The following is a 112,664-nucleotide window of genomic DNA, read 5'->3' as shown; positions in this document are numbered from 1 at the left end:
CGGCGTGGCCTGACCGGCCGTCACCCCTCATCGCAAGGAGTACCCCATGTTCCTCATCAGTGGTGGCCGCCGGGCCGCCCTCGGCGTCACCGGCGCCGCGCTGCTCGCCCTCTCGCTGGCCGGCTGCGGCGAGAAGGAGAACACCGAGCAGCCCGGCGCCGGCCCCAGCGTCACCGCCGCCGCCGACTCGGCGCTGGCCGCGAAGGTGCCCGACGCCATCAAGGCCGACGGCGTGATCAAGGTCGGCACCGACTCGACGTACGCCCCGGCGGAGTTCCTCGACGCCGACGGCAAGACGGTCGTCGGCTTCGACATCGAGCTGTTCAACGCGGTAGCGCAGAAGCTCGGCCTCAAGGCCGAGTACGAGTCGGCGCCGTTCGACGCCATCCTGCCCGGTGTCGACTCGGGCAAGTACGAGGTCGGCGTCTCGTCGTTCACCATCAACGCCGACCGGATGAAGACCGTCAACATGGTCAGCTACTTCTCCGCCGGCACCCAGTGGGCGACCAAGTCGGGCAACCCGGCCAAGGTCGACCCCGAGAACGCCTGCGGCAAGAAGATCGCCGTGCAGGTCGGCACCGTGCAGCTCGACGACATCACCGCCCGGTCGAAGAAGTGCACCGACGCCGGCAAGCCGGCGATCACCATCGACCAGTACCAGGCGCAGAGCGACGCCACGGCCGCCGTGGTCAGCGGCAAGGACGACGCCATGCTGGCCGACTCCCCGGTCGGCGCGTACGCGGTGAAGCAGAGCAGCGGCCAGCTGGAGCTGCTGGGCGACATCTACGAGTCGGCCCCGTACGGCTACGCGGTGAAGAAGGACCAGGCCGCGTTCGCCGAGGTGCTCAAGGAGGCCGTCGCGGCGGTCATCGCCGACGGCACGTACGAGGGCGCGCTGAAGAAGTGGGGCGTCGAGGGCGGCGCCATCACGACGCCGGCGCTGAACCCGACCAGCTGACCATGCCGGTCGAGACGGACACACCCGAACGGGCACGGCCGGAACCCATCCGCGCCGTGCCCGTGCGGCATCCCGGGCGGTGGGTCGCCGTCGCCGTGATCGGGGTGCTGGTGGCCATGTTCGTGCACCTGCTGGTGACGAACAAGGCGTTCAACTGGTCGTTCATGATCGACGAGATGTTCCGCCCGCCGATCATGGCGGGGGTACGCGGCAGCATCGCGCTGCTGCTGACCGCCATGCTGATCGGCATCGTGCTGGGCGTCGTCATCGCCGTCATGCGGCTGTCGGAGAACCCGGTCCTGCGCGGCGTCGCGTGGGCGTACACCTGGTTCTTCCGGGCGGTGCCCCGGCTGGTGCTGGCGATCCTCTTCGGCAACCTGGGCATCCTGTGGGCCCGCATCGAGTTCGGGCTGCCCTTCGACCGGCAGATCGGCGCCCTGTTCGGGGTCGACGACTTCGAGGCGCGGCTGTTCGGCTTCTCGGCGGTGGACATCCTGACCGGGTTCGTCGCCGGCATGCTGGCGCTGGGCCTGTCGGAGGCCGCCTACATGGCGGAGATCGTCCGGGCCGGCATCCAGTCGGTCGACGAGGGCCAGACGGAGGCCGCCCAGGCGCTGGGCATGCGGCGGGGGCAGATCCTGCGCCGCATCGTGCTGCCGCAGGCCATGCGGGTGATCGTCCCGCCGACCGGCAACGAGACCATCGCGATGCTCAAGGACACCTCGCTGGTGGCCTTCGTGCCGGTCTCGATGGAGCTGTTCTTCCAGCTCAGGGCCGTGGGTAGCCGTACCTTCCAGGTCTTTCCGATGCTGGTGGCGGCGACCATCTGGTATCTGCTGCTGACCAGCGTGCTGCTGGTCGGGCAGTACTACCTGGAGCGGCACTTCTCCAAGGGCGTGCGGCGCAGCGGACGGGCGAGGACCAGGCTGCGGGGGATCGCGGCGGAGAGCGGCGGCACGACCGGGAAGGCGGACGGCGCATGACCGAGCTGACGGTGCCGGCGCAGACCGGCGGGCCGGCGGTGGAGTCCGGGCCGATGGTCCGGGCCGAGCAGGTGCACAAGTCGTTCGGGGCGATCGAGGTGCTCAAGGGCATCGACCTGGAGGTCCGCAGCGGCGAGGTGTGCTGCCTGCTGGGCCCCTCGGGCTCCGGCAAGTCGACGTTCCTGCGCTGCATCAACCACCTGGAGAAGATCAACGCCGGTCGGATCTGGGTGGACGGCGACCTGATCGGCTACCGCGAGCGCGGCGGCAAGCTGCACGAGATGCGGGAGAAGGACGTCGCCGCCCAGCGCCGCGCGATCGGCATGGTGTTCCAGCGGTTCAACCTCTTCCCGCACATGACCGCCCTGCAGAACGTCGCCGAGGCGCCGGTGCTGCTGGGCCGGGAGTCCAAGGCCGCCGCCCGGGAGCGGGCCGCCGCCCTGCTGGAGCGGGTGGGGCTGGGCGACAAGCTCGGCAACTACCCGAGCCAGCTCTCCGGCGGACAGCAGCAGCGGGTGGCGATCGCCCGGGCGCTGGCGATGCAGCCGAAGCTGATGCTCTTCGACGAGCCCACCAGCGCGCTCGACCCCGAGCTGGTCGGCGAGGTGCTCGACGTGATGAAGGACCTGGCCCGCGACGGCATGACGATGATCGTGGTCACCCACGAGATCGGCTTCGCCCGCGAGGTCGGCGACTCGCTGGTCTTCATGGACGGCGGCGTCGTGGTCGAGTCCGGCGTGCCCCGCGAGGTGATCGCCAACCCCCGGCACGACCGGACGAAGGCGTTCCTGGCCAAGGTGCTCTGAGACGGGATGCCGGCGCGGTCCCCGCGAGAGCCGCGCCGGCGCCCGTGCCGGTGACGGCCATCGCGGCCCTGGCGGTGACGTCCGTGTCGGCCGCGCCTCCTGGCGGTGACGTCCGTGCCGGGGCGCGCCCGTGCCGGTGTCCCGGAGTGTCGGAGCGGGCGGCTAGAGTCGCTGCCGTGACAGCTACGACGCCGCGCTTGCTCCTCGTCGACGGACATTCCATGGCATATAGGGCGTTCTTCGCCCTGCCCGTGGAAAACTTCTCCACCACGACGGGGCAGCCGACCAACGCCGTCTACGGCTTCACGTCCATGCTGATCAACGTGCTGCGTGACGAGCAGCCCACGCACATCGTGGTCGCCTTCGACGTCTCCCGCCGCTCCTTCCGCACGGAGAAATATGCGGAGTACAAGGCCGGCCGCAGCGAGACCCCGACCGACTTCAAGGGCCAGGTCAGCCTGGTCAAGGAGGTCCTGGCGGCGCTGCGCATCCCGGTGGTGGAGAAGGAGGGCTACGAGGCCGACGACATCATCGCCACCCTCGCCTGCCAGGCCCGCGACCAGGGCATGTCGGTGCTGATCAGCACCGGTGACCGGGACGCCTTCCAGCTCGTCGGTGAGAACGTCACCGTGCTCTACCCGCGCAAGGGCGTCTCGGACCTGGCCCGGATGGACCCGGCGGCGATCGAGGCGAAGTACGGCGTCGCCCCGGAGCGCTACCGCGACCTGGCCGCCCTGGTCGGCGAGACCAGCGACAACCTGCCCGGCGTCCCGGGCGTCGGCCCGAAGACCGCCGCAAAGTGGATCAACCTGTACGGCGGGGTCGACGGGGTCATCGCGCGGGCCGACGAGATCAAGGGCAAGGCCGGCGACAGCCTGCGCGAGCGGCTCGCCGACGTGATCCGCAACTACGAGATCAACTGCCTCGTCTCCGACCTGGAGCTGCCGCTGCGCCCCGAGGACACGCGCTGGGAGGGGTGGGACCGCGAGGCCGTCCACCAGGTCTTCGACACGCTCGAGTTCCGCATCCTGCGCGACCGGCTCTACCAGTACCTGGAGGCGGTGGAGCCGGAGGCCGAGTCCGGGTTCGACCTGACCGGCGAGGTGCTCACCGAGCCCGGGGCGCTCGCCGGGTGGCTGGAGACGCACGCGCCGGCCGACACCCCGGTGGGCGTGGCCGCGAAGCTCGACACGGGCCCCAACCGCCGGCACACCGCCTCCGTGACCGGGCTGGCGCTGGCCACCGCCGGCGGCGCGGCGGCCTGGGTCGACCCCGCCACCCTGGAGCCGATCGACGAGGCGGCCCTGGCGGCCTGGCTGGCCGACGCCGGAAGGCCCAAGGTCCTGCACGACAGCAAGCCGGCGGTGCTGGCGTTCGCCGCGCACGGCTGGAGCCTGGAGGGCATCCTGCGCGACACGCAGATCGCCGCCTACCTGGCCCGCCCCGACCAGCGCTCCTACGACCTGACCGACCTGGCCCTGCGCTACCTGCACCGCGAGCTGCGGGTCGACGCCCCGGAGACCGGCCAGCTCACGCTGGAGGGGCTCGGCAACGACGGCGAGGCGGAGCAGAACCTCATGCTCCAGGCCCGGGCCACCCTCGACCTGGCCGACGCGATCGACGCCGAGCTGTCCCGCGACGGCGAGCAGTCGGCGCGGCTGATGGCCGGGGTGGAGCTGCCGCTGATGCGGGTGCTCGCCGGCATGGAGCGCACCGGCATCGCCGCCGACACGCACTACCTCTCCGAGTTGGAGGCGCACTTCGCCGCCGAGGTGAAGGCCGCCGCCCAGGGGGCGTACGAGTCTGTCGGCCGGGAGTTCAACCTCGGCTCGCCGAAGCAGTTGCAGGAGATCCTTTTCGGCGAGCTGGGCCTGCCCAAGACCAAGAAGATCAAGACCGGCTACACCACCGACGCCGACGCCCTCCAGTGGCTCTACGCGCAGAACCCGCACCCGGTGCTGGCCCACCTGCTGCGCCACCGCGACGTGGCGAAGCTGAAGACGACCGTCGACGGGCTGCTCAAGTCGGTCTCCGACGACGGCCGCATCCACACCACCTTCAACCAGACGGTGGCGGCCACCGGTCGGCTCTCCTCGACCGAGCCCAACCTGCAGAACATCCCGATCCGCACCGAGGAGGGCCGCCGCATCCGGCGCGCCTTCGTGGTGGGGGAGGGCTACGACTGCCTGCTGACCGCCGACTACAGCCAGATCGAGATGCGGATCATGGCGCACCTGTCGTCGGACGAGGCGCTGATCGAGGCGTTCAACTCCGGCGCCGACTTCCACGCCGCCACCGCCTCGTCGGTCTTCGGGGTGCCGGTGGACGAGGTCACCGCCGACCAGCGGCGCAAGATCAAGGCGATGAACTACGGCCTGGCGTACGGGCTGAGCGCGTTCGGCCTCTCCCAGCAGCTCGGGATCACCGCCGAGGAGGCGCGCGGGCTGATGGAGAACTACTTCGCCGGGTTCGGCGGGGTGCGCGACTACCTCCAGGAGGTCGTCGCCCGCGCCCGCCACGACGGCTACACCTCGACCATCCTGGGCCGCCGCCGCTACCTGCCCGACCTGGTCAGCGACAACCGGCAGCGCCGGGAGATGGCCGAGCGGATGGCGCTCAACGCCCCCATCCAGGGCTCGGCGGCCGACATCATCAAGGTCGCCATGCTGCACGTCGACACCGCCCTGCGCGAGGCGGGCCTGCGCTCGCGGATGCTGCTCCAGGTGCACGACGAGCTGGTCTTCGAGGTCGCCCCCGGCGAACGGGAGACCCTGGAGGCGCTGGTGCGGCGGGAGATGGGCGGGGCGCACCCGCTGTCGGTGCCGCTGGAGGTCTCGGTCGGCGAGGGCCGGGACTGGAACAGCGCCGACCACTGACGGGCACCGTCCCGCCGCGCGTCGGCGCCGGCCCCGCCCGGGGAGGGCGGCAGGGCCGGCGTCGCCCGTCGAACCGCGCGGAACGGACGTGATCGGGGTAGGACGGCCGGGCCCGCGTCGCCCGTCGAACCGCGCGGAATGGACGTGATCGGGGCAGGGCCCGCGTCGCCGTCAGCCGTTGGGGACGGCCGTGCCCGCCGCGCGCAGGGCCGCCGCCAGCCGGTCGCGTACCGCCGTCTGCGCCGCGATGCGGGCGTCGAGCACCGCGAGCCGGTCCAGGGCGACCCGGACGCCGGCCGGCGCGGGCGCGGCTGCGGCCACGTCGCCGTCCAGGCAGGGCAGGAACGTCCGTACGTCGTCGAGCGTCAGGCCGGCGGCCAGCAGGTGGCGGATGTTGCGCACCCGGCCGACCGACCGCGCGTCGTAGACGCGGTAGCCGTTGTGGGCCCGCCGGGAGTCGATCAGCCCGTGCCGCTCGTAGTGCCGCAGCGCGCGCGGGGTGGCGCCGGTGGCCGCCGCCAGCTCGCCGATCAGCATGGTCCGCACCTCCGGGCACCGTTCTACCAGTGCGGCGCGCGGCGCCGTCACGCGATCACGGCGCCGCCGTCGACCGGCAGCACGACGCCGGTGACGAAGCCGGCCGCCGGGTCGGCGAGGTGCAGGATCACCCACGCCACCTCCTCGGGGCGGCCGACGCGTCCCAGCGGCGTGCGGGCCACCTGCCACCGGCGTACCTCGGCCTGCTGCTGCGGCGTCAACCCCTGGTGCGCGCCGATCGGGGTGTCGACGGCGCCGGGCGCGACCGCCACCACCCTGATCCCGTACGGCGCGAGCTCCACCGCCCAGCTGCGGGTCAGCGAGTCCAGGGCGGCCTTTCCCGCCGCGTACAGCGAACTGCCCGGCCAGGCGCGTGACCCGACCGACGTGGTGACGTTGACGACGACGCCTCGGCTGTCGGTCAGCGCCGGCACCGCCGCCTGGGTGAGTAGGAGCGGCGCCACCAGGTTCGTCGCCAGTTGGCGCTCGACGGCCTCGGGGGCGAGCGAACCGAGCGGACCGCCGCCGGCGACGCCCGCGTTGTTGACCAGCACGTCGAGGCGGCCGTGCCGCCGCGTGACGGCGCCGACGATCCGCTCGGCGGCGCCGGGTGCGGTGACGTCGGCGACCAGCGGCTCGATGCCGGCGTCACCGGCGGCGGTCTCCGCCAGGGGCGCGGCCCGTCGGCCCACGGCGACGACGTGCGCGCCCCGGGCGCGGAACTCGTGGGCGGTGGCCCGTCCGATTCCGGTGCCCGCCCCGGTGACGACGACGATCCTGCGCTGCGTACGACTCATGGCGCGCATCGTCGGACCCTGCCGTCAGTGGCAGGGTCAAGCGCGGCGCCGCTCAGCGCTTCAGCGGGTCGTGGCCCCAGTTCATCAGCGACCAGCGCCACTTCGTGTCGCGCACGTCGCCGGAGGGGCGCTGCGCCATGTGCCGGCGGACGTAGCCGACGACCTTGCGCATGTGCCGGTAGTCGCCCTCGGAGAGCTCGGCACGCTTGCGCCGCAGCAGACTGATGATCTTCCTGCCGGATTCGTGCCCGACCGATTCGCCGCCGCCGGAGCGCCCGCCCTTGTGCCAGCCGACCTGCTTCGACTCGTCGGTCTCCAGCCACTTCGACAGCTCGGTCGGCTTCATGTTCACCGCCTCGGTGAACTCCCGGTAGGTGTCGCGGCCCTCGTCACCCCTGCTCATGGCGCAGCGCCTCCGGTCGGTGTGCGACGTCGCGTCCCGAGTCGTCGTTGCGGATCCGGTACTGCGGGTCGTCCGGGGACGCGTTCACGGCGTGCCCGCGTACGTGCGTCCGTTCGGTGATCTTCTCCTTCACCACGCCGTACGCCCGGCCGCTGTGGCTGGCCCAGGAGACGTGGTCGCCTCTGCGGAACTCGCTCTGCTCGGCCATGCCGCGCGGGTACCCGGCGTCGACGGGCCGAAACGACGAGCCGCGGGCTACGGCGTGATGTAGGCGATCGGCAGCTTGATCTCGAACGGTTCGACCAGCCCGATCAGCTCCGCGCTGTCGTGCGGGCGGGCTTCTCCGCGACGAAGATGGCGGTGCCGGGGAACAGCCGGCCGCGCAGTGGGCTCCACTGCCCCCAGATCTCCTCGTGCCCCTCGGGCCACTCCGGTTCCACCAGGTCGACCAGGCGGAATCCGGCACCCACGAGCTCGCGGACCCGGTCACCGAGCGTGCGGTGCTGCTCGACGTAGGTGGCGTCGCCGGTCTCGTCCTGCTCGACGTAGGGGGAGCGGTCGAAGTACGAGTGCACGGCGGTCAGCCCGCCCTCGCCGGGATCGTCGAGGAAGATCCACCGCATCGGGTGGGTCACCGAGAACACCCATCGGCCGCCGGGGCGCAGCACGCGGAACACCTCGCGCATGACCGCCGCCGAGTCGGCCACGAAGGGGATCGCCCCGAACGCGGTGCAGGCGGTGTCGAACGCGGCGTCGGCGAAGGGCAGCGCCAGCGCGTCGGCCTGCACCAGCGGCACGCGTACGCCGGTGCGGGCGGCCGCGAGCGCGGCGTGCCGCAGCATCCCGGCGGACAGGTCGAGGGCGACCGGCCGGGCGCCGCGGGTGGCGAGCCACCGCGCGGCGGCGGCGGCCCCGCAGCCGAGTTCCAGCACCCGCCGCCCGGCCAGCTCACCCAGCAGCCGTACGTCGGCCTCCCGCACGCCCTCGGGGCACCAGACGAAGTCCAGGTCGCCGAGGAACCGGCCGTGCTCGGCCTGGTAGTCGTCGGCGTCGGCGTCCCACCAGCGGCGGTTCGCGCGGCGGGCCTCGGCGTCGCCGACCCGGCGCCGGGTCACCCGGCTGTCGTCATCCACGCGCCCACGCTAGCCCCGGGGGACCCGCGCGCCGGCCTACCCCCGCGGTGCGTGGCGTGGCGTGCGGCGCTACCGTTCACCCTGATGCTCCTGTGACGGACGCTACATCTGCGACGTCTTCCTACCGATATCTCCGCTTTCGCAGCTGACGAGGCGACGAGAGGGCGGGAGGCCTTGCACGCTGTGGTAATACAGCGGGTAGGCTAGACGATGCGCTCGCGGATCGTGTGCCTCGGCAGGGAGCAGGTGCGCGGTCTCCGGGACCACTGGCGGAGCCACATCCATGATCTCACGCGATGATCTTTCGGTGTGCCCGGCGACGGATCCGCTGGCGCGAACAGGTCACCGCGACACACCAGCCTGCTGTGACACACCATCCGACCGGAGCAACCGCCCACATGACGAGCAGCATCGAGGCCCCCTCGAGCGCCACCCGGGTCACCCACGACGATCTCGGTTCCGAGGAGGCTTTCCTCGCCGCGATCGACGAGACCATCAAGTACTTCAACGACGGCGACATTGTCGAAGGCACCGTCGTCAAGGTCGATCGGGACGAGGTCCTGCTCGACATCGGCTACAAGACCGAGGGCGTCATCCCCTCTCGGGAGTTGTCGATCAAGCACGACGTGGACCCGGCCGAGGTCGTTTCGGTTGGTGACCACATCGAGGCCCTGGTCCTCCAGAAGGAGGACAAGGAGGGTCGTCTGATCCTCTCCAAGAAGCGGGCGCAGTACGAGCGGGCCTGGGGCACCATCGAGAAGATCAAGGACGAGGACGGCGTCGTCCGCGGCTCGGTCATCGAGGTGGTCAAGGGTGGCCTCATCCTCGACATCGGGCTGCGCGGCTTCCTGCCCGCCTCCCTGGTCGAGATGCGTCGGGTGCGTGACCTGCAGCCGTACGTCGGCCGCGAGCTCGAAGCCAAGATCATCGAGCTGGACAAGAACCGCAACAACGTGGTCCTGTCCCGCCGGGCCTGGCTGGAGCAGACGCAGTCCGAGGTGCGCACCGAGTTCCTCAACAAGCTCCAGAAGGGCCAGGTCCGCAAGGGCGTCGTGTCCTCGATCGTCAACTTCGGCGCGTTCGTCGACCTGGGCGGCGTGGACGGCCTGGTGCACGTCTCCGAGCTGTCCTGGAAGCACATCGACCACCCGTCCGAGGTCGTCGAGGTGGGCCAGGAGGTCGAGGTCGAGGTCCTGGACGTCGACCTGGACCGCGAGCGGGTCTCGCTGTCGCTGAAGGCGACCCAGGAGGACCCGTGGCGTCAGTTCGCCCGCACCCACGCGATCCAGCAGATCGTGCCGGGTAAGGTCACCAAGCTGGTGCCGTTCGGCGCCTTCGTCCGGGTGGACGACGGCATCGAGGGTCTGGTCCACATCTCCGAGCTGGCCGAGCGCCACGTGGAGATCCCGGAGCAGGTCGTCCAGGTCGGCTCCGAGGTCATGGTCAAGGTCATCGACATCGACCTGGAGCGCCGCCGGATCTCGCTGTCGCTCAAGCAGGCCAACGAGGGCTTCGTCGAGGGCGAGGAGCACTTCGACCCGACCCTCTACGGCATGGCCGCGACGTACGACGCCGAGGGCAACTACATCTACCCGGAGGGCTTCGACCCGGAGACGGGCGAGTGGCTCGAGGGGTACGACAAGCAGCGCGAGACCTGGGAGAACCAGTACGCCGAGGCGCGTCAGCGCTGGGAGGCCCACACCAAGCAGGTGCAGACCTCCCGGGCCGCCGACGCCGAGGCCGCTGCCAACCCGGCTCCGGCCGTCACCGGTGGTGGCACCACCACCTCGACCAGCGCGGCCCCGAGCCGCCAGGCCGAGGAGCCGGCCGGCACCCTGGCCACCGACGAGGCGCTCGCCGCTCTGCGGGAGAAGCTCGCCGGCGGCAAGTGACCCGCTGAACGACGACGGGCCCCGTCCCCGCGATCGCGAGATCGCCGGGGGCGGGGCCTCCGTCGTTTCCTACGCGCCCGGCGGCGCGGCGTCGGCGACCGGCTGCCTCAGGATGGTGCGTCGCCTCTCGGGGACGACCCTGCGGAAGTCGCTGAGGTAGATCTCGTGGTGCCGGCCGACCATCCGCAGCCCGTTGCCCGGCACGAACTCGTCGTGCAGGCGCGCCAGCACCTCGGCCTCGTCGTCGAACGAACCGACGTGCAGCGTCTGCACGCACCGACCCTCGGACAGCGTCTCCAGCCGGACGTCGTCGAGACGCGACGGGCGGTTGCGGGCCCCGGCCTGCGCCACGGCGGCGGTGAACAGGTCCCGGCCGATCCAGTCCGGAGTCATGATCATCAACGTCCAGCTCCACCGTGACTTGTCGCGGGCGGTGGTGAAGGACGCCATCTCCTCGGCCCACCACAGGCCCTCCAGGGGCGGTACGACGTAGTCGCGTCCGAGGTCGCGTCCGCCGGTGAACTTCAGCTTGTAGGCCACGGGGTAGAGGGCCTCGACGGCGTCGGTGAACGCCGGCGAGGTGTTCGGGTCGCCGTGGCCGTCGATCATCAGGTACTGCGTGTCGGGCACGTCCACGATCCGGAACCGGCCCCGTTCGGCCCGGTACGTGTCGAGGGACTTCTTGAAGTCAGTCTTGTCCGTCATCGGGCACCTGGGCTCGGGCGGCGAGCCACTGCCTTTCCGCCTCCAGGAGGCTCAGTGAGTACGAGAACACCTCGCGCGCCGGTCGCGGGAGGGGGGCCTGCGCCTGCTGCGCCGCCCGGATCGCCCCGATGCGGGCCTCGACCCCCGCCAGCCGGGTACGCAGCGCCGCCGCGTACTCCCGGTCGGAGAGCAGGGGCAGGTTGGCGAGGCCGACGAGCAACGGGTGCCGGGCCGGCTGCGGCTGCGCGACGAGGGCCAGCGCGGTGCGCGTCGCGACCTCCCGGCCCTCGGCGGTGGCGTGGAAGACGCGGCGGGACTTCGCGGTGGCGGGAGCCTCGGGAGCGTGGACCAGGCCGCGCTTCTCCAGCTTGCCGAGCAGGTAGTAGATCGAGGAGAACCCGACGTCGGTCCACTGCCGGATGCCGCGTTGCGCGATGACCCGCTCCAGGTCGTAGCCGTGCCGGGCGCGTTCGACGATCAGGCCCAGCACGGTCAGCTCGGCGGGGGTCAGCTCCACGCTCGTATTCTGATACTAGAATAGAGTGCCCCGGTGCCGGCGGCACGGGGGTGATCCGGTTGACTGGTGCCCGTGTTGAAGGTGGGACTGACCGGAGGCATCGGGTCGGGCAAGAGCGCCGTGGCGAGGCGCCTGGTGGAACGCGGCGCGGTGGTGATCGACTCCGACCGCCTTGCCCGGGAGGTGGTCGCGCCGGGCACGGAAGGGCTGGCCGAGATCGTCGCGGCCTTCTCCGACCGGGTCCTCGACGCCGAGGGCGCCCTCGACCGGGCGGCACTGGGCGCGCTGGTGTTCGCCGACGAGACGGCGCGCCGCCGCCTGGAGGCGATCACCCATCCCCGCGTACGGGCCCGCTCCGCCGAGCTGGCCGCCGCGGCGGGGCCCGACGCGATCGTGGTCAACGACGTGCCGCTGCTGGTGGAGGTGGGGCTCGCCCCCTCGTACCACCTGGTGGTCGTGGTGCAGACGGAGGTCGCCACCCGACTCGCGCGGCTGGCCCGCGACCGGGGGATGGACCGGGCGGAGGCCGAGCGGCGGATCGCCGCGCAGGCCGACGACGCCCGGCGCCGGGCCGCGGCGGACGTGCTGCTGACCAACGACGGCAGCCTCGCCGACCTGCACGCGGCGGTCGACGCGCTGTGGCACGAGCGGCTGCGGCCCTACGAGGCGAACCTGCGCGAGCGGCGGGCGGCCACCTCGGAGCACGTCGTCCTGACGGAGGCCGACCCGACCTGGCCGCAGCAGTACGCGCGGCTGGCCGCCCGGATCCGGCACGCGGTCGCCCCCGCCGACCCGCGCATCGACCACATCGGCTCGACCGCGGTCCCGGGACTCGCCGCCAAGGACGTGATCGACATCCAGCTCACCGTCCCGACCCTCGCCGACGCGGACGGGCCGCTGGCCGAACGACTCGCGGCGGCGGGTTTCCCGCGCCTGCCCGGCGACTGGTGGGACAACCCCCGCCCGCCCGGCAGCGCCCGCTGGGAGAAGCGGCTGCACACCAGTGCCGACCCCGGCCGTCCCGTGCACCTGCACGTCCGCCCGGTGGACTCGCCCGGCTGGCGGTACGCGCTGCTGATGCGCGACCACCTGCGTGCCGACCCGGACCAGCGGTCGGCCTACCTGACGCTGAAGCGGGAGCTGGCGGCCTCCGCCCCCGACAGCGCCACCTGGACCACCGCGAAGGACCCGTGGTTCGACGAGGAGCACCTGCGCGCCGAGCAGTGGGCGGCGCAGACGGGCTGGCGTCCCTGACCGGTCAGCGGCCCCCGGCCGGGGGCCGGGGCGCCGGCACGAGCCGGGGCACCGTGTCGGGCGTCAGGTCGAGCTGGGCCCACGCGCCGACGCGGGTACGCAGCTCCAGGCGGCGCAGCTCGCCGGAACGGTCGATCCAGTAGCGCAGCGGCCCCCGCGCCGTGCGCAGCTCGACCACGTCGACCGTCCTCCCGGCGACGGCGTCGCCGCGGATCCGGCGGGCGGCGTCCCGCCCGCCCGGGCCGGCGGCCCGCAGCGCCGCGTCGAGCAGCAGCCCCAGCTCGCCCGCGCGGCGCGGGTCGGCGCGCCACCCCTCGGCGGGCGGGGGCAGCGGCGGCCGGCCGGGCGACTCCACGCCGCCCGGGACCGTCGTGGCCGGCACGTCCGCGCGGCTGACGCCGGTGCGGTCCACGCGCAGCAGCGTCCGGCGCTCCGGCACGCCGAGGTCGGCGACGGCCACGTACGCGGCCCGCGTGCTCCAGCTCACCCAGCCGGCGCCGCGCAGGTTGGTGACGGTGGCGACGGGCGCGGTCAGGGTCACGGCGGCGCCGCCGCGGGCGCGCAGCCGGGCGGGCAACCGGTCGAGCCGGCCGCGTTCGGTGGTGCTCAGCGCCCGGGGCTGCCCCGGCCGCCCGCCGAGGGCGTCGACGGGCCGCAGCGTCGGCCGGTCCGCCCGGTTGAGCTGCACGGTCACCGGTCCCGCGCCGGCCAGCACGGTCTCCAGCCGGTGCAGCCGGGCGTCGTGGTCGAGCCAGTAGCGCGGGTGCCCGTCCGGCGACGAGGGCGGGGCCGACGCGCCGGGACCGGGCGGCGGCGCCTGGAGGATGTCGACCGGCGCCGCCCCGACGGTGGCGCCACCGACGCGGCGTGCCGCGTCGGCCGGCGGATCCGGGCGGTCGGTGGCGAGGCGGAATACCAGGTCGAGCACGGCGGCCAGCCACCGCCCGCCGGGCGGGTCGTGCAGCCGCCAGCGGTCCGTCGGCGGCACCAGCGGGGGCGGCGCGGGGGTCGGCACGGCCGTCGGGTCGGGCCGCAGCAGGGCCACCGTCGGGGTGGCCTGGAGCAGTCCGCGCTCGGCGCCCGCGCCGGGTCCGCCGACGTCGAGGTAGACCATCGGCCGAGACCAGTCGATCCAGCCGACCAGTTCGGTACGCGCCCCGCCGGCGCCCGCCGTCACGCGCACCCCGGCCCGCAGGTCCCGGTAGTTGGTGACCCGCATCGCGGCCAGCCGCTCGCGTTCGTCGACGGTCAGCGCCCGCGGCTGTTCCGCCCGCTCGGGCGCCCAGGTCAGCAGCCCCACCACCAGCGCGGCGGCGGAGAGCACGGCCACGGCCGTGAGCACCAGCAGGGCGGTACGCCGACGGCCGGTCACCACCCGAGGGACGCCGCCGGTGTGGGCGTCGTCGTGCGGCGGGGGGCCCGGCGGCGGGTGCGTCGGGCCGGGACGGGCGGTCCGGTCGGCGGAGGTCTCCACGGGAGGTTGAACGCGATTCGCCCCGGTGGGGTGACGAGCAGGGGCGCTCGCGGCGGCCGGTCAGCGCCTCACGCGCGACCACGTCGGGTGCGCACGCCGGGCCTACCGGGTGCTGCGACCCCTGTGCCGGGGGCGGGCCGGCCCTGACGGCCTGGCCACCTGCCCGGTCGGCCGCCGCGAGCGGCCTACACGGAGAGCGTAGTCCGGTGAGATGCGCCACACAATGCGAATATTGAAGCCGATCACGGACCGGGCGTAGTCGCGTCGCGGTGTCGGACCCCCGGCGTACCGTTGGGGTCATGGCGCTCGACATTCCCCGGCTCGACGGCCGTTTCCAGGTCATCAGCGAGTTCCAGCCGGCCGGCGACCAGCCGGCGGCCATCGACGATCTGGAGCGCCGGGTCCGGCGCGGCGACCGCAACACGGTGCTGCTCGGCGCGACCGGCACCGGCAAGAGCGCCACCACCGCGTGGCTGATCGAGCGGGTGCAACGGCCGACGCTGGTGCTGGCGCCCAACAAGACCCTCTGCGCGCAGCTGGCCAAGGAGTTCAGCGAGCTGCTGCCGCACAACGCTGTCGAATACTTCGTCTCCTACTACGACTACTACCAGCCCGAGGCCTACATTCCGCAGACCGACACCTACATCGAGAAGGACTCCTCGATCAACGAGGAGGTCGAGCGGCTGCGGCACTCGGCGACCATGTCGCTGCTCACCCGCCGCGACGTGATCGTGGTGGCCACCGTCTCGGCGATCTACGGGCTGGGCACCCCGGAGGAATACCTCGACCGGGCGGTGCGGGTCGCGGTCGGGCAGGAGCTGGACCGTGACCAGTTGCTGCGCCGGCTGGTCGACATCCAGTACACGCGCAACGACATGGCCTTCAACCGGGGCACCTTCCGGGTCCGCGGCGACACGCTGGAGATCATCCCGGCCTACGAGGAGCTGGCCGTGCGGATCGAGCTCTTCGGCGACGAGGTGGAGAAGCTCTACTACCTCAACCCGCTCACCGGCGACGTGGTCAAGGAGGTCGACGGGTTGGTCATCTTCCCGGCCACCCACTACGCGGCCGGGCCGGAGCGGATGGAGCGGGCGATCCGCGACATCGAGGCCGAGCTGGCCGAGCGGCTGGCCGAGCTGGAGCGGCAGGGCAAGCTGCTGGAGGCGCAGCGGCTGCGGATGCGCACCACCTACGACATCGAGATGATGCGCCAGGTCGGGTTCTGCTCCGGCATCGAGAACTACTCGATGCACATGGACGGCCGGCTGCCCGGCAGCCCGCCGCACTGTCTGCTCGACTACTTCCCCGACGACTTCCTCACGGTCGTCGACGAGTCGCACGTGACCATCCCGCAGATCGGCGGCATGTACGAGGGCGACGCGTCCCGCAAGCGGATGCTGATCGACCACGGCTTCCGGCTGCCCAGCGCCGCCGACAACCGGCCGCTGCGCTTCGACGAGTTCCTGGAGCGGGTGGGCCAGATGGTCTTCCTCTCCGCCACGCCCGGCCCGTGGGAGCTGGAGCAGGCCCAGGGCGAGTTCGTCGAGCAGGTGATCCGGCCGACCGGCCTGATCGACCCGGAGGTCGTCGTCAAGCCGACCAAGGGCCAGATCGACGACCTGATGCACGAGATCAAGCTGCGCACCGAGCGCGACGAGCGGGTGCTGGTCACCACGCTGACCAAGAAGATGGCCGAGGACCTGTCCGACTACCTCCTGGAGAACGGCATCCGGGTGCGCTACCTGCACTCCGAGGTCGACACGCTGCGCCGGGTGGAGCTGCTGCGCGAGCTGCGCAAGGGCGACTACGACGTGCTCGTCGGCATCAACCTGCTCCGGGAGGGTCTCGACCTGCCCGAGGTGTCGCTGGTGGCGATCCTCGACGCCGACAAGGAGGGCTTCCTGCGCAGCGGCCGGTCGCTGATCCAGACCATCGGCCGGGCGGCCCGCAACGTCTCCGGCCAGGTGCACATGTACGCCGACAAGATCACCCCGTCGATGGCCGAGGCGATCGGGGAGACCAACCGGCGGCGCGACAAGCAGATCGCGCACAACGAGGCCCACGGCATCAACCCCGAGCCGCTGCGCAAGAAGATCCACGACATCCTCGACGACATCTACCGCGAGGCGGAGGACACCGAGAACAGCCGCGTCGGCGGCGCCGTACGGCAGCTCTCCCGGGGCAAGGCGCCGGTCAAGGAGACCCGCAGCCGCAGCCGGACCGGCGGCGCGGGCCCGGCGCGGGAGGGCATGGCCCGGGCCGAGCTGGCCCAGCTCATCCAGGAACTCAACGACCAGATGCTGGCCGCCGCCCGGGAGCTCCAGTTCGAGTTGGCCGCGCGGATCCGAGACGAGGTCGCGGACCTGAAGAAGGAGCTGCGCGGCATGGACGCCGCAGGCGTGAAGTGAGCTGTCCGGGCCCGCACCCGTCCGGCTGACGGAGGCGGGCCCGGAGCGCGCGGCGTGGTCTCTGATTGCGGTACGCGAGCGGGCTATTGCGCTCAGTGATCGTCCTGCGTACTCTCCCTCGGTGGGGAGGCAGGGGATGCCGTTGCCAACGAGTCCGGTCATTCGTCGCGCCCGGCTGGGCGCCGAGCTGCGTCAGCTGCGGCGGCGGGAGGCGCTGACCCTGGAGCAGGTCTGCGACCGGCTGGGGTGGGCCTCCACCTCGAAGCTGTCCCGCATCGAGCTGGGGCAGAGCCGGCCCGACCTGGCCGACGTGCTCGACCTGCTCGACGTCTACGAGGTGCCGCCGCCGCAGCGCGACGCGCTCATCGTCATCGCCCGCGACGCCGCCACCAGCCGGGGCTGGTGGAAGGCGCTGGGGGAGATGGGGGAGCGGCAGCGCACGTACGCCGAGCTGGAGGCGGGGGCGGCGAGCATCGTGGACTGGCAGCCCGCCGTCGTGCCGGGGCTGCTCCAGACCCCGGCGTACGCGCGGCTGCGGATCGCCGCCGGCCGGCTGCTCGACCCGGCCCTCGACGTGGACGCCGACGTGCGCGCCCGGGCGCTGCGGCACGAGGTGCTGCGGCGGGCCGACCCGCCCCGCTACACGGCGCTGCTCGCCGAGGCGGCCTGCGACGCCGGTGACACCCCGCCGCAGGTGTGGCGGGAGCAGTTGCGGCACCTGGTCGACCTGGCCGGCCTGCCGCACGTGACGATCCGGCTGCTGCCCCGGGGCGTCGCCGCGCGGGGCGGGGCGCAGCCGCTCACGCCCTACTCCTGCTACTCGTTCCCCGACCCGGCCGACCCGCGCACGGTGATGCTGGAGGCGCTGACCACCGACGTACGCCTCGTGACGGCGGTCGACGTCGACCGCTACGAGCGGCTCACGGGCTGGCTGCTGGACGCGGCCCTCGGCCCGGAGGAGACGGTCGCGGCCCTGAACCGCCTCGCCGTCGACTGAGCGCGCTCACGCGTGGCGGCGGAAGCCGCCCTCCGAGTCGATCACCTGGCCGGTGATCCAGTCGGCGTCGGGCGAGCAGAGGAACCGCACCAGCCGGGCGGCGTCCTGCGGGGTGCCCCAGCGCCCGCCCGGGAAGAGCTTCGCGACCTCGGCGTACGCCTCGGGGGAGGCGTACCCGGTGTCCGTCGGGCCGGGGTGGACGCAGTTGACGGTGATGCCGCGAGGCATCAGCAGCGGCGAGAGCTGGAAGGTCGCGTTCTCCACCGCCGCCTTGCTGATCGCGTAGGCGAGGGTCTGCGGCATCGGGCCGAGGCGCTGGCCGCTGGAGAAGAGCACCAACCGGCCGCCCTCGCCGGCGGTGAAGGCCGCGGCGAACGCCTCGGCGAGCAGCAGCGTGGCCCGCACGTTGACCAGCAGGTGCCGGTCGATCTCGGCCGCGTCCAGTGCGCCGAACGGGGTGTCGGTGCAGTACGCGTGCACGGCGACCACCGCGTCGAGCCGGCCGTGCCGGCGCAGCGCCTCGCCGACCAGGTCGGCGGGCGCCGCCGGGTCGAGCAGGTCGGCGCGGACGTGTGCGGCGTCGTCCAACTCGCCCAGCAGGGCCGGCACGCCCTCGGGATCACCGCCGTAGGGCTGGGCGTCGTCGAACTCCGGCAGGCCGGTGAGCAGCAGCCGCCAGCCGTCCGCGGCGAGGGTGCGGGCGACCGCCGCGCCGATCCCGATGCGTCGACTCACGCCCGTCACGAGGGCTACCCGTTGCGTCATGGGGACCAGTCAACCGGGGCCTGGTGCCCGGGGGCCAGCGGTTATCGCCGCGCGGCAACCGGGCCCGGCGCCCCCGAGCCCGTCGGGACCGGCGGCCGACGCGTGCACGGCGCACCCTAGGACAGGGGTACGACAACTCAGGCCGGCACGTCCACGAAGTGCTCGACCAGCGGCGGGTTGGCGAAGTGCGGGCCGATGAGCGCCCGCCACCGCGCGAAGCGCTCGGTGCCGCGGAAGTTGTCGTTGTGCGCCTCGACCGAGTCCCACTCGACCAGCAGCACGAAGCGGCTCGGGGACTCGACGCCCCGGGTCATCCGCACCGACCGGCAGCCGGGCGTGCCCGCGAGCACCGGATGCCCCTCGGCGTACGCGGCGGCGAACTCGTCCTCGTGGCCCGGCAGTACGTCGATGAGCGCGACCTCAAGCACCATGCCGGCAGCCTTTCACGCCGCCGTCCGGGCCGCGCGTCGCGGGGGCCCGTTCCCGCGGCCCGGACGGATCCAGGGTGGCGCGCGGAAAAGGGAGGCGCATGCCTCCCATCTGGACACCTAGCCTCCTAGGATGCGGACAGGTGGCGTACCCCGCCACGCGCTTTCTGATAGATGCTCGCGAGTGGGGAAGGACACCGGCCGCCCGGGCTGCGGCCGCTCGCCACGATGGGCAACAATGGCGGGCGAGGAGGGGAGTATTCCCCCGCGACGGGGTCGTCAGCACGGTCGAGCGCCGATCTGGATGCCCGACCCGGCCCCGTCGGTCGCCGCCCCGCAGGCGGCGACGGAAGAGACCTCCGACAGTCACCAGTGTCAGCGTCGCCGGCACACCGCGCCCAACGGGGGCGTACGGTGTGCCCGTCGCTGCCTGTCTGCCGGAGGAATGAACCTTGGACGTGTCCGGACTGGTCTGGGCGGGGACGCTCGTCGCCCTCACCGGGATCCTGCTCGTGGATCTGCTGATCATCGGTCGGCGACCGCACGAGCCCAGCGTGCGGGAGTCGAGCCTCTGGGTCGGCTTCTACGTCGCCCTGGCCCTGGTCTTCGGCGCCGGCCTGTGGCTGACCTCCGGGGCCAGCGCGGCCGGGCAGTTCTACACCGGCTGGCTGACCGAGTACAGCCTATCGGTCGATAACCTGTTCGTCTTCGTGATCATCATGGCCCGGTTCGGGGTGCCCCGGCAGTACCAGCAGAAGGTGCTGCTCATCGGCATCGTGCTAGCGCTGGTCATGCGCGGCGGCTTCATCGCGGCCGGCGCGGCGCTCATCTCGCAGTTCTCCTTCGTGTTCTACATCTTCGGCGCGTTCCTGATCTACACCGCGATCAACCTCGCCCGGCAGGGGGAGCCCGACGGGGAGGAGTTCTCCGAGAACGCGCTGATCCGGTGGAGCCGCAAGGCGCTGCCGATCTCCCGGGACTACGACGGCGCCAGGATGACCACCCACACGGTGAAGGGCAAGCGGATCTTCACCCCGATGCTGATCGTCATGATCGCCATCGGCACCACGGATCTGATCTTCGCGCTCGACTCCATTCCGGCGATCTTCGGCATCACGCAGGAGCCGTACCTGGTCTTCACCGCCAACGTCTTCGCGCTGATGGGCCTGCGGCAGCTCTACTTCCTGCTCGGTGGCCTGCTCAACCGACTGATCTACCTCAGCTACGGCCTGGCGGTGGTGCTCGGCTTCATCGGCGTCAAGCTGGTGCTGGAGGCCCTCGCCGACAACAAGCTGCCGTTCATCAACGGCGGCGAGCACGTCTCGTGGGCCCCGCACATCCCGATCTGGTTGTCGCTGACGATCATCCTCGGCACCCTGGCCGTGGCGACGGCGGCCAGCCTGGTCAAGTCCTCCCGCGACCGGCGGCGGGTGCTGGTCGACGCCCGCCCCTGAGGCGTACGCGGACGACGAAGCGGGGCGCCCCCGAACGGGGCGCCCCGCTTCGTGTCGTACGGGGTCGTCGTCGGACGGGCCCGGGTCAGACCCGGTGCGCGCCGACCAGGGTGGCGGTGCGCTCGTCGGGCAGCCGCTCCTCCAGCACCCGGCGCCGCAGGTAGCAGGCGTGCAGCATCCGCCGGTCGTCGCCCGGGCGCGGCTCGGCGGTGACGATCCCGATGTGGTGGATGCGGCGTCCCGGCCGGGCGAAGAAGTAGAGGTCGCCGGGGCGTTCCTCGCCCAGCGGCACCGGCCTGGTCGCCGTTGCCTGGTCGCTGGCGTCGCGGGGCAGCAGCACGCCGAGCCGCCGCCAGGCCAGGTGGACCAGGCCGGAGCAGTCGATGCCGTGCGCCGACACCCCGCCCCAGATGTAGACGACGTCGAGCAGGCGCTGGGCGACGGCCAGCACCTCCTCGGCCGACGGGGGCGTGGTGGGCACCGGCACCGCGTCGCCGCCGGGCAGCCAGAGCGGCGCGGCGTGGCCCGGCGCGTGCACCGGTTGCCAGCCGTCGACCGCCGGCCCGGCCGGGGTCAGCCGGGTGCCCAGGACGACTCCGGGGAGCACCTCGGCGCCGCCGGGCGCGTCGCGTAGCGCGGTGACGGTGGCGTCGACGACGAGCGGGTCGGCGTCGGCGGTGCCGGTGGCCGGGGCGAGCTGCTCGGTGGGCAGCCAGCCGGGGTAGCCGCGCGGGTGCAGCCGGGGGGCCGGCTGCTCGACCGCCACCACGTGGGCCCAGCCGTCGTCGCGCAGCTCGGTGACCAGCACCCGCTCGCCGAGCAGCAGCTGGCTCAGTACGCAGTCGCCGACCTGCTGGTCGGTGTCCATGCCGGAGATCCAGGCCGCGATGTCGGTACGCGCGGCCAGGGCGGGGGCGTCGACCGCGCGTACCGCCTCGGGGCAGCTCCAGAGGGTCGCGACCGCGACCCGGACCACGGCCTCCCGGCCCGGTTGCAGCTCCACGTCCACCCCCAGCTCGCGCCGAATGTTCCCGCGACCATATGAAAGTTTTCGACGGGCATCAACTACGAGTCTGCATCTTTACTTCAGTGACGGAGCTGATGCCGAGGCCCGGCGCGTCCGGCAGGACGACGGTCGCGCCGTCGTACCGCAGGCCACCGCGCACCGGCGACCAGGCCAGCCACCAGGCGGCGTCCAGGTCGGCGACGGCGGTCGTGCCGTAGGCGCCGACCAGGCTCGCGGCGGCGCCGATGCCGACCTGGCTCTCCATCATCGACCCGACGACGGTGCCGAGGCCGTGCGCGGCGGCCAGGTCGAGCAGGGTCCGGGCCGGGTGCAGGCCGCCGCACTTGGCGAGCTTGACGTTGACCATGTCGGCGGCCCGCCGGCGGATCACCTCGACCAGGTCGCGGACGCCGAAGACCGACTCGTCGGCGAGGATCGGCACGTCCACCCGGTCGCTGACCCAGGCCAGCCCGTCCAGGTCCCAACGGGCGACCGGCTGCTCGACCAGCTCCACGTTCAGCCCGGCGTCCTCGACGCCACGGATGACCCGGACCGCCTCGCGCGGGGTCCAGCCCTGGTTGGCGTCGAGCCGGATGCGGACGCCGTCGCCGACGGCGGAGCGCACCGCGCGGACCCGCTCCAGGTCGCCGGCCGCGTCGGTGCCCACCTTCAGCTTGAGCACGTCGAAGCCCTCCGCGCGCCGCTGCCGGGCCGCCGCCGCCAGGTCCACCGCGTCGCCCGCGGCGAGCGTGACGTCCGTGGGCACCCGCAGGGCGGTGCCCCCGAGCAGCCGCACCAGCGGTACGCCGAGCCGCCGCGCCGCCAGGTCGTGCAGCGCGACGTCGACGGCCGCCTTGGCCGCCTCGTTGCCGACGACCGCCCGTTGCACCTCGGTGCAGCGGGCCACCAGGTCGTCGGCGTCGCGACCGGTGAGCGTCGGGCCGATCAGCTCGCGGACGCACGCCTCGGAACCGGCGACCGACGCGCCGGTCACCTGCCACACCTGCGGCGCCTCGCCGTAGCCGGACCGGCCGTCGGCGTCGACGACCTCCACCACCAGGGTCTCCACGGTGGTGGTACGGCGCAGCGCGGTGACGAACGGCGTGTGTAAGGGGGCGGAGAGCCGATGGGTGCGTACCGCGGCGATCGTCATGTGCGGCACCCTATACGGACACGGGCAGGCGAAGGGGAGGCCGTCATGAGCGAGCGGAGCGAGCGAATCATCAGGTGCAGGGCGGTGGTGCCTCATGGCGGCACGGAGCGCAGCGGAGTGCGGTCATGAGCGAGCGGGACTGGGAGTTGGTGGGGGCGCCGAACGCCCGTGACCTCGGCGGTCTGGTCGGCGCCGACGGCCGCAGGGTGCGTCCCGGGGTGCTGATCCGTACCCCGGCGCTGGGCCGGCTGACCGACGAGGACCTGCCGGTGCTGGCCAAGCTCGGCCCGTCCTGCGTGGTCGATCTGCGGGACCACTCGGAGACGGCGGTGGCTCCGCCGGACCGGCTGACCGGTCAGCCGCGGGTGGTGCACCTGCCGGTGCACGACGCCGAGCACCCCGTCTTCACGTACGTCTCGGCGGTGCTGCTCGGGCACGACCTGGGCGCGTACGAGGCCCTGGCGGAGCAGGGCACGCCGGCGGCGATGGCGGCGATCTACCGCTGGTTCGTCAGCGGGGAGTCGGCGCGGGCGAACTTCGGCGCGGCGGTGCGGCTGGCGGCCCAGGCGGAGAACCTGCCGCTGGTCTACCACTGCTCGGCGGGCAAGGACCGGACCGGCTGGCTGACGGTGCTGCTGCTCAACGCGCTCGGCGTGGACGAGGCGACGATCCGGGCGGACTACCTGGCGAACAACCGGCTGACCGAGAGCCTGCGGGAGGTCCTGCTGGAGGCGATGCGCCGGCGGATGCCGGGGCTGGACGTCGAGGCGGTGCGCCCGGTGCTGGAGGTGCGCGAGGAGTACCTGGACGCCGCGTACGCGGAGGTGCGTCGGGTGCACGGGTCGTTCGGGGCGTACCTGCGTGACGGGCTCGGGGTGACCGACGACGTGGTGGTGGCGCTGCGGGCGCAGCTGCTGGACTGAGCGTCAGGTCACAGGTCGCGCCGGGCGTCCCAGGCCGCGGCGGAGACCCGCGCGATCAGCCGGCAGGCGTCGTCGTCCTCCTCGCCGCTGGGGCCGCCGTCGGCGAGGTCCGTGGTGGTGCAGACGACGACGGCGTACGGCGGCGCGTCGTCGGGGAAGACCACCCCGGCGCCGTGCCGCACGCCGCGCACCCAGCCGTTCTTGTGCGCGATGCGGGTGCCCTCGGGCAGGCCGGCGGCCAGGTCCTCGCGGTGTTCCTGGGCGAACAGCACGTCGAGCATGGCGGCGCAGCCGGCCGGTGAGGCGAGCGGGCCCGGGCGGTCGGCGCCGGTGGCCAGCGCACCGAGCAGCGCGGCCAGGTCGGCGGCGGTGACCAGGTTGGTGACGCCCGCCTCGCGGGCCGCGAAGTCCTCGATGCCCCGGCCGGTGACGCTGTGCCGGGCCCCGGCGAGGTCCCACACCCGTGCCACGGCCGGCAGTCCGACGTGGTCGATGACCAGGTTGGTGGCGAGGTTGCTGGAGCGGACGATCATCCGGTGGGCGAGCCAGCGCAGCGTCGCGTCGGCGCCGACGCGCTCCCAGACGGCCTCGTCGTTGTCGTAGTGCCGGGCGCAGGAGAACCGGGGCGCGCCGGGCAGCGCCGAGTCGAACTCGTTGCGCACCGGCACCGGCGCGTCGAGGTCCAGGGTGCCGGCCTCGGCGGCGCGGTGCAGCGCGACGAGCACCGCGGCCTTCATGGTGCTGGCCGCGTAGTGGGTCGCGTCGGCGTGCCGGGTCCAGGCGGGGGCGGCGCCGACCCGTGCCACGTACGCCGACACGGTGCCGGGCACCCCGTCAAGGCGGGCGTCGAGTTCGTCCCAGGTCATGCGGCTGACCGTAGCGGATCGGCGACGGGGCGGCGGGCCGGGGCGATCGGTCGTACCGTGCGGGGATGACGGTTGCCGCCTACGACGCGCACGCCGACTGGTACGAGGCGTTCGCCACCGACACGTCCAGTGACTACATGACGCGGGTCCGCGATCTGCTCGGCGATCTGCTCGGCCCCGGCCCCGGCCGCTGCCTCGACCTGTGCTGCGGCACCGGGCTCCAGGCGGCGGAGCTGCGCCGGCTGGGCTGGGACCCGGTGGGGGTCGACCTGTCCGCCGGGCAGCTGCGGCACGCCCGGCCGCGCCTGCCGGTGGCCCGCGCCGACGCGGCGGTGCTGCCGGTGGCCGACGCCTCGGTGCCGGCGGTGGCGTGCGTACTGGCCCACACCGACGTGCCCGACTACGCGGCGGTGATCGCCGAGGCCGCGCGGGTGCTCGCGCCGGGCGGGCGGTTCGTCCACGTGGGAGTACACCCGTGCTTCATCGGGGCGTTCGCCGACCGCTCCGACCCGCAGCGGATCGTGATCGACGGCGGCTACGCCGAGCGGGAGCGCAGCTTCCGGGCGTGGGCGCCCCACGGGGTGCGGGTGCGCGTCGGCGCGTGGCACGTGCCGCTGGCCGACCTGCTCAACGCGGTCACCGAGGCCGGCCTGACCCTGGTCCGCACGGCCGAGGCCGGTTCCGGTCCGGTGCCCGACCTGTTCGTCTTCCTCGCCACCCGCCCCGCCTGACCGCTACCGCCGGAAACGGCCGGAGCCCGGACCGCGCGGGGCGGTCCGGGCTCCGGGGGCGGCTGCGGTCTTACGTCAGCCGGCGTGCTTGCGGCGGGCGGCGGCCCGGCCACGGGCGGTCTGGTCGAGCACCACCTTGCGGATCCGGATCGCGGCCGGGGTGACCTCGACGCACTCGTCCTCGCGGCAGAACTCGAGGGCCTGCTCCAGCGACAGCTTGCGCGGCGGGATCAGCTTCTCGGTCTCGTCGGAGGTCGACGCGCGCATGTTGGTGAGCTTCTTCTCCTTGGTGATGTTGACGTCCATGTCGTCGGAGCGGGAGTTCTCCCCGACGATCATGCCCTCGTACACCTCGGTGGTCGGCTCGACGAAGAGCTGGCCGCGCTCCTGGAGGTTGATCATCGCGAACGACGTCACGGCGCCGGCCCGGTCGGCGACCAGGGAGCCGTTGTTGCGGGTGCGCAGCTCGCCGAACCACGGCTCGTACGACTCGAAGACGTGGTGCAGGATGCCGGTGCCCCGGGTGTCGGTGAGGAACTCGGTGCGGAAGCCGATCAGGCCCCGGGCCGGGACCAGCCACTCCATCCGGATCCAGCCGGTGCCGTGGTTGACCAACTGCTCCATCCGGCCCTTGCGGGTCGCCAGCAGCTGGGTGATCGCGCCCAGGTACTCCTCGGGGGCGTCGATGGTGAGCCGCTCGACCGGCTCGCAGGTCTTGCCGTCGATCTCCTTGGTGACGACCTGCGGCTTGCCGACGGTCAGCTCGAAGGACTCACGGCGCATCTGCTCGACCAGGATGGCCAGCGCCAGCTCGCCGCGGCCCTGCACCTCCCACGCGTCGGGGCGCTCGGTGGGCAGCACCCGCAGCGACACGTTGCCGACCAGCTCCTTGTCGAGCCGGTCCTTGACCATCCGGGCGGTGACCTTGGCGCCCTTGACCCGGCCGACCAGCGGCGAGGTGTTGGTGCCGATGGTCATCGAGATGGCCGGCTCGTCGACGGTGATCAGCGGCAGCGGGCGCGGGTCCTCCGCGTCGGCCAGGGTCTCACCGATCATGATCTCGGGGATGCCGGCGACGGCGATGATGTCGCCCGGGCCCGCCGAGTCGGCCGGCTTGCGCTCCAGGCCCTCGGTCATCAGCAGCTCGGAGATGCGGACCCGCTGGGTGTTGCCGTCGGTGCGGCACCAGGCCACGGTCTGACCCTTGCTGATGGTGCCCTGCCGCACCCGGCACAGCGCCAGCCGGCCGAGGAACGGGGAGGCGTCGAGGTTGGTGACGTGCGCCTGCAGCGGCGCGTCCTCCTCGTACGCGGGCGGCGGGATGGTGTCCAGCAGAGTGCGGAACAGCGGCTCCAGGCTGGTGCTGTCGTCGGGGACCGCGCCGTCGGCCGGCTGGGTCAGCGAGGCGATGCCGTCGCGGGCGCAGGCGTAGACGATCGGGAAGTCGATCTGCTCCTCGTCGGCGTCCAGGTCGAGGAAGAGCTCGTAGGTGTCGTCCACGACCTCCTTGATCCGGGCGTCGGGACGGTCCACCTTGTTGATCACCAGGATGATCGGCATGCGGGCCTTGAGCGCCTTGCGGAGCACGAACCGGGTCTGCGGCAGGGGGCCCTCGCTGGCGTCCACCAGCAGCACCACACCGTCGACCATGGTCAGGCCGCGCTCCACCTCGCCACCGAAGTCGGCGTGGCCGGGGGTGTCGATGATGTTGATGGTCACCGGGTCGGAGCCGTCGGCCGGCAGGTACCGCACGCCGGTGTTCTTGGCCAGGATGGTGATGCCCTTTTCCCGTTCGAGGTCCATCGAGTCCATGACCCGTTCGGTTACCTCGCCGCGGGCGCCGTAGGCGCCGGCCTGCCGCAACATGGCGTCGACCAGGGTCGTCTTGCCGTGGTCGACGTGGGCGATGATGGCGACGTTGCGGAGGTCGGTGCGAAGCTGCATACCCTCCATACTCCTGTCTGCGGTTGCCGGGGCACGCGTCGGGGTCTACCCGCGAATGACCCGGATCTCTGCCGAAACTGATGTTCCGACCGTTTCAGCGCCTGGCATGCTGACCCCCGTGGGAATGGGGGCCCGATGCACGACCTGCTGACCTCGCTGCAGGGCCTGCCGCCCCTGCTGATCTATGTGATCGCCGCGATTGTCGTCGCGGGGGAGACCGCCGTGATCTTCGGTCTGCTGGTGCCGGGCGAGGCGACCCTGTTGCTGATCGGCTTCCTAGCGTACGCGGGGACGCTGCGGCTCGTACCGGCGCTGCTGGTGATGATCCTTGCAGCAGTGATCGGCGACACACTGGCGTACCGGGCGGGCCGGCGGCACGGGCCCCGGCTGCGGGCCGGCCGGCTGGGCGCCCGGGTGGGGCACGAGCGGTGGAGCCGGGCGGACGCGATGCTCGGCCGGCTGGGCGGTCGCGGGGTGCTCACCGCCCGCTGGGTGGCCTTCGCCCGCACGCTGGTGCCTCGGCTGGCCGGGGCGGCCGGGATGCCGTACCGGCGGTTCGCGCCGTGGAACCTCGCCGGCGTGGTGACCTGGGTGGGCGGTTCGGTGCTCGCGGGCAACCTGGCGGGGGAGTCGTACGAGACGGTGTCCCGGCTGCTCGGGCGGGCCACGGGCGCGGTGCTGGTGCTGGTGGCCGCGCTGGTCGCCGTGGTGCTGGCGGGGCGGTGGCTGGGCCGCAACCCGGACCCGGTCCGGGCGCTGGCGTCGCGGGCGGCGGGGCTGCGGCCGGTGCGCTGGCTCAGTGGCCGCTACGGGGTGCTGTTCTTCCTGCTCGCCATGCACGTCGGGCCGGCCTGGACGTTGCTGATCAACCTGGTCGCCGGCCTGCTGCTGCTCTTCGTGGCCGGGTTCGCCATCGCGTGGGTGCTCGGGGCGGTCGTGCGGCACAGCGGCCTGGCGGTGCTCGACGGCGCGATCGCCGACTGGTTCGCCGACCGGCGTACGCCCGGGGCGGTCGACGTGACGCTCGCGGTGGTCTCGGCGCTGCGCGGCTCGTCGCTGATCGTGCTGGTGGCCGTCGTCGCCGCGGTGCTGGCCTGGCGCAACCGGCCCTGGCGGGCGGACCTGCTCAGCGTGGTCGGCACGGTCGGGGCGTTCGTACCGCTGGTGGTGCTGGCCGTGGTGGTCGACCTGGCCGGGCCGGCGGCGGGCGGGCCGGACGGCCGCGGCGGCGCCCTGTTCCCGACGCAGAACGCCGTGGTGGCGGCCAGCCTCTGCACGCTGGCCTGGCTGTCGTCGCGGGGGGCGCGCTGGCCCGTGGCGGTGGCGGCCTGGACCGCCGCGGCTGCCGGCGTGGTCGGCATCGTCGGCGCCCGCCTCTACCTGGGGCTGAGCACCGCCAGCGGCAGCGCAACCACGGTGCTGCTCGGGGTGGCCTGGACGGCGCTGTTCATGGTCGCCTGGGCGACCCGCGACAAGGCGGTGGGCGACGACCCGGCGGAGTCGGCGCCGGTGGCGCTGCGCGCGGACGTCTGAGCCGACCCGGAGCGCCGGCGTGCCCGCACCACCTGAGCCGACCCGGCCGACCGGCGTGCCGGCACCGGCGGCAAGCGGGGGCCGTGGCGTCGCCGCCACGGCCCCCGCCGCCTCCCAGGGGCCGGTCAGTCCCGGGTGGTGACCGACTCGCGTCCCGGCGAGGCCTCGTCCTCGTCCCCGGCGGGTTCGCGCCTGATCCGCCCCGGCCACCAGAAGCGGTCGCCGAGCGTGAACGCCAGCGCCGGCACCAGGACCGTCCGGACGAGCAGGGTGTCCAGCAGGACGCCGATGCAGACGATGACCCCGATCTGGGTCAGCAGGAGCAGCGGCAGGACGCCGAGGACGGCGAAGACCGCCGCGAGCAGGATGCCGGCGCTGGTGATGACGCCGCCGGTCACCCGCAGGGCCGAGAGCATGCCGGCGCGGGTGCCGCTGCGCCGGGCGTCCTCGCGGGCCCGGGTGACGAGGAAGATGTTGTAGTCCACGCCGAGCGCCACCAGGAACACGAAGGCCAGCAGCAGCACGCCGCTGTCGAGCGCCGGCATGTCGAGCACGTGGTCGAAGAGCAGCCACGACGCGCCGATGCTGGCGAAGAACGAGGCGATCACCGTGAGTACGAGCAGCACCGGGGCGACCAGGCCGCGCAGGAGCAGCACGAGCACCGCGCCGACGAGCAGCAGGATGATCGGCAGGATCAGCCGCAGGTCCCTGCCGTTGGCCTCGTTCTCGTCGTAGGTGGCGGCGACGGCGCCACCTACCACCGCGCCGTCGAACGCGGGCGCGCCCTCGACCGCGGGTGGGGCGGAGTCGGGCACCGCCGCGACCGCGTCCCGCAGGGCCTCGACGGCCCGACTCGCGGCGTCGGTGCCGGGCTCGGCCTCCAGCACGACGTCGACCTGGGCGACCTGGGCGCCCGCCTCGCCGGGACGCGCGGAGGCCACGCCGGGGACCCCGGCGGCGGTGTCCGTGACGGCCCGTACCGCCGCGGGGGTGGTGAGCACGGCGACCGGCTGGGTCGTGCCCGCGGGGAAGGACCGCGCGAGGGTCTCCGCACCGGCGACGGCTTCCGGCTTGACCCGGAACTGCTCGGTCTCCGACAGGCCGGTGTTGATGCCGAGCCCGCCGAGGGCGAGCCCGGCGAGCAGCAGCGTCGCGAGCAGCGCGACCGGTGCGGGACGGCGCTCGACGGCGGCACCGAGCCGGCCCCACAGCCGGCCCTCGCGGACCTCTCCGCCGACCCGGGGCACGAACGGCCAGAACAGGCCGCGTCCGAAGATCACCAGGGCGGCCGGGAGGACGAACAGCGCCGAGAGCATGGCGAGGACGACGCCCGTCGCGCAGGCCACGGCGAGGGCGCGGTTGAGTTCCTGCTCCGACAGCAGCAGGGTGAGCACGCCGAGGACGACGGTGGAGCCGCTGGCGAGGATGGGTTCGGCGACCCGACGCAGCGCCGCGCGCATCGCCACGAAGCGGTCCTCCTCGCGGCGCAGTTCCTCCCGGTAACGGGCGATGAGCAGCAGGGCGTAGTTGGTGGCCGCGCCGAAGACGAGGACGCTGGCGATGCCGGTGACGGCGCCGCCGGGCAGGTTGATGCCGACGGCCGGGACGACCGTGTCGAGGGCGCGCAGCGTGAGCTGCTCGGTCGCGGCGACGACGACGAGCGGCACGATCCACAGGAACGGGCTGCGGTAGGTGATGAGCAGCAGCAGCGCCACGACGCCGGCGGTGACGGCGAGCAGCGTGGTGTCGGCGCCGTCGAAGACCTTGGTCAGGTCGGTGGCGAACGCGGGTCCGCCGGTGACCTCCACGTTCAGCCCGTCCGGCACGTCGTCCAGGGACGCGCGTAGCTGGTCGATCCGGCCGGCGACCTCCTCCTGCCCGCCGGCGGTCGACAGCGGTACGGTGACGAGTGCGACGGTGCCGTCGGGGGAGACCTGTGGCGGGCTGACCTGCCCGCCGACGGCGAACTGGCCGAGGTCACCGGACTGGCCGGTGAGGGCGGCGCGGTCGGCCTCGGTGAGGGCTGCCCGGTCGGCGCGGCTGACGACGACGATCGCCGGCTGGACGTCGCGGGAGGGCAGTCGATCCTGGAGGCGCTCCACCTGGGTCGACTGCCACTCGACGGAGAGGCCGGTGGACGAGACGGGCGCCGGGTTCTCGGGCTTGGGCAGCCCGAAGACGACCGCCCCGAAGACGATCGCGGCGACCACGGTGAGCCACGCGGTGAGCCGTCCGCGCGCCACGCGGGTGAACACTGACATCGGATGCCCTTCACGGTCTCTCGATGGATTTCGTACGACGCTCAAGACCTCGCGAACGACGCAAAGTGCCGACAGTCGAGTATCTTGATAAACGAGATTATCGACTGCTGAGTTATGCTGCAACCGGAACGGACGGCAGGAGGCGGCGACCGACGTGGCAGGTCACGGCATGTACCGGCGGCGCGACACGCGCCGCGAACGCCTCATCGCCGAGATCGGGGCCGAGCTACGGCGCTACTCGGTCGACGCGCAGCACATCGGGCACGCCTTCGCCGGCCTGCACGGGCTCAACGCCACCGACCTCCAGGCGCTCATCGCGGTGATGGACGCCGAGCTGATCGGTCAGCCGATCACCCCCGGCCGCCTCGGCGAGCAGCTGAACCTGTCATCCGGCTCGGTCACCGCGCTGATCGACCGCCTGGAGCGCGCGGGGCACATCCGCCGCGACCGCGACACCGCCGACCGCCGCAAGGTCTTCCTGCACTACGCCGAGCGGGGCGCCGCCCTCGCCATGGACTTCTTCCGCCCCCTCGGCAGGCGTACCGACGACGTGATGGCCGGCTTCAGCGACGACGAGCTGGAGGTGGTGCACCGGTTCATGACCGCGATGACCACCTCCATGGCGGAGCACCGCGACGCGATACGCGCCGCCCGCGACGAGCCGGCCCGGCGCGCGAACGGCTGACGGCGTGCTCGACCGGCTGGCAACCCGCCTCGCCACCGCCGCCCTGCGGTTGCCGCCCGCGCGCACCCGGCGGGTCACCCTCACCCGGGGCATCCCGGTGCGGGTGCGCGACGGCGTACCGCTGCGCACCGACCACTACGCCCCGGACCTGCCCGGCGCGCCCACCGTGCTGATCCGCACCCCGTACGGGCGGGGTGGACCCATGCGGCTGCTCGGCCGGCTCGCCGCCGAGCGCGGCTTCCACGTGGTGATCCAGTCCTGCCGCGGCACGTTCGGCTCGGGCGGCGTCTTCGACCCGCTGGTGCACGAACGCGAGGACGGGCTCGACACCCTCGACTGGCTGCGCCGCCAGCCCTGGTGGTCCGGCGCGTTCGGCATGTTCGGCGCCAGCTACCAGGGCTTCGTGCAGTGGGCCCTCGCCGCCGACGCCGGCGGGGAACTGCGCGCGATGGTCGCGGTGGTGACCGCGTCGGGCACCCGCGACTCGACGTACGCCGGGGAGTCCTTCGCCCTGGACACGGTGCTCACCTGGGCCGAGCTGCTCCAGGCGCAGACCGTGCCGTGGCTGGCCCGGCAGTGGGAACTCAAGCGCGGCCAGCCCCGGCTGGTCGCGGCCCTGGCCCACCTGCCGCTGGCCGAGGCGGACCGGGTGGCCACCGGCGTCACCGTGCCGTTCTTCCAGGAGTGGCTGCGCCATCACACCCCGGACGCCGACTACTGGCGGGCGCGGGTCTTCGGCGACCGGATCGCCGAGGTCCGCGCGCCGGTGGCGATGGTCAGTGGCTGGCACGACATCTTCCTGCCGGCCCAGCTGAGTGACTTCGCCGCGTTGCGGGCGGCCGGCAGGAGTCCCCGGTTGACGGTCGGGCCGTGGACCCACGGCAGCCCGGGGCTCTTCGTCGCGGCGCTGCGCGACGGGCTGGACCACCTCGACGCGCAGCTCGCCGGGCGGCGCCCGCGCGCGGGCGCCGCCGCCCCCGTACGGGTGCACGTCGGCGGTGCCGGCGGGGGCTGGCGGGACCTGCCCGACTGGCCGCCCCCGGCGGTGCCCACCCCGTGGCACCTGCACCCGGCGGGCGGACTCGACACCGCCGCACCGGTGCCGTCGGCGCCCGACGGCTTCCACTACGACCCGGCCGACCCGACGCCCTCGCTCGGCGGCCCGCTGCTCGTCGCCCAGCGGGCCGGCCCCGTGGACAACCGGCCGGTCGAGGCCCGGCCCGACGTGCTCACCTACACCAGCGCCCCGCTCGACGCGCCCGTCGAGGTGATCGGCCCGGTGCGCGCCGAGATCCACCTGCGCAGCGAGCTGTCCCACCTGGACGTCTTCGTGCGACTGTGCGACGTGGACCGGCGCGGCCGGTCGTGGAACGTCTGCGACGGGCTGGTCCGGGTCGCCCCCGACCGGTTCGCCGCCGACGGGGCGGGCGTGGTGCGCGTACCCGTGGAACTCTGGCCCACCGCGCACCGCTTCGCGCCGGGGCACCGGCTGCGGGTGCAGGTCTCCGGCGGCGCCCACCCCCGCTACGCGCGCAACCCCGGCACCGGCGAAGCCCTCGGCTCGGCAGTCACCCTGCGTGCCGGATGGCGGGAGATCCTGCACGACCCACAGTGTCCGTCCGCAGTGGTCCTGCCGATCATGCCGGCGGCACCACAGCTTTCTCCCAATCGAAAAAACCCCGCCTGAGCTGGGCGTTCATCAATCGATGGGGCTATGGTTGGGCCAATGCCCGACGCTGTGCACCACTCGGTCGGGCCTGCCTGTGAGGCCCTCACGCCGCCTACGCGGTGTCACTGTCGTGCCCGGCCCCGACCATCCGCAAGGGGGAATCCCATGACGCGGGCACCGCAAAACCTGTTGGCCGTCCGCCGCCTGCTACTCGACCACCTCGACATCGATCCCGACAGATCCCGCGACCAGGACCTCGAACCCGCCGAGGTCGGCATCGTCGGCGACCCCGCCCACCGGGGCGGCTACCACTGCGGCTCCGACCGGGTCGTGACGCGGGACTACTCCGTCGTCGAGTCCTCCCGGGACTCGTCCGGCCTCACCCTCGACGCGTCCGCGCTCGACGTCGGGCCCTTCCGGGTCAGCGTCGGTGGGCGGACCCACGATCTGCGGAGCTTCTCCACCTGGTGCGTCGAGCAGTGCGCCGCGAACAGCGCGGACAGCCGCGACATCCGGGAGATCATCTACTCCCCGGACGGCAAGGTCGTCCGACGGTGGGACCGCCTGCGCAGGCGGACCAGCGGCGACAACTCCCATCTGTGGCACACCCACTTCAGCTTCTTCCGCGACTCGACCAAGGCCAACCGGGACCAGACGCCGCTGTTCCGCCGCTACCTGACCGCCATCGGACTGATCGCCCCACCCGCAGAGGAGTCCACCATGGAACAGACCGACCAACTCGCCTACAAGACCGACGTGCCCACCCGTACCGTCGGTCAGGTCCTCGCCGACCTGGAGAACCTGCGCAACTGGCTGATCTCGCCCGTCGGAACGACGGGCCTGGTGAACCCGCCGATGGATCAGTCGCCGTTGACACTCCTGCTCGCGATGGCGCGCGGCTACCCGGCCCTGGCCACCCAGGTCAAGGCCCTGACCGACGGCGACTTCAGCGACGAGCAGGCGATCATCGCCGGCGTGCTCGCCGGCCTGTCGCCGGAGCAGATCGCGGAGGCCATCCCGCCCACCATCGCCCAGCAGGTCACCGACGAACTGGCCCGCCGCCTGGCGGCCTGACCTCCCGCGTCCGCGTACCGTCGCGCTCCCGGCGCTCGCGATCCGGCAACGGCAGTTGCGCAATAGTTGTTGCGCAACTGCCGTTGCGAATGTCAGGCTGGCGGCATGACGAACCCCGACGTGCGCCACGTGACCGACTCGCGGGTCCTCGCCGCGTTGTCCCATCCGCTGCGCCGACGGTTGATGGACGTGCTCAAGGTGCACGGCCCGGCCACCGTCGGCCTGCTCGCCGAGCGGACCAGCCAGGCGCCAGCGAACGTGAGCCACCACCTCAAGGTGCTGGCCGGCGCCGAACTGGTCGAGGAAGCGCCCGAGCGGGCCCGCGACCGGCGGGAACGGTGGTGGCGCCTGGTCACCCGCGGCGTGCGCTGGTCCCAGTCGGACTTCGACGCCGACCCCGCCGCCCGGGCCGTCGCCGACGCCGCCATCTCGCTCAACCTGGACCGGCACGTCGCCCTCGCCCGGGCCTGGCACGCCACCGACGAGGCCAACCAGGCCGCCTGGCCGCAGGGCCCGTTCTCCACCGACCGCTGGCTGCACCTGACCGACGCGGAACTCGCCCGACTGGCCGAGGAACTCAACGCCGTGCTCGCCCGGTGGGGCGAGCGCGACGTGCCCGACGACGGGCAGAAGCGCGAGCCGGTCTTCCTGTTCGCCTACGGGATCCCGGCCACGCCGTGACGCCACCCGCCCGCGCCACCCCGCCGGCCCGTACCGCCGACGCCACGGCCGTCGGGTCGGCGGCCGGGCGCCACCCGCCCGCCGATTCGACGGTACGGGCCGCCGGCCCACCACCGGCGGCGACGCGGCCCCGGGGCGGGCTGCTGCGGCACCGGGACTTCCGGCTGCTCTGGGCCGGGCAGACGGCCAGCGCCGTCGGCAGCAACGTCACCGCCGTGGCGCTGCCCCTGGTCGCGGTGACGGTGCTCGACGCCAGCACCTTCGGCGTCGCGGTGCTCACCGCCGCCGCCTGGCTGCCGTGGCTGCTCGTCGGCCTGCCGGCCGGTGCCTGGGTGGACCGGCTGCCACGCCGGCCGCTCATGATCGCCTGCGACGTGCTCTCCGCGCTGCTGTTCCTCAGCGTTCCCGCCGCCGCCGCGCTCGGCGTGCTGACCGTGGCGCAGTTGCTGGTGGTGGCGTTGGGCGCCGGCCTCGCCCGGGTCTTCTTCGAGACCGCCGACCAGGTCTACCTGCCCGTGCTGCTGCGCCCCGAGCAGGTGCCGGAGGGCAACGCCAAGCTCCAGGCCACCCGGACCGCGAGCTACGTGCTCGGCCCCGGGCTCGCCGGCGCGGTCGCGCAGGCCGCCGGCGCGGTCATCGCGTTGCTGCTGGACGCGCTGAGCTTCCTGTTCTCCGCCGCGTGCCTGCTGCGCATCCGCACCGTCGAGCCGCGTCCCGTACGCGCCGGACCCGTGCGGTCGCTGCGGCGGGAGATCGGCGAGGGGATCCGGTTCGTCGTCCGGGACCCGTACCTGCGGGTGCTCACCGCATTCGGGGCGGCCAGCAACATCGGGCTGGTCGGCTACCAGGCCGTCCTGGTGGTCTTCCTGGTGCGGGAGGCGCGGCTCGCCCCGGCTCCCGTGGGCATGCTGGTCGCGGCGATGAGCCTCGGCGGCATCGTCGGCGCGCTGGCGGCCACCACGCTCGGCCGTCGGTTCGGCACCGCCCGCACCCTGCTCCTGGCGGCGGCGTTCACCGGGCCGCCGGCGTTGCTGATCCCGCTCGCCGGGCCCGGTGGCCGACTCGCCCTGCCGGCGATCGGCGGGATGCTGGTCAGCCTCGGGGTGGCGGTGGGCAACGTGCTCAAGGGCAGCTTCCGGCAGACCTACACGCCGCACCACCTGCTGGGCCGAGTCACTGTGAGCATGCACATGCTCAACTACGGCACGATCCCGCTGGCCGCGGTGGTGGCCGGGGCGATCGGCGCAGCCTACGGGGCCGGCACCGCGATCGCGGTGATGACGGGCTGGCTGGCGCTCACCCCGGCGATCCTGCTGATGGGGCCGCTGCGGCGGCGACGGGACCTGCCCGTCGCGCCGAAGCGGCCCTGAGAACGCGCTGCGGCGGCGGCCGGCGTCCGGCCGCCGCCACCGGCACGGGATCTACAGCGAACGGACGTTGTCCGCCTGCGGACCCTTCTGACCCTGGGTCACCTCGAACTCGACCTTCTGGCCCTCGTTCAGCTCCCGGTAACCGCTCGACGCGATGGCCGAGTAGTGGACGAACACGTCCGGCCCTCCGCCATCCTGCTCGATGAAGCCGAAGCCCTTTTCCGAGTTGAACCACTTAACCGTGCCGGTTGCCATGCATCTCTCCCTGTTCCAAAGCGGGTGACCCCGGTCTTCGACCGATGATCGCCCGGTGCCACCCCGAGAGTAGCTGGCCGAACCCGGATTTGCTGGCCGAAGTGCCGCAGGCGTTGCGGCAAACTCTCGGCGCGGGGGACGCGAAAGCCGGGCGGCGGCCGGCCGACTGGGGCATGCTTGCCCCGATGGGGAGTGCCACAGTCGACGCGCTGACCGAGCTGGAGCGGGAGATCGACGCTCCGGGCACCGGGCTGGACCGGCTGCGGCTGGTGCGGATCCCGTTCGTCCCCGAGGTGCGGCTGCACCTCGCCGAGGACGCCATCGTCTGGTGGGCCCGGATGGAGGCGCAGGCCGGGCACGCCCTGCCCCCGCCGTACTGGGCCTCGGTCTGGGCCGGCGGGCAGGCCCTCGCCCGCCACCTGCTGGACCACCCCGGCCTCGCCGCCGGCCGCCGGGTGCTCGATCTCGCCGCCGGCTCCGGCCTGGTCGCGATCGCCGCCGCGCTCGCCGGCGCCGAGCGGGTCGTCGCCAACGACATCGATCCCTACGCCGTGGCGGCGGTCACCGTCAACGCCCGGGCCAACCACGTGACGGTCGCGGCCGCCGGCGGCGACCTGCTCGACTCCGAACCCGACGGGACGGACCTGCTGGTGGCCGGCGACGTGCTCTACGACGCGACGATGGCGGCGCGGGTACTGCCCTTCCTGCGGCGGGCCGCCGCCACCGGCGCCGAGGTGCTGGTCGGCGACCCCGGGCGGGGCCACCTGCCACCGGGCCTGCTGGCGGCGGTGGCGAGCTACCCCGTGCCGACCACCGAGCCCTCGGTCGACTCGTCCGTGCGCCGGGTGCAGGTGCTGCGTCCCCGGTGACCCCGGCCCTCAGGGTCGACCCCGAGCCCGATACCAGGGGGCGCTGGGGGATCGGACCCGATGCTCCGGGTGGCCGGGCGGCCATAGCGTACGGGCATGGCGGATTGGCTGACCCAGCTCGGAGAACTCCCCACCACCCTGCTCATGGGGGTGCTCGGGGTGGTGATGCTCTTCGACGCCGTACCGCTGCTCGGGGTGCTGGTCCCCGGCGACGTGGCGATCCTCGCCGCGACGGGGGTCGGCGGACCGACCACCGGGGCCGCCACCTTCGCCGTGGTGGTGGCCGGCTGTCTGGCCGGCTGGTCGCTGAGCTTCCTCGCCGGCCGGCGGTACGGCGAGCAGCTGCGGCGCAGCCGCCTCGGCGGCTGGATCGGCGAGGCGCGCTGGGCGGCGGCGGAGGGGATCCTCCAGCGCGGGGGCGGCCGGATGGTCCTGGTCGCGCCCTTCCTGCCGGTGTTCAACGCGCTGCTGCCGCTGGCGGCCGGCGGGCTGCGGATGTCGTACCCGCGATTCCTCGGCTGCGCGACGCTCGGCGCGGCGGCCTGGGCCGGTCTCTACCTGGTGCTGGGCACCGCCTCACGGTCGGTGGCCGGGCTGCTGCCGGGGGAGTCCAGCCCGATGCTGGTCACCATGGCGGTCGGCCTGCTGCTGGCGGGCGTGGTGCTGATGGGTACGCGGCGGCGGCTGCGCGCCGTCACCGGCGCCTGAGCCGCCGCCCGGCGCGGACCGGCGGGGGGCCGGCCGGCGACGGAAGCCGGGGGCCGGCGGGGGGAGCGGGGGACCGACGGGGGGGAGTGGGGCCGGGCGCGATCAGCGCCCGGCCCCGCTGCGGTTCACCAGCCCCGGGCGCGCCACTGGGGCAGCGCGGGGCGTTCCGCGCCGAGCGTGCCGTCCTTGCCGTGACCCGGGTAGAACCAGGTCTCGTCGGGCAGCCGGTCGAACAGCTTGTGCTCGACGTCGTCGATGAGCGCGCCGAAGCGCTCCGGGTCCTTGTCGGTGTTGCCCACCCCGCCGGGGAACAGGCTGTCGCCGGTGAACAGGTGCGGCGTCCCGGCCGGATCCCGGTAGAGCAGCACGATCGAGCCGGGGGTGTGACCCTTGACGTGGATCACCTCCAGCGCGCAGTCGCCCACCGCCACGCTGTCGCCCTCGGCGAGCGTCGCGGCCTCGATCGGCAGCCCGGCCGCGTCGTCGGCGTGCACCAGCGCCCGGGCGCCCGTCTTGGCGACGACCTCCTCCAACGCCACCCAGTGGTCCATGTGCTGGTGGGTGGTGACCACGGTGGCCAGCCCCGCGTCGCCCACCAGGTCGAGCAGCCGGGGCGCCTCGTTGGCGGCGTCGATCAGCACCTGCTCGCCGGTCGCCCGGCAGCGCAGCAGGTAGGCGTTGTTGTCCATCGGGCCCACCGACACCTTCGTGATGGTGAGCCGGTCGAGCTCGCGTACGGCCGGCGTGCCGCCGGGCGTGACGTCTCCGCTGTAGATCATGAGGTCGTCTATATCCATTCCGGTGGTTGCGGCAGGGGTCCGTCGGGGGTGACGGCCAGCACGGTGCCGGGGCTGCGGCCGATCAGCCAGGCGGCGATTTCGGGGGCGGCACCGGTGACCGTGGGCGCGGTGGCCCGGTCGCCGACGACGAGTTCGTGCCGGCTGCCGTCGAAGCGCAGCACCATCGGCGGTACGTCCGTCCGGCCCGCGAGGTCGCCGGCCACCTCGTGCAGCAGCCGGTGGCCGAACGCCTCGGGCCAGTCGGCCGGCCGGTAGCCGGCGTCGAGGTCCACGTGGTGCACCTCGATCTCGCGCAGCCGGCCCCAGACCAGCATGGCCGCCGGCCACGGGCCGCGCCGCGTCTGGACGGTGGCCGCCCACGCCTCGACCGGCATCGCGGCGACAGCCTCGGTGAACCGGTCGGCCGAGCGGCGCAGGTCGTCCAGGTGGGCCTCCGGCGGGCGGGGCGCGCCGGCCTCGATGTCGGCGTCCCGGGCCGTCGCGGACGCGTACATCGGGATCGGCTCGCCGGTGCGCGCCGCGGTGAGCAGGTTGACGAAGCCGTCGGCGTTGCGGGCCAGATGGGCCAGGACGTGCCCCCGGCTCCAGCCCGGTAGCAGCGACGCGGCGGCGAGGTCGGCGCCGTCGAAGGCGGCCGCGGTCCGCAGCAGACGGTCCGTGGCCCCGTCCACCTCGCCCGTCAGCAGAAGCGGATCCATGGTCACCCACCGACCCTATCCGCCGGGCCGCCCCGCGTCGCCGGGGAAATCGCTTTCGGCGCGTCGCGGCACGTCCTACCGTCGGCGTCGAACGCGGCACCGGAACGGCGGGGGAGGTGGTGACCATGCCGGTAGCAGTACGCGTGCGTCAACCGCTCCGACACCGATGAGGATGCCATGACCATCGATCTGACCGCCCTCGGCTGGGACGCCGACCGGGCGGCACACGTACCACGACGCGGCGGCCACCGACCGGGCCGGGTGGCCCGGGTGGACCGCGGCGTCTGCACCGTGCTGTGCGCGGACGGCCCGGTCCGCGCCACCCTGGGCGGGGCCGTCCTGGCCGCCGCCGCCCGCGACCTGACCCGGCTGCCCTGCGCGGGCGACTGGGTGCTGCTGGGCACCTGGCCGGACCGCAACGTCACCGTGGAGGCGGTGCTGCCCAGGCGCACCGCCCTCGTCCGGCGGACCGCCGGCAAGGACGCCAGCGGGCAGGTGCTGGCCGCCAACCTCGACGCCGCCGCCGTGGTGGAGCCCGTGTACCCCGAGCCGGACGTCGGCCGGATCGAGCGGCTGCTCTCGCTGGCGCACGAATCCGGCGCCCGGCCGCTGGTCGTGCTCACCAAGGCCGACCTGGCGGCCGACCCGGGGGCCGTCGCACGTCAGCTCGCCGGGGTCGCCCCCGGGGTGCCGGTGCTGGCCGTCAGCGCCGAGCACGGCGCCGGGCTCGGCCCGCTGCGCGCCGAGGTGGCCCCCGGCCGCACGCTCGGCCTGCTCGGGCCGTCCGGGGCCGGCAAGTCGAGCCTGGTCAACGCGCTGGCGGGGGCGGCGCTGATGCCCACCCAGGCGATCCGGCGCGTCGACGGCAAGGGTCGGCACACCACCACCTGGCGGGCGCTGCTGCCGGTGCCGGGCGGGGGCGCCGTGCTGGACACCCCGGGCGTACGGGCGGTCGGCCTGCTGGACGGCTCGGCGGGGCTGGACCGGGCGTTCGCCGACATCGCCGAGCTGGCCACCGGCTGCCGCTACGCCGACTGCGGGCACGACGGGGAGCCCGCCTGCGCGGTGCGCGAGGCGCTGGAGAGCGGCGAGCTGCCGACGCGGCGCTGGGAGAGCTGGCGCAAGCTCCAGCGGGAGCTGGCCTTCGAGAGCCGGCGGCGGGAGGTCCGGCTGGCCGCGCAGCGGCGTGGCGGCTGGCGCGCGGGCCGGCGGCGGGCGGCCCGCCCCTGACGGAGGTACGCACGGGCGGGACCGGTCGACCACCGGTCCCGCCCGTTCCCTCGGGCGCGACGGACCGGCTTCCTCGCGCGCGACGGACCGGCTTCCTCGCGCGCTGCGGGCCGGCTTCCTCGGGGCGCGGCGGACCGGGCTGAGCTGGGGGAATGTGCCGGCGAGGGAAGTTGTCGTACCTCGGGGCTAGAGTTGCCGAGGCGCCTTTCTGCGCGCCCACAACCACTCAGACAACCGCTCAGACCAGCCTTGGAGCGGACATTTCCTCCTCATCTTCTTCTCCCGGGAGTGCACGGACAGTGGCCGACCGACTGATCATCCGTGGCGCGCGCGAGCACAACCTGCGTGACGTCAGTCTCGACCTGCCCCGGGACGCCCTGATCGTGTTCACGGGGCTTTCGGGGTCGGGCAAGTCGAGCCTGGCCTTCGACACGATCTTCGCCGAGGGGCAGCGCCGCTACGTAGAGTCGCTGTCGTCGTACGCGCGGCAGTTCCTCGGCCAGATGGACAAGCCGGACGTCGACTTCATCGAGGGTCTGAGCCCGGCGGTCTCCATCGACCAGAAGTCCACCTCGCGCAACCCGCGCTCGACGGTGGGCACCATCACCGAGGTCTACGACTACCTCCGGCTGCTCTTCGCCCGCATCGGCGAGCCGCACTGCCCGGTCTGCGGCGAGCGGATCTCCCGGCAGACCCCGCAGCAGATCGTCGACCGGGTCCTCGCCATGGCCGAGGGCACCAAGTTCATGGTGCTCTCGCCCGTGGTGCGCGGCCGCAAGGGCGAATACGTCGACCTGTTCGCCGAGCTCCAGGCCAAGGGCTACGCCCGGGCCCGGGTCGACGGCGTGGTGCACCCGCTCACCGAGCCGCCGAAGCTCAAGAAGCAGGAGAAGCACACCATCGAGGTGGTGATCGACCGGCTCACGGTCAAGCCGAGCGCCAAGCAGCGGCTGACCGACTCGGTCGAGGCCGCCCTGGGCCTGTCCAACGGCCTGGTCCTGCTCGACTTCGTCGACCTGCCGGAGGACGACCCGGAGCGCGAGCGGCGCTACTCCGAGCACCTGGCCTGCCCCAACGACCACCCGCTCGCGATCGAGGACCTGGAGCCCCGGGTCTTCTCCTTCAACGCGCCCTACGGCGCGTGTCCCGAGTGCACCGGCCTCGGCACCAAGAAGGAGGTCGACCCGGAGCTGGTCGTCCCCGACCCGGAGCGCACCCTGCGCGAGGGCGCGGTCCAGCCCTGGTCGACCGGGCACAACCTGGAATACTTCCTGCGCCTGCTGGAGGCCCTCGGCGCGGCCGAGCACTTCGACGTCGACACGCCGTGGCGGGCCCTGCCGTCGCGGGCGCAGAAGACGATCCTGCACGGCTCCGACGACCAGGTGCACGTGCGCTACCGCAACAAGTTCGGCCGCGAGCGCTCCTACTACACCGGCTTCGAGGGCGTGGTGCAGTGGATCGAGCGCCGGCACACCGACACCGAGTCGGAGTGGTCGCGGGAGAAGTACGAGGGCTACATGCGCGACGTGCCCTGCGCGGCCTGCGGTGGGGCCCGGCTCAAGCCCGAGGTGCTCGCGGTCACCCTGGCCGGCCGGAGCATCGCCGAGGTCTGCAACCTCTCCGTCGGGGAGGCCGCCGACCTGCTCGCCGGCATCGAGCTGACCGACCGGCAGAAGATGATCGCCGAGCGGGTGCTCAAGGAGATCAACGCCCGGCTGAAGTTCCTGCTCGACGTCGGTCTCGACTACCTCTCCCTGGACCGCCCGGCCGGCACCCTCTCCGGCGGCGAGGCGCAGCGCATCCGGCTGGCCACCCAGATCGGCTCCGGCCTGGTCGGGGTGCTCTACGTCCTCGACGAGCCGTCGATCGGGCTGCACCAGCGCGACAACCACCGGCTGATCGAGACCCTGGTCCGGCTGCGGGGCCTGGGCAACACGCTGATCGTGGTCGAGCACGACGAGGACACGATCCGCACGGCGGACTGGATCGTCGACATCGGCCCGGGCGCGGGTGAGCACGGCGGCAAGATCGTGCACAGCGGCTCCGTGCCGGCGCTGCTGGAGAACCCGGAGTCGGTGACCGGGGCCTACCTGTCGGGGCGCCGGTCGATCCCGACCCCCCAGGGGCGCCGCCCGCAGACCCCGGAGCGGGAGTTGGTGGTGCACGGCGCGCGCGAGCACAACCTGCGCAACCTGACCGTGTCGTTCCCGCTGGGCCAGCTCATCGCCGTCACCGGGGTCAGCGGCTCCGGCAAGTCGACGCTGGTCAACGACATCCTCTACGCGGTGCTGGCCAACCAGATCAACGGCGCCCGGCTGGTCCCCGGCCGGCACACCCGGGTCTCGGGGCTGGAGCACGTCGACAAGGTGGTCGGCGTCGACCAGTCGCCGATCGGCCGCACGCCGCGGTCCAACCCGGCCACCTACACGGGGGTCTGGGACCACGTCCGCAAGCTCTTCGCCGAGACCACCGAGGCCAAGGTCCGGGGGTACGGCCCCGGCCGGTTCTCGTTCAACGTCAAGGGCGGTCGCTGCGAGGCCTGCTCCGGCGACGGCACGATCAAGATCGAGATGAACTTCCTGCCCGACGTGTACGTCCCCTGCGAGGTCTGCAAGGGCGCCCGCTACAACCGGGAGACCCTGGAGGTGCACTACAAGGGCAAGACCGTCTCCGACGTGCTGGAGATGCCGATCGAGGAGGCGGCCGAGTTCTTCTCCGCCATCCCGGCCATCCACCGGCACCTCAAGACGCTGGTCGACGTCGGCCTCGGCTACGTACGGCTCGGCCAGCCCGCGCCCACGCTCTCCGGCGGCGAGGCACAGCGGGTCAAGCTCGCCTCCGAGTTGCAGAAGCGCTCGACGGGGCGGACGGTCTACGTCCTCGACGAGCCGACGACCGGCCTGCACTTCGAGGACATCCGCAAGCTGCTGATGGTGCTCGAAGGGCTGGTCGACAAGGGCAACACGGTGATCACCATCGAGCACAACCTCGACGTGATCAAGACCGCCGACTGGTTGATCGACATGGGTCCCGAGGGCGGCCACCGGGGCGGCACGGTGCTCGCCACCGGCACCCCCGAGGAGGTCGCCGAGGTGCCCGGCAGTCACACCGGCCAGTTCCTGCGTCAGGTGCTCAAGCTCGACGGCGAGGCGAAGGGCGCGGCGGCGGCCACCTCCCGGGCGGCCAAGGCCAACGGCACGAAGTCCCGCGCCCGTAAGGTGCCGGCCGGGGCGCGCTGACGGCGTGCTCCGCCCGGTCGGCCCCGGCCACGCGGCCCGGCCGCGGGGGCGGATCGCTGACGGGGTCACCCGGCGGGCCGTCGGCCCACCCGGGTGGCCCCGCGGTCGCCGATCGGGTGAACCGTCGGGCAGAGTGATCCGTGTACCCGAGTGTGGCCGCGGATCATGACCAGGCGGCGGCAGCCGAGAGAAGGGCGAGGCATGAGTGACGATCAGGGGCTGACCGGACCGGCGACGCGGACGCGACGCGCCCTCCTCACGGGCGCGGGCGCCGTCGGCGCGGCGGTGGTCCTGGCCGCCTGCGGCAGCGACGACTCCGGCGACGGGGCGGCCCCGACCAGCGGCGGCCCGGCGGTGCCCAGCACCGGTGACGCCGGCGGCGGCGACCGGGAGGGCGCCCAGTCGCTGGCCCGTACGGCCGACATCCCGGTCGGCGGCGGCACCGTCTATCCCGCGCAGGGCGTGGTGATCACCCAGCCCCGCGAGGGTGAGTTCAAGGGGTTCGACTCCATCTGCACCCACCAGGGCTGCCCGGTGACGAACGTCGACGGCGGCACCATCAACTGCACCTGCCACTTCAGCAAGTTCTCGATCGAGGACGGCTCGGTGAAGGGCGGCCCGGCCACCAAGCCGCTCCCGCCGAAGAACGTGAAGGTCACCGGCGACCAGATCTCGCTGGCCTGACCGAGGGAGCGGGGCCGCCGGCCCCGGCCCCACGGCCGCCGGCCCCGGTCACTCTGTCGCAGCGTTCGCGCCGGCCCTCGGCCGCTCGCCAGCCGCCCGCGGCAGGTCGCGCAGGGCGGCGGGCGGCAGGCGCCGCTCCAGCAGCAGGACGCCGACGACGCCGAGGGCGTTGAGCAGCGCCAGCGCCAGCCAGGGCGCGGCGGTGCCGGCCTCGTACAGGGCGCCGAAGAAGGCCGGCGCGACCATCGAGGCGAGGGCGAACGAGTACTGGAAGGCCGCCAGGTAGCGGCCCCGGGCGGCGACCGGTGCGGCGGCGGCGGCGAGCGCGGCGGACGCCGGCGCGTGCACCACCTCCGCGACGGTGAACAGCAGCGTCGCCGCGACCAGCAGCGCGGCCACCACGCCGAGGCGTCCCGGGCCGAGGGTGGCCATGGCGACTCCCCACACCGTCCACAGGGCCGCCGCCAGCGCGAGCGCGCGGGTGCGGCGGTGGCGCGGCAGGCGGGTGCCGACGGGCGCGGACAGCAGGGCGACGAGGAAGGCGTTGCCGGCCAGGACGGCGGAGGTCAGCCACGCGGGACCCCGCAGGTCCGTGAGCATCACCGTCGGCAGGGCCAGGCCGAGCATCATGCTGCTCAGCGCGAAGACGGTGTTCAGGCCGATGAGGGCGAGGAACGGGCGGTCCCGGACCAGCGTCGCGTACCCGCCCCGGCCGGATCCCGCCGGCCCACCGGCGGGCGGCGGGATGCGTACGCACACGGCGATCAGCACCGCGGCGAGGGCGAAGCAGGCCGCCGCCGCGTAGGCGACCGCGCGGTAGGTCGCCGCCCGCCCGTCGGCCACCACCATCCCGGTGGTCAGGCCCCCGACCGCCAGCCCGGCGGTACGGGCGCCGTTGCTGATCGCGTACCAGGTGTCGCGGGTCCAGCCGCCCGGGCTGCCGTCGGCGTGGTCGGCGACCGCCGTGAAGACGGTGGACCAGAAGAACCGCACGCCGACGGCGACCAGCGCCGCCGCCACGAAGACGCCGACCGGGCCCCGCACCCAGGCGTACGCCAGATAGCCGGCCGCCTGGAGCAGTTGCGAGGCGACGACCACCGGCAGCGCCCCCACCCGGTCCGCCAGCGACCCTGCCCACAGCGGTACCGGGAGGGTGAGTACCGTGGCCGCGCTGAGCAGCACACCGAGCAGCGCCAGGGGCACGTCGGTCAGCCGCAGGAAGTACACCAGCGACAGGGGCAGGAAGAGCCCGTTGCCGATGGAGTCGACGGTGAGCGCCGCCACGAGGACCGCGCCCCCTCGGCTGCGTCCCCCGGGGTGTGCGCCCATGTCCCCCGTGCCCCCCTCGCGTCTGCCCGGCCAGGGGCGGATGCTAGCCGGGAGCGGCTCCGGCGGCACCGCAATAACCCGGACCTCCGGCGCCGCAACGGCACCGGGCTCCGGCGCCGCAACCACCCCGGCTTCCGGCGTCGGGGCGGAACCGGCGTCCCCGGGGGCTGTCGGGGGCTCGGACTACGCTTGCTGGCGTGGCTGACCCCTCGACCTACCGTCCCGCGCCCGGCACCATCCCGGAGTCGCCGGGGGTCTACCGGTTCCGCGACGGCACCGGCCGGGTGATCTACGTCGGCAAGGCGAAGAACCTGCGCAGCCGGCTCAACTCCTACTTCGCCGACCTGTGGGGCCTGCACCAGCGCACGCAGCAGATGGTCACCACCGCCGAGTCGGTGGACTGGGTCACGGTGGGCACCGAGGTCGAGGCGCTCCAGCTCGAATACACCTGGATCAAGCAGTACGACCCGCGCTTCAACGTCCGCTACCGCGACGACAAGTCCTACCCCTACCTCGCGGTCACCCTCGACGAGGAGTTCCCCCGGTTGCAGGTGATGCGGGGCGCCAAGCGCAAGGGGGTGCGCTACTTCGGGCCCTACTCGCACGCCTGGGCGATCCGCGAGACGCTCGACCTGCTGCTGCGGGTCTTCCCGGCGCGCACCTGCTCCGCCGGGGTGTTCAAGCGGGCCAGCCAGGTCGGCCGCCCCTGCCTGCTCGGCTACATCGGCAAGTGCTCGGCCCCCTGCGTCGGCAGCGTCACGCCCGAGCGGCACCGGGAGATCGTCGACGGCTTCTGCGACTTCATGGCCGGGCGCACCGACACGATGGTGCGCCGGCTGGAGCGGGAGATGACCGACGCCAGCGAGCAGTTGGAGTTCGAGCGGGCGGCCCGGTTGCGCGACGACGTGGCCGCGCTGCGCCGGGCCATGGAGAAGCAGACCGTCGTGCTCGGCGACGGCACCGACGCCGACGTGGTCGCGTTCGCCGACGATCCCCTCGAGGCGGCGGTGCAGGTCTTCCACGTCCGCGACGGCCGGGTCCGTGGCCAGCGTGGCTGGGTGGTGGAGAAGACCGAGGAGTTGAGCACCGGCGACCTGGTGCACCACTTCTGCACCCAGGTCTACGGCGGCGAGCAGGGCGAGGCCGACGTGCCCCGCGAGCTGCTCGTGCCGGCGCTGCCCGCCGACGCCGACGCCCTGGCCGACTGGCTCTCCGGTCACCGGGGCAGCCGGGTGAGCCTGCGGGTGCCGCAGCGCGGCGACAAGCGGTCCCTGCTGGAGACGGTCGAGCGCAACGCCAAGGACGCCCTCGCCCGGCACAAGCTGCGCCGGGCCGGCGACCTGACCACCCGGAGCAAGGCGCTCGACGAGATCACCGAGGCGCTCGACATGCGCACCTCGCCGCTGCGCATCGAGTGTTTCGACATCTCGCAGATACAGGGCACCGACGTGGTGGCGAGCATGGTCGTCTTCGAGGACGGGCTGCCGCGCAAGAGCGAATACCGGCGCTTCATCATCCGTGGCGCCACCGACGACCTCTCCGCGATGTCCGAGGTGCTGCGCCGCCGCTTCGCCCGCTACCTCGACGCCCGCGCCGAGACCGGCGAGGCGGGCGTCGAGCCGGCCGACGACCCGGTCGCCCCGGCGGGGCAGCCCGCGCCGAGCGAGCCCCACCAGCCCGACGGGTCCGACGAGCGCATCGTCGGCGCCCTGATCGACCCGACCACCGGCCGGCCGCGCAGGTTCGCGTACCCGCCGCAGCTGGTGGTGGTCGACGGCGGTGCGCCGCAGGTCGCGGCGGCGGCCCAGGCCCTGGCGGAGCTGGGCATCGACGACGTGGCGCTATGCGGCCTGGCCAAGCGGCTGGAGGAGGTCTGGCTGCCCGACGACGAGTTCCCGGTCATCCTGCCGCGCACCTCGGAGGGGCTCTACCTGCTGCAACGGGTACGCGACGAGGCGCACCGCTTCGCCATCACCTTCCACCGGCAGCGGCGCTCCAAGCGGATGACCGAGTCGGCGCTGGACAGGGTGCCCGGCCTGGGGGAGGTGCGGCGCAAGGCGCTGCTGCGGCACTTCGGCTCACTCAAGCGCCTCTCCGCCGCCACGGTGGAGGAGATCACCGAGGTGCCCGGCGTCGGCCGGCGCACCGCCGAGGCGATCCTCGCCGCGCTCGGTGGCGAGGCGAAGGCCCCGGCGGCGGACTGACCGCGCCGCCCCCGGCCCACGCGCGCCGAGGGCCGGCCGGATGGGTCCGCCGGGCACCAACCCGGCCGGGTGGCTTCGCCGGGCACCCACCCGGCCGGGTGGCTCCGCCGGGCTGACGCCCACCAACCCGGCCGGGTGGCTCCGCCGTCGGCGGTCACTCCGCCGGCCGGTGGTCACTCCGCCAGGACCGCCAGGATCTGCTCGCCGTACTTCGCGAGCTTGTTCTCGCCGACGCCGCTGACCGCGGACAGCTCGGCCAGCGACGTCGGCGCGTCGGTGGCGATCTGCCGCAGCGTGGCGTCGTGGAAGATCACGTACGCCGGGACGCCCTGTTCCTTCGCGGCGGCTCCCCGCCAGGCGCGCAGCCGCTCGAAGACCCCGGCCGCCGCCGGGGAGAGCTCGGCGACGACGGTGGCCGCCCCGCGCGGCTTGCTCGACCGCGACGACGCGACCTTCTCCGGCTCGCGGCGCATCATCACCGTGCGGCGGCGGCCCAGCACCTCGGCGCTGGCCTCGGTCAGGGCCAGCGTGCCGTAGTCGCCCTCGACGGCCAACAGGCCCTCGGCCAGCAGTTGCCGCACCACGCCGCGCCACTCGGCCTCGCGCAGCTCGCCGCCGATGCCGAAGACGGTCAGGGAGTCGTGGCCGTACTGGGTGACCTTGTCCGTCGTGCGGCCGAGCAGGATGTCGACGCAGTGCCCCGCGCCGAAGCGCTGGTTGCGTTCCCGGTCGAGCCGGTAGACCGTGGAGAGCAGCTTCTGTGCCGCGACGGTGCCGTCCCAGGACTCCGGCGGGGTGAGGCAGGTGTCGCAGTTGCCGCAGGCGGCCGTCGCCTTCTCGCCGAAGTAGTCGAGCAGCTGGCCGCGCCGGCAACGGACCGTCTCGCAGAGGGCGAGCATCGCGTCGAGGTGGGCCGCGAGGTTGCGCCGGTGCGCGAGGTCCCCGTCGGAGGTCTCGATCATCTTGCGCTGCTGCACCACGTCCTGGAGCCCGTACGCCAGCCAGGCGGTCGACGGCAGCCCGTCACGCCCGGCGCGACCGGTCTCCTGGTAGTAGCCCTCGACCGACTTGGGCAGGTCGAGGTGGGCGACGAAACGGACGTCGGGCTTGTCGATGCCCATGCCGAACGCGATGGTCGCCACCATCACCAGGCCGTCCTCGCGCAGGAACCGCTGCTGGTTGCGCGCGCGGGTCGCCGCGTCGAGCCCGGCGTGGTAGGGCAGCGCGGTGACGCCGTTGGCGGCCAGGAAGTCCGCCGTCTTCTCCACGGAGGCGCGCGAGAGGCAGTAGACGATGCCCGCGTCGCCGGGGTGCTCGTCGCGCAGCAGGCTCAGCAGCTGCTTGCGCGGCTCGCGCTTGGGCACGATCCGGTACTGGATGTTGGGCCGGTCGAAGCTGGCCACGAAGTGCCGGGCGTCGGTGAGCTTGAGCCGGGTGGCGATCTCGTCGCGGGTCGCACTGGTCGCGGTGGCGGTGAGCGCGATGCGGGGCACGTCCGGCCAGCGCTCGTGCAGCATCGACAGGGCGAGGTAGTCGGGGCGGAAGTCGTGCCCCCACTGCGACACGCAGTGCGCCTCGTCGATGGCGAACAGGGCGATGCGGCCCCGGTCGAGCAGCTGCTGCACGCCTCGGGTGCCCAGCGCCTCGGGGGCGAGGTAGAGCAGGTCCAGCTCGCCGGCGACGAACGCCCGCTCCACGGTGCGGCGGGCGTCGAGATCCTGGGTGGAGTTGAGGAAGCCGGCCCGCACGCCGACCGCCGTCAGCGCGTCGACCTGGTCCTGCATCAGCGCGATCAGGGGGGAGACCACCACCGCCACGCCGTCGCGGACCAGCGCCGGGATCTGGTAGCACAGCGACTTGCCGCCGCCGGTGGGCATCAGGACCAGCGCGTCGCCGCCGGCCACCACGTGGTCGATGACCTCCTGCTGGAAGCCGCGGAAGGCGTCGTAGCCGAAGACCCGGCGCAGCACCTCCAGGGCGGCGGAGGAGCGCAGGTCGGTGGGGGAAGCCATCCGGGGATTCTACGAACCTCCCCCGACAGCCGGTGCGGGTGAGCGGCCCGGGCGCGCCGGGCGGCCGGCACCGCGGGCGTACGACGGCTGGCCCGGCGCGGCGGGATAGAGTCGCTGATTGACCACGCGCGGCCGGGGGTGCCGGCCACGGCGCCAGGGCTTGGGGGTAGCGGGTGAGCGAGGCGCGTACGGCCGAGGAACGGAGCGTGACGGTGACCGGGCAGCACACACCGGCGGAGTCGGACACCACCCTGGTGGTGGTCACCGGTCTCTCCGGCGGCGGTCGCAGCACGGTGGCCAGGGCGTTGGAGAACGTCGGGTTCTACGTGGTGGACAACCTGCCCCAGGCGCTCATGCTCGACATGGCCGAGCTGGCGTTCAAGGCGGGCGGGGCGGCCCGGCGTACGGCGATGGTGCTGGACGTGCGCTCGCGCGCCTTCTCCACCGACCTGGCGGGGGCGATCCGGGAGCTGAAGGAGCGCGGCTTCTCGCCCCGGGTCGTCTTCGTCGACGCCGACGACGAGGTGCTGATCCGCCGGTTCGAGAGCGTCCGGCGCTCGCACCCACTGCAGGGCGACGGGCGCCTCGCCGACGGCATCGCGGTCGAGCGCGGCCTGCTGGAGGAGGCCCGCGACCAGGCGGACGTGATCATCGACACCAGCCACCTGAACGTCAACCAGCTGCGCCGGCGCGTCGAGGAGCTCTTCGGCGGCGAGGACGCCCGCCGGCTGCGCGTCACCGTGCTCTCCTTCGGCTTCAAGTACGGCCTGCCGCCCGACGCCGACTTCGTGCTCGACGCCCGGTTCCTGCCCAATCCGTACTGGGTGCCGGAGCTGCGCGAGCACACCGGCCGCGAGGAGGCGGTCAGCTCGTACGTGCTCGGGCAGGAGGGCGCGGACGCCTTCGTCGGCTCGTACGCGGACCTGGTCAACGCCACCACCGTCGGCTTCGAGCGCGAGGGCAAGCGCTACCTGACCGTGGCGGTCGGCTGCACGGGCGGCAAGCACCGCAGCGTCGCCATCGCCGAGGAGCTGGCGGCCCGGCTGCGCCACTCCGGTCTGGCCGCCAACGCCCAGCACCGCGACCTGGGGCGCGAGTGACGGCGACGCGCGTGGTCGCGTTCGGCGGCGGGCACGGCCTGTCCGCCTCGCTGCGTGCCCTGCGCCGCTGCGCCCCCGAGCTGGACCTGGACATCACGGCGGTGGTCACCGTCGGCGACGACGGCGGCTCCAGCGGCCGGCTGCGCGCGGAGCGGGGCGGCCTGCCCCCGGGCGACCTGCGGCAGGCGCTCGTGGCGCTGGCCGGGGACCACCCGGCCACCCGCCGCAGCGCGGGGCTCTTCCAGCACCGCTTCGCCGAGGTGCCGGCGCCGCGCGTCGCCGACCCGGCTTCGGCCGCAGGCGGGTCGGGGGCGGCCCTGCCGCACGTCCCCGGAGCGGCCGTTCCCGCCCGGGCCGGGAGCGCCGGTGGACGGCCGGGTGCCGACGGTGTCGGGCTGGCCGGGCACGCGGTGGGCAACCTGGTGCTGTGTGGGCTGATGGAGCTGCTCGGCGACCCGGTGGCCGCCCTGGAGCACGCGGGCGCGATGCTCGGCGCGGTGGGCCGGGTGCTGCCGATGTCGTGTGAGCCGGTGGGGATCGAGGCGCGGGTGCGCGGCGCCGATCCGCGCCGGCCGGACGAGGTGCGTACGGTCACCGGCCAGCACCAGGTCGCGGTGACCACCGGTCGGGTGGAGTCGTTGCGGCTCACCCCGGCCGCGCCGGAGGCCTGCCCGCAGGCGGTCGCCGCGATCGGCGCGGCCGACTGGCTGATCTTCGGGCCGGGCAGCTGGTACACGAGCGTGCTGCCGCACCTGCTGGTGCCGCAGCTCGCCGCCGCGATCGTCGCCAGCCCGGCGCGGCGGCTCGTCACGTTGAACCTCGCCGCCGAGAAGGAGACCTCCGGGCTCTCCCAGGCCGACCATCTGGCCGCGCTGCGCGCGTACCTGCCGGAGCTGAGGGTCGACCGTGTGGTCGCCGATTCCAAGGCGGCGGGTGACCCCGAACCGGTCGAACGTGCGGCAGAATCGCTGGGTGCCCGCCTGGTCCTCGCTCCCGTCGCGGTCACCGACGGCACTCCCCGTCATGATCCGGCCGCCCTGGGCGCCGCACTGGTGCCTGTCCTGGGCGCCGATCGTTAGACACGTACGTAATCTCCGGCGACACGCCGGAACAGGTCCGTGAGGGGACGCACAATGGCGATGACGGCTGCGGTCAAGGACGAGCTGAGTCGGGTCGACGTGCCCAAGCCCTGCTGCCGGCGGGCGGAGATGGCGGCGCTGCTGCGCTTCGCCGGCGGGCTGCACATCGTCTCCGGTCGGGTCGTGGTGGAGGCCGAACTCGACACGGGGGCGGTGGCCCGGCGGCTGCGACGGGAGATCGCGGAGGTCTACGGCTATCCGAGCGAGATCCACGTGCTCGCGTCCGGTGGCCTGCGCAAGGGCAGCCACTTCATCGTGCGGGTGGTCAAGGACGGTGAGGCCCTCGCGCGGCAGACGGGGCTGCTCGACGTGCGGGGACGCCCCGTGCGGGGCCTGCCGCCGCACGTCGTGGCCGCGAACGTCTGCTGCGCGGTGTCGGCGTGGCGTGGCGCGTTCATGGCGCACGGCTCGCTGACGGAGCCGGGTCGCTCCAGCGCGCTGGAGATCACCTGCCCCGGCCCGGAGTCGGCGCTGGCCCTGGTGGGCGCGGCCCGGCGCATCGGCATCACCGCCAAGAACCGCGAGGTGCGCGGCGTGGACCGGGTGGTGGTCAAGGACGGCGACGCGATCGCCGCGCTGCTCACCCGGATCGGCGCCCACTCCAGCGTGCTGGCCTGGGAGGAGCGCCGGGTACGCCGCGAGGTGCGGGCCACGGCCAACCGGCTGGCCAACTTCGACGACGCCAACCTGCGCCGCTCGGCGCGGGCCGCGGTCGCCGCCGCCGCCCGGGTGACCCGGGCGCTGGAGATCCTCGCCGAGGACGCGCCCAACCACCTCACCTCGGCCGGCCGGCTGCGCCTGGAGCACCGGCAGGCCTCGTTGGAGGAGCTGGGCGCGCTGGCCGACCCGCCGCTGACCAAGGACGCCATCGCCGGCCGGATCCGCCGGTTGCTCGCGCTGGCCGACAAGCGGGCCCGGGACCTGGGCATCCCGGATACGGAAGCGGCCGTCACGCCCGACATGCTCGTGGTCTGATAGGACGGAGCGGGTCGGCGGTGCCGGTGGGGCCACCACCCGGCGCTGCACTGCGCCGCACGCTCGGATAGGGTCGCTGCGTACGGCAAGGAGGCCGGCACAGGCATTCCTCGCCGTGCACACCGCCTCGGGCGGTCAGGTCCTTCGAGACCGCGGCGGGGTGGCCGAGATGAATCGTCAACGGCCGGCTCCAACGGTCGGCGCACACACCTCCGCCGGCCCGGGTCTGACGCCGGCGGACCAGAACGCAAGGAGATGGGACCTGTGACCATCCGGGTTGGCATCAACGGCTTCGGCCGGATCGGCCGCAACTTCTTCCGGGCAGTGCTGGCGTCCGGCGCTGACATCGAGGTCGTGGCGGTCAACGACCTGACCGACAACGCGACGCTCGCCCACCTGCTCAAGTACGACAGCATCCTGGGCCGCCTCCCGCACGAGGTGAAGGCCACCGCCGACGAGATCACCGTGGGTGGCAAGACCATCAAGGCGTACGCCGAGAAGGACCCGTCGAAGCTGCCGTGGGGCGAGGTCGGCGCGGACGTCGTCATCGAGTCCACCGGCTTCTTCACCGACGCCACCAAGGCGAAGGCGCACGTCGACGGCGGGGCCAAGAAGGTCATCATCTCCGCTCCGGCGAAGAACGAGGACGTCACGGTCGTCATGGGCGTCAACCACGACCAGTACGACCCGGCCAAGCACACCATCATCTCGAACGCCTCCTGCACCACCAACTGCCTGGCGCCGATGGCGAAGGTCCTGCACGACACGTTCGGCATCCAGCACGGCCTGATGACGACGATCCACGCGTACACCCAGGACCAGAACCTCCAGGACGCGCCGCACAAGGACCTGCGTCGGGCCCGCGCCGCCGCGCTGAACATCGTGCCGACCTCGACCGGCGCGGCGAAGGCGATCGGCCTGGTGCTGCCGGAGCTCAAGGGCAAGCTGGACGGCTACGCGCTGCGCGTGCCGATCCCGACCGGCTCGGCCACCGACCTCACGGTCGACGTCGCCCGGGAGACCACGGTGGACGAGGTCAACGCCGCGCTGAAGGCCGCCGCCGAGGGGCCGCTCAAGGGCGTCCTGGTCTACAACGAGGACCCGATCGTCTCCGCCGACATCGTCACCGACCCGGCGTCGTGCATCTTCGACGCGCCGCTGACCAAGGTCGTCGGCAACCAGGTCAAGGTCGTCGGCTGGTACGACAACGAGTGGGGCTACTCGAACCGCCTGGTCGACCTGGTCAAGCTGGTCGGTCAGTCGCTGTGAGCATCCGTACCCTCGACGACCTGCTCGCCGAGGGGGTGTCGGGTCGGCGCGTGCTGGTGCGCGCCGACCTGAACGTCCCGCTCGACAAGCAGACCGGCGACATCACCGACGACGGCCGCATCCGGGCCGTGCTGCCGACCCTCAGCGCCCTCACCGGAGCCGGCGCCAAGGTGGTCGTCTGCTCGCACCTGGGCCGCCCGAAGGGCGCGCCGGACCCGCAGTTCAGCCTGGGCCCGGTCGCCGGGCGGCTCGGTGAGCTGCTCGGCACGCGGGTGCACTTCGCCACCGACACCGTCGGCGATGCCGCCCGCTCCACCGTGGACGCGCTCGCCGACGGCGAGGTCGCGCTGCTGGAGAACCTGCGCTTCAACGCCGGTGAGACCAGCAAGGACGACGCCGAGCGGGGCGCCTTCGCCGACCAGCTCGCCGCGTTCGGCGACGCCTACGTCGACGACGCGTTCGGCGCGGTGCACCGCAAGCACGCCAGCGTGCACGACGTGCCGGCCCGGCTGCCGCACGTCGCCGGCCGGCTGGTGCTGCGCGAGGTGGAGGTCCTGTCCCGGCTGACCGGCGAGCCGGAGCGCCCGTACGTGGTGGTGCTCGGTGGCTCGAAGGTCTCCGACAAGCTGGCGGTGATCGAGGCGCTGCTGCCGACGGTCGACCGGCTGCTGATCGGCGGCGGCATGTGCTTCACCTTCCTCAAGGCCCAGGGCCACGAGGTGGGCTCCTCGCTGCTGGAGGAGGAGATGGTCGAGACCTGCCGCAACCTGCTGGAGCGCTCCGAGGGCAAGATCATGCTCCCGGTCGACGTGGTGGCCGCGGACGCGTTCGCCCCGGACGCCGCGCACGACACCGTGCCGGCCGACGGCATCCCGAGCAAGCGGGTCGGGCTCGACATCGGGCCGGAGACGGTCGCCGGCTTCGCCGCCGCCCTCAAGGGCGCGCGGACGATCTTCTGGAACGGCCCGATGGGCGTGTTCGAGATGCCGGCGTTCGCCCACGGCACCCGGGGGATCGCCGAGACGATCGCCAAGGCCGACGCGTTCACGGTCGTCGGTGGCGGTGACTCCGCCGCCGCGGTCCGGGCGCTCGGGCTGGACGAGTCGTCCTTCGGGCACATCTCCACCGGCGGTGGCGCCTCCCTGGAATACCTGGAGGGCAAGACCCTCCCCGGCATCGCGGCCCTGGAGAACTGATGGCGAGCGTCACCCGCCGGCCCCTGATGGCCGGCAACTGGAAGATGAACTGCAACCACCTCGAGGCCAACCTGCTGGTGCAGAAGCTGGCGGCCAGCCTCACCGAGAAGCAGCTCACCGACGTCGAGACGGTGGTCCTGCCGCCGTTCACCGACCTGCGTACGGTCCAGACCGCCGTCGACGGCGACAAGCTGCTCATCGGCTACGGCGCGCAGGACCTCTCGCCGCACGCGTCGGGGGCCTACACCGGCGACATCTCCGGCTCCATGCTGGCGAAGCTCGGCTGCACGTACGTGGTGATCGGGCACTCCGAGCGGCGGGCCTACCACCACGAGGACGACGCGGTCGTCAACGCCAAGGTGCAGGCGGCGCTGACCCACGGGCTCACCCCGATCCTCTGCGTGGGGGAGGGGCTCGACGTGCGCGACCAGGGCACCCACGTGGCGCACTGCAGCGACCAGCTCGACGGCGCCCTGAAGGGGCTGACCGCCGAGCAGGTGGCGAAGGTCGTGGTGGCCTACGAGCCGGTCTGGGCGATCGGCACGGGCAAGACGGCCACCCCCGACGACGCCCAGGAGGTGTGCGGCGCGGTCCGTCAGCGCCTGGCCGAGTCCTTCGGTCAGGACACCGCCGACACGGTCCGGGTCCTCTACGGCGGGTCGGTCAAGTCCTCCAACGTCGCGGCGATCATGGCCCAGCCGGACGTCGACGGGGCGTTGGTGGGCGGCGCGAGCCTGGACGCCGAGGAGTTCGCGAAGATCTGCCGGTTCCCGGAGCACATCTCCCGCTGATCGCTCGCTATCCTTGACTCCGCCCGTCCGTCGGTCGGTGCCACCGTGCCCGATCTGCCCGGGCGAGGATCGTAACGAGAGGACTGACCCCAGCCATGCCGATCTGGTTCGCATACACGTTGATCGTGTTGCTGGTCATCACGAGCGTTCTGTTGACCATGCTGATCCTGCTGCACCGCGGTAAGGGCGGCGGGTTGTCGAGCATGTTCGGCGGTGGCGTCAGCTCCAGCCTCGCCGGGTCCTCGGTGGCGGAGAAGAACCTCGACCGCTACACCGTCCTGGTGGGCATCGTCTGGTTCGCCTGCATCGTCGGGCTGGGGCTCTGGCTCCGCCTCCAGATGGCCAGCGGCACGGTCTGAGCCCGCCGAGTCGTAGAATCTGCGCGCGGTCCGTCACCGACGGGCCGCGCGCAGTTCGTTCCACCCGCTGCACCGCGTCGCCCGCCGCCCCTCCGGCGGCGGTTCCCCTCCGACGACAGGAGCGAGCAGCCGTGCCCATTGGCAACGTCATCCGGGGCACCCGGGTCGGGTCCGCGCCGGACCACCGCGCCCAACGCCACCAGCCGGCCCCGTGCCGGACGGTGACCTACTGGTGCCGCAACGCCCACCGCACCGAGATCCGGCTCGCCGCCGAGGTCGAGGTGCCGCAGGTGTGGGACTGCCCGCGCTGCGGCCTGCCGGCCGGCCGGGACGCGCAGAACCCGCCGGGCCGCGCCCGTCCCGAGCCCTACAAGACCCACCTGGCGTACGTGAAGGAGCGGCGCACCGCCGAGGAGGGCGAGGCCATCCTGGCCGAGGCCCTCGCCGCCCTGCGCCGCCGGCGGGGCCGTCCCGCCGGCTAGACGACTTTCCCCGCCCACGGCGGACAGCGAAGGACCCCTCGTCGCCGCCAGGGCGCGGACGAGGGGTCCTCCGTTGTTCAGCGCAGGCTGCGCAGGCGGGCCGGTACGTCGGCCGCCGCCGCCCGGTCCAGCAGCCAGAGGGTACGGCCGGTGCCCTGCACGCCGGCCGCCGGCAGTTGCACCGGCCCCGCCCCGGCCAGCGCCATGCCGACCGCCCGGGCCTTGTCGGACCCGCTGGCCACGAGCCAGACCTCCTCGGCGGTGTTGATCGCCGGGAGGGTCAGCGTGGTCCGCACCGGTGGGGGCTTCGGGCTGCCCCGCACCGCGCTGACCGGCCGGCTGTCGTGGTGCACCGGATGCTCGGGGAAGACCGAGGCGACGTGCCCGTCCTCGCCGACGCCCAGCATCAGCACGTCGAAGTGGGGGAGCGCGGCGTGGCCCGGACGCGCCGCGCGGGCCAGCTCCTGGGCGTAGCGGGCCGCCGCCTCCTCCGGGTCCGGCCCGGCCTGGCCGTCGGAGGCCGGCATGGGGTGCACCCGGGCCGGGTCCAGCGGCACCGCGTCCAGCAGCGTGGCGCGCGCCTGGGTCTCGTTGCGCTCGGGGTCGCCGGCGGGCAGGAACCGCTCGTCGCCCCACCAGACGTCCACCCGCGACCAGTCGACGGCGTCGCGGGCCGGCAGCGCCGCCACCGCCCGGTGCACCGCCGCGGCTATCCGCCCGCCGGTCAGCACCACCGACGCGTGGCCCCGCTCGGCCTGTGCGTCGAGCAGCTTGACCAGCAACCGGGCGGCCACCGCCTGGGCCAGCAGGTCGGCGTCGGCGTGGACGGCGACACTCGCCTCACTCATCTGTGTGCCTTCGTTTCTCCGGCCGCCGCGCGGCCGGTCTTCCGTGGTGCCCCCGACAGCCGGGCGCTCAGTGCTGGGCGCTCGTACCCACGTGCGCCGTGACCCCCGCCTCGGCCCGCTGGGCGGTGGCCGGGTCCTTCCAGACGTGCACCCGCTGCGGCGGGCGCTGGTCGAGGTCGGTCAGCCCGGCCGCCGTACCCAGCGCCTCCGCGTACACCTGGTCGGCGTCGAGCCGGCGCAACTCCTCGGCCAGTTCGTCGCCGAGCGGCCGCCGGACGAGCGGCAGCTGCCGGTCCTCCTGGCCGGTACGGCGGAACGTCGCCACGCTGTCGTCGCGGGTGAGCGTCAGCGTGTCGCCGTTGGCGCAGCGCAGCTGCACCTCGCGCATCCGGGGGGACGCGTCGCTGTGCTCCCACGTCGGCCGGATGCCGAGCCGCGCGGCCAGCCATCCCTGCATCAGCGCGGCGGTCGGGTCGCTCGGCGGTGCCACCACGGTCGCCTCGGTGACCCTGGCCTGGGTGGTGTCGAAGGCCCCCGCCACGAGGGTGCGCCACGGGGTGATCCGGGTCCAGGCCAGGTCGGTGTCGCCGGGCGCGTAGTCCCGGGCCCGCTGGCGCAGCGCCTCGATCGGGTCGGCGGCCTGCGCGCTGTCGGTGATCCGCCGGTCGGCCACCACGCCGAGGAAGTCCGTGGAGATCTCGGTCGGCGGCTCGCCGTGCCACCACGTCACCACCGGTACGTCCGGCACCAGCAGCGGCATCACCACCGACTCGGCGTGCAGGGCCAGCCGTCCGTACATCCGGGTGACCACCGCCTCGCACGGGCCGAGCCGGCCGCCGACGACGATCTCCGCGTCCAGCCGGTTGCGTTCGCGCTCCACGTCGGTGCGGACCACCACCAGCAGCCGGCAGGGGTGGGCGGCGGCGGCTATCGTCGCCGCCGCCTCCGCCTCGCGGACCCGCTTCTCGTCCACCACGACGATCAGGGTGAGCGCCATGCCGCTGGCCACCCCGCCGGCGCTGCGCCGCTCGGCGGCGAGCGCCTTGACCACCTCGTTCCCGGTGGTGTCCCACAGGCCGATCACTGGAGCCTCCTGGTTTGCTCGCTGCGCCTGCTCACGGCACCTGCCTTCGTTCGCGACCGCGAGGCTCGCAGAACCGGCTTACTCCTCGCGCTCACGCGCGCCGCCAGGCGCGGCCCTCACGGGCCAGCATCTCGTCGGCGGCCCGGGGGCCCCACTCGCCGGCCCGGTACGGCTCCGGGGTGGTGCCCGCCCACGCGTGCTCCAGCGGGTCCACCACCTGCCAGCTCTGCTCGACCTCGGCGGCGTCGGGGAAGAGCGTGCGGTCGCCGATCAGCACGTCCAGCACGAGCCGCTCGTACGCCTCGGGGCTGGCCTCGGTGAACGCCTCGCCGTACTGGAAGTCCATGGCGATGTCGCGGACCTCCATCGTGGTGCCGGGCACCTTGGAGCCGAACTTGAGCACCACGCCCTCATCCGGCTGCACCCGGATGACGAGCTGGTTGTTGCCCAGCGACTCCATGTCGGCCTCGTTGAATGGCAGGTGCGGCGCCCGCTTGAACATGATGGCGACCTCGGTGACGCGCCGCGGTAGCCGCTTGCCGGCCCGGATGTAGAACGGCACCTCCGCCCAGCGGCGGTTCTGGATGCCGAGCCGGACGGCCACGTAGGTCTCCGTGGTGGAGTCCTCCGGGACGCCCTCCTCCTCCAGGTACCCGACGGCGCGCTCGCCGCCCACCCAGCCGGGCAGGTACTGGCCGCGTACGGTGCCCTCGGCGACGTCCTTGGGCAGGGTGATCGCCCGGAGCACCTTGAGCTTCTCCGTGCGGATCTCGTCGGCGTCGAAGCTCGTCGGCTCCTCCATCGCCACCAGCGCCAGCAGCTGGAGCAGGTGGTTCTGGAACACGTCGCGGGCCGCGCCGGCCGAGTCGTAGAAGCCGGCGCGGGTGCCGATGCCGACGTCCTCGGCCATGGTGATCTGCACCGAGTCGACGTACTTGGAGTTCCACAGCGGCTCGAACAGGTTGTTGGCGAACCGCAGGGCGAGGATGTTCTGGACGGTCTCCTTGCCCAGGTAGTGGTCGATGCGGAAGACGTCCTTGCGGGTGAAGACGTCGTCGACCAGGTCGTTGAGCGCCTTCGCCGACGGCAGGTCGTGCCCGAAGGGCTTCTCCACCACCACCCGGCGCCAGCCGCCGGACTTGGCGTTGTCGGCCATCCCGGTGCGGGCCAGCTGCTTGAGGACCACGGGGAACGCCGCCGGGGGGATGGAGAAGTAGAAGGCGGCGTTGCCCGGGATGCCGTGCGTCTGGCGCAGCTCGTCCAGCATCTCGGAGAGGTGGTCGAACGCGGCGTCGTCGTCGAACGAGCCGCCGACGAACTTGATGTTGCCCGCCAGGCGCGCCCACACCTCCTCCCGCCAGGGGGTGCGGGCGTGCTTCTTTGCCGCCTCGTGGGCGAGCGACTCGAAGTCCCCGTCGCCCCAGTCCCGGCGGGCGAAGCCGAGCACGGCGAAGCCCGGGGGCAGCAGCCCCCGGTTCGCCAGGTCGTACACGGCCGGGAGGAGCTTCTTGCGGGCCAGGTCACCGGTGACGCCGAAGATCACCAGAGCGCACGACTCCGGGATCCTCGGCAGCCGGCGGTCCTGCGGGTCGCGCAGCGGGTTCACACCGCCTCCTCGCTCCGCGTCGTCCATGGTCCTCATCGTCACGCCCGCAACGCCCCGGCCGCATCGAGCAGCTGGGCCACGCCCGCCGACCGGTCGGTCAGGTGCAGCCGGACCACCGGGCGCTCCCGCTCGGCCAGGGCCTGCCGGTCGCCGGCGGCCTGCGCCGCCTGCAACTCGCCGAAGGTGTACGGCCGCCCCGGCACCGGCAGGTCGTCGACGACCGCGCCGGTGAGCTGGAGGTAGCTGCCGACCTGCGGACCGCCCTTGTGGTACTGGCCGGTGGAGTGCAGGAACCGCGGGCCCCAACCGAAGGTGACGGGACGGCCGGCGGCGCCGGCCAGCAGCGGCCGCAGCCGGGCCGCGTCGGCGTCGGCGAACCGGTCGAGGTACGCCATCACCGCGAGGTAGCCGTCGTCGCCCGCCCCGTCGATCAGCAGGCGCAGCACGCCGGCCAGGTCGCCCGGGGCGCCCTGCGGCGCGTACACCTCGATCGCGCCCTCGGTGAACGACGGCGTCTCCGCCGGCGGACCCGAGGCGAGGATCCGGTTGGTGTTCTCCTTGCTCTCGGTGACGTTGGGCTGGTTGAACGGGTCGATGCCCAGCACCACGCCGGCGATCGCGGTGGCGTACTCCCAGGCCAGGAACTGCGCGCCGAGCGGGCCGTTGACCGCCACGTCGGCGTCGACGCCGCCGGCCGGGACGGCGCCGGCGGGCAGCGCGCCGCCGTAGGTCACGGTGAGCACGTCGTCGCCGGCGGCGCCGGGGCTCTGCGGCGACTCCACGACGACCGGCAGGATGCCGACGCCGGCCTTGCCGGTGGACTCGGCGATGAGCTGCTCCGCCCAGTCGCCGAGGCCCTCGATGCCGGTGCCGTCGGAGATCAGGGCGACCTTGTCCCGGCCCATGGTGGCCGCGGCCCCGAGCGCCGCGCCGAGCGCCAGGCCCGGGTTGTCGCGGTCCCCGCCCAGCGACCGCGCCAGCGCGTCGGCCTGGTCGAGCAGCTCGCCCACCTCGACGCCGGCCAGCGCCGACGGGACCAGCCCGAACGCGGTCAGCGCGGAGTAGCGGCCGCCGACGTTCGGGTCGGCGAGCACCGTGAAGGCACCCATCTCGGCGGCGGTCTGCTCCAGGGGCGAACCCGGGTCGGTGACGACCACGAAGTGCCGGCCGGCCTCCGCCTCGGTCATCCCCGCGTCGAGGAACGCCTGCCAGTAGGCCCGGCGGTGGCTGTCGGTCTCGACCGTCGAGCCGGACTTGCTGGCCACCACCACCACGGTGCGCTCCAGCCGGTCGGCCAGCGCCGCCCGGACCTGTCCCGGGTCGGTGGTGTCGAGCACCGTCAGCTGCTTGCCGAGGGTGCGGGCGATGACCTCGGGGGCCAGCGACGAGCCGCCCATCCCGGCGAGCACCACGTGGTCCAGGTCGGCCAGCTCCGCCTTCAGCTCGGCGAGCTGGGGGAGCAGCTCCCGGCTGCGCAGGTGGGTGTCCACCCAGCCGAGGCGGATCTTCGCCTCGGCCTCGGCGTCCGGGCCCCACAGGGTCGGGTCCTTCGCGGCCAGCTTGCCCGGCACGCCGGCACCGACCAGCGCCTCCCGGGTGGAGGCGGGCGCCGACTTGTCGACGGTGTCGGCCCCGTGCACGGAGAGCCCGGCGGCGGCCTCGACCGCCCCGGCCAGCAGGTCACTCACGCGTTACCTCCCGCCTGCTGCGCGGCCTGCGCGTTGCCCTTCGCGGCGTCGCCCGGGTGCCCGGCGCCCCGGCCCGCGGCCGACAGCGACTTGCGGACGCCGTCGAGCAGTTCCTGCCAGCTCGTCTCGAACTTCTCCACGCCCTCGCGCTCCAGGGTCTCGATCACGTCGGCCACGTCGATCCCGACCGACTCCAGGTCCGCGAAGACCTTGCGGGCCTCGTCGTACGAGCCGGTGATGGTGTCGCCGCGGGTCTCGCCGTGGTCGGCGTACGCGTGCACGACCGGCTCCGGCATGGTGTTGACCGTGCCGGGGGCGATCAGCTCCTCGACGTAGATGACGTCCCGGTAGTCCGGGTTCTTGGTCGAGGTGGAGGCCCACAGCGGCCGCTGCGGGTGGGCGCCGGCGTCGGCGAGCGCCTGCCACCGGTCGGAGGAGAACACCTCGCCGTAGCGCTCGTACGCCAGCTTGGCGTTGGCGACGGCGGCCTTGCCGCGCAGCGCCTTGGCCTCGTCGGAGCCGAGCTTCTCCAGGCGCTTGTCGATCTCGCTGTCGACGCGGGAGACGAAGAACGAGGCGACCGAGCCGATCTTCGACAGGTCGTGGCCGTTGGCCTTGGCCTTCTCGAGACCGGCCAGGAACGCCTCCATCACCTGCGAGTAGCGCTCCAGCCCGAAGATCAGCGTGACGTTGACGCTGATCCCCTCGGCCAGGGTGGCGGTGATGGCCGGCAGGCCGGCCTCGGTGGCCGGGATCTTGATGAAGAGATTGGGCCGGTCGACCAGCCACCACAGCGCCTTGGCCTCGGCGACCGTCCTGTCGGTCTCGTGGGCCAGCCGCGGGTCCACCTCGATGGAGACCCGGCCGTCGACGCCGCCGCTGCCCTCGTACGACGGGCGCATCACGTCGCACGCCCACCGCACGTCGTACGTGGTGAGCATGCGTACGGCCTCCTCGACCTCCACGCCACGGGCGGCGAGGTCGCGCAGTTGCCAGTCGTACTCGTCGGCGTCGCTCAGCGCCTTGGCGAAGATCGTCGGGTTGGTGGTCACCCCGGCCACGTGCTTCTCCCGGCGGAGCTGGTCCAGCCCGCCGGAGGACAGCCGTACCCGGGAAAGGTCGTCGAGCCAGACCGCCACGCCTGCGGCGGTGAGTTCACTAAGCCTGTCCGTCATGCCGTCCACGCTCCCCTCAGTTGCCGGTCGTGAAACCGGTGATGTCGCCCATCCGGGTCAGCGCCGCGTGCGCGGCGGCCACGATCCGGTCGGGGGTGAAGCCGAACTGCTCGAAGAGCACGGAGTGCGGGGCGCTCGCGCCGTAGTGCTCCAGGCTCACGCTCTCGCCGCAGTCGCCGACGATGCCGTGCCAGGACATGGCGATGCCCGCCTCCACGCTCACCCGTGCCTTTACCCCGCGCGGCAGTACCGACTCCCGGTACGCCTCGTCCTGCTCGAAGAACCACTCCTGGCAGGGCATCGAGACGACCCGGGTGGGGGTGCCGTCGGCCTCCAGCCGCTCGCGGGCGGTGAGGCAGAGCTGCACCTCGGAGCCGGTGCCGATGAGGATCACCTGCGGCTTGCCGTTGGACGCCTCCGCCAGCACGTAGCCGCCCTTGGTCACGCCCTCCGCGCCGGCCAGGGCCGAGCGGTCCATCGTCGGCAGCGCCTGCCGGCTCAGCGCCAGCGCCGTCGGCCGGTCGGTGTGCTCCAGGGCCTGCCGCCAGGCCCAGACCGTCTCGTTGGCGTCGGCCGGCCGGACCACGTCCAGGCCGGGGATGGCGCGCAGCGCGGTCAGGTGCTCCACCGGCTGGTGCGTGGGGCCGTCCTCGCCGAGGCCGATCGAGTCGTGCGTCCAGACGTAGACCACCGGCAGCTTCATCAGCGCGGCGAGGCGCACCGCCGGGCGCATGTAGTCGCTGAACACCAGGAAGGTGCCGCCGTACGGGCGGGTGCCGCCGTGCAGCGCGATGCCGTTGAGGATCGCACCCATGGCGTGCTCACGGATGCCGAAGTGCAGCGTGCGGCCGTACTCGTGGCCGGGGAAGCCCTTGGTGGCGTGGACGGCGGGGACGAAGGACGGCTCGCCCTTCATGGTGGTGTTGTTGCTCTCCGCCAGGTCGGCCGAGCCACCCCACAGCTCCGGCAGCACTCCGGCGAGCGCCTCCAGGACCTTGCCGGAGGCGGCCCGGGTGGCGACGCCCTTGGCGTCGGCCGGGAACTCCGGCAGCGCCTCGGTCCAGCCGCTCGGCAGGATCCGCCCGGCCATCCGGTCGTAGAGCGCGTGACGCTCCGGGTTGGCCTTCGCCCAGCCGTCGAACGCCGTGGTCCACTCCTGCTGGGCCCGGGCGCCGCGCTCCATCACCGTGCGGGCGTGGCCGAGCATCTCCTCGTCGACCTCGAAGGTCCGCGCCGGGTCGAAGCCGAGGAGCTTCTTGGTGGCGGCCACCTCGTCGCCGCCGAGCGCCGAACCGTGGATCTTGCCGGTGTTCTTCTTGTTGGGCGCGGGCCAGCCGATGATGGTGCGCAGCGCGATGAAGGAGGGGCGGCCGGTCTCGGCCTTCGCCGCCAGCAGCGCCCGGTGCAGGGCCTCGACGTCCTCGTGGTAGTCGCCCTGGTCGGCGTCGCCGGCGCGCCAGTCGACGGTCTGCACGTGCCAGCCGTACGCCTCGTAACGGGCCGCGACGTCCTCGCTCTTGGCGATCCGGGTGTCGTCCTCGATCGAGATCTCGTTGTCGTCGTAGATCACCGTGAGGTTGCCGAGCTGCTGGTGCCCGGCGAGCGCGCTCGCCTCGTGGCTGATGCCCTCCTCGATGTCGCCGTCGGAGACGATGCACCAGATGTCGTGGTCGAAGACCGACCGGCCCGGCTCGGCCTCCGGGTCGAACAGGCCGCGCTCGCGGCGGGCGGCCATCGCCATGCCGACCGCGTTGCCGAGGCCCTGCCCGAGCGGCCCGGTGGTGGTCTCCACGCCGGGGGTGTGCCCGTGCTCGGGGTGGCCCGGGGTCAGCGAGCCCCACTGCCGCAGCGACTCCAGGTCCTGCAGGGCCAGCGGGTAGCCGGAGAGGAAGAGCTGGATGTAGAGGGTGAGGCTGGAGTGGCCCGCGGAGAGCACGAAGCGGTCCCGGCCGGGCCAGTTCGGGTCGGCCGGGTTATGGCGCATGACCCGGTTGAAGAGCAGGTAGGCCGCGGGCGCGAGGCTCATCGCGGTGCCCGGGTGGCCGTTGCCGGATTTCTCCACGGCGTCCATGGCCAGCACGCGGACGGTGTCGACGGCCCGGCGGTCGAGGTCGGACCAGTTGAGTGCGGGGTGCTCAGATCGGTTGGCAGCCACGATGGTTGTGCTCCTCGGCAGATGGGCGGAACCCTCAGTGATGACCCTATCGAGCGGTCCTAAACGTCCGCCCAGGGATCTCTGCATGCCGGTCTGTACTGGTCGGCACCGCTGACCGGTACCGGCCCGACGGTGTGACGGCCCGCACCGTTGTCGGGTCGCCCGGGCAGCCAAAACGACGACGCGTAGTCTGTGGTGCGGTGTGTGGCCCCACCCGGGTCCGGCCGATCCGACCTCCCCTGCCGACGCCGGAAGGTGGCAATCCGTGAGCATGATCACCGAGCGCCCCGTCAGCAACTCTGCCGGGCAGCCGCCGGTGCGGACCACGGTGGAGACGTCGGCGGTGGCCCGCCGGGACGTCCGCGCGGTGGTCTCGGCCTACGTGACGCTGACCAAGCCGCGGATCGTGGAGCTGCTCCTCGTCACCACGGTTCCGGCGATGATGCTCGCGGACGGCGGGATGCCGTCGCTCTGGCTGGTGGCCGTGGTGCTGGTCGGCGGCTCGCTCGCGGCCGGCGCGGCCAGCGTCATCAACTGCTACATCGACCGCGACATCGACCAGCTGATGCGGCGCACCAAGCGTCGCCCGCTGCCGGCGCACACCGTGACGCCGCGCAACGCGCTGATCTTCGGGCTGGTGCTGGCGGCGGTGTCGGTCGCGATGATGGCGGCGTTCACCAACCTGCTGGCCGCCGGGCTCACGCTGGCCGCGATCGTCTACTACGACGTCGTCTACACCCTCTGGCTCAAGCGCACCACGACGGCGAACACGTTCTGGGGCGGGGCCTGCGGGGCGGCGCCGGTGCTGATCGGCTGGGCGGCGGTGACCGGGACGCTCGCCCCGGCCGCGTGGGCGCTGTTCGCGGTGGTCTTCTTCTGGCAGATGCCGCACTTCTACCCGCTGGCGATGAAGTACAAGGACGACTACGCCCGGGCCGGCATCCCGATGCTGCCGGTGGTGGCCTCCACCCGGCGGGTGAACGCCGAGATCATCGGCTTCGCCTGGCTGACCGTGGCGTCCTCGCTGGCCGTGTGGCCGCTGGGGATGAGCCTGATCTACGGCGTTCCCGCCGTGGTGGTGGGCGCGATCTTCGTGGTGGAGGCGCACAAGCTGGCCCGCCGGGTCGCGCGGGGGCAGGCCGTCAAGCCGATGCGGCTGTTCCACTGGTCGACCACCTACCTGACCATCCTCTTCGCCGCCGTCGCGCTCGACGCCCTTATCTGACCGGACCGCTGCGCGCCGCCCCGACCGCTGCGCGCCGCCCCGACCGCTGCGCGCCGCCTCGACCGGGCCGCGCCGGCCCCCTGACGGGGCCGCGCCGCGCCGCGCCGGGTCCGCTTGCGGATCGTGGGTCGGGTCCGGCCGCCGCTGCCGTACCGGAAAGTCATTGTTGTGTATGCCTTGTCCGGGTTTCCCGTCACATCGGTGACACCGTTCGCATCGGTCCTGAACCGCTTCGGATGCCCCGGGCCGGGCCGGTTCGGGACGACGTTTTGGCATGATAAGTAGGGATGATCAGGGCATATCGCCTGTGGTTCTCCTTAAACCTGCGGGTAATTGGCATCACAAAAGGTTCATGGTTCTCGCCCGCCCGGGTGGAAGTCTGCTTACGCTTCGCGTCATGGCAGATGGTTCCGATACGACGCTGACGGCCGAGCAGACCCCCGGGCACGCCCCGCAGGGCCTGGTCGCGGGCATCAAGTCGTTCGCCGCCGGTCACGGCGGGGCGAAGGCGGTCATCGAGTACGTCGGCAAGCGTGGCGCGCGCATCGTCCTCGTGGGTGAGGACGGGGTGTGGGGCGACCAGTTCGCCGACGACACCGTCGTGGCGCGGCAGGCCTGCGCGACGGCGGGAGTCACCGTCGAGAACGCCTGGGAGCGTGAACTGATGGACCAGATGCGTCCGAGCAACGACCTCTGGCGGTCGATGGCCCGGCGCACGATGGCCCGTTGACATAAATTGACCGACCACCACCAGTCGACCCGGGGGAAACCCCGGGTCGCTCTCATAACCTGTGCCGATCTGCCGGACCTCGACCCCGACGACCGGCTGCTGCTCGACCCGCTGGTCCGCCGCGGGGTGACCGCCGACGTGCTGGACTGGGCCGACCCGGGCGCCGACTGGCCCGCGTACGACCTGGCGGTGCTCCGCTCGCCGTGGGACTACGCGCTGCGGCGCGACGAGTTCGTCGCCTGGGCGTCGCGGGTTCCCGCCCTGGCCAACCCGGCGGACGTCGTGCGCTGGAACACCGACAAGCGGTACCTGGCCGAGCTGTCCGCGGCGGGGGTGCCGACCGTGCCGACGTCCTGGGTCGCGCCGGGGGAGGACTGGCAGCCGCCCGCCGCCCACGGCGAGTACGTCGTCAAGCCGGCCGTCAGCGCGGGCAGCCAGGACACCGGCCGCTACGACCTGGCCGATCCGTACCACCGGGAACTGGCCGTGGCGCACGTGCGGCGGCTGTCGGACGCCGGGCGGCTGGCCATGGTGCAGCCGTACCTCGACGCCGTCGACACGGCCGGCGAGACGGCCCTGCTCTTCCTGGCCGGCCCGGACGGCCCGACGTTCAGCCACGCGATCCGCAAGGGGCCGATGCTGACCGGCCCGGACCTCGGGGTCGACGGGCTGCACCGGCCCGAGGAGATCACCGCCCGCACCGCGACCGCCGCGCAGTTGGCGGTGGCCGACCGGGCCCTCGCGGCGGTGCCCGGCGGGTCGGGGCGCCTGCTCTACGCCCGGGTGGACCTCATCCCGGGCCCGGACGGCGCGCCGGTCCTGGTGGAACTGGAGCTGACCGAGCCGTCGCTGTTCCTCGGCCACGCCGACGGGGCCGCCGACCGGCTGGCCGACGCGATCCTGCTCCACCTGGGTCGCGCCGCCGGCTGACCGGCCCGCCAGGTGCGCGGCCGGACGGGCCGGGGAGCGCTCAGGCGGCGACCGGGACGGCCCGGTCGACGGCGTCCGGGGCCGGCGACGGCGCGACCGGGCGGCGCTCGCGGGTGGACCACTGCACCGACAGGGTGGCCAGCAGGACCAGGCAGGAGCCCAGCATGTGCGCGCCCACCAGCAGCGCCGGCAGGTTGGTGAAGTACTGCACGAAGCCGATCAGGCCCTGACCCAGCTCGACGGCGACGAGCACCAGCGCGGCCCGCGCGGCCCGCTGCGCGCCGACCGCGCGGAAGGCGAAGACCAGCGCCACGGACAGGCCGATGAGCAGGAAGACGCTGTCGGCGTGCACCTGGGAGATCGTCTCGGGGTCGAGCCCGTTGCGGGCGGCGCCCTGGTCGCCCGCGTGCGGGCCGCTGCCCGTCACCCAGGTGCCGATCACCAGCACCGCCGCGCTGACCACGGTGGTGAGCGCGGTGAGGGTCCGCAGCGGGGCCGGCACGACGGCCACCGGCGGGCCCGCCGGGTCCTTGATCCGCCGCCACAGGGCGTACGCGGCCGCGATCACCAGCATCGAGGCGAGGAAGTGTAGGCCGACCACCCACGGGTTGAGGTTGGTGAGCACGGTGATGCCGCCGACGACCGCCTGGGCCGGGATGCCGAAGAGCACCGCGACCGCGAGCGGGATCAGCTCCCGCCGACGGGGGCGGTGCAGCAGCACGGCCACCAGCACCGCCAGCGCGATGATGCCGACCGCGAAGGTGAGCAGGCGGTTGCCGAACTCGATCACCCCGTGCACGCCCATCTCGGAGGTCGTGACGTACGAGTCGTCGGTGCACCGGGGCCAGGTCGGGCAGCCGAGGCCCGACGCGGTGAGCCGGACGGCCCCGCCGGTGACGACGATGCCCACGTTCGCGATGATCGAGGCGAGCGCGAGACGGCGCAGCAGGGCGGTGGAGACCGGGAACCGGACGGATCGCTTCACGGCGCAAATCCTACGCACCGTAGTGGAGCACGATCGGGTGACTCCGCCCGTGCGGTGGTTCGGATCACCGGGACCCGGTTTGCGGGCCTCGGCCGAATTACGTAACGTTGGCGTTGTGAAATACGTGGCGGGGCTCTCCGGGGACCGGCCGACGGCCACCACCCCGGCCGCCGGCCGGTCCGCGTCCGTCGCGGACCTCTCCACCCGCGACCGGGTCACCCAGCTGCTGCTGGAGCGCGGCGCGACCACCGCCGCGCAGCTCGGCTCGGCGCTCGGGCTCAGCCCGGCCGCGATCCGCCGGCACCTCGACGCGATGCTCGCCGACGGCGACGTGCTCGCCCGCGAGCAGACCGTCCGGGGTCACCGCGGCCGCGGCCGGCCGGCGAAGGTCTTCCTGCTGACCGACGCGGCCCGGGTCCGCTGCGGCACCCACCACTACGACAACATGGCCACCGCCGCGCTGCGCTGGATCTCCCGCAACGGCGGCGCCGAGGCGGTCGAGGCGTTCGCGGCCGACCAGGTCGCCGCGCTGGAGGCCCGCTGCCGGGCCGCCATGGAGGACGCCGGCGACGACCCGCTCGCGCGGGCCGAGGCACTCGCCGGAGCGCTGACCGCCGAGGGCTACGCTGCGAACGCGTCCACGATCGCCTCCGGCGGCCAGCTCTGTCAGCACCACTGCCCGGTGGCGCACGTGGCCGCCGAGTTCCCCCAGCTGTGCGAGGCCGAGACCGCGGTCATCTCCCGCCTGGTCGGCACCCACGTGCAGCGCCTGGCCACCATCGCCCACGGCGACGGGGTGTGCACCACGCACATCCCCACCCAGCCGGGGCGTGCCCGTTCCGGTAAGACCGTCACCACTGTGAGGACAGATAGATGACCGAGCAGATCGTCCAGCCCCTGACGCAGGAAGAGCAGCTCGCCGCCCTGGGTCGCTACGAGTACGGCTGGGCCGACCCCGACGTCGCCGGGGCGGTCGCCCAGCGCGGCCTCGACGAGGCGGTGGTGCGGGACATCTCGGCCAAGAAGAACGAGCCGGCCTGGATGCTCGACCTGCGACTGAAGGGCCTGCGGCTGTTCGGCCGCAAGCCGATGCCCGCCTGGGGCGCCGACCTCACGGGGATCGACTTCGACAACATCAAGTACTTCGTGCGGTCCACCGAGAAGCAGGCCACCAGCTGGGAGGACCTGCCGGAGGACATCAAGAACACCTACGACCGGCTGGGCATCCCCGAGGCGGAGAAGCAGCGCCTGGTCGCGGGCGTCGCGGCGCAGTACGAGTCCGAGGTCGTCTACCACAAGATCCGTGAGGACCTCGAGGAGCAGGGTGTCATCTTCCTGGACACCGACACCGCGCTGCGCGAGCACGAGGACGTCTTCAAGGAGTACTTCGGCACGGTGATCCCGGTCGGCGACAACAAGTTCGCCGCGCTGAACACGTCCGTGTGGTCCGGCGGCTCGTTCATCTACGTGCCGAAGGGCGTGCACGTGGAGATCCCGTTGCAGGCCTACTTCCGGATCAACACGGAGAACATGGGCCAGTTCGAGCGCACGCTGATCATCGTCGACGAGGGCGCGTACGTGCACTACGTCGAGGGCTGCACCGCGCCGCTGTACTCCTCCGACTCGCTGCACAGCGCCGTCGTGGAGATCATCGTCAAGAAGAACGCCCGGTGCCGCTACACGACCATCCAGAACTGGTCGAACAACGTCTACAACCTGGTCACCAAGCGGGCCGTGTGCCACGAGGGCGCGACCATGGAGTGGGTCGACGGCAACATCGGCTCCAAGGTCACCATGAAGTACCCGGCGGTCTACATGACCGGCGAGCACGCCAAGGGCGAGGTGCTCTCGGTGGCCATGGCGGGCGAGGGGCAGCACCAGGACGCGGGCGCCAAGATGGTGCACGCCGCGCCGCACACCTCCTCCACCATCATCTCCAAGTCGATCGCCCGGGGCGGCGGCCGCACGTCGTACCGGGGCCTGGTCCAGGTGCTGGAGGGCTCGCACAGCAGCCGGAGCACGGTCAAGTGCGACGCGCTGCTGGTCGACACCATCTCCCGCTCGGACACCTACCCGTACGTCGACATCCGCGAGGACGACGTGTCGATGGGGCACGAGGCGACCGTCTCCAAGATCAGCGACGACCAGCTCTTCTACCTGATGAGCCGTGGTCTGAGCGAGGACGAGGCGATGGCGATGATCGTGCGCGGCTTCATCGAGCCGATCGCCAAGGAACTCCCGATGGAGTACGCCCTGGAACTCAACCGCCTGATCGAGCTCCAGATGGAGGGCGCGGTCGGCTGACGCCGGCCCGCCGGCGGGCCGCGCGAACGCCGACCCGTTGCGGGGCCGCCGGACGCCGACCCCTCTGGCCGGGCCGCGCGAACACCGACCGACCCTCCAGTTAATGACACCGTCGTCGTAGAACAGACCAAGGAAGAGATGACTACCCAGGCTTCCGCGCCGCCCAGCACCAAGTCGCAGGCGCTCCGCTCGTACGACGTCGCCGACTTCCCGGCCCTCACGGGCCTGGAGGAGGAGTGGCGCTTCACCCCGCTCAAGCGGCTGCGCGGGCTCACCGGCGAGGCGCAGACCGCCACCGGCACGGTCCGTCACGAGTACGGCGACCTGCCCGAGGGCGTCACCGTCGAGCGGATCGGCTCCGACGACCCGCGGGTGGGCAGCGTGCTCACCCCGGTCGACCGGGTCAGCGCGCTGGCCTACGGCGGGGCCGGGCAGGCGCTGCTGGTGCAGGTCGCCCGCGACGCCGTGGTGGCCGAGCCGGTGAGCCTGCGGGTGGTCGGCGAGGGCGCCGAGGGCATCGCCTTCGGGCACACCTTCGTCGAGGTGGGCCGCTTCGCCGAGGTGACCCTGGTGCTGGAGCACGTCGGCTCGGCCACGCTGGCCGACAACGTCGAGGTGGCGGTGGCCGACGGGGCGAAGCTGACCCTGGTCACCGTCGCCGACTGGGCCGGCGACGCCGTGCAGGCCCAGCACCTGAGGGTCCGACTGGGCCGCGACGCCAAGGTGGTGCACGTCCAGGTCTCCCTCGGCGGCGACCTGGTGCGGCAGTACACCTCGGTGGAGTACACCGAGCGGGGCGGCGAGGCCGAGCTGTACGGCCTCTACTTCGCCGACTCGGGCCAGCACCTGGAGCACCGCCAGCTGGTCGACCACACCGTGCCGGACTGCCGCAGCTACGTCGGCTACCGGGGCGCCCTGCAGGGTGAGAGCGCGCGCACCGTCTGGGTGGGCGACGTGCTGATCCGCGCCGAGGCGACCGGCACCGACACGTACGAGATCAACCGGAACCTGCTGCTGACCGACGGCGCGCGGGCGGACTCCGTACCCAATCTGGAGATCGAGACCGGCGAGATCGCCGGCGCCGGGCACGCGAGCGCGACCGGGCGCTTCGACGACGAGCAGCTGTTCTACCTAATGGCCCGGGGCATCCCGGAGGCCGAGGCGCGGCGCCTGGTGGTCCGCGGCTTCTTCGCGGAGCTGATCAACAAGATCCCGGTCGAGGAGCTGCGCGAGCGGCTGGGCGACGCCATCGAGGCCCGGCTGACCAAGGTCGGCGCCTGATGATCCGCCTCTGCTCCACCGAGGACGTGCCGAAGGGCACCGTGATCAGCGCGGACGTCGACGGCACCCCGATCGCGCTGGTGCACGGCGAGGACGGCATCTTCTACGCCGCCTACGACGAGTGCTCGCACGCCTCGGTCGCCCTCTCCGAGGGGGAGGTCTCCGGCTGCACGCTGGAATGCTGGCTGCACGGATCCCGTTTCGACCTGAGGACCGGCGAGCCGACCGGGCTGCCCGCCACCGAACCCGTTCCCGTCTATCCCGTCGAAGTCCGAGACGGCGACATCTACGTCAGTCTCACGCCGAGCAATGGAGTGACCCGATAATGAGCACCCTGGAGATCCGCGACCTGAAGGTGTCGGTCAAGCTGCCCGAGGGTGAGCTCAAGCCGATCCTGGCCGGTGTCGACCTGACCGTCCGCTCGGGCGAGACCCACGCGATCATGGGCCCGAACGGCTCCGGCAAGTCCACCCTGGCCTACTCGATCGCCGGCCACCCGAAGTACGAGATCACCGGCGGCTCGGTGACCCTCGACGGCGAGGACGTGCTGGCCCTGTCCGTGGACGAGCGGGCCCGCGCCGGCCTCTTCCTGGCCATGCAGTACCCGGTCGAGGTCCCCGGCGTCTCGGTGGCGAACTTCCTGCGTACCGCCAAGACCGCCATCGACGGCCAGGCGCCCAAGCTGCGCACCTGGGGTGGCGAGCTGCGCGGGGCCATGGAGCGCCTCCAGATGGACCCGGCGTTCGCCCAGCGCAACGTCAACGAGGGCTTCTCCGGCGGTGAGAAGAAGCGGCACGAGATCGTGCAGCTGGAGCTGCTCAAGCCGAAGATCGCGATCCTCGACGAGACCGACTCCGGCCTCGACGTGGACGCGCTGCGCGTGGTCAGCGAGGGCGTGAACCGGGTCCGCGACAACGGCGACACCGGCATGCTGCTGATCACCCACTACACGCGGATCCTGCGCTACATCAAGCCGGACTTCGTGCACGTCTTCGTCGCCGGCCGGATCGTCGAGCAGGGCGGCCCGGAGCTGGCCGACAAGCTCGAGGAAGAGGGCTACGAGCGGTACGCCGCCGGGGCCGGCGCGGCGCGGGCCTGAGTCCTCTCGGAAGAATGGGTGGGCCGGTCGACATGACTTCCATCGCGATCCCGTCGGGGATGCCGCAGTACGACGACGTGCCGCGTTACGACGTGGCGGCGGTGCGCGCCGACTTCCCGATCCTCGACCGGGAGGTCAACGGGCACCGGCTGGTCTACCTCGACAGCGCCAACACCTCGCACAAGCCGCGGCAGGTGCTCGACGTGCTCGGCGAGCACTACGCGATGCACAACGCCAACGTGTCCCGCTCGGTGCACACCCTGGGCACCGAGGCCACCGAGGCGTACGAGGGCGCGCGGGCGAAGATCGCCGCGTTCATCAACGCGCCGAGCGTGGACGAGGTGGTGTTCACGAAGAACTCCACCGAGGCGATCAACATCGTGGCGTACGCCTTCTCCAACGCCTCGCTGCGGCCCGACGCCGACCCGCGCTTCCGGCTCGGCCCCGGCGACGAGGTGGTGATCTCCGAGATGGAGCACCACTCGAACATCGTGCCGTGGCAGCTGCTCTGTGAGCGTACCGGCGCGACCCTGCGCTGGTTCCCGGTCACCGACCAGGGGCGCCTGGACGAGTCGGGGCTTCAGGACCTGGTCACCGAGCGGACGAAGATCGTCTCGCTGGTGCACATGTCCAACATCCTCGGCACGGTCAACGCCACCTCGCGGATCACCGAGCGGGTCCGCGAGGTGGGGGCGCTGCTGCTGCTCGACTGCTCCCAGTCGGTGCCGCACATGCCGATGGACGTGGTCGACTACGACGCCGACTTCATCGTCTTCACGGGGCACAAGATGTGCGGCCCGACCGGCATCGGGGTGCTCTGGGGTCGGGGCGAGCTGCTGGCGGCGATGCCACCGGTGCTGGGCGGCGGATCGATGATCGAGACGGTCACCATGGCCCGCTCGACGTTCGCCGCGCCGCCGGCCCGGTTCGAGGCGGGCACCCCGCCGATCGCCGAGGCGGTCGCGCTCGGCGCGGCCGTCGACTACCTCACCGGCATCGGGATGCAGGCCATCCAGTGGCACGAGAAGGAGCTGACGGCGTACGCGCTGGACGCCCTCGCCACGGTGCCCGGCCTGCGGATCTTCGGGCCGACCGTGCCGGTGGGCCGGGGCGGCACGATCTCGTTCGCCCTCGGCGACATCCACCCGCACGACGTCGGGCAGGTGCTCGACTCGCTCGGCGTGCAGGTGCGCGTCGGCCACCACTGCGCCAAGCCGGTGTGCACCCGGTTCGGCGTGCCGGCGATGACGCGGGCCTCGTTCTACCTCTACACCACCACCGCGGAGATCGACGCCCTGGTGGCGGGCCTGGAGCAGGTGCGGAAGGTGTTCGAGTGAAGCGGCGACGCAGGAGCCCGCGGATCGACGGGAGTTCAGCCTGATGCAGCTTGAATCTCTTTACCAGGAGATCATCCTGGACCACTACAAGCACCCGCACGGTCGCGGCCTGCGCGACCCGGACGCCTCGGGCGCCCGGGTCGCCGAGGCGCACCATGTCAACCCGACCTGCGGTGACGAGGTCACCGTACGGGTGGCCACCGACGGCGACGTGCTGCACGACGTCTCGTACGACGGCATGGGCTGCTCGATCAGCCAGGCGTCGGCGAGCGTGCTGCACGAACTGCTGGTGGGCCGGGGCGCGGGCGACGCGTTCCGGGTGCACGAGGCGTTCGTCGAGTTGATGTCCGGCCGTGGCCAGGTCACGCCGGACGAGGACGTGCTCGGTGACGGGGTCGCGTTCGCGGGCGTCGCCCGCTACCCCGCCCGGGTCAAGTGCGCGCTGTTGCCGTGGATGGCGTTCAAGGACGCCGCGGCACGCGCCGGTGTGGGCGTGAGCCCGACGGAGGTTGAGGCATGAGCAGCGAGGACACCGCCACCGCGGCGACCCCGGTGACCGGGGGCGCCACCGCCCCGGCCGCGGACGCCGCCGCACCGGCGACGAACGGCGCGTCGGCCGCCGGGGGCAGGGCCGCCGTCGCCGACATCGAGGAGGCGATGAAGGACGTCGTCGACCCCGAGCTGGGCATCAACGTGGTCGACCTCGGCCTGTTGTACGGCGTGCACGTCGGCGACGACAACGTCGCCACCCTGGACATGACGCTGACCTCGGCGGCGTGCCCGCTGACCGACGTGATCGAGGACCAGACCCGGCAGGCGTTGACCACCGGCCCGGGTGGCGGTCTGGTCGACGACATCCGGATCAACTGGGTGTGGCTGCCGCCGTGGGGGCCCGACAAGATCACCGACGAGGGGCGCGACCAGCTCCGCTCCCTCGGCTTCAACGTCTGACCGGCCCGGCGCCGGTCCCCGTCGAGCGCGTCGCCCCCACGGGGCGGCGCGCTCGACCCGTACTGCGGAATTCGCTGGCGGGGTGGCCGGGCGGGACCGAGGATGAGCGGGTGATCGAGACGTACCCGACGAAGACCGTCCCCGTCGCCGCGGCCACCGCCGCGCGCCGACAGTGGACGTCGTCCGGTCGCGTCCCGGTCCGCAGCCGACCGTCGTGACCGGCGCGTTCCTGGCCGGCCTGGTCGCCGGCTACGGCGTCGCCATCCCGGTCGGCGCGATCGCGGTGCTCATCCTCGGGCTCAGCGCCCGCACCTCGTTCCGGGTCGGCGCCGCCGCCGCGTTCGGGGTGGCCACCGCCGACGGGCTCTACGCCGCCGTGGCGGCCCTCGGCGGGGCCGCCGTCGCCGGGCTCGTCGCCCCGGTCGCCGGGCCGCTGCGGCTGGCCGCCGCGCTGGTGCTGCTCGTCATCGCCGGCCACGGCGCCTGGCGTGCGCTGCGTCCCCGCCCCGCGACCCGGGCCGCCGCCGGTCGCGGGGCCCTGGACACCCCGGCCCGTGCCTTCGCCGGCGTGCTCGCGCTGACCCTGCTGAACCCCGCGACCGTGGTCTACTTCGCCGCGCTCGTGCTGGGCCGCGCGGACCGCGCCGAGCCGGATCCGCTCGCCGCCGGCCTCTTCGTGCTCGGCGCGTTCGTCGCCTCGGCGAGCTGGCAGCTGGTGATCGCCGGCGGAGGCAGCCTGGTCGGCCGGGTGCTGACCGGCCCGCGCGGCCGGCTGGTGACCGCACTGCTCTCCAGCGCGATCATCGTCGCCCTGGCCGTGGCGATGCTGCTGCGCGGTTGAGCCCGGGCCGGCCGCCGCTGCCCGGCTGAGCCCGGGCCGGCCGCCGCTGCCCGGCTGGGCGGCGGCCCGCCGCCGCGCGTCCACCCACCCGTGGCGTAGGTTCGGCGTATGAGCAGCCGACCCGCAGCCGGAGGCGGCCGGTGGGTCGAGGTGGACCCGGCCCGGGTGGCCCGCTGGGTGGAGGGCTTCGCCGACCGGCACGGCCCGCCCACCGCCACCGTCGAGGCGTACGGGCTGCTGCTCGCCGCCGCGGACGGCGCGACCGCCGAGCTGCACACCCCGCCCGGCGCGCCCGCCGCCTCCGACCTGCCCGGCTTCGTGGCCGCCGCGGCCGCGCCCCGCCGGATCGGCCTGCTGCTCGCCCGGAAGGGCGCGGTGGCCCTCGGCGTGGCGGCGGGGGAGAAGCTGGTCGTCTCCAAGGTGGACACCCGCTATGTGCAGGGGCGCACCGCCGCCGGGGGCTGGTCGCAGCAGCGCTTCGCCCGGCGGCGCGACAACCAGGCGAAGGCGGCGCTGGGCGACGCCGCCGAGCTGGCCGTACGGCTGCTGCTGCCGGAGGCGTCGTCCCTGCGTGCGGTGGTCTGCGGCGGCGACCGGCGGGCGGTGGACACCGTGCTGGCCGACCGGCGGCTCGCCCCGCTGGCGGCGCTGCGCGCGGAGCGGCTGCTGGACGTGCCCGAGCCCCGCCACGCCGTGCTCGTCGGCGCGGTCGCGGCGGCCCGGGCGGTCCGGATCCTGGTGCGCGATCCCGCCCCGTCCTGACCCGGCGCACTAGGCTGGGCGCGACGGTCGGGGAGGGAGCCAGGATGGCGGAGACGGCGGCGGCCGACGTCGCCGTGGTCGGGGTCGTCGACTCCCACGACGACGCGGTCGGGGAGAGCCTGGGTGACCGGATCCGACGGCTGCGCCTGGCCCGGGGCCTGACCCAGCAGCAGGTCGTCGACTCCCGTTACACCCGCGCCTACCTGGGCGCCGTGGAGTCGGGTGCCCGGATGCCGAGCCCCGAGGCGCTGGCCCACTTCGCCGACCGCCTCGGGCTGGCGGTGGACGACCTGCGCCACGGCCGGCCGGCGAACGCCGCCGCCCAGCTCGCCGCCGAGCAGGCGGCGGCCCGCCGGGACCTCTCCGCCGGTCGGTTGGACGCCGCCGAGCGGGCGTTGACCGGGATACGCCGCCGCGCGGAGCGCTACCGACTGTCCGAGCTGGCCGGTTGGGCCGGATACCACCTGGCGGAGGCCCAACTGCACCGTGGGCGCACCGAGGACGCGGCCGCCCGGTACGACGAGCTGGCCGGGGACCTGCCCGACGACTGCCCGGCGCTGCGCGCGGCGGTGCTGGCCCGGCAGGCGTACTGCCTGCTGGTCGCCGGGGACGCGCCGCGGGCGGTGGCGATCCTGGAGGGCGGCCTGCGGGCCCTTCGGGCGGCGCCGCCGGTGGACGCCGACGCCGAGCTGCGGCTGACCAACGCGTTGATGTACACGTTCCTCGAGCTGAGCTGGCGGGAGCGGGCCCGGCGGTTGGAGCGGGAGGTGACGCCCCTGCTCACCCGGGCGACCAACCGGGAGTGGGTGGCGCAGTTCCACGCCGTCGCCGGGCAGTTGCGGCGCGACGGCGAGCTGGACGAGGCGGACCGGCACCTGCGGGAGGCCGTCCGTCGCTACACCGAGCTGGGGCTCACCCGGGAGATCGGCCTGTGCCACTGGGCCCGGGGCTACGTGCTGCTGCGGGCCGGGCGGCCGGGGGAGGCGGGGACGCCGCTGCGGCGCGCCCGGGAGACGCTGGGCGACGTCGGCGCGGTGCTCGACCACGCCGGGGCGACGCTGGAGCTGGCCGAGGCCCGCCGGCGCGAGGGCGCGCTGGACGAGGCGGCCGAGCTGGCCGAGGAGGCGGCCGGGGCGGCGACCGCCAGCGACCACCGCGAGATCATGGCCGAGGCCGACCGGGTACGCGGGCTGGTGCGGGCCGCCCAGGGCGACGGCGAGCGGGCGCGGCGGCTGCTGCTGCGGGCGGTCGACCGGTACGAGCGGGCCGGCCTGATGGGCGACGTGGTGATCACCTGCCGCCACCTGGCGGAGCTGTTGCTGGCCCGGGCGGAGCGGGACGAGGCGGCGGCGGTGCTGCGCCGCGGCCTGCGTGCGGCGGAGCGGCTGTCGTGAGCCGGCCGGAGCCGGACGGGGCGGACACGGCGACGAGCGGGCTGGGCGCGCGGGTGCAGCGGCTGCGCGCGCAACGGGGGCTCACGCAGCGCGCCCTGGCCGAGCCCCGCTACACCGCGGCGTACGTCTCCGCCGTGGAGAGCGGTCGCCGGGTGCCCTCGGGCGACGCCGTCGCCCACTTCGCCGAGCGGCTCGGTGTCACGCCCTCGGACCTGACCACCGGCCGCTCGCCGGCCGAGGTGGTGCGCCTGGGGCTGCGCCTGGCCGAGGCCGACCTGGCCGGCTCCGTCGACGAGACGGCCGCCATCTGCCGCGAGGTGGCCGGGGCCGCCGCCGACCTGGCGGAGCCGGTGCTGGAAGCCCGGGCCCGGCTCGGCCTCGCGGGCGTGGCGCTGCGCCGCGACGAACCCGGTACCGCGTCGGCCCAGCTCGACCGGGCGGAGGCCCTCCTGGCGGGGGCGGCGCCGCACGTACGCGCCGAGGCGGCGGCCGGCCGCGCCGGGCTGGCGTACCACGACGGTGACCCGCGCTACGCCCGCTACCTGCTCACCGAGGCCCGCGACGCGCTGCTGCGCGACGGGTACCCGGATCCGTCGGTCCTGCTGATCCTGCACGCCGAGCTGGTGCGCTGCCACGTCGCCCTCGGCGACGAGGAAGCGGCGGCGGGGGCCGCCACGCAGGCCCTGGCCCTGGCGGTGCTCCCCGCGCCGGCCCGGGTCGCCGGCCTGCACCTGAGCGTCGCGGCCTCGCTGCTCGCGTCGGGGCGGACGACGGAGGCCGCCGTCGCCGCCGAGCAGGCTCGCCAGGCGGCCCGGCAGGTCGCCCTGCGGTGGCTGCTGGCGTGCTGTCACCGGGCCCGGGGGCAGGGGCGCCGGGGAGCCGGCGACCTGGCCGGCGCGCTGGCCGACCTGGCGGGGGCCCACGCGGTGCTGATGGACGCCGGGCAGCCGGCGCTGGCCCGCGAGGTGGGGGTGGAGCTGGCGGAGGTGTACCACGCGCTGGGCCAGCCGGGGCGGGCCGACGCACTGTTGCGCGACGCCGTCGACCTCGGCGGCGATCCGGTGGTGGCGGCCCGCGCCGAGCGGGTGCGTGGCCTGCTGCGCGACGACGACGGCGACCGGGCCGGTGCCGAGCGGCACCTGCGGGCGGCGCTCGCCGGCTACCGGGCTGCCGGGCGGCGCCGGGAGCTGGCAGCGGTGGTCCTGCTGCTGGCCGACCTGATGCGGGGGTGGGACCGCCCCGACGACGCGCTCGATCTGCTCCGCGAGGGGCTGCACCAGGTGGAGCAGCTCGGCGAGCGGGTCGAAGTGCCGCGCGCCACGGCCTGAGCCCCCGGCGACGGGTACGCCGCCGGGGGCCCTCGGCCGGGCCGTCGGGCCGGCCCGCCCGTGGACCGGTCACCCGTCGGCCATACCTCGGCGGGGCGGGCGACCGGTGCGTGCCCGTGGCGTCAGTCCCGGGCCCAGAGCGCGGGCGCGTTCGGCGGTTCCCAGCCGGGCTGGGCGGTGTGCGCCTGCCGACAGCGGTAACCGACACCGCCGTAGGTGACCCGGGCCCCGACCGGGTACGCGGTACCGGCCGCCCAGGTGCCACCGGGGGCGGTGCCGGTCGGGGTGGGGGTGGGACCCGGGGTCACGCTGAGGACGAAGTCGAAACTCGCCTCCCGGACGCCGTTCACCGTGCGCACCGTCATCAGCAGCGCGGGGTCGAAGAGCGTGTCCGTGCTGTTGCGGGGTTCGCCGGGGAAGTACAGCTGGGTGGTGAGCACCGGCTGGTTCGGCGCCTGCGCCTTGACGTGGATGTGCCGTGTCCGTCCGGGATAGAGGCCCGGCACGATCGTGCTGAGCCGGTACGCGCCCGACGCGTCGGTGAACTGGTGGCCACGTAGCCGGTAGCCGACGTTGTCGTAGCCGCCGTTGGCGTCGGCCTGCCAGAAGTCCAGCAGCACGTCGGGCAGCGGCCGGCAGTCCAGCCCGAAGACGTGCCCGGTGACGGTGAGTCGGGTGCCGACCGTACCGGCCTCGACGAGCGAGGAGCGGCGTGGTGAGTTCGGCTTGAAGTAGGGACCCTCCATCTGCGGCGGCGTCGGGTCGTCGCCGTCGTCGCAGTACGGGGTGAGGGGCGGCGCCGACACGGGGTCGGCCGTCCTCGCGCCCACCGCCCGCGCGGCGCCGGCGACGAGGAACGGGGCGGGCAGGGCGAGCGCCGCCGCCCGCAGCACGCTCTTGCGTGTCACGCCGCTGTGGGGGCGGGCACCGTCTGGCTCCCGTGCGCCGCTGGCTGCACCGTTCATGAGCGTTCCTCCTGGTGGGGGGCGGGTATCGGGGCCCGGCCGGCCCGGGAGGTCCCTGGCACACCCGGGCCGGCCGGGCCGGCGACCCGACGCTATTGACGGACGTCGGGGTGCGTCGATGTGTCAGCCGGCGGGATCGTGGTGTTTTCCGCCGTGCCGGCGGAACGCGCCGGGGGAGTCGCCGGCCTCCCGGCGGAAGAAGCGGCAGAAGTAGGCGGGGTCGGCGAAGCCGAGCCGGTCGGCGATCGCGGCCACGGTGAGGTCGGTGCGGGTCAGCAGGCGCTTCGCCTCCAGGACCCGGGCCCGGCGGATCAGCCGGGCGGGGGTGGTGCCGGTGGCCAGCGGGACCGCGTCGTTGAGGTGGCGCACCGACACGCCGATGCGGCGGGCGTACGCGCGGGGAGGCTCGCCGACGAGATCCGGTTCGCCGAGCAGCTCCTCGAAGCGGCGGGCGATCGCGGCGGCGCGCTGGTTGCGGGTGCCCGGCTCGGGCGGCGGGCCGGGCGGCGGGCCCGTGGGCCGGGACCGGCGCACCTCGGTGAGCAGGAGGTGCAGGTAGGCGCGCAGGGTGCTCGTCCGGCCCGGCCCACCCCGGCGGTACTCGGCCGTCGTCCACCGCATCAGGGTGGCGATCCGCCTCGCCTGCGCGTCGTCGCGCGGGCGCCAGGAGCGGTGCCCCGAGCGGCGCAGCGCGTCGCGGTCGGCCGGGAAGGTCAGCAGGAACTCGGCGGCGCAGAGCAGTACGTGCCCGCGCAGGTCGCGCTGGTCCTGCCAGTGGTGCACCTGGCCGGGCGTGACGACGAACAGGTGCGGCGGTCGGACGGGGTGGGCGTCGAGGTCGATGACGTGGGTGGCCCGCCCGTGGGTCACGTACACCAGCTCGTAGAAGGCGTGCCGGTGCGGGAAGTCGGCGCGGGAGAGCGGGCCGATCTCCTCGAAGGAGCCGACGGCGAAGGGCAGCTCGTCCGGGGCGGGTACCGCCAGGTCGTGCCGGGGCAGCGCCGGCGACGGGCCGGGCGCGGGCGCCGGCGCGGGGGAGCGGGTGGCCGGCCCGGGGGCCACGGCGGGTCGTGCGGGGACGGTCCGGGTCCGGCGGTCGTACGGGCGCGGCGGGGACACGGGCGGCTCCGTTCGCAATGGAGGGACGGGGTGACGATCGATCGCTGCCTGTATTGACGGCGTCGGATGTCTAACCTACGGTGAGGGCAACACAGTTAACAACATTTGTTGTTGTGTCTGTAGCGCATCGGCGCGATCCCGCCGTTTGGCACTCGCGTGCCTGATCAGGCGGGCTCGATCTGACCCTCCACATCGTTCTGACCGCGAGGAGACCCCCATGCTCCGACGACCAGCCACCGTGGTGGCAACTACCCTGAGTGCTGCCGCTCTGGTGCTGACCGTGGCCCTGGCCACCCAGGCCGGCGCCGACACCGCCCCCACCTCCGCCGCGCCGGCCGCCGGCCCCGACGGCGTCGCGCCCGAGATGTTCGCCGCCCTGCAACGGGACCTTCGGCTGACCCCGGCCCAGGCCCACGCCCGCCTCGAGGTCGACGAGCACGCCAGCCGGGTGCAGCAGGTGCTGGGGGCCACCCTCGGCGCCGGCTACGGCGGCACCTGGGTCGCCGACGGGGGAGCCGCCGTGGCGGTCGGCGTCACCCGCGCCGCCGACGCCGCACGGGTCCGCGCCCTCGGCGCGGTCCCCGTCCCCGTCACGTACGGCGAGGACGCCCTCGACGGCGCGGTCGACCGGCTGAACCGCAGGGCCGCCGCCGCGCCGCAGGCCGTCGTCGGCTGGTACGCCGACCTTCCCGGCAACTCCGTCGTGCTGCTGGCCCGCGACGGCGGCTCGGCCGCGGCCCGGGCCTTCGCCGCCGCCGCGGGGGTGCCGGCCGGCGCGGTGCGGGTCCAGGCCAGCACCGAGAACCCGAGGCCGTACGCCGACGTGATCGGTGGCAACGCCTACTACACCGGCAGCAGCCGGTGCTCGATCGGGTTCTCCGTCGACGGGGGCTTCGTCACCGCCGGGCACTGCGGCCGGACCGGCGCCCGCACCTCGCAGCCGGGTGGCACCGTGCGCGGCTCCACCTTCCCGGGCCGCGACTACGCCTGGGTGCAGGTGGACGCCGGGAACACCCCGCGCGGGCTGGTGAACGACTACCGCGGCGGGACGGTCCAGGTGGCGGGCAGCGTCGAGGCCGCCGTGGGGGCGGCGGTCTGCCGGTCCGGCTCCACCACCGGCTGGCGCTGCGGCACCATCCAGCAGAAGAACGCCTCGGTGACCTACCCGGAGGGCACCGTCACCGGGCTGACCCGCAGCAACGCCTGCGCCGAGCCGGGCGACTCCGGCGGCTCGTGGATCTCCGGCGACCAGGCGCAGGGGGTCACCTCGGGCGGCTCCGGCAACTGCACCTCCGGCGCAACCATGTACTTCCAGCCGGTCAACGCGATCCTGGCCGCGTACGGGCTGACCCTCGTCACCGCCGGCGGCCCCGCGCCGACCCCCACGCCCACCTCGACGGGCAACCCGCCCGGCGGCACGACCTGGCAGGCCGGCACCGGGTACGCCGCCGGCGCGACGGTGACCTACGCGGGCGTGTCCTACCGCTGCCTGCAGGGACACACCGCCCAACCGGGCTGGGAGCCGCCGAACGTGCCGGCGCTCTGGCAGCGGGTCTGACCGCCGCCGCCCCGTACGCGTACGCCACGGGCCCGGTCACCGACCGGGCCCGTGGCGTCGTCCGTCAGGACGGGGTTCTGCGTGTTCAGAGGCTGCCGCGGAACGTGTCGCAGGACTTCGGGTCGCCGGTGGAGTAGCCCCGGGTGAACCACTCCTTGCGCTGGGCGGAGGAGCCGTGGGTGAACTCGTCGGGGTTGACCGGCCGGTTGGCCCGCTCCGAGATGGCGTCGTCGCCGATCTTCTCGGCGGCGTCGATGGCCTGCTGGATGTCCTGCTCGCTGATGCTGGTGAAGATCTTCTGGCCGCTCGCGTCGGCGGTGCCGGTGGCGTTCTTGGCCCAGGCGCCCGCGTAGCAGTCGGCCTGCAACTCCAGCTTCACCGAGAGCGCGTTCGCGCTGTCCGGGTCGCGCTGCTGCTGGCGGCGCATCTGGGCCTCGGTGCCGAGGAGGTCCTGCACGTGGTGGCCGTACTCGTGGGCGAGCACGTACGGCTGGGCGAACTCGCCGGCGGCGCCGAGCTGCTGGGCGAGCACCCGGTAGAAGGTCAGGTCGATGTAGACCTGGTCGTCGGCGGGGCAGTAGAACGGGCCGACGCCGGAGTCGGCCTGCCCGCAGGCGGTGCTGACGCCCTGGCTGAAGAACACCGTGCGCGACGGGCGGTACTGCTCGCCGAACGCCTCGGGCAGGGCCTTCTGCCAGTACGCCTGGATGGAGTTGACGTAGAGCGTGTTGCGGCAGTCGAGCTGCTGGAGCGCGTCCTCGGCCGAGCACTTCTGTTCCAGCGACGCGTTGTCGCCCTGCGGCTCGTCGCCGCCGTTCGTGGCCGCGTTCAGGCCGAAGCCGCCGCCGACGAGCGCGACGAGCACGGCGATGACCAGGCCGACGATGCCGCCCCGGCCGCCGCCGATCGGGATGGGGATGCCTCCCAGCCCGCCGCCTCCGCCGGATCCTCGCCGGTCGTCCACCTGGCTGGTGTCGATCCGCGCGTTCTCGTTCAGCTCCATGTCAACCCCGATCACCCGATTTGATCCGTTTTGGTGGTTGCGGTACCGGACCGGGTCCGGACGGCGTTCCGGTACCCGATGATCTTGATCGGTAATCCGGAGGGGTGGCCGGGCGGCGCCCGGTACACTTGCCCCCGTGCTGCTCTGCGAAGGCTGAACCGCCCCGCGCCGACGGGCCTCGTGCTCGCCGGCGCTTTCGCGTGCCCTGAGTCAGCCCTTCCAGACCCCGAGAGCGAGTCCTCCGACATGATCACTGCCACCGGCCTGGAGCTGCGCGCCGGCGCCCGGATCCTGCTGTCCGACACCACGCTGCGCGTGCAGCCGGGTGACCGGATCGGCCTGGTCGGCCGCAACGGCGCCGGCAAGACCACCACGCTGAAGGTGCTCGCCGGCGAGGGCCAGCCGTACGCCGGGCAGATCGACCGGCGCAGCGCCATCGGCTACCTCCCGCAGGACCCGCGCACCGGCGACCTGGAGGTCACCGGCCGCGACCGCGTCCTGTCCGCCCGCGGCCTGGACGTGCTGATGGCCCAGATGAAGGAGGTCGAGGCCAAGCTCGCCGACGACGCCGACGACAAGCTGGTCCGCCGCTACGGCGCGCTGGAGGACCAGTTCGCCTCCCTCGGCGGCTACGCGGCCGAGGCCGAGGCCGCCCGGATCTGCGCCAACCTCGGCCTGCCGGACCGTGCCCTCGCCCAGACCATCGGCACGCTCTCCGGCGGTCAGCGCCGCCGCATCGAGCTGGCCCGGATCCTGTTCCGCGACGCCGGCGAGAACGGCGGCGGCATCCTGCTGCTCGACGAGCCGACCAACCACCTCGACGCCGACTCGATCACCTGGCTGCGCAGCTTCCTCGCCAACCACAAGGGCGGCCTGATCGTGATCTCCCACGACGGCTCGCTGCTCGAGTCGGTGGTCAACAAGGTGTGGTTCCTCGACGCCACCCGCTCGGTCGTCGACGTCTACAACCTGGGCTGGAAGGCGTACCTGGAGGCCCGCGAGACCGACGAGCGGCGCCGCCGCCGGGAGCGCGCCAACGCCGAGAAGAAGGCCGGCGCGCTGATGGCGCAGGCCGACAAGATGCGGGCCAAGGCCACCAAGACCGTCGCCGCGCAGAACATGGCCCGCCGGGCCGAAAAGCTGATCTCGGGCCTGGAGGAGGTACGCGTCGCCGACAAGGTGGCGAAGGTGCGCTTCCCGAGCCCGGCCCCGTGCGGCAAGACCCCGCTCACCGCGACCGGCCTGTCGAAGTCGTACGGCTCACTGGAGATCTTCACCGACGTCAACGTGGCGGTCGACCGGGGCTCCCGGGTGGCCATCCTCGGGCTCAACGGTGCCGGCAAGACCACCCTGCTGCGGATGCTCGGCGGGCTGCTGGAGCCCGACACCGGCGGGGTGCACGCCGGGCACGGCCTGCGGCTCGGCTACTACGCGCAGGAACACGAGACGCTCGACGTGGACCGTACGGTGCTGGAGCACATGCGCAGCGCCGCCATCGAGCAGACCGACACCGACCTGCGCAAGATCCTCGGCGCGTTCCTCTTCTCCGGTGAGGACGTGGACAAGCCGGCCGGGGTGCTCTCCGGCGGTGAGAAGACCCGGCTCGCGCTGGCGACCCTGGTCTGCTCCGGCGCCAACGTGCTGCTGCTCGACGAGCCGACGAACAACCTCGACCCGGTCAGCCGGGAGCAGGTGCTGGACGCCATCGCCCGCTACCCGGGCGCGATCGTGCTGGTCACCCACGACCCCGGCGCGGTCATGGCGCTCAAGCCCGACCGCGCCATCCTGCTGCCCGACGGCGACGAGGACGCCTGGAGCGACGACCTCCTGGAACTGGTGGAACTGGCCTGACCATCCGCTCTGACCCGCCCCCCGGGCCGGGGCGACCCGGTGGGGCGGGTTGCGGTGGGTGCGGGTGGGTCGTGCGGTCAGCGCAGGAGGTCGCGTAGGTGGGGCAGGACGCCCGAGGTGGCCAGGATGACCACGCCGATGGCGATGAAGATCGCCGGAACGAGCCAGTGGCCCGCGCGCCCGACCAGCCGCGTCACCCGGGGGTGGTTGCCGAGCCAGGCGCCGGCCGCACACCACAGCGCGATGAGCACCACGAAGACCAGTAGGAAGACCGCGCTGTCCGCCGGGCCGAGCGCCCGGAACACCGGTACGTAGACGGCGATGTTGTCGGCGCCGTTGGCGATGGTCACTCCGGCCACGCCGATGGTGGAGCCCACCACCGCAGGTGTCTCGTCGGCGTCGCGGTCGAGCAGCGCGCGGACGCCGAGAGCGACCGGCAGCAGGCCGAGCAGCCCCGTCCAGGGATCGGGCACCACCAGGAGCCCGGCCGCGACCACGGCGCTGGCCAGGGCGAGGGCGCCGATGCCCAGGTACTGCCCGGCGACGATCTGCCAGGGCCGGGGGCGGCCGGTGGTGCGGGCGGCGACGAAGAGCAGCGTCAGGACGACGATGTCGTCGACGTCGGTGGCGGCGAACACCACGGCGGCACCGGCGGCGGTGCCCAACAGGTCGATCACGCCAGCAGGGTACGGGCGGGCCGCCCGTCGAGCCGGCTGAGCCCGTCGCGCCCGCCGAGTCTGCCGCGCGTGGTCGGGGCGGGCGTCCCGGAGGTCGGGAGCATCACTCTATCGGGAAGCTGACATTGCATAGCGTGTCGGTTGGCGAAGAGTTGATATCTGGCGCATGATCGTTCGAGGCGGTCTAATAGGTGGGACCGTATCCGAACCGCACAGTCTGGGACGTGAGGACACAGCATGGCAGCCACTGGCACAGCCACCAGCACTGAGAAGGGTCGCCGGATCGTCGGAGCCGAGCGTCAGACGCTCGCCAAGGACCTGGTAAAGCGGTACACCTCGGGTGAGAGCATCCGCGCGCTCGCGGCCTCGACCGGCCGTTCCTACGGGTTCATCCACCGGGTGCTCACCGAGTCCGGGGTTCAGCTGCGGCAGCGTGGCGGCGCCCGACGCCGCAAGAAGGCGTGACCCGCCCACCAGCGTCGTCCATCAGCGCCGCTCCCCGGGTCGCTCGGTGACCGCCGAGACGACCGGGGTCCGGCTGGAATGCGACGGGCCGGTCGCGACGGTCACGTTGTGCCGGCCCGACGTGCTCAACGCCCAGACTCCGGCGATGTGGCGCGCGATGAGCGAATTCTCCCGCGACCTTCCCGGCGACGTACGCGTCGTGGTCGTGCGCGGCGAGGGGCGGGCGTTCTCCGCCGGCCTCGACCTGTCCGTGGCCGGTGCCTCCGGTCCGGGGTCGTTCGCCGAGCTGGCCACCCTGCCTGAGCAGGAGTGTGCCGACCGGATCGCGGAATACCAGGGCGGCTTCACCTGGCTGCACCGCCCCGACGTCGTCTCCGTCGCCGCCGTGCAGGGGCACGCGATCGGCGCCGGCTTCCAGTTGGCGCTCGCCTGCGACCTGCGCGTGCTCGCCGAGGACGCGAAGCTCTCCATGGCCGAGGTGACGCTCGGCCTGGTCCCGGACCTCGCCGGCACGGGACGCCTGGTCGACCTGGTCGGCTACAGCCGCGCGCTGGAGATCTGCGCGACCGGTCGGCGGATGGACGCCGCCGAGGCGGACCGGATCGGCCTGGCCACCCTGGTGGTGCCCAACGCCGAGCTGGACGCCGCGGTGCGTGACCTGACCGCCGGGCTGCTCGCCAACGACCGCAACGCCGTGGTGGAGATCAAGGCCCTGCTCGCCGGCGCGGCCGGTCGGTCCGCCGCCGAGCAGCAGCGGGCCGAGCGGGAGGCACAGACCCGCCGGCTGCGCGATCTCGCCGGGCGCGGAGAATAGTAAGGACCGTTCGGGAAGACCCGGGTTACGGCCGAGGTTGTCAGAGTCGTCGGGACAATTGACCTGACGGTGCGGTCAGCCCGACGACCCGGAGGTGAACGTGTCCAACTCGATGTCGGGCGGCGGCATGGCCGGTTGGAGCATGCTCCGGTCGATGCGCAACCGCGACGAGATCTCCACGCACCGCCTCAAGCGCGGGGTGGCCCGGCGGATCGTGGCCTTCGCGCGGCCCTACCGCCGGGACATCGTCGTCTTCCTGGTCACCGTGGTGCTGGCGGCGGTCATCGGGGTCGCGACCCCGGTGCTCGCCGGCGACGTGATCGACACGATCACCCGGGGCAGTGCCGACGCCGGCAGCGCGGTGGTCCGGCTGGCGCTCGTCATCGCCGGCCTCGCGGTGGCCGACGCGCTGCTCTCGCTCGCCCAGCGGTGGTATTCGGCCCGCATCGGCGAGGGCATCATCCTGGACCTGCGCACCCGGGTCTACGACCACGTCCAGCGGATGCCGTTGCAGTTCTTCACGCGTACCCAGACGGGGGCGCTGGTCAGCCGGCTCAACAACGACGTGCTCGGCGCGCAGCGGGCGTTCACCTCGACGCTGTCCGGGGTGGTCAGCAACGTCATCCAGCTCGTGCTCACCGCCGCGGTGATGTTCACCCTCTCCTGGCAGATCACCGCGCTCTCACTGGTGCTGCTGCCGGTCTTCATCATCCCGGCCCGCCGGGTCGGCAAGCGGCTCGCCGAGATCACCCGGGAGTCCTACAACCTCGACGCGAAGATGAACGCGACGATGACCGAGCGGTTCGGCGTCTCGGGCGCGTTGCTGGTGAAGCTCTTCGGCCGCCCCGAGGTGGAGGCGCGTCGGTTCGCCGGGCGGGCCGAGCGGGTGCGCGACATCGGCATCCAGTCCGCGATGTACTCGCGGACCTTCTTCGTGGCGATGCTGCTGGTGGCATCGCTGGCCCAGGCGCTCACCTACGGGCTCGGCGGCTGGCTGGCGGTCACCGGCAACGTCAGCGCCGGCACCGTGGTGACCCTCGCCCTGCTGCTCACCCGCCTCTACGGCCCGCTGACCGCGTTGTCCAACGTCCGGGTCGACGTGATGAGTGCCCTGGTCTCCTTCGACCGGGTCTTCGAGGTGCTCGACCTGAAGCCGACGATCGAGGAGCGGCCCGACGCCGTGCCGGTGCCCCGTGACGCCGGTCGGATCGAGTTCCGCGACGTGCGGTTCCGCTACCCCAGCGCCGCCGAGATCTCGCTCGCCTCCCTGGAGGAGGTCGCCGCCCTCGACCGTACGGTCAACGAGCCCGTGCTCAGGGGCGTCTCGTTCGCGGTCGAGCCGGGGCAGATGGTGGCGCTGGTCGGCCCCTCCGGCGCCGGCAAGTCGACGCTGTCCATGCTGATCTCCCGCATCTACGACGTCACCGACGGGCAGGTGCTGGTCGGCGGGGTCGACGTCCGTGACGCCTCCCTCGACTCGCTGCGCGACGAGATCGGGGTGGTCACGCAGGACTCGCACCTGTTCCACGAGACCATCGCCGAGAACCTGCGCTACGCCAAGCCGGACGCCACCGACGACGAGATCTGGGCGGCCCTGGCCGGGGCGCAGGTCGCCGACCTGGTCCGGGCGCTGCCGGAAGGGCTGGACACGCTGGTCGGCGAGCGCGGCTACCGCTTCTCCGGCGGCGAGAAGCAGCGCATCGCGATCGCCCGGCTGCTGCTGAAGGCCCCGTCGATCGTGATCCTCGACGAGGCGACGGCGCACCTCGACTCGGAGAGCGAGGCCGCCGTGCAGCGGGCGCTGTCGGTGGCGCTGACGGGGCGTACCGCGCTGGTGATCGCGCACCGGCTCTCGACCGTCCGCGACGCCGACCAGATCCTGGTGCTCGACGGCGGGCGGATCGTCGAGCGGGGGCGCCACGAGGAACTGGTGGCCGTGGGCGGGCTCTACGCCGAGCTCTACCGCACCCAGTTCGCGGTCGCCGACTCGCCCACCCCGTACGCCGACGCGACCGGGCCCGAGCCGGTGGCCGTGCCGCCGCTGCGGCCCTACCTCGCCGACGAGGCGCTCCCGCCGGCGGCGGCCAACTGACGCTGCCGGGAGTCGCGGTCAATCACCGCCGGTCGGCGGCGCGACTGCCGCTGCCGACCGGCGCCTCAGTCGGCGGTGACCGCCGCCCGCAACTCCCCGAACGCGGCGCCGAGCGTCTCCGGGGTGAAGTGCGCGTTCAGCCCGCTGGGGTTGGGCAGCACCCACAGGCGGGCGCCCGCCAGCGGCTCCGGCTGCGGCCCGAAGGCGGCCTTCGGCCGGGCGAACCCGATCCGGTACGCGGTCACCCCCACCACGGCCACCCACCGGGGCCGGTACCGCGCGACCTTGGCGGTGAGGATCTGCGCCCCCTCGAGAAGTTCGGCCGGGGTCAGCTCGTCGGCGCGGGCGCTGGCCCGCGCGACCATGTTGCTGATGCCCAGGCCGTAGCCCGGCAGCTCGTCCTGCTCGCTGGGGTGCAGCAGCCGGGGCGTGAACCCGCCCCGGTGCAGCGCCGGCCAGAACCGGTTGCCCGGCCGGGCGAAGTGCCATCCGGTCGCCGCCGACCACAGGCCCGGGTTGATCCCGACGAAGAGCACGTCCAGGCCGGGGGCGATGACGTCGGGGATGGTGCGCTGCGCGGCCGCGGCGAGTTCCTCCCGGGTGGGGCGCGGATGCCGTGCGGCCGCGTCCGTCGTTCCCGCCCGCCGCCGGGCGGGGGAGCCGGGGGCCGACCTGCCGGCGGGCGCGGGCATCACAGGCTCCGCAGTACGCCGCCGTCGACCGGCACGGTGACCCCGGTCAGGTAGCTCGCGGCGGGGGAGAGCACGAACGCGGCCACCCGGCCGAACTCGGCGGGGGCGCCGATGCGGCGCAACGGAATGGCGGCCTCGGCCTCCGCGCGTGCCCGCTCGGGGTCGCCGGTGGCCGCGAAGAGCTCCACGTTGCGGTCGGTCATGATCCGCCCCGGCAACAGCCCGACCACCCGTACGCCCCGGGGGCCGTACTCGTCGGCGACGTCCTTGGCCATGCCCGCCAGGCCGGGCCGTAGGCCGTTGGAGATGCCCAGGCCGGGCACCGGCCCGCGCGCCGAGGTCGACAGGACCAGCCCGACGGCCCCGCCCGCGTCCCCGGCCAGGTTCTCGGCGACGGTACGGACCATGCGTACGGTGCCGAGGAAGACCGTCTCGAAGGAGTGGCGCCACTGCTCGTCGGTGACCGATGCGGCGCTGCCGGGCGGCGGTCCGCCGACCGAGACCAGCGCCCCGTCCAGCCGCCCGAAGTGCTCCCGGGCCGCCGCGACGAGGCGCTGCGGCGTCTGCGCGTCGGTCAGGTCGGCGGTCAGCCCGATCGCCCGCTCCGGCCCGCCGAGGCGCTGCGCGGCGGCGGCCACCGCGTCGGCGTCGCGGGCGGAGAGCACGACGCGGGCGCCGTCGGCGACGAGGCACTCCGCGGTGGCGTAGCCCAGCCCCCGGGAGGCGCCGGTGAGTACGTACACCCGATCGGTCAGTCCGAGATCCATGCCGTCGATCCTGCCGCACCCGGCCGGATCCGCCAGCGGGGCCCTCGGACCGCCAGGCGGCCGACGACCAGTGGCGGACGGTCCAGTGGCAGCGGACGGTCCAACGGTGGAGGGGCCAGCGGCGGGCGGTTCAGCGGTGTGCGGGGCGCAGCAGGCGTACCCGACCGGCGACCTGGACCGCGACGGCGCCGCCGGCGCGCCCCCACGCCGGCAGCCGACGCGGGCGCGGCGGTGCGTGCCCGTCGTAGCGGTGGGCGGCCTCGCGCGCGGCCAGTTCCTCCGCGCCCAGCGGCGGCAGCGCGCTCCGGTCGCGCAGGTCACGGGCCAGGTCCCAGCCGTCGCGCAGCGAGCCGTCGGTCGGCCGCCCCGACGCCCAGCGGGCGAAGGTCGCCGACCACTGCGGACCGAGACCGGTGGCGAGCAACGGCCAGTGCCGGGCCACCTCCCCGGCGCGTTTGCGCAGCAGCGCGGCTCCGGCGGCGGCGAGCGCCGCGGGGTCGAAACCCGCCGGCGCGGGGCCACCGGCCACCAGCGCCGCCACCAGCGCCGCCTGCCGCTCGGCCAGGTCGCCGCTCACGTCACCACCGGGAAGCCGGACGCGGCGGCCAGGGCGTCCAACTCGGCGCGCAGCACCGGGGCGGGCGGGTAGTGCCCGTCGCGTTCCAGCAGGAGCGCGGGTGGCCGGCGGCGGGCGCACAGCTCGCGCAGCAGGTCCAGCACCGGCGGCGGCACCGGATCGGTGTGCGTGTCGTGGTAGTAGCCGCCGTGCTCGGCGCCGCCCGCGACGTGCACGTAGGAGACCCGGTCCAGCGGCAGCCGGTCGAGCAGCGCGGCCGGGTCGGTGCCCCGGTTGCGGGCGTTGGCGTACACGTTGGCGACGTCGAGCAGCAGGAACGCGCCGGTGCGGTCCAGGATCTCGGTGAGGAAGTCGGCCTCGTCCAGCTCGTCGTCGGGCCAGTCGAACAGGGCCGCGATCGGTTCCAGCGCGAGCGGCACCGGCAGCCCGGCCTGCGCCCGGGCGACGTTGGCGCACACCGCGTCGACCGCCTCGCGGCTGCGCGGCAGCGGCAGCAGGTGGCCGGCCTCGACGCCGCCGGCCCGGACGAAGGCGATGTGCTCGCTGACCAGCGGCGCCCCGACCAGCTCCGCCACCGCGCCCAGGTGGGCGACGCGGGCCGGGTCGACCGGTTCCGCGCCGCCGAGGGACAGGCGCACGCCGTGCGGTACGACCGTCACGTCGCGCTCGCGCAGCGCGGCCAGCCCCGCCGGCAGCGGCCCGGAGGCGGCGACGCCCTCCGCGACCACCTCCACGAAGCGCAGCCCGGGCAGGTCGGCGACGAACCCGGCGATCTCCGGCCGCCAGCCGATGCCCACCCCATGTGGGCCGGTCATCCGCCGCACCCGCCTCCGCCGCAGCCCCCGCCGCCCCCGCACGAGCTGCCCCCGCTGCACGAGCTGCCCCCGCCGCACCCGCCGCCGCTGGAGGAGGCGCCGGTGCCGCTGATGGCCTGGCGCTGGATCTCGGCCTGGCTGGCGAAGCCGGGGTCCATGGCGTAGAGCGACGCGGTGCCGAACAACGCGACGCCCATCGCGGCGCCCGCCGCGCCGTACGTGGCGTAGGCCGGGGCCGAGGCGGGCGCGAGGTAGGTGTGCTGGCGCCGCAGGTCGCGCAGTGCCCGGGTGGCGGCGCGGGTGCGCCACGGCACCCGGTGCAGGAGGACGGCCACGACGATCAGCGGGATCTGGCTCAGCACGAGCCAGCCCACCGGACGGTCGTTGGCCAGCCCGGCGACGATGCGTGCCACGCCGACCAGCAGCAGGGCGGTGAGCAGGAACGCGCCCAGGCGCAGCGCGGACCGGCGGGCCGGTGCGAGCGCGAGCCCGCGTTGCTCCAGGCTGGCCCGCAGCTGATCGAGCGCCCGGACGACCCACTCGTCGCGGGCCAGCTGCCGGGTGGTGGCGTTGCGGCCGGCCGCGAAGTGGATCGCCTGGTCCAGCGGTGTGATCCCGGCCGGCAGCGGCCCGCCGGTGGTCAGCCGCCGATCCGGTCGTACGCCGATGGCGCCGCTGCTGCGCAGCGCGCCGACGGAGGCCCAGATCGCCAGCTGCTGCCCGCCGTTGAGGTAGGCGACCTGCTGCGGGCCGAGCTGGCCGACGTGACCCACCGACGGGCCGGCGAGGACCGCGAGCCGGTGGACGAGCGTACCGACGACGATCACGACGGCCACGAGGAGATAGACCCGGAGGAAGGTGGGGCCGGAGATGCCCCAGGTGTCACCAGGTGCGGCGGGGACGGTCATCTGCTGCTCCTTCGGGCGAGGGGGATCGCGGCCCAATTGTGGAGCAGCCCCGCCAGGGCGTACCCACCGCGTGGGCCGAGTTACCGGACCGATACGCGTGGCAGCGGGCGGACGGTCAGCGGCGGCGCACGGCCTCCTCGACCAGGTCGAGCACCGGGCCGAGGTCGCCGGCGGGGCGGCCCATCGCCAGGTGCAGCACCAGGCCGTCGTAGGCGAGTTCGAGGAACTGGGCCAGCACGTCGATCGGCACGTCCTCGCGGAGCACGCCCGCTTCCCGCTGCCGGGCCAGCCGGTCGCGGGTCGCCTCGGCAACCGCCGCCGACCGCTGCGCCCACCGCTTGGCGAACGCCGGGTCGGTCCGCAGTCGCCGGGACACCTCCAGTTGGCTGCCCAGCCAGCCGGTGGTGTCGGGGGAGACGGCGCCGGCCAGCAGGTCCCGCATGACCTGGACCAGGCCGTTGCGGGCTACGGTCTCCACCATGGCCGCGGCGTCGTCCTCGGCGACGGCGAGGAAGAGCGAGTCCTTGTCGCGGAAGTGGTGGAAGATCGCGCCCCGGGACAGCCGGGTGGCCTCCTCCAGCCTGCGGACGGTGGCGCCCTCGTAGCCGTGCCGGGCGAAACACGCCCGCGCGGCGGCGAGGATTTCCTGTCGGCGCGCGTCGAGCTGGTCCTGACTTACTCTGGGCACGGGTCGATCGTGACAGCTCACCCTCCGTTGTGCAAACCGTACGTACGGCTTGGTTTGGGGCGCGCGCATGATCATCCGTAGGGCACGCGCCGGTTAGGATCGCCCCGTGATGCCACTCCCCACCGCCGTCGCGGTCCCCGCCGCGCCGCTGACCGTCGCGGCCGTGCAGGCCGAGCCCGTACCCGGCGACGTGGTCGGCAACGCGGCGAGCGCCGCCCGGCTGGTCCGCCGCGCCACGGAGCGCGGCGCCCGGGTGACCGTGCTGCCGGAGCTCTTCCTGCCCGCGTACCACCTGCCGACGCTGGCGGCCGATCCCGCCGGCACCGACGTCGCGGCCGACGCGGCGGCCACGGTCGACGACGTGCGGCTGGACCCGCTGCGCGAGGCGGCCCGCGACGGCGGCGCGGCCGTGGTGGTCGGCGCCGCCGTCCGGCACCCGGACGGCCGGCGGACGATCTCCGCCCTGCTGGTCGACGGGGCCGGCGACGTCCGCGTCGGGTACGACAAGCAGCAACTGTGGAGCGGCGAGCGGGAGCTGTTCGTCGCCGGTGACCGGGGCGCGACCCTGCTCGTCGACGACTGGCGGCTCGGGCTCGGCATCTGCTACGACGGCTGCTTCCCCGAGCACGGCCGGGCCGCCGCAGCCGACGGGGCGCACGGCTACCTCTGCCCGAGCGGCTACCTGGCCGGCTCCGAGCACCGCCGCGACCTCTACTACGCCGCCCGCGCGCTGGACAACACGATGTACGTGGTGTTCGCCAACCTCGTCGGCGGCGCCGACCCGTGGCGGTTCAACGGTGGCGCCGCCGTCTACGACCCGGAGGGCCGCCCGTTGGCCCGGGGCGCGGACACCGGCGAGGCCGTGCTGGTCGTCGCGCTGGCCCCGGAGCCCCTCGCGGCGACCCGGTCCGCCCACTGCATGCTGCTCGACCGTCTGCCCGACCAGGGCGGGCCCCGGGCGGCCCTGCCGGCCTGACGGGTCGCCGGAAGCCGGCTCGGCACTGTCGGCGGGCGGTGGCGGTCCCGTAGGGTGCCCGAGTGCCGCTGCTCCTGCTGGACCTGGACAACACGCTGCTCGACCGGGCCGGTCCGTTCCGCGCCTGGGGGGAGCGTTTCCTGGCCGGTGTCGGCGCGCCGCCGGCCGACATCGACTGGCTGCTGTCCATCGACGCCGACGGGCTGACCGACCGGTGGGACGTGGCCGACGCCGTACGGGACCGCTACCGGCTGCGGATCCCGTCCATCGACCTGGTCGAGGAGCTGCACGACTGCGTGGTGGCCGACGTCCGGCTCGATCCGCTGGTGGCCTGCGCGCTGCGGATCGCCGACGAGGCGGGATGGACGCCCGTGGTGGTCAGCAACGGCGCGGTACGGCAGCAGGAGGCCGTCATCCGGCGTACCGGACTGGACCGCTTCGTCGCCGACTGGGTCATCTCCGAGGAGGCCGGCGTCAGCAAGCCCAACCCGAGGATCTTCGCGCTGGCCGCCCGGCGGGTGCGGCTGCCGTTACGCGGCGCCTGGGTGGTCGGCGACGGCCCGGAGGTGGACATCGGGGGCGCCGCCGCCGTGGGGCTGCCCAGCGTCTGGCTGCACCGGGGGCGGAGCTGGGTCGACAGCCGGTTCGCCCCCACCCGCACCGCCGACGGCGTGATCGCCGCCGTCGCGGCGGTGCTCGCCGCCTGACGGGCGGCGGGCCGGGCGTAAATCGGTTGACCCGGGTGGCGCCGGCGCGTGAGCATGGTCGGCGCATCGTGCAACCGGGCGCGCCCGGTCGAGGAGAGGGGGTCGGTCATGGCCGTCTTCGCAGGTCACCTCCACCTGCCCCCATCAGCCTCGAGCAAGGGAACACCACCGCAGTGCGCGATCACGACCTTCCGGCGCGCGAGCGCCGTACCCGCGGCAAGCGCCGCTTCGACGACGACGAGCAGCTCTTCCTGAAGCGGGGCCGGGCCGCCGGTCCCGCCCCCGCCGACCCGGACGCCGAGCCGGACCCCGAGACGGGGGACAGCTGGTCCTCCTGGGACGACGCCGTGCAGGGCCCGCAGCCCCACCCCGACTGGCTGGTCACCGAGCTGGCCGCCAGGGACACCGAGCTGGGGGTGCTCAAGACCGGCAAGGAGGCGGACGTCCACCTGGTCCGCCGGGCGGTCCCTGACACCGACCGGTCCTGCCTGCTGGCCGTCAAACGGTACCGGGACCCCCAGCACCGGCTCTTCCACCGCGACGCCGGCTACCTGGAGGGGCGCCGGGTCCGCCGGTCCCGGGAGAACCGCGCGATGGCCGGGCGCACCGCCTTCGGCCGGCAGATGATCGCCGGGCAGTGGGCGGCGGCCGAGTTCGCCGCGCTGGCCCGGCTCTGGGAGGTCGGCAGCCGGTACGGGACGATCTCCGTCCCCTACCCGGTGCAGGTGCGCGGCACCGAGCTGATGCTGGAGTTCCTCGGCGACCACGACGAGGGGCTGGCCGCGCCCCGGTTGGCCCAGCTGCGGCCGGAGGCGGGGGAGCTGCGCGAGCTGTGGGGACAGCTCGTCGACGCTCTCGTGGTGCTCGCCCGCGCCGGCCTCGCGCACGGTGACCTGTCGCCGTACAACCTGCTGGTGCACGCGGGGCGGCTGGTGTTGATCGACCTGCCGCAGGTGGTCGACGTGGTGGCCAACCCGCAGGGGCCGGAGTTCCTGGCCCGCGACGTCCGGGTGGTCGCCACCTGGTTCGCGGCCCGCGGCCTGCCGGCGGCGGACGCCGATCCGGCCGCGCTGACCGCGTTGCTGCTGCGGGAGGCGGGGATCCGCTGACCGCGACGTCCCGGGCGGCCGGCACCTGCCGCCCGGGACCGGGTCACTGGAGGTAGCGCTCGACCGCCGGCTTGGGACGCAGGCCCTGGGCGTCGGGGTCGCCGTGGGTCTGCCGGGCGGCCCGCCGTCGCCGCAGCAGGTCCCAGCACTGGTCGAGGGACTCCTCCAACTCGCGCAGCCGGGTACGGGCGTCGTCGTCCGTGCCCGACTCGCCGGCCTGCGCGTCGGCGCGCAACCGGTGCTCCTCGTCGACCAGCTCGGAGATGCGGTTCAGGATGGTCTTGTCGTCCATCCCCTGAGCCTGGCACAGGCCGTGCGGGGCGCGCCCGGGTTCCACCGCCGTGCCCGCCGCTGCGGTAGGTTGCCCAGCCATGGTCCCCACCGTCCGGGCCGCCGGCCCCACCGACGCGGCAGGGGTCGTCGCCCTGCTCCGCGCCGCCCGCCCCCATCTGGTGGTCACGCCGCAGGTGCTCGCCTGGCAGGCGACCGGCAAGCCGGCGGAGCGCTTCGGGATGCTCGTCGCCGAGGCGGGCGGCGGGATCGCCGGCGTCGCCCGTACGGGGCTGCTGCACGAGAGCGCGGAGCCTGGGCTCGGCTTCGTCAACCTGGTCGTGCACCCCGAGGAGCGTCGGCGGGGCGTCGGCTCGGCCCTGCTCGCCGCCGCCGAGGAGCGCCTCGTCGGGCTCGGCGTGCGCCTGGCGTACGCCCGGGTCGTCGACGAGCCGGCGTCGCTCGCCTTCGCCGAGCGGCACGGGTACCGGTCCGGCCGGCGCAACGTGATCCTGGGGCTGGACCTGGCGACGGCGGTGCTGCCGCCCGCGCCCGCCCCGCCGGCCGGGGTGCGGCTGGTCACGGCGGCGGACCTGCCCGACCCCCGTCCGCTGTACGAGGCGGACCTGGCCGCCGCCGCCGACGAGCCGGGCGACGTCGGGATGGACGAGATCAGCTTCGGCGACTGGCGGGCCGCGTACTGGGACCGGCCGGACCTGGACCGGGCGCTCAGCACGGTGGCGACGGCCCACGGGGTGGTGGTGGCGTTCACCGTCGCGCTGACCGACGGGCGCGACCGCTACCTGTCGGGCATGACGGGCACCCGGGCGGGGTGGCGGGGTCGGGGCCTCGCCCGGCTGGTCAAGCACGCGTCGCTGCGGGCGGCCCGGTCGGCGGGCCTGCGGTGGGCGTGCACCCTGAACGACGCCGGCAACGACGCGATGCGGGCGGTGAACGCCTGGTGCGGGTACCGCCCGGTGGCCGCCGAGTGGCGCCACCTGCGCACCCTCCACGAGTGACGCCCGACACGAAATCCTTCATGGACGAGCATTCCCATGAGCAAAATTCTCGTTCGACGGCTAGCGGATTCTCGGCGGGTGGTGGCATGCTTCCCGAATCGTGACGCAAGGCAGCCGTCTGCGTGACGGTCTGTCACAGCGGAGCGTGACCAAGGGGGAGGAGCCGCGGGTGCGGGATGCCATGGCCGGGCGGAGCGTCGACGACGCGCGAGGGCGGGCCGCCCGCTCGATACCACTGTGGAGGATGCTCCCGGGTCTGCTGCGTGACCCGCTGGGCCAGCTCGTCGCGGTGGCCGACTCCGCCGAGGGCGAGATCGTCCGGCTCAACCTCGGGACGATCCGTCCGTACCTGGTCACCGAGCCGGCCCACGTGCAGCACGTCCTGCGCGACAACGAGGCCAACTACACGCGTGGCGGCAACAGCATGCTCTGGCGTCCGGTGCGGCGGCTCACCGGCGAGGGCATCCTGTCCGACGGGCCGCAGTGGCAGGCCAGCCGCGCGCGCATGCAGCCGCACTTCACCGCCAAGCGCATCGACTCCCTCGTGGACACCATGAGCCGCGCCGTCAGCGACGCCGTCGACGAGTTCGACGAGCCGGCCCGCACCGGCCGGTGGTTCGACGCCGGCACCGAGCTGGGACGGGTCATCTGCCGGGCGATCAGCAGCGTCTTCTTCGCCGACCGGGTGAGCCTCGCCGACCAGCTGCGGATCGTCGCCGCCCAGGGCACGATCGTGACGGCGCTGCGCGCCCGGCTGCTCCTGCCGTTCGTGCCCGACGCGGTGCCGGTGCCGGGCGACCGCGCCCTGAGCCGCGCGATCGGCGTCGTCGACGACATCATGCTGCCGCTCGTACGCGCGGAGATGGCCAACCCGCGCGACGGCGACGACCTGCTGGCCGCCCTGGCACGCGCCCGCGACGAGCAGGGCCGCCCCCTCGACGAGCGGCAGGTCCGCGACGACGTGGTGGCGTCCTTCGCCACGGCGACCGAGACCACGTACGCCGTGCTGACCTGGCTGTGGCCGATCCTGGACGCCCACCCCGAGATCGCCGAACGGCTCTACGCCGAGCTGGACGAGGTGGTGGGGACCGACCGGACGATCAGCCGGGAGCAGCTGCGGGCGCTCACCTACACCCGGGCCGTGGTGGACGAGCTGCTGCGGATGTACCCGGCGGGCTGGCTGCTGCCGCGCACCGCCCTCGCCGACGACGTCATCGGTGGCACCAGGATCAAGGCGGGCAGCATCGTCGTCGTCAGCTCCTACATCACCCAGCGGCTCGCCCGCTTCTGGGACCGTCCGGACGTCTTCGACCCCGAGCGCTTCCGCGGCGACCAGTCGCGCCGCGGCCACCGGTACGCGTACTTCCCGTTCGGCGGCGGCCCGCACCAGTGCCTCGGCATGTACCTGTTCAATCTGGAGGCCCCGCTGGTGGTGGCCACCATGCTCAGCCGCTACCGCTTCCGGCTGCGGGAGCCCGGCATGCCGCCCAAGCAGTTGGCGGCGGCCCTGCGGCCGGGCCGGCCGGTGGTCATGGCGCTGAGCCCGGTCCGCGAGCGGAGGCCGGCATGACCGCGCTGCCGACGGCGACGCCCGACGGGCGCGACGAGCTGCGCGACGCCCAGGAGCAGGGCCGCATCTGCGGCCTGGCGGTACGCGGCCAACGCGACCTCCAGGCGTCGGCCGCGGCCCGCCCCGAACTGTTCCCCGCCGAACCGTTCGACACCATGCTGTTCGCCAACATCTCGCTAGCCATCGCCTTCGGTGCCCCGTGGTGCACGGCCGAGCAGCTGCGCGCCGCGAACCGCACCGTGCTGTGGGGCTTCGCCCTCGACTGGCTGATCGACCACCGGGCGCGTACCCGCGACGAGGTCGACGGGCTCGTCGCGCGCTGCCGCGCGGTGGCCGCCGGCGAGCCGCCCGCCCCCGACGACCATCTCGGCACCTACCTGGCGGCACTCCAGGAGGAGCTGGCGACGGTCCCCGCCTTCGCCGCGTACCGTCCGCTGTGGCGCGACCGGGTGGACGCGACGGTGCGGGCGATGGCCCGCGAGTGGGAGTGGAAGGCGGCCTGGCGGCCCGGGGACCGGGCGTCCCTGCCGAGCCTCGACGCCTACCTCGACAACGCCGACAACCACGCCTGCACGATCGTCAACGTCGCGCACTGGCTCTACACCGGCGACGAGGCCACCCTCGCCCGGCTGGACGAGCTGGTCGCGGTCAGCGACCAGGTGCAGCGCGCCCTGCGCCTCGTCAACGACCTCGGCACCTACGAGCGCGACCTGCGCTGGGGCGACCTGAACGCGCTGCTGCTGGTCGAGGACCGCGCCGAGGTGGAGCAGCGGCTCGCCGCGCTGGTGGACAGCTGCCGCCGGATGCTGGTCCCGCTCCGCACGACCTGCCCGCGCGAGGCGGACTACCTGGCCCGGCAGGTCGGCTTCAGCAGCGGCTTCTACCAACTGGCCGACTTCTGGGGGATGTCGTGACGGCGGCGCCCGTCGCCGCACCCGACGTCGGCGGCGCCGGGCTCGCCGCCGCCGGCCGTGAACTGGTGGCGGCGATGCTGGCCGCCCCCGCCGGCACGGTCTCGCCCTCGATCTACGAGACCGGCCGGCTGGTCGGCGACGCGCCCTGGCTGCCGGGGCACGCCGAGCGGCTGCGGTACCTGCTGGCCGCTCAGCGCGCCGACGGCGGATGGGGAGCGCCCGGCGCGTACGGCCTGGTGCCGACCCTCAGCGCGGTGGAGGCGCTGCTGAGCGCCCGGCGTACCGACAGTCGGGAGGCGCACCGGCTCGCACCGGCCGTGGACCGGGGAGTGGCGGCGCTGCGGGACCGCCTGCTGGTGGCCGTCGAGCCCGTGCCGGACATGCCGGGCGTCGACCTGATCGTGCCCGCCCTGATCGACCGGATCGACGCGCTCCTCGACGGCGGCGCGGTCGGTCGGAGCCGGCCGGCGGCGCCTGCGCTGCCGATGCCGTACGGCATGACCCGGCACCGGGCCGAGGCGGTCGGGCGGCTCCTCGCCACCGGCGGGCCCGTGCCGCAGAAGCTGTGGCACGCCTTCGAGGTGCTGGACGCGCGGGCGCGGGTGTGCCTGCCGGCCCGGCCCGTCTCCGGTGCCGTCGGCGCCTCGCCCGCCGCCACCGCGGCCTGGCTGGGCGATCCCACCCGTCCGGGTGCGGACCCCGCCGCGCTGGCCTACCTGACCGGCGCCGTCGCGCGCGGCGGCGGGCCCGTGCCGTGCACGACGCCCATCGCCGTGTTCGAGCGCGCCTGGGTGCTCAGCGGCCTGGCCCGGGTCGGCGCGGCGACGGGCGTCCCCGCCGAGCTGACCGGCGGGCTGGCCGCCGCGCTCGGACCGACGGGCGCGGCCACCTCGCCCGGCCTGCCGACCGACGCCGACACCACCGCCGTCACCCTCTTCGCGCTGGCCCGCCTCGGGCGCCCGGTCTCGCCTGACAGCCTCCTGGCGTACGACACGGGGGCGCACTTCTGCACCTGGCAGGGCGAGGACGGCGCCTCGGTCACCACGAACGCCCACGTCCTGGAGGCGCTGGGCTGGCACGCCCGGCACCGGCCGGGTCGCCCGTACGCCGACGTCGTGCGGCGGGTGGCCGGCTGGCTGGTCGACGGCCAGCACGCCGACGGCAGCTGGACGGACCGCTGGCACGCCTCCCCGTACTACGCGACGGCCAGCGTCGCGGCCAGCCTCGCCGAGTACGCGCCCGACACCGCCGGCGAGCGGCTCGACCGGGCGGTCGACTGGGTGCGCGACACCCAGCGCGACGACGGCTCGTGGGGACTGTGGGCCGGCACGCCGGAGGAGACCGCGTACGCCCTCCAGGTGCTGCTCGGCTCCGGGCGCGCGCCCCGGCCGGGCCTGGCCCGCGTCGTGCGCCGGGCGCTCGCCTACCTCGACGACCACGGCGAGGGCACCGTCGACGTTCCACTGTGGCATGACAAGGATCTCTACCACCCGGTGCTGATCGTGCGGGCCGCCGTGCTCGCGGCGCGGCACCTGGCCCGGCTGACCGGCCACGCGGGACGGTGAGCGCGGCGATCGGGTGCCCGCCATGACGCACCGGTCATGATCAGGACTGCTTGAGTGATCGTCGTGACACTGCTACCGTGCGCCGGGTCGGTCGAAGCGCCATGCGGAAGCCGCCGATCGGATGAATCAGACTCCCCGCCAGGGATGGTTTTCAATGGGTTCCCGCAGCTCCAATCTGCGCCGGAAAGTCGTGGCTCTACTGGCCTCACTCGTTGCGCTGTGGGCGTTCGCCGCGTGGGTGACCCTCCGGGAAGGCGTCAGTCTCCTCTGGGTGCAGGTGCTCGACGCGCAGGTCGCCCAGCCGGGTGAGCCGCTGGTGCTGGAGTTGCAGGCCGAGCGTCGCGCGTCCGCGGCGTACCTGGGGGGCTCCGGCGCGGCCGAGCGGGAACAGCTCGACGCGCAGTGGCGGCGCACCGAGGGCGTCGCCGACGACTTCCGCAAGTCGGTCAGCAGTTGGCGGGTGGACCTGGCGGCCGACGAGAGCCAACGGCAGATCGACGCGGTCGTCAGCGGGCTCGACCGGCTCGGCGGCGTACGCGAGTCCATCCGCGACCGGCAGGTCGACCGCGCCACCGCCACCCGCGCCTACACCGAGCTCATCGACTCGGTGCTGCGGATGTACGGGTCGCTGGGCAACCTGGACGACGAACGGTTCACGCAGGAGACCGCGGCGCTGATCGACCTCGTCCGGATCCGTGAACTCATGTCCCAGGAGGACGCCCTCGTCACCGGCGCCCTGGCCGCCGGCCGGATGACGCCCGAGGAGACCGCCGCGTTCGCCCGCGCCACCGGCGCCCAGCGCTACCTCGACAGCCAGGTCCGCACCGACCTGTCGAGCGCCGACCGGACCCGCTACGAGGCGCTGCTCAGCGGCGAGGCGTACACCACGTTCCGGGCCCTGGAGGACCGGGTCGTCGTGCAGGGACGCGCGGGCGGCGCGCCACCGGTGTCGGCGACCGAGTGGCGCGCGGCGGCCGACGTGGTGGTCGAGGAGCAGCAGCGCTTCATCATCGAGGCCGGTGACGCGCTCGTGGAGCGGGCCGCGCCCATCGCCGTCGGTGTCGTCCTGCGGCTGGTGCTGGCCGCCGGTCTGGGCCTGCTCGCCGTCATCGCCTCGATCGTCGTGTCGATCACCACCGCCCGGGCCCTCGTGCAGCAGCTGGAGCGGCTGCGCGACGCCGCCTTCCGGCTCGCCAACGAGCGGCTGCCCGGCGTGGTCGAGCGGCTCGGCCACGGCGAGGAGGTCGACGTCGCCAAGGAGGCGCCGCCGCTGGAGTTCGGCGACGACGAGATCGGCCAGGTCGGCAAGGCGTTCAACGCCGTGCAGGAGACCGCGATCCGCACCGCCGTCGAGCAGGCCGAGCTGCGCCGCAACGTCCGCGAGGTCTTCCTCAGCCTGGCCCGGCGCACGCAGGCGCTGGTGCACCGCCAGCTCACCCTGCTCGACGCGATGGAGCGCCGCGAGCACGACGCCGAGGAGCTGGAAGACCTGTTCCGGGTCGACCACCTGGCCACCCGGATGCGGCGCAACGCCGAGAACCTCATCGTGCTCTCCGGCTCCACCCCGGGCCGCGCCTGGCGGCGTAACGTGCCGATGGTCGACGTCGTGCGCGGCGCGGTCGCCGAGGTGGAGGACTACACCCGGGTCAACGTGCTGCCGCTCGGCGCCGTCTCGCTCACCGGGCGCGCGGTCGGCGACGTCATCCACCTGCTCGCCGAGCTGATCGAGAACGGCCTGTCGTTCTCGCCGCCGCACACCTCCGTCGAGGTGCGCGGGCAGATGGTGGCCAACGGCTTCGCCATCGAGATCGAGGACCGTGGCCTGGGCATGAGCGAGGAGGACCTGGCCGCCGCGAACCACCGGATCGTCGACCAGTCCGAGCTGAACCTGGCCAACGCCTCCCGCCTCGGGCTCTACGTGGTCAGTCGGCTGACCGAGCGGCACGGCGTGCGGGTGCAGCTCAAGGAGTCCGCGTACGGCGGCACCACGGCCGTCGTGCTGATCCCGGCCGAGCTGGTCACCGCCGACGACGAGGACCCGAGCACCTCCGGCGGCTTCCCGGCCGGTCTGCCCGCCGCTACCCGGGCACCCGGCACGCCCGGCCAGGTGCCGCCCACCGCCGAGCCGCCGCTCGCCGCGGTGCCGGTGGCGCTCGCCGAGCCGCTCGCGCCCCGTACGCGGCCGGCTCCGGACACCGACGCACCCGCCGAGGGGGACGCCGACACGGGCGGCCTGCCGACCCGGTCGCGCGGCCGGAGCCTGTCGACGGCCGCCCCGGCCCTCGACGCGCGGCTGCCCGTCCGGCCGCGTGCCGGCTCCGAGCAGTACGCCCTCGACGGCCCGACCTTCCCGACCGGCCTGCCGGTGGCCGCCGCCCGGCCCGCGCCGCCCGAGGCGCCCGGAACGCCGGACGCGCCGGAGGCGGACACCGGGTCCACCGCGACCGGCGGCCCGGCGCCGACGGCCCGCCAGGTGACCGCGCGCACCGACTCGGGGCTGCCGGTGCGGGTGCGCCAGGCCAGCATCGTGCCGGAGCTTCGTGACGATCCGGCCGCCGGCGGGGACGACGACACCGACGACGAAACGGCGCGCCCGCCGGAGCAGGTACGCCGGATGATGAGCTCCTACCAGACCGGCACCCGGCGCGGCCGTACGGACGCCGCCCGGCTGCTCGGTGGAGCGGGCGACAGCCGTACCGAGGCCGGCGGGGAACCCGACGCCGGCGACGACCTGCAAGCGACCTGACCGGCGCCGCGACGGCGCGGGGGACCTCCGCGCCGTGACGGTCAGCCGAGACGAGCACGGCGACAACTGCCGGGGGAGAAGAGGACGACGAGTGGCGCAGAAGACGGCTTCGAGTGCCGACCTGACGTGGTTGCTGGATGATCTGGTCGGCCGGGTGAAGCAGGCCGACCACGCGGTCGCGCTCTCGACGGACGGCCTGTTGATGGCCGCCTCGCGAGGGCTCAGCCGGGACGACGCCGAGCACCTGGCGGCCATGGCGGCCGGCATCCAGAGCCTGGCCCGGGGCGCGGGCAAGCGCTTCGGCGGCGGCCAGGTGCAGCAGACCATCATCGAGATGCAGTCGTCGTTCCTGTTCGTCACAGCGGCGGGGCGCAACGCCTGCCTCGCCGTCCTCGCCAGCGAGGACGCCGACGTCGGCCTGATCGCCTACGAGATGGCGATGCTGGTCACCCGCGTCGGCAAGTACGTGGCGTCGCCGACGCGGACCGGCGAGCAGCAGACCGGCGAGAAGTAGCCGCGATGACGGTGCAGGGGGAGTCCTCGGAGCACCAGTGGGTCGATGACCATGCCGGCCCGGTCGTGCGCCCGTACGCGGTGACACGTGGCCGGGCCCGGCCGGTCACCGGCACGTTCGACCTGATCTCCCTGGTGACGGCGACCCGCGCGGACGTGACCCCGGAGGTCGGGCTGGGCCCGGAGCACCTGGCGATAGTCGGGCTCTGCCAGCGGATCCAGTCCGTCGCCGAGATCGCCGCCCACCTTGACCTGCCGGTGGGCACCATCCGGGTCCTGCTCGGTGACCTGGCGGCCCGCAGCCTGGTGCAGGTACGCGAACCGCACACCACGGCCGGCCTTCCCGACAACAGCGTTTTCGAGGCGGTAATCAATGGACTACGGGCACTCTGAGCGGCCGGCGGGAGCGACGCCACTGCCCACCGCGATCAAGATCCTCGTCGCGGGCGGCTTCGGCGTCGGCAAGACCACCATGGTCGGCGCGGTCAGCGAGACGCGCCCGCTGCGTACGGAGGAGGTGTTGACCGAGTCCGGCGTCGGCATCGACGACCTCTCCGGGGTGGAGAGCAAGACGACCACCACCGTCGCCATGGACTTCGGCCGCATCACAATCAGCGACGACCTGGTGCTCTATCTCTTCGGCACCCCGGGCCAGGACCGGTTCTGGTTCGTCTGGGACGAACTGGCGCTCGGCGCGCTCGGCGCGGTGGTGCTGGCCGACACCCGGCGGCTGGCCGACTGCTTCCCCTCGATCGACTACTTCGAGGGCCGGGGCACGCCGTTCGTGGTGGCGGTCAACTGCTTCGAGGGGGCCCGGCAGTACCGGCTCGACGAGGTGCAGGCGGCGCTCAACCTCGATCCGGGGGTGCCGGTGCTGCTCTGCGACGCGCGGCAGCGGGAGTCCAGCAAGGAGGTGCTCATCACGCTGATGGAGCACGCCATGAAGACCCGCGAGGCCCGCCGCCGCGCCGCCGCAACCGAGTAACCGGACCACCGCCACCACCACCGCAGCCGCTGTTGCGGGGTGGCCGCCGTTGCGGCTGCCCCGCGTCGCTGTTCCGTGCCCGCTGCGTCGCGTCTTCTGGCGCGTTGCTGCCTGCTGCGCCGCGCTCCCGGATGAGATCTTGGTAGGGAATGGCCCCTCCGGGGGCACTTCCGTACCAAGATCTCCGGGCGTGCACCGGTGCCAGCGCGCCGGCACCGGCCGCATCTGAGCGGACACGCGAGGGGCCCCCTGCCGTCGTGGCAGGGGGCCCCTCGTCCGTGTCGTCAGTTGGCGATCATGCGACGCAGCACGTACTGCAGGATGCCGCCGTGCCGGTAGTAGTCCGCCTCGCCCGGGGTGTCGATCCGGACCACCGCGTCGAACTCGACGCCGGTGTCGGTGCTGACCTTGACCGTACGCGGGGTCTCGCCGTCGTTCAGCGCGGTGACCCCGGTGATGGAGAACGTCTCCGTGCCGGTGAGGCCGAGCGACTCGGCGGTCTCGCCGGCCGGGAACTGCAGCGGGAGCACGCCCATGCCGATCAGGTTCGAGCGGTGGATCCGCTCGTACGACTCGGCGACGACCGCCCGGACGCCGAGCAGCATGGTGCCCTTGGCCGCCCAGTCGCGCGACGAGCCGGAACCGTACTCCTTGCCGGCCAGCACGACCAGCGGGATGCCGGCCTCCTGGTAGGCCACGGAGGCGTCGTAGATCGAGGTCTGCTCGCCGGTCAGGTGGTTGACCGTGAAGCCGCCCTCGACGCCCGGGACCAGCTGGTTGCGCAGCCGGATGTTGGCGAAGGTGCCCCGGATCATCACCTCGTGGTTGCCCCGGCGCGAGCCGTACGAGTTGAACTCGTGGCGCGGCACGCCGTGCTCGGCGAGGTACGTGCCGGCGGGCGAGTCGGCCTTGATGGAACCGGCCGGCGAGATGTGGTCGGTGGTCACCGAGTCGCCCAGCTTGGCCAGCACCCGGGCGCCGGTGATGTCGACGACCGCCTTCGGCTCGCTTTCCATGCCCTCGAAGTACGGGGGCTTGCGGACGTAGGTCGACTCGTCCGCCCAGGCGAACGTGTCGCCGGTCGGGGTGGGCAGCGACTGCCAGCGCTCGTCACCGGCGAAGACGTCCTCGTACGCGGCGCTGAAGCCGGTGGCGCCGATCGCCGAGGCGATGACGTCCTGGATCTCGGCGCTGTTGGGCCAGATGTCCCGCAGGAACACCGGGTTGCCTTCGCTGTCCTCGCCGATCGGCTCGTTGGCCAGGTCGATGTCCATCGTGCCGGCCAGCGCGTACGCGACCACCAGCGGCGGGGACGCCAGGTAGTTCATCTTGACGTCCGGGTTGATCCGGCCCTCGAAGTTCCGGTTGCCGGAGAGCACGGAGACGACCGCAAGGTCGGCCTCGTTGACCGCGACGGAGACCTCCTCCGGCAGCGGGCCGGAGTTGCCGATGCAGGTGGTGCAGCCGTAGCCGACCAGGTGGAAGCCGAGCTTCTCCAGGTAGGGCGTGAGGCCGGCCCGCTCGTAGTAGTCCATGACGACCTTGGAGCCCGGGGCCAGGGTGGTCTTCACCCACGGCTTGCGGTTCAGGCCCTTGTCGACGGCGTTGCGGGCCAGCAGGGCCGCGCCGATCATCACCTGCGGGTTGGAGGTGTTGGTGCAGGAGGTGATCGCCGCGATCACCACGGCGCCGTGGTCCAGCTCGTACTCGACGCCGTCGGCGCCGGTGACCCGGGTCGGGTTGCTGGCCCGCCCGCCGGAGCCGACGGCCGCCGTCTTTAGGTCGCGCGGCGCGTCGGCCGGGTCGCTGACCCCGTTGGCCGGGGAGTCGCTGGCCGGGAAGGACTCGGCGCTCGCCTCGTCGGCGTGGCCCTCCACGCCGAACGGCTTCTCCTGCTGCGGTACGCCCGACTTGCGGCCACGGTCGCCGCCGGTCTCGTCGGCGGCCACGTAGTCGGTCAGCGCCGAACGGAACAGTGTCTTGGCGTTGCCCAGCGGGACCCGGTCCTGCGGGCGCTTCGGGCCGGCCAGGGACGGCTCGATCGTGCCCAGGTCGAGCTCCAGGCGCTCCGAGTACTCCGGCTCGGCCTCCGGGTCGTGCCAGAGGCCCTGCTCCTTGGCGTACGCCTCGACGAGCGCGACCTGCGCGGCGTCGCGGCCGGTCAGCTCCAGGTAGCGGACGGTCTCGGCGTCGATCGGGAAGATCGCGACGGTCGAGCCGTACTCCGGGGACATGTTGCCGATGGTGGCGCGGTTGGCCAGCGGCACGGCGCTCACGCCGGGGCCGTAGAACTCGACGAACTTGCCGACCACGCCGTGCTTGCGCAGCATCTCGGTGATGGTGAGCACCAGGTCGGTGGCGGTGGTGCCGGCCGGCATCTCGCCGGAGAGCTTGAAGCCCACCACGCGCGGGATCAGCATGCTGACCGGCTGGCCGAGCATCGCGGCCTCGGCCTCGATGCCGCCGACGCCCCAGCCGAGCACGCCCAGGCCGTTGACCATCGTGGTGTGCGAGTCGGTGCCGACCACGGTGTCCGGGTACGCCTGGCCGTTGCGCTCCATGATCGTACGGGCCAGGTACTCGATGTTGACCTGGTGCACGATGCCGGTGCCCGGCGGGACGACCTTGAACTCGTTGAACGCGGTCTGGCCCCAGCGCAGGAACTGGTAGCGCTCCTTGTTGCGCTCGTACTCCAGCTCGACGTTGCGCTCGAAGGCGTCCTCGCGACCGAACAGGTCGGCGATGACGGAGTGGTCGATGACCAGCTCGGCCGGGGCGAGCGGGTTCACCTTGGTGGCGTCGCCGCCCAGCTCGCGGACGGCCTCGCGCATGGTGGCCAGGTCCACCACGCAGGGCACGCCGGTGAAGTCCTGCATGAGCACCCGCGCCGGGGTGAACTGGATCTCGACGCTCGGGTCGGCGTCGGATTCCCAGACCCCGAGCTGCCGGATGTGGTCGGCGGTGATGTTCGCGCCGTCCTCGGTCCGCAGCAGGTTCTCCAGGAGGATCTTCAGGCTGTAGGGGAGCCGTTCGTGGCCCTCCACCTTGCTGATCTTGAAAATCTCGTAGCTCGCGTCTCCGACGCGTAGCTGGGTCTTCGCACCGAAGGTGTCGAGGCTCGCCACGTCGTACTCCTTCACACCAGCGACCGTGAGTAGTCCTGAGCAGTCTGTCGCACCGGTCGGGGTGCCGCCGTGGTTAGGGGACACTTACCGCCGATTCTCCGTCGTCAACAAAACCGTACGTCCGTCTTGCTAACTTCGCAACCTCGTGCCATCGTTCGGGACGAGGAGGTGCCACCATGATCCATCACGTCCAGCTCGCCTGCCCACGCGGCTCCGAGGAGGCGTCGCGGGCCTTCTACGTCGGCGTGCTCGGGATGACCGAGAAGCCCAAGCCACCCGCGCTCGCGGCCCGTGGCGGCTGCTGGTTCACCGGTCACGGCGCGGAGCTGCACCTGGGCGTGGAGGACGACTTCCGCCCCGCCCGCAAGGCCCATCCCGGTCTGCTCAGGCCGGACCTGGACACGCTCGCCGCCCGGCTGGCCGCCGCCGGATACCCGGTCACCTGGGGCGACGACGAGCTGCCGGGCATGCGCCGCTTCCACTCCCAGGACGCGCACGGCAACCGACTGGAGTTCCTCGCCCCGATCGACTGACCCGCCACTGCCCCCGAGGCGCGCTCTGGCCGCTACGGCCGCAATCACTGTTCGCGCCCGCCCCGCCCGGGCTGCTGGGCTCGGCCGGCTGAGTCGCCCCCGCGCCTCACGCCCGGCTCAGCGGCATGGCGAGAGGGCTGGTCCCCGGGCTCGGCGCAACGTCCCGGCTCGGCGGCGTGGCGCCTCCGGCTAGCTCGACGCCCGACAACGGTATGACGAAAGGGCCGGCCCCCGGGTGGGGGTCGGCCCTTGTCGTCGTTGCGTGGTGCGGGGCTGCTGGTCAGGCGGTGTAGCCG

The 112,664-nt window shown here is 73.6% G+C and carries 103 protein-coding genes (1 of these 103 running past the window's edge); 64 read left to right on the top strand and 39 right to left on the bottom strand.

Annotated features, from left to right (window positions below):
• From ACTMS2_RS07465 to polA, 5 genes are all read left to right on the top strand, one after another.
• Positions 1–13, top strand: partial view of an ABC transporter ATP-binding protein gene (locus tag ACTMS2_RS07465; protein WP_088999313.1) — the final stretch only. It extends 698 nt beyond the left edge of the window; only the last 13 of its 711 coding nucleotides appear in the window; the start codon falls outside the window, past its left edge; its stop codon occupies positions 11–13.
• A gap of 33 nt (positions 14–46) precedes the next feature.
• Positions 47–958, top strand: a complete 912-nt coding sequence (locus ACTMS2_RS07460; protein ID WP_441174776.1) for an ABC transporter substrate-binding protein — start codon at positions 47–49, stop codon at positions 956–958.
• A gap of 2 nt (positions 959–960) precedes the next feature.
• The gene (locus ACTMS2_RS07455; RefSeq protein WP_441174775.1) at positions 961–1,941 is read left to right on the top strand and encodes an amino acid ABC transporter permease; all 981 of its coding nucleotides are present in this window, start codon (positions 961–963) and stop codon (positions 1,939–1,941) included.
• On the top strand, positions 1,938–2,747 hold the full coding sequence (locus tag ACTMS2_RS07450; RefSeq protein ID WP_441174774.1) for an amino acid ABC transporter ATP-binding protein: 810 nt from the start codon (positions 1,938–1,940) through the stop codon (positions 2,745–2,747). Before ACTMS2_RS07455 ends, ACTMS2_RS07450 begins: the two co-directional genes overlap by 4 nt.
• A gap of 176 nt (positions 2,748–2,923) precedes the next feature.
• Positions 2,924–5,623, top strand: coding sequence for a DNA polymerase I (gene polA / locus ACTMS2_RS07445; RefSeq protein WP_441174773.1), 2,700 nt, complete (start codon positions 2,924–2,926; stop codon positions 5,621–5,623).
• A gap of 171 nt (positions 5,624–5,794) precedes the next feature.
• On the opposite strand, the gene ACTMS2_RS07440 is transcribed toward polA, so the two are convergent.
• The 5 genes from ACTMS2_RS07440 to ACTMS2_RS07420 all read right to left on the bottom strand — a co-directional run bounded on the left by ACTMS2_RS07440 (position 5,795) and on the right by ACTMS2_RS07420 (position 8,493).
• Complete coding sequence (locus tag ACTMS2_RS07440; RefSeq protein WP_088999318.1) at positions 5,795–6,160, bottom strand: MerR family transcriptional regulator; 366 nt, start codon at positions 6,158–6,160, stop codon at positions 5,795–5,797.
• 47 nt (positions 6,161–6,207) lie between these two features.
• On the bottom strand, positions 6,208–6,957 hold the full coding sequence (locus tag ACTMS2_RS07435; protein ID WP_441174772.1) for an SDR family NAD(P)-dependent oxidoreductase: 750 nt from the start codon (positions 6,955–6,957) through the stop codon (positions 6,208–6,210).
• A gap of 52 nt (positions 6,958–7,009) precedes the next feature.
• Positions 7,010–7,360 (bottom strand): DUF3140 domain-containing protein, encoded by a 351-nt coding sequence (locus tag ACTMS2_RS07430; protein ID WP_441174771.1) that lies wholly within the window; start codon positions 7,358–7,360, stop codon positions 7,010–7,012.
• Positions 7,347–7,568, bottom strand: coding sequence for a DUF2945 domain-containing protein (locus ACTMS2_RS07425; RefSeq protein ID WP_441174770.1), 222 nt, complete (start codon positions 7,566–7,568; stop codon positions 7,347–7,349). The genes ACTMS2_RS07430 and ACTMS2_RS07425 overlap by 14 nt, the downstream gene beginning before the upstream one ends.
• Before the next feature lie 103 nt (positions 7,569–7,671).
• The gene (locus ACTMS2_RS07420; RefSeq protein ID WP_441174769.1) at positions 7,672–8,493 is read right to left on the bottom strand and encodes a class I SAM-dependent methyltransferase; all 822 of its coding nucleotides are present in this window, start codon (positions 8,491–8,493) and stop codon (positions 7,672–7,674) included.
• A 296-nt stretch (positions 8,494–8,789) separates the two neighbouring features.
• On the opposite strand from ACTMS2_RS07420, the gene rpsA reads away from it, so the two are divergent.
• Positions 8,790–10,385, top strand: coding sequence for a 30S ribosomal protein S1 (gene rpsA, locus ACTMS2_RS07415; RefSeq protein ID WP_088999324.1), 1,596 nt, complete (start codon positions 8,790–8,792; stop codon positions 10,383–10,385).
• A 69-nt stretch (positions 10,386–10,454) separates the two neighbouring features.
• Here rpsA and ACTMS2_RS07410 read toward each other — a convergent pair whose 3' ends face one another.
• Together ACTMS2_RS07410 and ACTMS2_RS07405 are read right to left on the bottom strand one after the other, a co-directional pair.
• Complete coding sequence (locus tag ACTMS2_RS07410) at positions 10,455–11,090, bottom strand: GyrI-like domain-containing protein (protein WP_441174768.1); 636 nt, start codon at positions 11,088–11,090, stop codon at positions 10,455–10,457.
• A complete protein-coding gene (locus ACTMS2_RS07405) occupies positions 11,074–11,607 on the bottom strand; it encodes a PadR family transcriptional regulator (RefSeq protein ID WP_441174767.1) in 534 nt (177 codons plus the stop codon). Before ACTMS2_RS07405 ends, ACTMS2_RS07410 begins: the two co-directional genes overlap by 17 nt.
• 72 nt (positions 11,608–11,679) lie before the next feature.
• On the opposite strand from ACTMS2_RS07405, the gene coaE reads away from it, so the two are divergent.
• Positions 11,680–12,861 (top strand): dephospho-CoA kinase, encoded by a 1,182-nt coding sequence (gene coaE, locus ACTMS2_RS07400; RefSeq protein ID WP_441174766.1) that lies wholly within the window; start codon positions 11,680–11,682, stop codon positions 12,859–12,861.
• Positions 12,862–12,865: 4 nt separating this feature from the next.
• Here coaE and ACTMS2_RS07395 read toward each other — a convergent pair whose 3' ends face one another.
• The gene (locus ACTMS2_RS07395; RefSeq protein WP_441174765.1) at positions 12,866–14,233 is read right to left on the bottom strand and encodes a hypothetical protein; all 1,368 of its coding nucleotides are present in this window, start codon (positions 14,231–14,233) and stop codon (positions 12,866–12,868) included.
• 401 nt (positions 14,234–14,634) lie between these two features.
• Between ACTMS2_RS07395 and uvrB the strand changes: the two genes are divergently transcribed.
• Entirely contained in the window at positions 14,635–16,743 is a 2,109-nt protein-coding gene (gene uvrB, locus ACTMS2_RS07390) for an excinuclease ABC subunit UvrB (protein WP_441174764.1), read from the top strand.
• Positions 16,744–16,879: 136 nt separating this feature from the next.
• Positions 16,880–17,740, top strand: coding sequence for a helix-turn-helix domain-containing protein (locus ACTMS2_RS07385; RefSeq protein WP_441174763.1), 861 nt, complete (start codon positions 16,880–16,882; stop codon positions 17,738–17,740).
• A 6-nt stretch (positions 17,741–17,746) separates the two neighbouring features.
• On the opposite strand, the gene ACTMS2_RS07380 is transcribed toward ACTMS2_RS07385, so the two are convergent.
• Positions 17,747–18,505, bottom strand: coding sequence for an SDR family oxidoreductase (locus ACTMS2_RS07380; protein ID WP_441174762.1), 759 nt, complete (start codon positions 18,503–18,505; stop codon positions 17,747–17,749).
• A 137-nt stretch (positions 18,506–18,642) separates the two neighbouring features.
• On the bottom strand, positions 18,643–18,936 hold the full coding sequence (locus ACTMS2_RS07375; protein ID WP_091629929.1) for an antibiotic biosynthesis monooxygenase family protein: 294 nt from the start codon (positions 18,934–18,936) through the stop codon (positions 18,643–18,645).
• 449 nt (positions 18,937–19,385) lie between these two features.
• On the opposite strand from ACTMS2_RS07375, the gene ACTMS2_RS07370 reads away from it, so the two are divergent.
• Positions 19,386–20,387, top strand: coding sequence for a TerC family protein (locus tag ACTMS2_RS07370; protein ID WP_441174761.1), 1,002 nt, complete (start codon positions 19,386–19,388; stop codon positions 20,385–20,387).
• 85 nt (positions 20,388–20,472) lie between these two features.
• Here the strand turns inward: ACTMS2_RS07370 and ACTMS2_RS07365 are convergent, their stop codons facing one another.
• Both ACTMS2_RS07365 and ACTMS2_RS07360 read right to left on the bottom strand, forming a co-directional pair.
• The gene (locus ACTMS2_RS07365; protein ID WP_441174760.1) at positions 20,473–21,390 is read right to left on the bottom strand and encodes a C40 family peptidase; all 918 of its coding nucleotides are present in this window, start codon (positions 21,388–21,390) and stop codon (positions 20,473–20,475) included.
• Positions 21,391–21,448: 58 nt separating this feature from the next.
• The gene (locus tag ACTMS2_RS07360) at positions 21,449–22,546 is read right to left on the bottom strand and encodes a mandelate racemase/muconate lactonizing enzyme family protein (RefSeq protein ID WP_101415118.1); all 1,098 of its coding nucleotides are present in this window, start codon (positions 22,544–22,546) and stop codon (positions 21,449–21,451) included.
• A gap of 125 nt (positions 22,547–22,671) precedes the next feature.
• On the opposite strand from ACTMS2_RS07360, the gene ACTMS2_RS07355 reads away from it, so the two are divergent.
• The gene (locus ACTMS2_RS07355) at positions 22,672–23,469 is read left to right on the top strand and encodes a tyrosine-protein phosphatase (RefSeq protein ID WP_441174759.1); all 798 of its coding nucleotides are present in this window, start codon (positions 22,672–22,674) and stop codon (positions 23,467–23,469) included.
• Between the two features lie 8 nt (positions 23,470–23,477).
• Here the strand turns inward: ACTMS2_RS07355 and ACTMS2_RS07350 are convergent, their stop codons facing one another.
• The gene (locus ACTMS2_RS07350; protein WP_441174758.1) at positions 23,478–24,335 is read right to left on the bottom strand and encodes a serine hydrolase; all 858 of its coding nucleotides are present in this window, start codon (positions 24,333–24,335) and stop codon (positions 23,478–23,480) included.
• Positions 24,336–24,400: 65 nt separating this feature from the next.
• Here ACTMS2_RS07350 and ACTMS2_RS07345 point away from each other — a divergent pair, with 65 nt between their 5' ends.
• Complete coding sequence (locus ACTMS2_RS07345; protein WP_441174757.1) at positions 24,401–25,066, top strand: class I SAM-dependent methyltransferase; 666 nt, start codon at positions 24,401–24,403, stop codon at positions 25,064–25,066.
• Positions 25,067–25,141: 75 nt separating this feature from the next.
• Here the strand turns inward: ACTMS2_RS07345 and typA are convergent, their stop codons facing one another.
• Entirely contained in the window at positions 25,142–27,010 is a 1,869-nt protein-coding gene (typA, locus tag ACTMS2_RS07340) for a translational GTPase TypA (protein WP_441174756.1), read from the bottom strand.
• A 135-nt stretch (positions 27,011–27,145) separates the two neighbouring features.
• Here typA and ACTMS2_RS07335 point away from each other — a divergent pair, with 135 nt between their 5' ends.
• Positions 27,146–28,543, top strand: coding sequence for a DedA family protein (locus ACTMS2_RS07335; protein WP_441174754.1), 1,398 nt, complete (start codon positions 27,146–27,148; stop codon positions 28,541–28,543).
• A gap of 125 nt (positions 28,544–28,668) precedes the next feature.
• Here the strand turns inward: ACTMS2_RS07335 and ACTMS2_RS07330 are convergent, their stop codons facing one another.
• Positions 28,669–30,804, bottom strand: coding sequence for an MMPL family transporter (locus ACTMS2_RS07330; protein WP_441174752.1), 2,136 nt, complete (start codon positions 30,802–30,804; stop codon positions 28,669–28,671).
• A gap of 169 nt (positions 30,805–30,973) precedes the next feature.
• Here ACTMS2_RS07330 and ACTMS2_RS07325 point away from each other — a divergent pair, with 169 nt between their 5' ends.
• The 5 genes from ACTMS2_RS07325 (at position 30,974) to ACTMS2_RS07305 (ending at position 36,283) form a co-directional block, all read left to right on the top strand.
• Positions 30,974–31,489 (top strand): MarR family winged helix-turn-helix transcriptional regulator, encoded by a 516-nt coding sequence (locus ACTMS2_RS07325; RefSeq protein ID WP_441175130.1) that lies wholly within the window; start codon positions 30,974–30,976, stop codon positions 31,487–31,489.
• Between the two features lie 4 nt (positions 31,490–31,493).
• Positions 31,494–33,176: a CocE/NonD family hydrolase gene (locus ACTMS2_RS07320; protein WP_441174750.1), complete on the top strand. Its 1,683-nt coding sequence runs from the start codon at positions 31,494–31,496 to the stop codon at positions 33,174–33,176.
• A 147-nt stretch (positions 33,177–33,323) separates the two neighbouring features.
• Entirely contained in the window at positions 33,324–34,232 is a 909-nt protein-coding gene (locus ACTMS2_RS07315) for a hypothetical protein (protein ID WP_441174749.1), read from the top strand.
• A 105-nt stretch (positions 34,233–34,337) separates the two neighbouring features.
• A complete protein-coding gene (locus ACTMS2_RS07310; protein ID WP_441174747.1) occupies positions 34,338–34,913 on the top strand; it encodes an ArsR/SmtB family transcription factor in 576 nt (191 codons plus the stop codon).
• A complete protein-coding gene (locus tag ACTMS2_RS07305; RefSeq protein WP_441174745.1) occupies positions 34,910–36,283 on the top strand; it encodes an MFS transporter in 1,374 nt (457 codons plus the stop codon). The genes ACTMS2_RS07310 and ACTMS2_RS07305 overlap by 4 nt, the downstream gene beginning before the upstream one ends.
• A gap of 51 nt (positions 36,284–36,334) precedes the next feature.
• Here the strand turns inward: ACTMS2_RS07305 and ACTMS2_RS07300 are convergent, their stop codons facing one another.
• Positions 36,335–36,538, bottom strand: coding sequence for a cold-shock protein (locus ACTMS2_RS07300; RefSeq protein WP_088999344.1), 204 nt, complete (start codon positions 36,536–36,538; stop codon positions 36,335–36,337).
• A 185-nt stretch (positions 36,539–36,723) separates the two neighbouring features.
• Between ACTMS2_RS07300 and ACTMS2_RS07295 the strand changes: the two genes are divergently transcribed.
• Together ACTMS2_RS07295 and ACTMS2_RS07290 are read left to right on the top strand one after the other, a co-directional pair.
• The gene (locus ACTMS2_RS07295; protein WP_363902621.1) at positions 36,724–37,407 is read left to right on the top strand and encodes a class I SAM-dependent methyltransferase; all 684 of its coding nucleotides are present in this window, start codon (positions 36,724–36,726) and stop codon (positions 37,405–37,407) included.
• Positions 37,408–37,503: 96 nt separating this feature from the next.
• Positions 37,504–38,115, top strand: a complete 612-nt coding sequence (locus tag ACTMS2_RS07290; RefSeq protein ID WP_101411692.1) for a DedA family protein — start codon at positions 37,504–37,506, stop codon at positions 38,113–38,115.
• Positions 38,116–38,240: 125 nt separating this feature from the next.
• Here ACTMS2_RS07290 and ACTMS2_RS07285 read toward each other — a convergent pair whose 3' ends face one another.
• Entirely contained in the window at positions 38,241–38,894 is a 654-nt protein-coding gene (locus tag ACTMS2_RS07285) for an MBL fold metallo-hydrolase (protein WP_441174743.1), read from the bottom strand.
• A gap of 8 nt (positions 38,895–38,902) precedes the next feature.
• The gene (locus tag ACTMS2_RS07280) at positions 38,903–39,619 is read right to left on the bottom strand and encodes a maleylpyruvate isomerase family mycothiol-dependent enzyme (protein ID WP_441174741.1); all 717 of its coding nucleotides are present in this window, start codon (positions 39,617–39,619) and stop codon (positions 38,903–38,905) included.
• 171 nt (positions 39,620–39,790) lie between these two features.
• Here ACTMS2_RS07280 and rsgA point away from each other — a divergent pair, with 171 nt between their 5' ends.
• The 3 genes from rsgA (at position 39,791) to ACTMS2_RS07265 (ending at position 44,766) form a co-directional block, all read left to right on the top strand.
• The gene (gene rsgA, locus ACTMS2_RS07275) at positions 39,791–40,843 is read left to right on the top strand and encodes a ribosome small subunit-dependent GTPase A (RefSeq protein ID WP_441174740.1); all 1,053 of its coding nucleotides are present in this window, start codon (positions 39,791–39,793) and stop codon (positions 40,841–40,843) included.
• A gap of 299 nt (positions 40,844–41,142) precedes the next feature.
• Positions 41,143–44,082 (top strand): excinuclease ABC subunit UvrA, encoded by a 2,940-nt coding sequence (uvrA, locus tag ACTMS2_RS07270; protein WP_088999350.1) that lies wholly within the window; start codon positions 41,143–41,145, stop codon positions 44,080–44,082.
• Positions 44,083–44,283: 201 nt separating this feature from the next.
• Positions 44,284–44,766: a Rieske (2Fe-2S) protein gene (locus ACTMS2_RS07265; RefSeq protein ID WP_088999351.1), complete on the top strand. Its 483-nt coding sequence runs from the start codon at positions 44,284–44,286 to the stop codon at positions 44,764–44,766.
• Between the two features lie 48 nt (positions 44,767–44,814).
• On the opposite strand, the gene ACTMS2_RS07260 is transcribed toward ACTMS2_RS07265, so the two are convergent.
• Positions 44,815–46,095 (bottom strand): MFS transporter, encoded by a 1,281-nt coding sequence (locus ACTMS2_RS07260; protein WP_441174739.1) that lies wholly within the window; start codon positions 46,093–46,095, stop codon positions 44,815–44,817.
• Positions 46,096–46,292: 197 nt separating this feature from the next.
• On the opposite strand from ACTMS2_RS07260, the gene uvrC reads away from it, so the two are divergent.
• Positions 46,293–48,299: an excinuclease ABC subunit UvrC gene (gene uvrC, locus ACTMS2_RS07255; protein ID WP_441174738.1), complete on the top strand. Its 2,007-nt coding sequence runs from the start codon at positions 46,293–46,295 to the stop codon at positions 48,297–48,299.
• 173 nt (positions 48,300–48,472) lie between these two features.
• Here uvrC and recQ read toward each other — a convergent pair whose 3' ends face one another.
• Positions 48,473–50,311 carry a DNA helicase RecQ gene (gene recQ, locus ACTMS2_RS07250; protein WP_441174737.1) on the bottom strand — a complete coding sequence of 613 codons (1,839 nt, stop codon included), beginning with the start codon at positions 50,309–50,311 and terminating at the stop codon, positions 48,473–48,475.
• A gap of 212 nt (positions 50,312–50,523) precedes the next feature.
• Here recQ and rapZ point away from each other — a divergent pair, with 212 nt between their 5' ends.
• The 8 genes from rapZ (at position 50,524) to ACTMS2_RS07210 (ending at position 57,622) form a co-directional block, all read left to right on the top strand.
• The gene (gene rapZ / locus ACTMS2_RS07245) at positions 50,524–51,411 is read left to right on the top strand and encodes an RNase adapter RapZ (RefSeq protein WP_089003340.1); all 888 of its coding nucleotides are present in this window, start codon (positions 50,524–50,526) and stop codon (positions 51,409–51,411) included.
• Positions 51,408–52,490 carry a gluconeogenesis factor YvcK family protein gene (locus ACTMS2_RS07240; protein WP_441174735.1) on the top strand — a complete coding sequence of 361 codons (1,083 nt, stop codon included), beginning with the start codon at positions 51,408–51,410 and terminating at the stop codon, positions 52,488–52,490. The genes rapZ and ACTMS2_RS07240 overlap by 4 nt, the downstream gene beginning before the upstream one ends.
• Positions 52,491–52,544: 54 nt before the next feature.
• Positions 52,545–53,525: a DNA-binding protein WhiA gene (whiA, locus tag ACTMS2_RS07235; RefSeq protein ID WP_088999356.1), complete on the top strand. Its 981-nt coding sequence runs from the start codon at positions 52,545–52,547 to the stop codon at positions 53,523–53,525.
• Between the two features lie 264 nt (positions 53,526–53,789).
• Positions 53,790–54,794: a type I glyceraldehyde-3-phosphate dehydrogenase gene (gene gap, locus ACTMS2_RS07230; protein WP_088999357.1), complete on the top strand. Its 1,005-nt coding sequence runs from the start codon at positions 53,790–53,792 to the stop codon at positions 54,792–54,794.
• Positions 54,791–55,990, top strand: coding sequence for a phosphoglycerate kinase (locus ACTMS2_RS07225; RefSeq protein ID WP_441174733.1), 1,200 nt, complete (start codon positions 54,791–54,793; stop codon positions 55,988–55,990). Before gap ends, ACTMS2_RS07225 begins: the two co-directional genes overlap by 4 nt.
• Positions 55,990–56,781 carry a triose-phosphate isomerase gene (gene tpiA / locus ACTMS2_RS07220; protein WP_441174732.1) on the top strand — a complete coding sequence of 264 codons (792 nt, stop codon included), beginning with the start codon at positions 55,990–55,992 and terminating at the stop codon, positions 56,779–56,781. Before ACTMS2_RS07225 ends, tpiA begins: the two co-directional genes overlap by 1 nt.
• 95 nt (positions 56,782–56,876) lie before the next feature.
• The gene (gene secG, locus ACTMS2_RS07215; protein ID WP_088999360.1) at positions 56,877–57,140 is read left to right on the top strand and encodes a preprotein translocase subunit SecG; all 264 of its coding nucleotides are present in this window, start codon (positions 56,877–56,879) and stop codon (positions 57,138–57,140) included.
• A 131-nt stretch (positions 57,141–57,271) separates the two neighbouring features.
• Complete coding sequence (locus ACTMS2_RS07210) at positions 57,272–57,622, top strand: RNA polymerase-binding protein RbpA (RefSeq protein WP_441174730.1); 351 nt, start codon at positions 57,272–57,274, stop codon at positions 57,620–57,622.
• A gap of 77 nt (positions 57,623–57,699) precedes the next feature.
• Here ACTMS2_RS07210 and pgl read toward each other — a convergent pair whose 3' ends face one another.
• The 6 genes from pgl to tkt form a co-directional block, all read right to left on the bottom strand.
• Positions 57,700–58,470, bottom strand: a complete 771-nt coding sequence (gene pgl / locus ACTMS2_RS07205) for a 6-phosphogluconolactonase (RefSeq protein WP_441174728.1) — start codon at positions 58,468–58,470, stop codon at positions 57,700–57,702.
• Positions 58,471–58,537: 67 nt separating this feature from the next.
• Positions 58,538–59,554 carry a glucose-6-phosphate dehydrogenase assembly protein OpcA gene (locus ACTMS2_RS07200; RefSeq protein ID WP_441174726.1) on the bottom strand — a complete coding sequence of 339 codons (1,017 nt, stop codon included), beginning with the start codon at positions 59,552–59,554 and terminating at the stop codon, positions 58,538–58,540.
• A gap of 91 nt (positions 59,555–59,645) precedes the next feature.
• Positions 59,646–61,187 carry a glucose-6-phosphate dehydrogenase gene (gene zwf, locus ACTMS2_RS07195; RefSeq protein ID WP_374208799.1) on the bottom strand — a complete coding sequence of 514 codons (1,542 nt, stop codon included), beginning with the start codon at positions 61,185–61,187 and terminating at the stop codon, positions 59,646–59,648.
• An 11-nt stretch (positions 61,188–61,198) separates the two neighbouring features.
• Positions 61,199–62,848: a glucose-6-phosphate isomerase gene (locus ACTMS2_RS07190; RefSeq protein ID WP_441174724.1), complete on the bottom strand. Its 1,650-nt coding sequence runs from the start codon at positions 62,846–62,848 to the stop codon at positions 61,199–61,201.
• Positions 62,845–64,023 carry a transaldolase gene (tal, locus tag ACTMS2_RS07185; RefSeq protein ID WP_101411662.1) on the bottom strand — a complete coding sequence of 393 codons (1,179 nt, stop codon included), beginning with the start codon at positions 64,021–64,023 and terminating at the stop codon, positions 62,845–62,847. The genes ACTMS2_RS07190 and tal overlap by 4 nt, the downstream gene beginning before the upstream one ends.
• A gap of 16 nt (positions 64,024–64,039) precedes the next feature.
• Entirely contained in the window at positions 64,040–66,178 is a 2,139-nt protein-coding gene (gene tkt, locus ACTMS2_RS07180) for a transketolase (RefSeq protein ID WP_441174723.1), read from the bottom strand.
• Between the two features lie 265 nt (positions 66,179–66,443).
• On the opposite strand from tkt, the gene ACTMS2_RS07175 reads away from it, so the two are divergent.
• From ACTMS2_RS07175 to ACTMS2_RS07165, 3 genes are all read left to right on the top strand, one after another.
• Entirely contained in the window at positions 66,444–67,403 is a 960-nt protein-coding gene (locus ACTMS2_RS07175) for a heme o synthase (protein ID WP_441174722.1), read from the top strand.
• A gap of 397 nt (positions 67,404–67,800) precedes the next feature.
• Complete coding sequence (locus tag ACTMS2_RS07170; protein ID WP_088999368.1) at positions 67,801–68,133, top strand: hypothetical protein; 333 nt, start codon at positions 67,801–67,803, stop codon at positions 68,131–68,133.
• Positions 68,134–68,139: 6 nt separating this feature from the next.
• Positions 68,140–69,063: an ATP-grasp domain-containing protein gene (locus ACTMS2_RS07165; protein WP_441174721.1), complete on the top strand. Its 924-nt coding sequence runs from the start codon at positions 68,140–68,142 to the stop codon at positions 69,061–69,063.
• Positions 69,064–69,103: 40 nt separating this feature from the next.
• Here the strand turns inward: ACTMS2_RS07165 and ACTMS2_RS07160 are convergent, their stop codons facing one another.
• Positions 69,104–70,066 carry a COX15/CtaA family protein gene (locus ACTMS2_RS07160; protein WP_441174719.1) on the bottom strand — a complete coding sequence of 321 codons (963 nt, stop codon included), beginning with the start codon at positions 70,064–70,066 and terminating at the stop codon, positions 69,104–69,106.
• A gap of 97 nt (positions 70,067–70,163) precedes the next feature.
• On the opposite strand from ACTMS2_RS07160, the gene ACTMS2_RS07155 reads away from it, so the two are divergent.
• From ACTMS2_RS07155 to ACTMS2_RS07100, 12 genes are all read left to right on the top strand, one after another.
• Entirely contained in the window at positions 70,164–70,925 is a 762-nt protein-coding gene (locus tag ACTMS2_RS07155) for a helix-turn-helix transcriptional regulator (RefSeq protein ID WP_441174717.1), read from the top strand.
• Entirely contained in the window at positions 70,922–72,352 is a 1,431-nt protein-coding gene (gene sufB / locus ACTMS2_RS07150; RefSeq protein ID WP_441174716.1) for a Fe-S cluster assembly protein SufB, read from the top strand. Before ACTMS2_RS07155 ends, sufB begins: the two co-directional genes overlap by 4 nt.
• 138 nt (positions 72,353–72,490) lie before the next feature.
• Positions 72,491–73,633 (top strand): Fe-S cluster assembly protein SufD, encoded by a 1,143-nt coding sequence (gene sufD, locus ACTMS2_RS07145; RefSeq protein WP_441174715.1) that lies wholly within the window; start codon positions 72,491–72,493, stop codon positions 73,631–73,633.
• Positions 73,633–73,959, top strand: coding sequence for a non-heme iron oxygenase ferredoxin subunit (locus ACTMS2_RS07140; RefSeq protein ID WP_441174714.1), 327 nt, complete (start codon positions 73,633–73,635; stop codon positions 73,957–73,959). Before sufD ends, ACTMS2_RS07140 begins: the two co-directional genes overlap by 1 nt.
• On the top strand, positions 73,959–74,732 hold the full coding sequence (gene sufC / locus ACTMS2_RS07135) for a Fe-S cluster assembly ATPase SufC (RefSeq protein WP_088999375.1): 774 nt from the start codon (positions 73,959–73,961) through the stop codon (positions 74,730–74,732). Before ACTMS2_RS07140 ends, sufC begins: the two co-directional genes overlap by 1 nt.
• A gap of 32 nt (positions 74,733–74,764) precedes the next feature.
• Positions 74,765–76,069, top strand: coding sequence for a cysteine desulfurase (locus ACTMS2_RS07130; protein WP_441174712.1), 1,305 nt, complete (start codon positions 74,765–74,767; stop codon positions 76,067–76,069).
• Between the two features lie 43 nt (positions 76,070–76,112).
• Positions 76,113–76,589, top strand: a complete 477-nt coding sequence (gene sufU / locus ACTMS2_RS07125; protein ID WP_441174710.1) for a Fe-S cluster assembly sulfur transfer protein SufU — start codon at positions 76,113–76,115, stop codon at positions 76,587–76,589.
• A complete protein-coding gene (locus ACTMS2_RS07120) occupies positions 76,586–77,020 on the top strand; it encodes a metal-sulfur cluster assembly factor (RefSeq protein WP_441174708.1) in 435 nt (144 codons plus the stop codon). The genes sufU and ACTMS2_RS07120 overlap by 4 nt, the downstream gene beginning before the upstream one ends.
• A gap of 214 nt (positions 77,021–77,234) precedes the next feature.
• Entirely contained in the window at positions 77,235–77,861 is a 627-nt protein-coding gene (locus ACTMS2_RS07115; protein ID WP_441174707.1) for a LysE family transporter, read from the top strand.
• A 108-nt stretch (positions 77,862–77,969) separates the two neighbouring features.
• Positions 77,970–78,623, top strand: a complete 654-nt coding sequence (locus ACTMS2_RS07110) for an acVLRF1 family peptidyl-tRNA hydrolase (protein WP_441174706.1) — start codon at positions 77,970–77,972, stop codon at positions 78,621–78,623.
• Between the two features lie 44 nt (positions 78,624–78,667).
• A complete protein-coding gene (locus tag ACTMS2_RS07105) occupies positions 78,668–80,017 on the top strand; it encodes a helix-turn-helix domain-containing protein (RefSeq protein WP_441174704.1) in 1,350 nt (449 codons plus the stop codon).
• Positions 80,014–81,345, top strand: a complete 1,332-nt coding sequence (locus ACTMS2_RS07100; RefSeq protein WP_441174703.1) for a helix-turn-helix domain-containing protein — start codon at positions 80,014–80,016, stop codon at positions 81,343–81,345. The genes ACTMS2_RS07105 and ACTMS2_RS07100 overlap by 4 nt, the downstream gene beginning before the upstream one ends.
• Before the next feature lie 122 nt (positions 81,346–81,467).
• On the opposite strand, the gene ACTMS2_RS07095 is transcribed toward ACTMS2_RS07100, so the two are convergent.
• Together ACTMS2_RS07095 and ACTMS2_RS07090 are read right to left on the bottom strand one after the other, a co-directional pair.
• Positions 81,468–82,253, bottom strand: a complete 786-nt coding sequence (locus ACTMS2_RS07095; protein WP_441174702.1) for a dioxygenase family protein — start codon at positions 82,251–82,253, stop codon at positions 81,468–81,470.
• A 180-nt stretch (positions 82,254–82,433) separates the two neighbouring features.
• Positions 82,434–83,429, bottom strand: coding sequence for a helix-turn-helix domain-containing protein (locus ACTMS2_RS07090; RefSeq protein WP_441174700.1), 996 nt, complete (start codon positions 83,427–83,429; stop codon positions 82,434–82,436).
• Between the two features lie 217 nt (positions 83,430–83,646).
• Here ACTMS2_RS07090 and ACTMS2_RS07085 point away from each other — a divergent pair, with 217 nt between their 5' ends.
• Positions 83,647–84,987 (top strand): carbohydrate-binding protein, encoded by a 1,341-nt coding sequence (locus ACTMS2_RS07085; RefSeq protein WP_441174698.1) that lies wholly within the window; start codon positions 83,647–83,649, stop codon positions 84,985–84,987.
• Between the two features lie 85 nt (positions 84,988–85,072).
• Here the strand turns inward: ACTMS2_RS07085 and ypfJ are convergent, their stop codons facing one another.
• The gene (gene ypfJ / locus ACTMS2_RS07080; protein WP_441175129.1) at positions 85,073–85,990 is read right to left on the bottom strand and encodes a KPN_02809 family neutral zinc metallopeptidase; all 918 of its coding nucleotides are present in this window, start codon (positions 85,988–85,990) and stop codon (positions 85,073–85,075) included.
• A 246-nt stretch (positions 85,991–86,236) separates the two neighbouring features.
• Between ypfJ and ACTMS2_RS07075 the strand changes: the two genes are divergently transcribed.
• The gene (locus tag ACTMS2_RS07075) at positions 86,237–87,841 is read left to right on the top strand and encodes an ABC-F family ATP-binding cassette domain-containing protein (protein ID WP_441174697.1); all 1,605 of its coding nucleotides are present in this window, start codon (positions 86,237–86,239) and stop codon (positions 87,839–87,841) included.
• A 77-nt stretch (positions 87,842–87,918) separates the two neighbouring features.
• Here ACTMS2_RS07075 and ACTMS2_RS07070 read toward each other — a convergent pair whose 3' ends face one another.
• A complete protein-coding gene (locus tag ACTMS2_RS07070; protein WP_357659236.1) occupies positions 87,919–88,518 on the bottom strand; it encodes a cadmium resistance transporter in 600 nt (199 codons plus the stop codon).
• 237 nt (positions 88,519–88,755) lie between these two features.
• Here ACTMS2_RS07070 and ACTMS2_RS07065 point away from each other — a divergent pair, with 237 nt between their 5' ends.
• The 3 genes from ACTMS2_RS07065 to ACTMS2_RS07055 all read left to right on the top strand — a co-directional run bounded on the left by ACTMS2_RS07065 (position 88,756) and on the right by ACTMS2_RS07055 (position 91,889).
• Entirely contained in the window at positions 88,756–88,983 is a 228-nt protein-coding gene (locus ACTMS2_RS07065; RefSeq protein ID WP_007462679.1) for a helix-turn-helix domain-containing protein, read from the top strand.
• A gap of 46 nt (positions 88,984–89,029) precedes the next feature.
• The gene (locus tag ACTMS2_RS07060; protein ID WP_088999386.1) at positions 89,030–89,797 is read left to right on the top strand and encodes an enoyl-CoA hydratase/isomerase family protein; all 768 of its coding nucleotides are present in this window, start codon (positions 89,030–89,032) and stop codon (positions 89,795–89,797) included.
• Between the two features lie 112 nt (positions 89,798–89,909).
• Complete coding sequence (locus tag ACTMS2_RS07055) at positions 89,910–91,889, top strand: ABC transporter ATP-binding protein (protein ID WP_441175128.1); 1,980 nt, start codon at positions 89,910–89,912, stop codon at positions 91,887–91,889.
• Positions 91,890–91,954: 65 nt separating this feature from the next.
• Here ACTMS2_RS07055 and mug read toward each other — a convergent pair whose 3' ends face one another.
• From mug to ACTMS2_RS07025, 6 genes are all read right to left on the bottom strand, one after another.
• A complete protein-coding gene (mug, locus tag ACTMS2_RS07050) occupies positions 91,955–92,581 on the bottom strand; it encodes a G/U mismatch-specific DNA glycosylase (protein ID WP_441174695.1) in 627 nt (208 codons plus the stop codon).
• On the bottom strand, positions 92,581–93,348 hold the full coding sequence (locus ACTMS2_RS07045; protein ID WP_441174693.1) for an SDR family oxidoreductase: 768 nt from the start codon (positions 93,346–93,348) through the stop codon (positions 92,581–92,583). The genes mug and ACTMS2_RS07045 overlap by 1 nt, the downstream gene beginning before the upstream one ends.
• Positions 93,349–93,478: 130 nt before the next feature.
• Positions 93,479–93,925, bottom strand: a complete 447-nt coding sequence (locus ACTMS2_RS07040; RefSeq protein ID WP_441174691.1) for a hypothetical protein — start codon at positions 93,923–93,925, stop codon at positions 93,479–93,481.
• On the bottom strand, positions 93,922–94,740 hold the full coding sequence (locus ACTMS2_RS07035; protein WP_441174690.1) for a DUF692 domain-containing protein: 819 nt from the start codon (positions 94,738–94,740) through the stop codon (positions 93,922–93,924). The genes ACTMS2_RS07040 and ACTMS2_RS07035 overlap by 4 nt, the downstream gene beginning before the upstream one ends.
• Positions 94,737–95,648: a TIGR04222 domain-containing membrane protein gene (locus ACTMS2_RS07030; protein WP_441174689.1), complete on the bottom strand. Its 912-nt coding sequence runs from the start codon at positions 95,646–95,648 to the stop codon at positions 94,737–94,739. Before ACTMS2_RS07030 ends, ACTMS2_RS07035 begins: the two co-directional genes overlap by 4 nt.
• 115 nt (positions 95,649–95,763) lie before the next feature.
• A complete protein-coding gene (locus tag ACTMS2_RS07025) occupies positions 95,764–96,336 on the bottom strand; it encodes a TetR/AcrR family transcriptional regulator (protein ID WP_101411614.1) in 573 nt (190 codons plus the stop codon).
• Between the two features lie 109 nt (positions 96,337–96,445).
• Between ACTMS2_RS07025 and ACTMS2_RS07020 the strand changes: the two genes are divergently transcribed.
• From ACTMS2_RS07020 to ACTMS2_RS07010, 3 genes are all read left to right on the top strand, one after another.
• On the top strand, positions 96,446–97,312 hold the full coding sequence (locus tag ACTMS2_RS07020; protein WP_441174687.1) for a carbon-nitrogen hydrolase family protein: 867 nt from the start codon (positions 96,446–96,448) through the stop codon (positions 97,310–97,312).
• A gap of 62 nt (positions 97,313–97,374) precedes the next feature.
• On the top strand, positions 97,375–98,019 hold the full coding sequence (locus tag ACTMS2_RS07015) for an HAD family hydrolase (RefSeq protein ID WP_441174686.1): 645 nt from the start codon (positions 97,375–97,377) through the stop codon (positions 98,017–98,019).
• A 173-nt stretch (positions 98,020–98,192) separates the two neighbouring features.
• On the top strand, positions 98,193–99,128 hold the full coding sequence (locus ACTMS2_RS07010; protein ID WP_357721418.1) for a serine protein kinase RIO: 936 nt from the start codon (positions 98,193–98,195) through the stop codon (positions 99,126–99,128).
• A 43-nt stretch (positions 99,129–99,171) separates the two neighbouring features.
• Here the strand turns inward: ACTMS2_RS07010 and ACTMS2_RS07005 are convergent, their stop codons facing one another.
• Positions 99,172–99,420 carry a DUF2630 family protein gene (locus tag ACTMS2_RS07005; protein WP_101411608.1) on the bottom strand — a complete coding sequence of 83 codons (249 nt, stop codon included), beginning with the start codon at positions 99,418–99,420 and terminating at the stop codon, positions 99,172–99,174.
• A gap of 79 nt (positions 99,421–99,499) precedes the next feature.
• Here ACTMS2_RS07005 and ACTMS2_RS07000 point away from each other — a divergent pair, with 79 nt between their 5' ends.
• The 8 genes from ACTMS2_RS07000 to ACTMS2_RS06965 all read left to right on the top strand — a co-directional run bounded on the left by ACTMS2_RS07000 (position 99,500) and on the right by ACTMS2_RS06965 (position 108,710).
• Positions 99,500–100,417 carry an N-acetyltransferase family protein gene (locus ACTMS2_RS07000; RefSeq protein ID WP_441174685.1) on the top strand — a complete coding sequence of 306 codons (918 nt, stop codon included), beginning with the start codon at positions 99,500–99,502 and terminating at the stop codon, positions 100,415–100,417.
• A gap of 229 nt (positions 100,418–100,646) precedes the next feature.
• A complete protein-coding gene (locus tag ACTMS2_RS06995; RefSeq protein WP_441175127.1) occupies positions 100,647–101,987 on the top strand; it encodes a cytochrome P450 in 1,341 nt (446 codons plus the stop codon).
• Entirely contained in the window at positions 101,984–102,901 is a 918-nt protein-coding gene (locus tag ACTMS2_RS06990) for a terpene synthase family protein (RefSeq protein WP_441174684.1), read from the top strand. Before ACTMS2_RS06995 ends, ACTMS2_RS06990 begins: the two co-directional genes overlap by 4 nt.
• The gene (locus ACTMS2_RS06985; protein WP_441174683.1) at positions 102,898–104,466 is read left to right on the top strand and encodes a prenyltransferase; all 1,569 of its coding nucleotides are present in this window, start codon (positions 102,898–102,900) and stop codon (positions 104,464–104,466) included. Before ACTMS2_RS06990 ends, ACTMS2_RS06985 begins: the two co-directional genes overlap by 4 nt.
• Positions 104,467–104,656: 190 nt before the next feature.
• Entirely contained in the window at positions 104,657–107,212 is a 2,556-nt protein-coding gene (locus tag ACTMS2_RS06980) for a nitrate- and nitrite sensing domain-containing protein (RefSeq protein WP_441174682.1), read from the top strand.
• A gap of 91 nt (positions 107,213–107,303) precedes the next feature.
• Entirely contained in the window at positions 107,304–107,726 is a 423-nt protein-coding gene (locus ACTMS2_RS06975) for a roadblock/LC7 domain-containing protein (protein ID WP_088999398.1), read from the top strand.
• A gap of 5 nt (positions 107,727–107,731) precedes the next feature.
• Positions 107,732–108,118: a DUF742 domain-containing protein gene (locus ACTMS2_RS06970; RefSeq protein WP_363902771.1), complete on the top strand. Its 387-nt coding sequence runs from the start codon at positions 107,732–107,734 to the stop codon at positions 108,116–108,118.
• A complete protein-coding gene (locus tag ACTMS2_RS06965) occupies positions 108,099–108,710 on the top strand; it encodes a GTP-binding protein (protein ID WP_358090356.1) in 612 nt (203 codons plus the stop codon). The genes ACTMS2_RS06970 and ACTMS2_RS06965 overlap by 20 nt, the downstream gene beginning before the upstream one ends.
• Positions 108,711–108,994: 284 nt before the next feature.
• Here the strand turns inward: ACTMS2_RS06965 and ACTMS2_RS06960 are convergent, their stop codons facing one another.
• The gene (locus tag ACTMS2_RS06960) at positions 108,995–111,850 is read right to left on the bottom strand and encodes an aconitate hydratase (RefSeq protein ID WP_441174681.1); all 2,856 of its coding nucleotides are present in this window, start codon (positions 111,848–111,850) and stop codon (positions 108,995–108,997) included.
• 161 nt (positions 111,851–112,011) lie between these two features.
• On the opposite strand from ACTMS2_RS06960, the gene ACTMS2_RS06955 reads away from it, so the two are divergent.
• On the top strand, positions 112,012–112,368 hold the full coding sequence (locus tag ACTMS2_RS06955; protein WP_441174680.1) for a VOC family protein: 357 nt from the start codon (positions 112,012–112,014) through the stop codon (positions 112,366–112,368).
• Positions 112,369–112,664: the final 296 nt, after the last annotated feature.

Origin of the sequence: Micromonospora sp. SD12, from assembly GCF_052068495.1 — a bacterium.
Classification (GTDB): domain Bacteria; phylum Actinomycetota; class Actinomycetes; order Mycobacteriales; family Micromonosporaceae; genus Micromonospora; species Micromonospora echinofusca.
Note: the sequence above shows the minus strand (reverse complement) of the source record. Positions and strands in the feature narration are given on the sequence as shown.

Excerpts from the sequence above, each read along its gene's own strand:
- ACTMS2_RS07430 (WP_441174771.1), bottom strand. The coding sequence starts at position 7,360 with ATGAGCAGGGGTGACGAGGGCCGCGACACCTACCGGGAGTTCACCGAG.
- ACTMS2_RS06990 (WP_441174684.1), top strand. The coding sequence starts at position 101,984 with ATGACCGCGCTGCCGACGGCGACGCCCGACGGGCGCGACGAGCTGCGC.
- ACTMS2_RS07105 (WP_441174704.1), top strand. The coding sequence starts at position 78,668 with ATGGCGGAGACGGCGGCGGCCGACGTCGCCGTGGTCGGGGTCGTCGAC.
- ACTMS2_RS07440 (WP_088999318.1), bottom strand. The coding sequence starts at position 6,160 with ATGCTGATCGGCGAGCTGGCGGCGGCCACCGGCGCCACCCCGCGCGCG.
- ACTMS2_RS07350 (WP_441174758.1), bottom strand. The coding sequence starts at position 24,335 with ATGACCTGGGACGAACTCGACGCCCGCCTTGACGGGGTGCCCGGCACC.
- ACTMS2_RS07055 (WP_441175128.1), top strand. The coding sequence starts at position 89,910 with ATGTCGGGCGGCGGCATGGCCGGTTGGAGCATGCTCCGGTCGATGCGC.
- ACTMS2_RS07425 (WP_441174770.1), bottom strand. The coding sequence starts at position 7,568 with ATGGCCGAGCAGAGCGAGTTCCGCAGAGGCGACCACGTCTCCTGGGCC.
- ACTMS2_RS07455 (WP_441174775.1), top strand. The coding sequence starts at position 961 with ATGCCGGTCGAGACGGACACACCCGAACGGGCACGGCCGGAACCCATC.
- ACTMS2_RS07140 (WP_441174714.1), top strand. The coding sequence starts at position 73,633 with ATGATCCGCCTCTGCTCCACCGAGGACGTGCCGAAGGGCACCGTGATC.
- uvrB (WP_441174764.1), top strand. The coding sequence starts at position 14,635 with ATGGCGCTCGACATTCCCCGGCTCGACGGCCGTTTCCAGGTCATCAGC.
- ACTMS2_RS07000 (WP_441174685.1), top strand. The coding sequence starts at position 99,500 with ATGGTCCCCACCGTCCGGGCCGCCGGCCCCACCGACGCGGCAGGGGTC.
- pgl (WP_441174728.1), bottom strand. The coding sequence starts at position 58,470 with ATGAGTGAGGCGAGTGTCGCCGTCCACGCCGACGCCGACCTGCTGGCC.
- ACTMS2_RS07065 (WP_007462679.1), top strand. The coding sequence starts at position 88,756 with ATGGCAGCCACTGGCACAGCCACCAGCACTGAGAAGGGTCGCCGGATC.
- ACTMS2_RS07345 (WP_441174757.1), top strand. The coding sequence starts at position 24,401 with ATGACGGTTGCCGCCTACGACGCGCACGCCGACTGGTACGAGGCGTTC.
- recQ (WP_441174737.1), bottom strand. The coding sequence starts at position 50,311 with ATGGCTTCCCCCACCGACCTGCGCTCCTCCGCCGCCCTGGAGGTGCTG.
- ACTMS2_RS07290 (WP_101411692.1), top strand. The coding sequence starts at position 37,504 with ATGGCGGATTGGCTGACCCAGCTCGGAGAACTCCCCACCACCCTGCTC.
- ACTMS2_RS07030 (WP_441174689.1), bottom strand. The coding sequence starts at position 95,648 with ATGACCGTCCCCGCCGCACCTGGTGACACCTGGGGCATCTCCGGCCCC.
- ACTMS2_RS07355 (WP_441174759.1), top strand. The coding sequence starts at position 22,672 with ATGAGCGAGCGGGACTGGGAGTTGGTGGGGGCGCCGAACGCCCGTGAC.
- ACTMS2_RS07120 (WP_441174708.1), top strand. The coding sequence starts at position 76,586 with ATGAGCAGCGAGGACACCGCCACCGCGGCGACCCCGGTGACCGGGGGC.
- ACTMS2_RS07325 (WP_441175130.1), top strand. The coding sequence starts at position 30,974 with ATGTACCGGCGGCGCGACACGCGCCGCGAACGCCTCATCGCCGAGATC.
- ACTMS2_RS07265 (WP_088999351.1), top strand. The coding sequence starts at position 44,284 with ATGAGTGACGATCAGGGGCTGACCGGACCGGCGACGCGGACGCGACGC.
- ACTMS2_RS07295 (WP_363902621.1), top strand. The coding sequence starts at position 36,724 with ATGGGGAGTGCCACAGTCGACGCGCTGACCGAGCTGGAGCGGGAGATC.
- sufB (WP_441174716.1), top strand. The coding sequence starts at position 70,922 with ATGACCGAGCAGATCGTCCAGCCCCTGACGCAGGAAGAGCAGCTCGCC.
- tal (WP_101411662.1), bottom strand. The coding sequence starts at position 64,023 with ATGACGGACAGGCTTAGTGAACTCACCGCCGCAGGCGTGGCGGTCTGG.
- ACTMS2_RS07330 (WP_441174752.1), bottom strand. The coding sequence starts at position 30,804 with ATGTCAGTGTTCACCCGCGTGGCGCGCGGACGGCTCACCGCGTGGCTC.
- sufC (WP_088999375.1), top strand. The coding sequence starts at position 73,959 with ATGAGCACCCTGGAGATCCGCGACCTGAAGGTGTCGGTCAAGCTGCCC.
- ypfJ (WP_441175129.1), bottom strand. The coding sequence starts at position 85,990 with ATGGAGCTGAACGAGAACGCGCGGATCGACACCAGCCAGGTGGACGAC.
- rsgA (WP_441174740.1), top strand. The coding sequence starts at position 39,791 with ATGACCATCGATCTGACCGCCCTCGGCTGGGACGCCGACCGGGCGGCA.
- ACTMS2_RS07075 (WP_441174697.1), top strand. The coding sequence starts at position 86,237 with ATGATCACTGCCACCGGCCTGGAGCTGCGCGCCGGCGCCCGGATCCTG.
- ACTMS2_RS07335 (WP_441174754.1), top strand. The coding sequence starts at position 27,146 with ATGCACGACCTGCTGACCTCGCTGCAGGGCCTGCCGCCCCTGCTGATC.
- ACTMS2_RS07450 (WP_441174774.1), top strand. The coding sequence starts at position 1,938 with ATGACCGAGCTGACGGTGCCGGCGCAGACCGGCGGGCCGGCGGTGGAG.
- ACTMS2_RS07410 (WP_441174768.1), bottom strand. The coding sequence starts at position 11,090 with ATGACGGACAAGACTGACTTCAAGAAGTCCCTCGACACGTACCGGGCC.
- ACTMS2_RS07310 (WP_441174747.1), top strand. The coding sequence starts at position 34,338 with ATGACGAACCCCGACGTGCGCCACGTGACCGACTCGCGGGTCCTCGCC.
- ACTMS2_RS07460 (WP_441174776.1), top strand. The coding sequence starts at position 47 with ATGTTCCTCATCAGTGGTGGCCGCCGGGCCGCCCTCGGCGTCACCGGC.
- ACTMS2_RS06970 (WP_363902771.1), top strand. The coding sequence starts at position 107,732 with ATGACGGTGCAGGGGGAGTCCTCGGAGCACCAGTGGGTCGATGACCAT.
- whiA (WP_088999356.1), top strand. The coding sequence starts at position 52,545 with ATGGCGATGACGGCTGCGGTCAAGGACGAGCTGAGTCGGGTCGACGTG.
- ACTMS2_RS07375 (WP_091629929.1), bottom strand. The coding sequence starts at position 18,936 with ATGGTGCTTGAGGTCGCGCTCATCGACGTACTGCCGGGCCACGAGGAC.
- ACTMS2_RS07380 (WP_441174762.1), bottom strand. The coding sequence starts at position 18,505 with ATGACGCAACGGGTAGCCCTCGTGACGGGCGTGAGTCGACGCATCGGG.
- mug (WP_441174695.1), bottom strand. The coding sequence starts at position 92,581 with ATGCCCGCGCCCGCCGGCAGGTCGGCCCCCGGCTCCCCCGCCCGGCGG.
- secG (WP_088999360.1), top strand. The coding sequence starts at position 56,877 with ATGCCGATCTGGTTCGCATACACGTTGATCGTGTTGCTGGTCATCACG.
- ACTMS2_RS07005 (WP_101411608.1), bottom strand. The coding sequence starts at position 99,420 with ATGGACGACAAGACCATCCTGAACCGCATCTCCGAGCTGGTCGACGAG.
- ACTMS2_RS06965 (WP_358090356.1), top strand. The coding sequence starts at position 108,099 with ATGGACTACGGGCACTCTGAGCGGCCGGCGGGAGCGACGCCACTGCCC.
- ACTMS2_RS07300 (WP_088999344.1), bottom strand. The coding sequence starts at position 36,538 with ATGGCAACCGGCACGGTTAAGTGGTTCAACTCGGAAAAGGGCTTCGGC.
- tpiA (WP_441174732.1), top strand. The coding sequence starts at position 55,990 with ATGGCGAGCGTCACCCGCCGGCCCCTGATGGCCGGCAACTGGAAGATG.
- ACTMS2_RS07260 (WP_441174739.1), bottom strand. The coding sequence starts at position 46,095 with ATGGGCGCACACCCCGGGGGACGCAGCCGAGGGGGCGCGGTCCTCGTG.
- ACTMS2_RS07130 (WP_441174712.1), top strand. The coding sequence starts at position 74,765 with ATGACTTCCATCGCGATCCCGTCGGGGATGCCGCAGTACGACGACGTG.
- ACTMS2_RS07435 (WP_441174772.1), bottom strand. The coding sequence starts at position 6,957 with ATGAGTCGTACGCAGCGCAGGATCGTCGTCGTCACCGGGGCGGGCACC.
- ACTMS2_RS07360 (WP_101415118.1), bottom strand. The coding sequence starts at position 22,546 with ATGACGATCGCCGCGGTACGCACCCATCGGCTCTCCGCCCCCTTACAC.
- ACTMS2_RS07085 (WP_441174698.1), top strand. The coding sequence starts at position 83,647 with ATGCTCCGACGACCAGCCACCGTGGTGGCAACTACCCTGAGTGCTGCC.
- ACTMS2_RS07385 (WP_441174763.1), top strand. The coding sequence starts at position 16,880 with ATGCCGTTGCCAACGAGTCCGGTCATTCGTCGCGCCCGGCTGGGCGCC.
- rpsA (WP_088999324.1), top strand. The coding sequence starts at position 8,790 with ATGATCTTTCGGTGTGCCCGGCGACGGATCCGCTGGCGCGAACAGGTC.
- ACTMS2_RS07315 (WP_441174749.1), top strand. The coding sequence starts at position 33,324 with ATGACGCGGGCACCGCAAAACCTGTTGGCCGTCCGCCGCCTGCTACTC.
- ACTMS2_RS07170 (WP_088999368.1), top strand. The coding sequence starts at position 67,801 with ATGGCAGATGGTTCCGATACGACGCTGACGGCCGAGCAGACCCCCGGG.
- ACTMS2_RS07110 (WP_441174706.1), top strand. The coding sequence starts at position 77,970 with ATGAGCAGCCGACCCGCAGCCGGAGGCGGCCGGTGGGTCGAGGTGGAC.
- zwf (WP_374208799.1), bottom strand. The coding sequence starts at position 61,187 with ATGGACGACGCGGAGCGAGGAGGCGGTGTGAACCCGCTGCGCGACCCG.
- ACTMS2_RS07020 (WP_441174687.1), top strand. The coding sequence starts at position 96,446 with ATGCCACTCCCCACCGCCGTCGCGGTCCCCGCCGCGCCGCTGACCGTC.
- ACTMS2_RS07035 (WP_441174690.1), bottom strand. The coding sequence starts at position 94,740 with ATGACCGGCCCACATGGGGTGGGCATCGGCTGGCGGCCGGAGATCGCC.
- ACTMS2_RS07045 (WP_441174693.1), bottom strand. The coding sequence starts at position 93,348 with ATGGATCTCGGACTGACCGATCGGGTGTACGTACTCACCGGCGCCTCC.
- ACTMS2_RS07285 (WP_441174743.1), bottom strand. The coding sequence starts at position 38,894 with ATGATCTACAGCGGAGACGTCACGCCCGGCGGCACGCCGGCCGTACGC.
- typA (WP_441174756.1), bottom strand. The coding sequence starts at position 27,010 with ATGCAGCTTCGCACCGACCTCCGCAACGTCGCCATCATCGCCCACGTC.
- sufU (WP_441174710.1), top strand. The coding sequence starts at position 76,113 with ATGCAGCTTGAATCTCTTTACCAGGAGATCATCCTGGACCACTACAAG.
- ACTMS2_RS06955 (WP_441174680.1), top strand. The coding sequence starts at position 112,012 with ATGATCCATCACGTCCAGCTCGCCTGCCCACGCGGCTCCGAGGAGGCG.
- sufD (WP_441174715.1), top strand. The coding sequence starts at position 72,491 with ATGACTACCCAGGCTTCCGCGCCGCCCAGCACCAAGTCGCAGGCGCTC.